A 115,343-nucleotide genomic window follows, 5' to 3' on the forward strand; every position below is an offset into this window, starting at 1 on the left:
AAAAAGTTCATATGATTCCACAAAAAGATTTGCAAAAAACTACGGGGTATATACATGGTGCGAACAATCCTGTAGGAATTTGGCAAACTAAAAAATTCCCTATCTATATCGATAGTCTCGCACTTGAAGCAGATAAGATTATTGTATCAGCCGGAGAACTGGGACGCTCTGTACGCCTCAATCCTAGAGATTTAGCAGCTTTTGTTCATGCAGAATTTGCTGACATCCGTGAATTTTAGGGAAAAAGAGAAAGCGCTCAATGATAGCTTTCTCTTTTTTCACTTTCTAAACCTTATAGTCTATAAAATAACACTTTACAAAAGCAGCTAAAACAGCTAAAATTAAGCTATGTTACCTAAGATTATTGCCACTTTGTACCCTCTTCTCACATGGCTTGTACTGGTTTTTGCTTTTAAATTTTTGCGTATCCGTCAGTTGACACGCCGCAAACTCCTTATTGCTGATGTGTATGTTCTGTTCTTGATTTATGGACTTCAACTTTTTTCAGAGCAGCTCACTGCTGTCAACATTTTGCCCTACTATCTTTTAATCTTATCAATCTTGGCTCTAATCTTGCTATTGCTTGATTTGTTCTACTATAAAGCTTTCAACTATAAACGCTTCTTTAAGCTTTTTTGGCGTCTCACCTTTATAATAACTCTAGCTCTCTATATTGCCATGATTGTGATGATATACTTGCATTAAGAAACAAAATATTTTGTCAATGCTTTTAAGTGTGGAAGATGAGGATAAAGTTTAAAAACAAAAAACGCTTAACTCCGTGCATAAGGATGCCGAAGTTGAGCGTTTTTCTTCTTACATCAAGCTCTTATCTCCTTTTTATTTCTAACAAAAGCAGTGTTATTGATGAACGATGAGGGCTGGACGAGTCCCTCTAGCTCCCCACATGTTATCTCTGGCGCCACCATCGCTTAGCCCTCCACTATCAGGGAATATATTCCAAGCATGTATGTTTGTTGAAGGTGTACGAAGCCACCATCCATTCTCTCCTGTGGCCAGTCTTTCTATATTACTAGGAAAAGCACGATCTGAACCTGATAAACGTGCCACATCAGCTAAAGAAAGGGAAAAAGCACGCGGTGTTCCGCCTGAATCAACTTGACTTTCATCCGCCATCACCTCTGGGAATGCGTACAGATTTGTAGGAAGAAAGCCAGCATCTATAATGACGCTCCCCAAACCCGTTTCTCCTGTGGTAAAACTATCCGACACAGGTCGCACCATGGCTTGGACATCTAAGCTAAGTTGACTATACCATTGATTATTGCGGTCATTTTGACTATTGAAGCTCGCACTAAGTATTTCATTCAGAATAATCAAATGATTCCCTCCACCTTGATTCTCCAAATAACGGTACTGCTCCCCAGCCATAGTAAAGATGGTTCCCGGTGCCATGATGCTAAAGTTGATTTGGTCAGGTTGGACATTGTCATCTGGTCCCGGGTTCCCCCAGTTGTTATCGATAGAACCGTTCTGTACGGCTGTCAGGAAGTCTGACAGGTCATCATGATGCGTATAGTCTGGATCTACAGCCAAGAAATCACTGATACGGTCAGGACTGATCAGTTGCCCGTCCACATGGATACCGTAATAATATTCGCCCGGGATGTTGTCCGCCGCTGCGGTCATCTGAGCGGCATCCAAGAGGTAAGAGGTGGTCTCTCCTGCTTGGAGTTGATTGGCCCAGTAGGCCCAGCCTGTTTGGTGGTCAATCACCCAGAAGTTCCCGACTTTCAGGTTATTGGGTAGGGCTGCCCACTGGCTGATTGTCATTGGGGCACGTTCTTGTTGCAGGTTTTGAGCGGCATCATGGCTGACTTCTTCGCCCGGCCAAACTGGTCCGCTGTTGTCAAAGCTGTCGCCAGAGGACCAGTAGGCATCTGTACCGTCTCCGGGATGTGTAGCTCCATCTGTGACACCGTCTGTGGCTGTACTTGTGAGCCAGTCACGGGCATGCCCTGCAGAGGCTGTCATCAGGTCTTGGTTGTCCCGGTTGAAGGTAGGCATGAACCACGGGGCATCTTGACCTGAGCGACTCCAACCAAAGGTCAGGTTGGCGTAGGTGTTGAAGGCAGCTGAGTCGCCTACACGGGTGTTGAGATTGGTCTCTGAGGGACGCATGACCGTCCAAGTGTTCACTTGGTCACGGATGGTGCCGGTCACTATAGGCGTAAAGTCTGTATCTCCTGCTGAGCGTTTCTCCATGAACTCGGAGAGGCGGATACGGGCCATGAGGGGCACATTGCCATAGTTCTCCACGAAGACGTCCTTGTTTTCGGTGTCTCGGTTGTAGTAGTCGTGGACACGGCCGCCGGGGATGTTTTCTCGGAGCCGGTCATTGATGGCCCGCTGGTTGAAGGCTTGGAAGGCGAAGGTGCCGCCTACCAAGAGCAATAAGAGGGACAGGAGCGCGAGGTTGCGCAGCCGCCGCTGGTTTTTCTTTTCTGGTGTCATAAACTCCTCCTTTGACGTAACTTGTACTTTTAGATTTTCATTACATATACATTTCTAATGTTACGTTTACTTTCTGAGTCTATAGTATAAAAAAAAAAAAAGGTCAAATGAAATGAGTGTTTGATGAGAAAAGGGGACTTTCTGAATCTGTAAAAAAAACCAGCTCATTAACGCGGGCCATACCACGCCAACTGAGCAGGTTTTATTCAATAAATCTAAGCACTCATTTCCCTTTTAAGCGAAGTTTTATATAGACTTTCACTAAAAAGAAGTTGACAAGGAGTACGAGTAAAATATAAAGTTTGGCATGCAAAAAAATTAAACCAAACACGAGCTCTGCAGCTGTGACAAAGAGCATTATACGCGACAAAACGCATTTAATGGCTGCAAACTTTGAAGAGCGACGTAGTGGATAGATGCGTGTCAAAAGTTGATAATCAAAAGATTCTTGCAAAGCAAACAATTGAAAAAGCAACAAATAGTTAAATACAGCCACCAAAATCACCGCAACAACAGCATTCTCAATAAAAACTAAGGATAAAACCGCGAGGAGCAGTAAACGCAAAGTCAGTGATAAATAATCCCCAGAACGTAAAAAAGCACGGCTAAAGAGGTATTCGTAGGTACGAAGTGTTTTTGGTAATAGAAAGTCCAGATATCGCCGGCGGCGGCTTTGTGTTTTTAAGCCCTTAACGTTGGTAAAGAGCGCAAAAAATCTCAAAGTATTGGTCTTACGGTTTTCTTCATAGGAAATCAATGCCTCCCAGGCAATAATCCCATTTGGGAGTATCTGGCGTAAACGGAAAGCTAAACCAGCTGCTTTCAAGAAGAGCAATATAAGAAACCACAACACAAGGGAAAGCAGAGACCAGTTTAAAAGAGGTGCAGCAAGTCCAATCAGGATAAAGCTGATAAAGGCTGGTAAGATCAGGGAACGCAACCAAGAAATATATAAATGTTTGCGAACTGCTCTCTCCTGTGGCAGCAGGAAAACCTTATCAGCAGACTCAACAAAGCTCGCTAGTCTTCCAAAGGCTTGACTAAGAGCTGATATTAAAACAATCAAGACCACTTTACCAGCCACATTTAAACTATGCGCCTGTAAAAATTGAGCATACTGTACAGCCAGTGCCCCCAACAAAATCATCAAGAAAAGCACAAAATGATCATTAAAAACATAGCGCAAGTATTTGAGGTTTTGCCGGTAGTATGCTTTACGGCGTTCTTCAAACAAGCTATTCATGAGCATTTACACCTTTCGTCAGTTCTAAATAAATTTCATCAAGGCTGGCATTTTCCTTGCCAAACTTTGCGCGTAATTCATCAATAGTACCAGCGACCAGCACTTGGCCTTCATGTAAGATAACAAACTTATCACAGAACTTTTCTGCTGTCGAAAGAATATGTGTACTCATCAAAATCGAAGCGCCAGCATCACGCATAGAAAGCATCAATGTAATCAAGTCTTGAATCGCTAATGGATCCAGTCCTAAAAATGGTTCATCAATAATATATAGGCTTGGATCTGTCAAAAAGGCACAAATAATCATCACTTTTTGCTTCATCCCTTTGGAAAAGTTAACGGGGAACCAGTCCAACTTATCTTCCAGACGAAACGTTTTCAAGAGCTCCTCTGCACGAGGCATAGCCTCCTCCACAGGTACTCCATAAGCCAAGGCTGTGACTTCAATGTGTTCGCGTAACGTCAACTCCTCATAGAGACTTGGAGTTTCCGGTATAAAACCGATTTTCCGACGATAGCCTTCCAGATCTTCCTGTAAGGTAATGCCATCTAACTCAATTTGACCAGAATAAGGCGTTAAAAGTCCAATTACTTCCTGAATCGTCGTTGATTTTCCGGCACCATTAAGACCGATAAGACCAACCAACTCTCCATCTGCTATATCAAAACTTACATCATTAAGGACTGGATGACCAAAATATCCTCCAGTCAGATTACTTATTTTAAGAGCCACATTAATATCTCCACTTCTTTTCAAAATTGTTATAAGTTAATTTTATCATATCCCCCCTTCTTTTGCTCCCCTCTACTGCACAAAGTCTTTAGCCTAGCTGTTATTATCCTCTTCGTCTTTTTGGAGAGTTTCCATCGCTGTTCATCAAACGAAAAAGTGCGCCTTTGGCCATCAAAGACTGGATAATATGCAGATGATTCCTCAAACTTATGTACTCCCACGATACGATGATGATGCTAGGCTGCTGCATCTTGGTCCCCTTTGGATATCAAGGGTTGCCTCACCTCTCAGAATCTTCTGAATTAATCTTATAACTTTAGGAGATTACAGTCTGAAGACAAGTGCCCAAGATGCTCCAATCAGAATACCTGTATAACAATTGACCTTTTTGAAGGATACTTTAACTTCTTGAAAAAGATTTGCTTTCTGAAAGGGACATTTTAAAAACTTTTCCTAACCAGTAACACTAAGCAAAATTAAAAGATTTTGTTATAATTTACTTATAACAATTAACAATGCAATAAGCCACTGCTGGCTGCAACTCAACAGGGAGATTTCTTATGGATAATTGTATTTTTTGTAAAATAATTGCGGGCGAAATCCCAAGTACTAAAATTTACGAAGATGAGCATTTAATCGCTTTTCTAGACATTACACAAACAACAAAAGGTCATACGCTTGTTGTGCCTAAAAAGCATACACGAAACCTGCTGGCCATGGTCCCTGAGGAAGCTTCACAACTTTTTGCTAAAATTCCAGAAATTGGCAACAAACTTGTGAACTCTTTTGGCGCGAAAGGCATGAACATCTTACAAAACAATGAAGAAACAGCTGGTCAGACTGTCTTCCATACTCATGTACATTTGATTCCACGTTATGCTGAAGATGATGGTTTCCACGCTGAATTTACAGCGCATACTTATGATTTACGTGCCATTGCGGAGGAAATTCAATGAAAGAGTTCATTCATGATATCTCAGAAATCTTTTCAAGGCTTGGTAAAGAAATAGATGACGTCAAAGCCAACTTGGAAAAGGTAAAACTTGAAGCAAAAAAAGCTGATCTCACAGGTCAAGAAATTCAAAGAAAGATAAATGAATTTCAAGCTGTCGCTCAGCCTAAAGTTGATAAAATCAACGAAATTTTAGAAAAACTTGCAGAAGAAAACAATGGAAAATAAGGTGCTCTTGCACAAAGTCCTATTTATCCCTATCTAGGCAAGTGCTATAACCAAAAACGTTCAGTTTTGGTACACTTTGTATCATAACTGAGCGTTTTTCTATTTTTAAAAATTATGTTCCGACTTTATTTTCACAATTTATTGACACTTTTCAGCAACTTAAAAATAGGGACTACTTTTTACGATTGTCCATATAAAACTGCCTGCCCCAGAATATACCTACACATTGGGAAATAACAAAAAATCCCGCAACTACTAAAATTTCAGTCAATGCACCGTTGTTGCGAAAGTATGTAAAAAAATAGCGTGACGTATAAAGGACGAAAAGCAAAATTAACAGCATAATATCTATTATGATGAGGTGTGTCCAAGCTTGTCGCCCATCTTTTTTTATAAGCCAAAAACTCGCAAAAAGTAACAAAACTGAAATCAATTGCAAACTCAATATTGGAAATCCAAGTATTGTTCCCATAATTATAATTGTCCAAATCATTACTGAAAAAGCTAACAGGAAGATAATTCGTTTCATATTATTATTGTATCATGAAAGTGTCATTTTCTCTAATATAAATTACCGAATATTACTATAACCTTTCTGAAAGAAGACTTTTATGATTTTCGAAAGATTTTAGTAACAGAAAAAAGAGACTGCAGTCAAAAGTCACAAACAAAAAAGCACCTAACCTCAGCATTGCTATGTACAGAGTTAAGCACTTTTTTCATGTTTGGGACTTTTGTTTCAGTCACCTGTAGTTGTGACTTAGAAGCTTGTTGTGTCAACTTTAACACCAGCACCCATAGTTGTAGTCACTGAAAGGTTTGTGATGTAAGTCCCTTTAGCTGTAGCTGGCTTAGCAGCCATGATAACAGCATTAAGAGCTTTAAAGTTTTCAACAAGTTTTTCGTTGTCGAAAGAAACCTTACCGATTGGTACGTGGATGTTACCAGCCTTATCCGCACGGTAGTTCACTTTACCAGCTTTTGATTCTTCAACAGCTTTAGTTACGTCCATTGTTACAGTACCAGTTTTAGGGTTTGGCATGAGGTTACGTGGACCAAGGACACGACCAAGACGGCCTACAACAGCCATCATGTCAGGTGTTGCGATAACAACGTCGAAGTCCAACCAACCACCGTTGATTTTAGTCACGAGCTCATCTGCACCAACAAAGTCTGCTCCAGCTGCTTCTGCTTCTTTAGCTTTTTCGCCACGAGCGAAAACAAGAACGCGAGCAGTTTTACCAGTACCGTTTGGCAATACCATTGCACCACGGATTTGTTGATCAGATTTTTTAGTGTCGATATTGAGGTTGTATGCAACTTCTACAGATGCATCAAATTTTGCGATTGAAGTTTCTTTAGCAAGTGCTACTGCTTCTTCAACGCTGTAAAGTTTAGTTGCGTCTACTTTTTCGAGAGCAGCGCGCATTGATTTGCTTTTTTTAGCCATTTCTATATTTCTCCTTGTGGTAATATCGGTTGTCTGTTATTGTAACAGCCTTCCACTTGTGTGGAATATGAGCGATGATTAATTAAGAATTAACCTTCTACTACAAATCCCATAGATTTTGCAGTACCTTCGATCATTGACATTGCTGCTTCAAGTGAACCAGCGTTAAGGTCAGCCATCTTAGTTTTTGCAATTTCTTCAACTTGTGCTTTTGTTACAGTTGCAACTTTAACTTTATTAGGTTCTCCTGAACCTTTTTCAACCTTAGCTGCTTTTTTCAAAAGAACTGCTGCTGGAGGAGTTTTTGTAATGAATGTAAATGATTTGTCTTCATATACTGAGATTACAACTGGGATGAGCATACCCGCTTGGTCAGCTGTACGCGCGTTGAATTCTTTAGTGAATCCCATGATGTTGATACCTGCTTGACCCAAAGCTGGACCAACTGGTGGAGCTGGTGTTGCTTTACCGGCAGGAATTTGCAATTTAACGAGTTTTTCTACTTGTTTAGCCACGATAAATTTCTCCTTATTATATTGTTTTCGTGATGTGGTATGATGATAGATCTTTCTATCTTCCACGCCTGTATGCTAAAGACATACTTAAGCATTCTATCAAATATGGTCACTTTTGTCAAGTTTCTATATTTCGACAACTTCGTCACAAGCCGCCACAACTGCTGGATCATGTGTGACGATGATGACTGTTTTCCCTTTGTCCACCTCTTGCCGAAGCAAGCTTAATATCAGGCCTCTATTTTCTCCATCTAAGGAGCCTGTCGGCTCATCAGCCAAGATAAGCTTACTGCGCTTCAACAAAGCCCGGGCAAGGGCCACGCGCTGTTTTTCGCCACCAGACAAGGCGTATACTTTTTCACTCAGCTTATGAGAAATACCGACTTGGTTTAAAACTCCTCTCATCCTATGGCGCTTTTCTTTCCCGCTGAGTTTTTCATAGACTAGAGAAATATTCAGATTTCGCTCAATGCTCTCGTCTTCAATCAAGGCAAAATTTTGAAAAAGAAAAGCTATGTGATTACGACGCATTAATAGGGCTTCCTTGCTGTTTATTTTGGGAGCCTTTTGTCCTGAAATGTATACCCGACCTGAATCCACTTCCTCGATCAATCCAATCAGATTAAGCAAGGTCGACTTTCCAGCGCCACTTCTTCCTAAGATAGCTGTCATTTTCTCAGCTGGGATACTTAGAGAATAGTTATCAAAAATCTGATGTTTCCCAAACTTTTTGCTGATTTCTTGCAGTTCTATCATGTGTTTTTATGCTCCTTTCAAGGTGGTGACGAGTTCTTTCTTTTCGAGACGGGTGAGGAGGTGGAAGACTAAAGCAAGCTCGATCAAAGCATAGAGTATATAAGCTTCAATAACCGCTAAGTCATGCCCATGTAATAGAGCCTGAGAGAAGAAAATCAAATTTTGAATAGCAATGAGGATAAACAGCATTTTATATGTTCTAAAATAGGAAATGCCTTGCACCCGTCTAAGTACTAACTTCTTCTTATTTACCTTAAAATAGATTACCGTTGTGGATAAAATCATCAGGATAAAAAGCACAAAAGCTAAAACATTCATAAATACCCATGTTATCGGTTCACCAATAAAACGTTTGACCTCAATTTCTGCAATTTTTGATGTAGGAACAAAGGAAACAAAACTTGCAGCTACTAGGTCTTTCTTCAAACTTGGCAGTATCTCTAAATACGTTTTTTCTATGTTCTCTTTTATTGGAATCAAAACGCCTAGGGTATTATTTCCGTAAAACATATTGCTATAAGTATTAACCCCAGCGTTATTTACCGTATGCACCTCAATTATATCTGCTACAAGTTCTTGTTTTTTACCATTGGAATAAACACCGCCTGCTTCCCCTTCAAATATAGGCATACTTTGTTTATCTTTCATCAAGAACACCTTGATTTCTGTTGCTCGAAACCAGGCGCCCTGCATCTCTAACAAGTCATTATAAGCTTTTTTTATCTCCTCTACTTTACTTTTATAGCGTTCGTTGACAAGTATAACAGCTTCTTTAGTGCTTTTATCTATGTGAATTGGGTTGTTTTCTCTATCTCTAACGGAATATTTATCGAGATAGGCAGAGTTAACCTCTATCCCTTGATAATCTTTGAGCTTCTCATGCCCTAAGATTTTTTGGGTTGCGTGCAAACCGCCGTTACTTTCTATATATTTAAATATCTCCGTGTGTCTCGAGTTATACTTAGCTTCAGAATAACCTGAATTCCATCCTGCAAAAACACCATAACCCTCCAAGGGTGTCTTATGCATCAAACCCAAACTGCTATTTAATAAAAGGATAATCCCCATACTTGTAGAGACACTGGCCGCAAAGATATAAACTTTAACCAGATAAACCAAAATGTGGACGCGCTTTAAGAAAGACTTATTATTAGTTTGAGCCACTAAAGATGCTCGATTCACGATACCAATAACAAGCATTACCAGAAGCAGACTTAGTCCCATCAACAGGCTGAGACTTATCAAATATTGAAAATCGAAAGCTTTCAGAAGAAAGATGCTGTTTAATAACCCTACAAAAAGCTGTACAAGCAGAAAACTCTTCATATAAATCCGCAGAAGAATTTCCCAGTTTCCCATTCCATTAAGAGCATATATAGCAATCTCCTTACTTCGTAAGCTCATCCAAACAAGAAGGAAAATAAAATAGAAAAAAAGAATCATCTTGATGAGAAAACGATACATATCGTTCCCACGAGTGATTAAAGGCTGGGGATTGTACCATTCAGGTTGAGCGCTTAAGCTGCTTGAACTGGTTGCCAGATTAAATCTTTGGTTTATTTTTTCACTCAAAGCTTCTAATATTTTTTCTTTCTCACTTGATTCAAAAAATACTGCGGCTCCTTGGTACTCTTCATCAGTTATTTTTTTTAGCGGTTCTTTGATCACCGTTACTTTTGAACCGTGATCCATAAACTCTTTTTGACTTTGCTTTTTATAGTCTGTCTGAAAATAGGTTATGTTAACCATTGGGTGGCTATAGTAGATATTTCCTTTACCATCATAGTCGGCACCAATAAAGCGGGAACGAACAGTAAAAGGAGCATTAAACTCCTTTGATACCTCATCTATGACTGCTATAAAATCTTTCCGCTCAAGTATTTTTACATCATCTGTCTCATAGCGCTCAGTATCTCCTATCTCAGGAGGATAGATTTGGGTATAACTTGGCTTACTCACATAACGCGTAAGCCTATCTGACTCAATATCATTGTAGCGCATATAGGCAAGCATCACACTAACGAAAGAGAATAAAAGCAATAATGTAAGCTTTAAGACTTTATTCATTATTACTTACCACTTATTACCCCTTGCTTCATATCGCCACTCCATTTTCCCATAATAATCACCTGTAGAGGAAGTCCAAACTTTCCAACCAGGACCATACCAGCCACTCTCCCCTCTCCTGCCTCCAGATACATAAGCACGACTTTGATGAGACACCGCCCAGTTATAATACTCCGCTGTCAAGGTCTTCTTCCCCCATGATGCATCTGGCCACGTTCTAGAGTATGCCACCTGCCGCCCATGACGTGTAAAGTTATTCTGCAAGATCCGAACAGCACGCTCTAGCTTTTCCACGCTATCGCCCAAAACACCATCGGCAGAGGCTTTTTCAGCAGTCGTCATCTGACTTGTCCCAAAAAGAGTTAGTCCTAAAGTTGATACAGCAACAAGTTTTTTGATTTTCATAGCAATTCTTCCTTTCAAAGATGAATCTTTTTCTAAAGCAACAGTACTTCTTTTTCCTCCTTTTATCTTAGTATATTCAGTCTAACATAAGAAGCCTCTTGTATTTTTTCACTCACATTGGGTTTTTATGAAAAAAACGAAATACTTTAAGCTTGAAAAATCTTCCTGCTATATTCAGGGGGAAATTAAAAAAAGACCGAAACAGTTCCGTCTTTTTACATTATATTTCACTCCGCAATCACTTCAACCTTATAACCATCTGGGTCAATAATGAAGTAATAACGTGTGTCTGAGTTAGGAAGCCCCTTAAGCTCTGTAACTTCAAAGCCTGCTTCTTTTTGCTGTGTGTGCAGTTCTTCCAAGTTATCTACAGAAATAGCGATGTGACCATAACCATTTCCCAAATCATAGGCTTCGTGATTATAGTTATAAGTTAGCTCTAACTCATAATCATCACCCGGCAAGGTCAGATAAACTAAAGTGAATTCATATTCTAAAAAGTCGCGGCGACGTTTTTCTTCAAAACCAAAAGCCTCTTGATAAAACTTGATTGAAGCTTCTAAGTCTTTTACGCGGTAACAAGTGTGTGCCATTTTCATTGTTTTTTCCTCCATTTTTAGGCTTCTAAATACATTGCCCAGATATCATCAAAAAGTCCCAAGTTAAAGTAAAAAGGGGCATAGGTTTCCAGATAAGTAGAAATTTCATCAAAGTCTTTCGATTGTTTGGGAAATTGCGTATCCGCAAAAGCCAGATTAGCCAAGCGGGTCACGTCATCCACCTCAACTGGCGCGCGATGGCGCATCAAGTAGGTATAAAAGGGCTGTCTCATTGCCAGTTTTCCTCCAAAAACTTATGACGTAAACGGCTAGACAAAGCATAACGCTCAGGATTTTTCTTATAAAAGCCTTGATGATAGTCTTCTGCTGGCCAGAACTTTTGTGCAGGTTCTATTGTTGTGACAATTGGACGGTCAAAACGTCCTGAGTTTTGAAGGGCTTCTTTTGACTTCTCCGCAACTTTTCTTTGGGTGTCATTGGTATAAAAAATAACAGGGCGGTAGTTATCCCCACGGTCCTCAAATTGCCCAAACATATCTGTCGGATCCGTTTGTTCCCAGTAAAGTTCTACCAAATCTTCATAAGAAATTTTTTCCTTATCAAAGATAATTTCCACTGCCTCAGTATGTCCTGTCTGATGGTTACAAACTTGCTCATAAGTTGGATTATCCACATGCCCTCCTGTATAGCCACTTGTCACAGCAAGAATCCCTGCTTGCTCCTCAAAAGGCTGGACCATACACCAAAAACAGCCGCCTGCAAATATCGCTCTCTCTTTGCTCATCCTCTTCCCCCCGTTCTTCTTCGTTGAAGATATTATAACAAAACTCCCTCTCTCATGCACTTATTTTTTTCTTTTATCAGAAACAGTGTTCCTCCTAAAACAAAAAAAGCTGGATCTTTCACCAACTTTTTAATGATGTTTTAGGAAAGAAGCTCTGTTCCCTCCGGACTCTGTTTGACTTTTTTATTCTTCATCAAACCACCAAGCGCTTTTTTAAATTGTCCTTTAGAGATACCAAAAGTCGCTTTGATATCCTCTGGCGCTGACTTGTCGTTAAAGGGCATTTTGCCTCCCATACTTTCAAGATAAGCGAGAATCATCTGTGCATCTGCATCCAACATTTCATGGGCACGTGGTTTTGCACTAAGGTTTAAGCTACGGTCTTGCTCACGGAAACCTATCACACGCACTTGAAGTTCTTGACCAATCCGAAGTGTACCAAAGGCTTCATTAGGGTGAATAAAACCAAGCATGTTATTGTCTGGGAGATAAACAAAGGACCCTGTTTCCTTATTACGATGCACAATCCCTCGTAAGTCTTGGTTTTGCATATTGTCATAGGCTGGTCCTGAGATTTCCCAGAAATCTTGGTGCCAAGCTAATTTTCCCCAAAGGCGATTTTTGGCATCGACGACGATTTTGACAAAGAGCTTATCCCCTTTTTTAGGCCATTGGTCTTTATCTTCAGGTAAGGGAAGGTCATCAAGTGAGACGACAATATCCTTCCCAGCCAAACCAATATCAACAAAGGCACCCAAGTCACGACGAACGTCTGTCACTGTACCCCAACCGAATTTTTCGCGCGTAGCAGTTGGTTCTTGCGTGGTTAGGCACATCTTGTCAGATTTATCCATATAAGCAAAACCTGTGACGATATCCCCTATCTGATGTTCTCCCTCTGATTTTGCGAGGCGGATAATGTTATCCTCTTTCTGCAAAAAGTAAAATTGATCGTTTTCTGCTGTAATAATCGCTGAAAATGTAGTTGCTAATAAATTATTCATTCTTTTCCCTTAAAAACGGCCCACAGAGCCGTTTATTTTTGATTGTTTTCTTGCTAAAGCAGTATTAAACATCCAAAAGTTCTTTTTCTTTCTCTGCAGCCATTTTGTCTGCTTCTTTAACAGCATTGTCTGTTACTGCCTGAATGTCTTTTTCAAGTACTTTCAAGTCATCTTCTGTAATTTCCTTTGCCTTTTCTTGCTTTTTCGCAGTATCGATAGCATCTCGACGGATGTTACGGATTGCAACTTTTGCACCTTCGATATATTTGCCCATCTCTTTAACCAACTCTTTACGACGTTCTTCTGTCAACATCGGAATAACCAAGCGGATAACAGAGCCATCATTAGCCGGTGTGATACCAATGTCACTTGCATTCAAGGCCTGCTCAATATCTTTCAAGATTGTTTTGTCAAAAGGCGTAATCATCAAAACACGTGCTTCTGGGATTGTGATTGAAGCCAGCTGATTCAGCGGTGTAGGTGCGCCATAATATTCTACAGAGATGCGGTCAAGCAAGCTGGCATTGGCACGCCCTGCACGGATGTGTCCCAGCTCACGTTGCAAGCTGTTCAATGAGTTATTCATACGTTCTTTTGCATTGTCAATAATTTCGTTTGCCATGATTTTTCCTTTTTATTTTATTATTATATTTATTCTACTGTAGTTCCGATGTCTTCGCCCTGAACAACACGTTTGATATTTCCAGACTCGTTCATATTGAAGACAACAAGCGGAATGTGGTTATCCATTGACATTGTAGAAGCAGTAGAGTCCATAACATGAAGACCTTTTGTGATAACGTCCATGTGTGTCAAATTATCAAATTTAACTGCTGTTTCATCAAGTTTTGGATCGGCATTGTAGACACCATCTACACCATTTTTAGCCATTAAAATAACGTCTGCATTAATCTCCGCTGCACGAAGTGCTGAGGTTGTATCTGTGGAGAAGTAAGGGGAGCCTGTTCCTCCTGCAAAGATAACAACGCGTCCTTTTTCAAGATGACGCTCTGCACGACGACGAATATAAGGTTCTGCCACAGCCTTCATCTCGATAGCCGTTTGAACACGTGTTGGCACGCCAAGTGCTTCAAGTGTATCTTGAAGAGCCAAACCATTCATAATCGTAGCCAGCATCCCCATATAGTCTGCTTGCGCGCGCTCCATACCGATTTTTTCCCCAGTTACACCACGCCAGATATTACCACCGCCACAAACAATGGCAATTTCTGCCCCCAGAGCATACACTTCCTTGAGCTCCTCAGCAACTTTTTTAACTGTTTCAGGATCAATTCCAAATCCCTTGTCACCTGCCAAAGCTTCTCCCGAAAGTTTCAACAGCACGCGTTTATATTTAATATCAGCCATAGTTACCTATCTCTTCTCTATTCTTTTTTATCCCTACTATTCTACCATAAATTCAATCTGAAAAAAAGACCATACGGTCTTTCCAAAAGATTATTTATTTTTTGCGGCTTCGACATCACGTGCAATAACCAATTCTTCGTCTGTCGGAATAACCAAAACTTTAACGCGTGACTCTGGAGTAGAAATGATACCATTCGCACCACGCACATTCTTTTCTGGGTCAATTTCCATGCCAAACCATGACAAGCCAGCGACGATATCACGACGTGCATCTGTATCATTTTCACCGATGCCAGCTGTAAAGATAAGGGCATCAGCACCATTGAGCACACCAAAATATTGGGCGATAAACTTCTTCAAACGGTCAATGAACATTTCGTAAGCCAACAAGGCTTTTTCATTGCCGGAGTTACGTGCTTCTTCTAAGTCACGCATGTCACTTGAAAACTCTGATACGCCGAGTAAGCCGGATTTTTTATTGAGAACATCAATGACATCTTGCGCTGAACGTAGACTAGGGTCACTTTCAAGCATATAAGAAATCACAGAAGGGTCCATTTCGCCAGAACGTGTCCCCATCATGACACCTGCTAGAGGTGTGAAGCCCATTGAAGTATCTACTGACTTCCCACCTTCGATAGCTGTAATCGAAGCACCATTACCGATATGCGCGGTGATAAGTTTTAAATCTTCGAGGGGTTTTCCTAAAACTTTTGCTGCTTCGCGTGATACATACATGTGTGATGTACCATGTGCTCCATATTTGCGAATAGCATAATCTGTATAATACTTTGTCGGAATAGGATAACGGTAAGCTTTTTCTGGTAAAGTCGTATGAAAAGCCGTGTCAAATACCGCTACAGCAAGAGCATCTGGCAGCAGGCGTTGGAAAGCTTCGATCCCGAGTACATTTGCAGGGTTATGCAAAGGCGCTAAGGTCGAAAGGTTTTTTATTTCTTCTAAAACCTCAGGTGTAATAACAGTAGATGCCTTGAAAAACTCGCCCCCTGCTACGACACGATGACCAATAGCTGTGATTTCACGGAAGCTACCGATAAGCTTAAAATATATCAACTCGTCCATCAAGAGTAAGACTGCTTGACGATGATCAACTATGTCTTGCTCTCTCTTATGCACTTGATCATCAAACTTGGTTGTTGAAATAGAATCCTTCAAACCAATACGTTCAAAGATACCTTTAGCAATAACCTTTTCTTCAGGCATCTCATAAAGTTGCCATTTTAGAGAGGACGATCCAGCGTTAACAGCGAGTGTTTTTTCCATATTTTAAAAATCCCTTTCAACATGTAAGTGTTTTCTTTTGCTCTTACTAGTATAACATAAGTTTAGGCAATATCTCTATTGATATCTTGTAAGAAGGGGTAAAAATCACTTGTATCAGCGTGCCGAATGCTGTCTTGAGCATACTTTCTGTTTTTATACACTTGTTCTTTAGTTGGAAGAGTTGATGATGAGGGCTGGGCGGATGCCATGATTTATAAAATGTTTACCATGTCCACCACGCAGTTGTCCCCAATCATTCGGACCATAAGAATCACCAGTAACCCTCCAAGCTGTGGTTGATGTCGATGGAGTACGTATCCACCAAGCTAGAGCATTTCCACTTGTACGCTGTACACGAGTGGGAAAAGCACGGCCTGAACCTGATAGGCGTGCCACATCAGCTAAAGAGAGGGCAAAGGCACGTGGACTCCCACTCGTGTCAACTTGAGTCACATCAGCCGCAACTTCTGGGAAATCATCAAGATTGCCAGGAATAAAGAGGGCACCGCCTGTCCAAGTAAGTTCTACCTGTTGGACTTCCCCTGTCACAAAGTTATCTGCCACTGGTCTTACCATAGCTTGAACTGCTGGCTCAAGGCCATCATACCATTCATCAAGTCGAACGTTTTGGTTATTCCAAGAAACATTTGCAATCGCATCATTCCGTATAATCATATGATTCCCAGAACCCATGTTCTCTAGATAACGGTACTGCTCCCCGGCCATGGTAAAGATACGGCCCGGACGCATGGTCGAAAAGTCAAAGTCATCCGGTTGACTGTCTTCATTAGGGAGTGGGTTCTGTCCATCATCAAACATCACCCCACTCTGGATACCTCTGAGGAAGTCTTCCAGCTCCGGATGGTGTTGCTCTCCGTCATTGAGGAACTCCTCATGCTGGTCAGGACTGACTAAGCCACTCTCGACATGAATCCCATAGTAGTAGAAACCGTTAAAAACCTTGTCCTCAATGGCAGCTGTCATCTCCGCTGCATCAAGCAGGTAAGAGCTCGCTTGCTCACTGTCCAGTCTGTTGGCCCAGTAAGCCCATCCTGTGTTGTGGTCAACCACCCAGAAGTTGCCTATCTTGTCTTCGTTAGGCAAGTTGCTCCACTGGTTCATGGTCATTGGCGCACGGTCCTGTTGTAAGTTCTGAGCGGTTTGGTTGGTCACTTCTTCTCCCGGCCAGATTGGACCACTGTTGTCAAAGCTGCCGCCTGCTGACCAGTAAGCATCAATTCCGTCTCCCGGATGCGTCGCACCGTCTGTGACCGCATCTGTAGCACCGTTCCCTTCGATCCAGTCCCGCGCATGTCCTGCCGCTGCTGTTCTCTGGTCAAGGTTGTCATGGTTGAAGGTGGGCATATACCATGGGGCATCTTGACCGGAACGTTCCCAACCAAAGATGAGGCTGGCATACTGGTCGAAGGCATTTGAGGCATTGCTATTTTCTCGGTCATTGATATTGCCTGCGCTTGGAATCCATGTGGTCCAGTTTTCTACATCGTCACGGCTGGTCCCTGCGACTAGGGGCGTGAAGTTTGCTTCGTTACGCTGGCGGGTTTCGAGGAACTCGGACAGGCGTATCCGGGCCATGATTGGCCGTTCGCCGTAGTTTTCCACGAAGACATCCTTGTTTTCGGTGTCTCGGTTGTAGTAGTCGTGGACACGGCCACCGACATTGATGTCCACTTCATTCAGCCGGTCATTGATGGCCCGCTGGTTGAAGGCTTGGAAGGCGAAGGTGCCGCCTACTGCGAGTAACAAGAGCGACAGGAGTGCGAGGTTGCGCAGCCGCCGCTGTTTTTTCTTTTCTGGTGTCATAAACTCCTCCTTTGGCGTAACATTTACTTTTAGTTTTTCATTACAAAAACATTTCTAATGTTACGTTTACTTTCTGAGTCTATAGTATAAAAAAAAGGTCAAATGAAATGAGTGTTTGATGAGAAAAGCGAGGAGGGCTTTCACTTGACCTTGTTTTCAGATTCCGGGCCCAGCGCCTGAAAAGTGGATAAAAAAGAAGCTTCTGACTAGGCAGGAGCTTCTTCACTTAATCTCACCACTTTTTACTTAGCTTTCGCCGCTTCAACATCACGCGCAATAACAAGTTCTTCATCAGTTGGAATAACAAAGACCTTAACACGTGATTCTGGCGTTGACAGTTCACCTTCAAAGCCAAAAACATTCTTAGAAAAATCAACATCAATGCCAAACCATGATAATCCTTTTAAGACAGCTTCACGTACAGGAGCGGAGTTCTCCCCAACACCAGCAGTGAAAACAATGGCATCTGCACCATTCAGAACAGCCAAGTACTGACCGATAAATTTTTGGATACGGTCCACATACATCTCAAAGGCCAGGTTTGCATCTGCATCACCAGCATCGCGCGCAGCAATGATTTCACGCATATCTGAGGACAGACCTGATACACCAAGCAAACCTGATTCTTTATTCATCATATTGACAACATCTTGTGCATCCTTGAGTGTTTCATCATTGGCAATAAGGTAAGGAAATACTGACGGGTCCATATCTCCTGTACGTGTTCCCATCATTATCCCTGCTAATGGTGTGAAGCCCATCGAGGTATCCACTGACTCGCCAGCCTTAACAGCAGTGATAGAACCACCGTTACCGATATGCGCAGTAATGATTTTCGTCTCTTTAATATCCTTGCCCAACATTTTTGCTGCTTCCTGCGCAACAAACATGTGTGAAGTCCCGTGTGCCCCATATTTACGCACAGCATTTTCAGTGTAATATTTCTTAGGCAAAGGGTAACGGAAAGCTTTTTCCGGCATCGTTGTATGGAAAGCCGTATCAAATACTGCAACAGCTGTAGCATCAGGCAGGAGTTCCAAGAAGGCTTTGATTCCTGCTGCATTTGCTGGGTTATGCAAGGGCGCAAGAGGGGAGAGGTCTTCAATCTCTTGCAAAACTTCTTGATTAATCAGAGTCGATTTTTTAAAGATTTCTCCACCAGCAACTACACGGTGTCCCACACCCGTGATTTCCGTAAATTCTTCAACAATATGGAGACGTTTCAAATCTTCAAGCAAAATGTGAACGGCTTGCGTATGGTCTACAATATCAAGTATCCGCTCTTCTTTTTTGTCTCCAAACTTTACAGTTGTAACTGAGTCTTTTAGCCCAATACGTTCAATCAAGCCTTTGGCAAGAACTTTTTCTTCAGGCATTTCATACATTTGCCATTTCATTGATGATGAACCAGCATTAACTGCAAGCGTTTTTGTCATTTTATTTGTTCCTTCTTCTTTTAAGTTTCTCTTAAATTATATCACAAAACCAAATTGAAGGCAGTGACTGGCTAAGAGTTTTTGGTCAAATCTTAACATTTTTCACAAACTCAGACATAAATTCTTGTAAAACAGAAGGGTCTGCTAAGTCGGTCAACGGATAGACAAAAGTAGGTGTGTTCCTCTGATTTTTGCTGAGTAAATAAATCGATTTCCCAGCACCTTTAAACAGTGACGAAGGCAGTGTGATAACCGCTGCAACATGGGCGTTTTCTTTTATCCAGCCTTTCAGGAGTTCTGACTGTGCACTTGTTAAAAGATTATCCGGTGCTAGGAAAAGAGCAAATCCTGTTTCTTTGAGATACTTAAAGGATTGTTCCATCATCAAATGATGGACATAAGTATGCTCTGATTTGTCGTGAACTTGAAAATGACTGGCTGTTTTATCATCAGGATAATACCCAACTGGAAGGTCACTGATTACAACATCTACAGGCTCTAGAGGCTGTGGCTTCACCGCATCTACTTGCATAAAGCTTGCATCTGTTCCCATCACTTCTGACATTGAAGCAGCCAAATCCAGTAATAAGTCATCTGCTTCAAAACCGACATAATCCAACTCTTTCTGCAAATAAACCAAGAGCGTTTCTGCTAAGTTTCCCGTACCTGAGCCAAACTCCAGCACACGAACTTTCCTGTCCTTATGCAGTTCTTCAATAATAAAATTAAAGATAAACCCGATAGAATCTGGTGTCAAGCTGTGATTGGCCTGCATAGGTGCTACACGTGACCCTTGGAGTAAAACAAACTGAAAAAGTTTCTGCCACTCACTTTTTGTAAGATGCATTGAGCGCACCTTGTCATTGTTGACTTTTGTAATGCCAGCAAACTCCAAAACGCCCAGATAAGCTGCATTTTGTTCCACAAAGGCATCATAAAAATCCGTCATCAGTTCAGCTTGGATCCCCATGATGTTCTCAAGTACAAGACCGAAGGCTTTTTCGATTTTTTCTATGTCCATATTACCTCCAAAAAATAGTCTGTCAAAGACAAACTATTTTTTCTATAATTTTTCAATTTCCACAAATGCCTTAAAAGCAAGCGCCAAGAGGGCAACTACCATCACAATATCATATAGAGCTGCTCGATGACTGACAGCTTGACCAATTATGACAGCAATAATAAGCACAACTACTGAAGCAAAGACAAAGATATCTGTACTTCTTCTCACGTCCTTAGGCATTAAAAAGACATAGCCTAAGGCAAATAAAACCAAAAGTATCAGATAAAACATGCTTTTCTCCTTATCTTAGTTTGCTTTTAAAACTGCTCCTCTTCTGAGCTCAGGAAGACATCTCAACTCTGTTATTCAGCAGTTTTTTTCTTTTTCGTTGCTTTTTCACGCATTGCTTTATCAAGAATTTGTTTACGCAAGCGAATAGATTCTGGTGTTACTTCCATATACTCATCATCTCCCAAGAATTCGAGTGACTCTTCGAGTGACAAGATTTTAGAAGCATTAAGCACTGAAGTAGAGTCTTTATTCGACGAACGGACATTTGTTTGCTGTTTCGCTTTTGTTACGTTAACAGTCAGATCGTTATCACGCGAGTGTTCACCGATGATCATACCGCCATAAACTTCTGTTCCCGGCTCGACAAAGAGGACACCACGTTCCTGTACATAGCCCATAGCATAAGCTGTTACAGTTCCCTGATCCATGGAAATCAAAGCTCCTCGGCTCCGTCCTCCGATTGTTCCTTTAACCATCGGCATATATTGGTCAAAGGTGTGGTTCATGATACCATAGCCACGTGTCATTGACATAAATTCTGTTGTGAAACCAATCAAACCACGTGCTGGAACTAGGAAGACCAGACGTGCTTGACCGTTACCTGTGATTTCCATGTCTAACATGTCACCTTTACGCTCTGAAAGAGCTTGAATGATAGAACCCTGATACTCTTCTGGTGTATCGATACGTACACGCTCAAACGGTTCGCACTCTACACCATCAATTTCTTTAACGATAACTTCTGGACGCGAAACTTGAAGTTCATAACCTTCACGACGCATGGTTTCGATAAGGATAGACAAGTGCAATTCTCCACGCCCTGAAACGATCCATTTGTCTGGTGAATCAGTATTTTCAACACGGAGTGAAACGTCTGTTTGAAGTTCTGCTTGCAAACGTTCTTCAACTTTACGTGCAGTTACCCATTTACCTTCGCGGCCAGCAAAGGGTGAGTTATTGACAAGGAAAGTCATTTGGAGCGTTGGTTCGTCAATGTGGAGTACTGGCAATGGTTCAATGGCATCTGTTGGTGTTACAGTTTCACCAACGAAGATATCATCCATACCAGAAACAGCAATCAAGTCCCCTGCTTTTGCTTCAGTGATTTCTTGACGTTCAAGACCAAAGAAACCAAAAAGTTTTGTGACACGGAAGTTCTTCGTTGAACCATCAAGTTTAGACAAGGTTACATTGTCTCCCACTTTGATCGTTCCACGGAAGACACGTCCGATACCGATACGACCAACGAAATCATTGTAGTCCAAGAGAGAAACTTGGAATTGCAAGGGCTCATCCGAGTTATCCACTGGAGCTGGGATGTGTTCAATGATTGTGTTGAAGATTGGGTCCATGGTTGCTTCTTGATCTGCGGGATCATCGCTCAATGAAGATGAACCGTTGATTGCTGAAGCATAAACCACCGGGAAGTCCAACTGATCGTCATCTGCACCAAGCTCGATGAAAAGTTCCAAAACTTCATCGACAACTTCTTGTGGTCGTGCAGAGGGTTTATCGATTTTATTCACAACAACGATCGGTGTCAAGTTTTGATCCAAAGCTTTTTTCAACACGAAACGTGTTTGAGGCATCGTACCTTCATAAGCATCCACGACAAGAACAACACCGTCAACCATTTTCATGATGCGTTCTACTTCACCACCGAAGTCCGCGTGCCCTGGTGTATCCAAAATATTGATACGTGTATCGCCATATTCTACGGCTGTATTTTTAGCAAGGATTGTAATTCCACGTTCTTGTTCAAGAGCGTTAGAGTCCATTGCGCGTTCAGCAAGGTTTGTACGGGCATCAAGCGTTTGTGATTGTTTAAGTAATTCATCAACCAAAGTTGTTTTACCGTGGTCGACATGGGCAATAATCGCAACGTTTCTGATGTTTTCGCGTAATTTAGTCAATTTATTTCTACCTATTCTTTCGAAAATTTCCTGCGGAAATCGTATCTCCACAGCTTGAACGCTAGCTTTCATGGGCGCCCAAACAATATATCAGACTTATTATAGCACACTTTTAGGCAAAGGCGAAAATGCACGCGTTTACAAGTTTTATGGCAAAAAGTTCTGCCCCTTCTCTTATAAATTGAACATCTGTCTTTGAAAAAATCAGAGCTAAATCCACGACGAATGCAGAGAGAAAAATTCCTCCCAACACTTGAAAACCGCTTACAGTTAGGGTAAAATAGAGAGATGAGAACACTTTACGATGTACAAGAAATGTTAAAAAAATATGGGTTTATTAATTTCATGACCAATCGCTTAGATGCGATTTATTTTATGCGACAAGAACTCTCCCAAATGGTTGAGCAAGGTATTTTCGAGAAAAGTGATAAGGACTACCTTACAGCTCAACTTATTTTACGTCGTGAGGAAAGAATTGAGGAGGACAAACAAAATGGCTAGCAAAATTATTGGTGTTGATCTCGGTGGAACGTCCATCAAGTTTGGGATTTTGACACTTGAAGGGGAAGTACAAGACAAGTGGGCTATTCCAACAAATATCTTGAACGACGGAAAACATATCGTCCCTGATATTATCGAATCCATCAACCATCGCTTGGAACTTTACAGCTTGGATAAATCAGACTTCATCGGTATTGGTATGGGAACGCCTGGTACAGTTGATATTGAGGCGGCCACCGTCCGTGGTGCATACAATCTAAACTGGGAGGATACCCAGGAGGTTGGAGTACCAATCAGCCAAGGTGTTGGCCTTCCCTTTATCCTTGATAATGATGCAAATGTTGCTGCTCTAGGTGAACGCTGGGTGGGTGCTGGCGAAAATCAGCCGGATGTTGTCTTCATCACTTTAGGAACTGGTGTTGGCGGCGGTATTGTTGCTGCCGGTAACCTTATACACGGCATTGTAGGTGCCGCTGGGGAAATCGGACATATCGTTGTAGAGCCTCATAACGGCTTTGCTTGTACTTGTGGAAATTATGGCTGTCTTGAGACGGTAACCTCTGCTACTGGTATTGTACGTCTTGCGAGAAAATTCGCGGAAGAATACGAAGGCGACAGCCAAATTAAAGCAAGCATTGACAACGGTGAAGAGGTAACCTCTAAAGATATCTTTATTGCAGCTGAGGCTGGCGATGCCTTTTCACTAAGTGTCGTTGATAAGTTTGCTTACTACCTTGGCTTTGCTTGCGCAAACCTTGGAAGCACACTTAATCCTGCTGCTATCGTTATCGGAGGTGGAGTCTCCGCTGCTGGTGAATTTCTTCGCTCCAAAGTAGAAGCAAACTTCAAAAAATATTCTTTCCCAACTGTACGTGAATCCACAAAAATCAAACTTGCTGAACTGGGGAATGATGCTGGTATTACCGGCGCAGCAAGTCTCGCTTTAAAATTCAAAAAATAATCTGAGGAGAAAATAAATGCTCTGGGTCATTAACTTTATACTTTTAGCTATCATTATCGTCTTTTTCATCTATCCACGTTGGACACTTAAACGTAATGCCAAAGTCGTGGAAGAACCTGAGTTTGACCGTTTGATGGCGACATCACAACTTATTGATATACGAGAAGCTTCAGAATTTCGTGTCAAACATATCCTCGGTGCTCGCAACTTACCAGCTTCACAAATGGAGCAGAGCCTGAATGCTGTCACTAAAAACAAACCCGTTTTGCTTTATGAAAATGGCAAACCCCTTGCTTCAGTTAAGGTTGCTAAGCAACTCAAAAAAGCTGGTGTACCTGAAATTTACATCCTCAAAGATGGCCTTAACAACTGGACAGGAAAAATAAAAAAAGGATAACAAAAAGACCTTGAAACAAAGGTCCTTTTTTTGTTATCCAAGCTCAGCTTCAAGCATCCAGATTGTTTTTTCAACGTCACCCAACGCAACTGTATAAAGGTCAACTGTAACTGCATCACCTTCAGATTCAGCTACGTCCATACCTTCTTGGAAAAGTTTCGCCAAGTATTTATAGGCATTTAAAACGTCTTGCAAACGTTCAGACATTGACTTGTCCCAAGTTGCTGGTTGAAGCTCAATTTTTGACTTTTCATCAAATTCTTTAAGTGTTGAAACAGGTGAACCACCGATAGTAATCAAACGTTCCGCAAACTCATCTAAATGATCGTTAAGTCCATCCATGAACTCGTCCATTTTAGGATGCAATGTTAAGAAACCAGAACCACGCATATACCAGTGAGTTTGGTGAATAAGCGCTGCTGCCTTAGATAAATCCGCAACTGTTTGATTCAAAACTTCTTGTGTTTTTTCCTTTGACATAGTAACCTCCAATTTTTTATTTCTATCATAATTATATAAAAATATGACCAACTAATCCAATAATAGAACCGCACTTATCATATAGATAGTGGTCCCAATAATATATAGGAAGATTTACAGCACTTTAAGTATAAGATAATCTCTTATTCCCCATAAATTAGAGCTTGTCTGCTTGTCCGTAATCTAATCGTTTAACTCCCCATTGCGGAGGAGATATGCCAAAAACGCAAACAAATAGGGGAGCCATGGAAGAAATTCATCAAATGGATACTTTTAGGCAATAATAAATAACCAAGAGAATATTAACACTTCCACTGCTGCTCCTGCTTTTCTGTGCATTCCTCTTTCACTGTCTCCAATAACATTTTAGTTGAGGAGACCTCTTCATGTTATTTTTTACCACATGGTGGGATGACAAGTGCTTTTTTCTCCCACATTCTGATACCGACACCTAAGCATGTTGCATTTTTGAGGCTTTTATCCCAGCTGCCTTACCTCATACAATTTTATTTCTTTGGTGAATTTTTACACTTTTTTACGTCTTCATAAGTATGCTTGTATTTTTCATTTTTACGGTTGGTTGTATTGTTGGCTCTTTTCTGGGAGTGGTTACCGACCGCTGGTACTCAAACGCTTCGATTATCTGGGGACGTTCTCGCTGTAACAGCTGTCAAAAGCTACTGACATGGAAGCAGTTAATCCCTTTGCTTTCTCAACTCATTTTTAAAAGTCGCTGTTTCTATTGCCAGGCCCGTTTTTCTTATAGCTATTTTTTTCTAGAGTTTTTGACAGGGATTTTATTTGTAGCCGCCTGGTTTGACTTAGATTTTTTACACTTTTGGACCTTGCTTCTTAGCTTGCTTCTAAGCAAGTTTGACATTGATTCTTTTTCTTACCCCTTGAGCCTCGGGCTATTTTTTTCCGGAATCTTTTTCTTATGCTTTCCCTCAAATGCTTGGTCTTATTTTTGGTTGAGCCTTGCCTACTTTTCTTATTTTTTCAACATCAAAATCGGCGCTGGAGATTTTCTCTGGATTTTTCTCGCATCATTTTCACTTTCATTAAATCAACTGCTTTCCTTGATTCAAATTGCGTGTATACTTGGACTCTGCTTCATATTTATCAAAAAAGAACGAAAATTACCTTTTATTCCTTTCCTTAGTCTGGCATATCTAATCGTAATTCTTCTGCCCCAAATCCAGTAAGTGTCACCCCCAGAAGTCGAACGCCTAGAGTATCATCATAATCAATTTCCTCAAGTAAATCTTGAGCAACAAGTGCCAAATCCTCCGCATCACTCAGTTTCTCCGAAAGTTTTTTCCTTTTTGTTAAAGTTCGAAAATCTGAATAACGGAGCTTTAAAACGACTGTATCTCCTCTAAGATGATGTTTTTTAAGACTGTCCGCAACACGTTCTGACAGATTGATGAGTTCTTGCCTTATATCTTCAATCTGATAAAGTAATTTGCTATAGGTTTTCTCTTTTCCTACAGACTTACGCTGACGGCTGGTAACTACTGCCGAATCATGGATACCATTTGCTTTCAGAAAGAGTTTCCATCCGTAAAGACCAAAGCGTTCTGCTAAAACTAAAGGATCTGCTGCCTGTATGTCTGCTCCTGTAAATATGCCCATCTCATGAAGCTTCATTTCTGTTGCCTTACCTACCCCATGAAATTTTTCAACTGGAAGATTTGCTAAAAATTTTTTAGCATCTTTAGGCATGATAACCGTCAGACCGTGTGGCTTTTCATAATCCGAAGCAATCTTTGCTAAAAACTTATTATAAGAAACACCTGCCGAACAGGTCAAGCCAAGCTCAACAAAGATATCATGTTGAATAAGCTTGGCGATTTTTATTGCACTTGTTGATCCTATCTTGTTCTCAGTTACTTCAAGATAAGCTTCATCAATGGAAGCAGCTTCAATTTCATCCGTATAGCGCCTAAAAATTTCACGCACCTGTCCAGAAACTGCGCGGTATTTTTCATAATTTCCACTAATAAAAATAGCCTGTGGACAGAGATCATAAGCTTCCTTGGCACTCATTGCTGAATGAATACCAAAAGCCCTTGCTTCATAAGAACAAGTTGAAACAACACCCCGTCCTCCTGTTTGTAGAGGGCTTCGGGCAATAACAACAGGTTTTCCTTTCAAACTTGGATTATCACGAATTTCCACCGATGCAAAAAAGGCATCCATATCAATATGGATGATTTTACGTGAAGTATCATTGATTAGTGGAAAAGTTAACATATTTTTATTATATCATAGACAGTCCTAGGGGAAGTCACTTCCAAATTGACATGGAGGTTCCAGAATGCCTGCCAACACTCCTTAAGAAGCAAATAGAAAGGCTAACGCAACGACAATCGAACCAACAGATTGATCAGATTCCACTACAGCATTCCGTGCTTTCACAATCCCTCCTCTCTCACATGGTAATTTTTCAAATAAAAACTTAGCTTATCTCACTGGAGAAAAAAGACCATCTGCTCCTTTTAGAAAAGCAGTTCTTCTTTATTCTCATGCTTCTTTCCTTTAAACCAAACATCAGAAAATCTAAAAGAGAGGCACTAAAAAAGACCAGACTCTCTCAAAGCTCTGGTCTTAGAACTGTATTAATTTAAGTGCAGCGCTCTATCCTTTTACACTTATTTAGCCTTTGTGTAAAGTTCGTTTACCTTGTCCCAGTTAATCAGACTAAAGAAAGCCTCAATATAATCTGGGCGAACATTGCGGTACTTCAAGTAATAAGCATGTTCCCAAACGTCAAGACCAAGCACCGGAATTTGACCGTCAGAAATTGGGTTATCTTGGTTTGCTGTGGAAACAACTTTAAGTTTACCGTAGTCAAGAACCAACCAAGCCCATCCTGAACCGAAACGGCCTGTGGCAGCAGCTTTAAATTCAGCTTTAAAGTTGTCAAACGATCCGAAAGCTTCATCAATTGCTGCAGCAATGTCACCTGTTGGTGCACCACCTGCATTTGGAGCTAACCAGTCCCAGAACATTGTGTGATTGAGATGTCCACCACCATTATTGCGTACTGCAGTACGAATATCTTCTGGCAAACGGTCCAAGTAAGCCACTAATTCTCCAACAGTTTTATCAAAAAATTCAGGGTGCTTCTCGATTGCTGCATTAAGATTATTTACATAGGTTTGGTGATGTTTATCATGATGCAAATGCATTGTTTCTTCATCAAAGAAAGGTTCCAAAGCATCGTATGCGTAAGGTAATTCTGGAAGTGTGTAAGCCATAATTTTCTCCTTAAATGTTAATATACTCTATATTATAAAGAAATAAGAACCGTTTACAAAATTATCTGCTTATCTTTTCTTTCTTCAAGGAAATGCCTTAAGGCCTGATCATAGATAAATTCGACTTGTGATAGATCACAGAACTGGCGTGCTCCAACTAGAGCATAGAGTTTCACCAGCTCATCTTTCCACTGACTAAACAGTTCATCCAAGGCTTGGGAGCCTTCAGCTTTAAGCACAGATAGGACGTAGCCGGCAGAGCTTACGAGAGAGGCCCCCAAAAGTTGTGCTGCAAGAATATCCATTGAAGAGGACACACCTCCCGTAGCAATTAAGGGTTTATTGTTTTTGGCCAGTTGAGCTTCTACCAGACTTTCTGGACCTGTGAAGCCGTAATGGTCTAGGTTTAGAGTAGTCTGCCCTCGCTCACGTTCTATCCAAGCAAAGTTCGTCCCTCTTTTACCGCCAATATTAATTCCTGCTACAGCTGTTTGGCTGAGCTGTTTGAACATCTTTTGGCTCATGCCAAAGCCGACTTCTTTGACCACAACAGGGACACCCAAGTTTTCGGCAATATCATTGATATTTTCAAGCCAGTAAAAAGAACGATCTCCTTCACTGTCTTTCATGACTAACTCTTGACCCGTATTAATATGGATTTCTAAAGCATCAGCAGAAAGCATTTCAACAGCTTTTTGAGCATTTTCCAACGAATGCCCTGCACCTATGTTCGCAAAAATAAACCCTTGAGGGTTATACTGGCGCACTTGACGAAAGCCTTCTTCCAGCTCAGGATATTTAAGGGCAATTGACTGTGAACCAACAGCCATAGCAATATTTTGACTGGCAGCGATTTCGGCAAGCTCTAAGTTGAGCTTGTTTCCTCTTTTTGAGCCGCCTGTCATAGCTTCTATGTAAAAAGGATATTCAAACTTATGTCCAAAAAGAGCAAGAGATAAATCAACTTCTTTTGTGGAAATTTCAGGTAAACCGTTCGGAACCAAACGCAGAGCAGATGAAAACTCAGAACGGCTCCGCCCTTCCTTCCAGTATTTTAAGGCAAGTGACAAATGCTCATCTTTACGATGACTATGTATTTCTTTACTCATTTACTTTTCCTATCCTTGCTTTTTCAAGCTTCATTCCCTCTGCTTCAAGGACCGCCCTTAATTCAGCTATGTTCTCCTCATGTTCTGCAAAGAGAATGATATTTTCACCAAAACCAGCACCTGAAATTTTCCCGGCCAATTCTGGACGACTATTAATAATATTCAAGGCTAAGGCAAGTTGCTCTGTCATGTAGCCTTTGGGCTGAGTATTTATAAGAAGAAGTTGATTTTCTAAAAGCTTCTCTTTAAAAAGAGCAAAGTCCTGCATATCAATAGCTGTACTAATCTCAATAACGAGTTCATCACTCTTTTCAAAGAACGCCTCAGGCAGCTCTTGTTTTAATTTTTCTCCTGTTTTAGAAGATTGATCGGTTTGTACAACATAAGGCTGCCAGGGAATATTTATGGGAAGAACACGCTGATGGTTTTCATAAAAGATACTTCCACCATACATAATAGCTGCCACATCCCCTCGTGAACCGCTCCCTTGTACATCGTAATGCGCTTGTCCAGCAAGACGAAAACGCTGTTCAAGTGACAAGTTTAAACGAAAAAATTCATTAAGCGCATTGACGACACCCACGACAACACAGGCGGATGAGCCATAGCCTTTTTTATTTTCTCCAAGACCCAGCTCGCTTTGGATTTCAAGCTCAAACTCTTTGTTCAATCTGACTTCCTTTCGGACATATTCAATCGCCGTCATGACAAAATTCCACGGCCCCGTTCGTTCAGGCTTAAAATTTTTCATTGAAAAAGCATAGTCTGGCATATCAACATTGGTTCGTAAGAGACTGAATTCTGTCGCTGCTGTAATGCTGACTTGAAAATCACTTTCTAGACTAGTGACCAGTGCCAAGCCACCTGAGCGAGTAACTGCATATTCTCCCGCAATAAAAAGCTTTCCAGGAACATCTATCTTACAAGTATTCAAGACCACCTCCAGCATGTGCAACGTCAAAAGTAATTTCTGGGAAATTCACGCGGAATTTTTCTAAAAGTATCTTCTCTGTAGCTTTATCCGTAATAATTTTCACATTAGGTCCGGCATCAATTGTCACGAAAGCTAAGAGCCCTGACTTATAGCATTCTTGCGTAAAGGCAATGATACGCCGTGTATCCTCTATAAAATAATCAAAAGGTTCTGCACATAAACGGTTTTGTTCATGCATGCCTAAAGCATTGTCTTCCGCAAGGCGGCCTATTTTTTCAATATCTGCTTGGCGAATGGCTACTTTCATTTCTTCCAGTTGACCTGCTGATTTTTCTACCCAAGAACGATAGGTTGGTGCGGTTTGCGCGAGCTGCATCCCTTGTGTTGAAGGCATTTTCTTTTGCGCGCTTGAAATCTCTGCTACAAGCATTGACAGGTGAATGTCTTCATCATAAAAACTCTCCGCATAAGAAGATGCATCATCCTCGCCCTTATTCCAGACCGCAAAATTTCCAAAAAGCGAGCGTGAAGCTGAACCAGAGCCACGACGAGCAATGCGAGACATTTCGGTCAAATCTTCCGGCAATTCTAAGAGCCTAAACATTGCACCTGTTAAAGCCGCAAAACTTGATGCCGATGAGGCTAATCCTGCTGCAGTAGACACATGATTTTTCGAAGTCACTAAGACACCAGGAAAATCACCATATTTTGCGCGGAGCATGTCTAAGAAATTATGCACCCGTGTTGCATCTGCAGTTTGTCCATTTAAGACCAGTTGATCCTGAGCAGAAAATGCGACTGAAGTCGTTGTGTAAAACCGATCCAAAGTCATTGATAATGAACTCGTTGTCGGAATGTTTAATGCCACGTTCGCTTTCCCCCAATATTTAATCAAGGCAATATTCGTATGCGCTCTTACAGTAATTTCATTCATTTTATTTTTCCTCTTGTAGGGATTAATCTCTCTCATTATAACAAAGGTACTGAAATTTAGCCATTTGTTATTTTTTCCCTTATCTCAACTTCCGCGGATTTTAAAGGAAATACGCAAGTTGCTGTGGTTCTTCCCTCTTTTTCTTCTCCTAGATAAAGAAAAAAGAACAGGAAAAAAGGATTACCACTGGCTGCGCACTGTGTGTATAATCAACTGTTCTGATTTGTTGTTTTAATTTTTGTTGAATGAGAAAAGATATAGCGCATGTGTCCTCTATTTTACCACTGTAACGTTACAAGGGGCATGGTTAACAACATAGGCTGTAGTTGAACCTAAGGTCATTCGCTCAAAATAATTTGCGCCCGTCGCTCCCATAACAATCAAATCACTTTTCTGCTCCGTCGCAAATTCTACAATTTGTTTTTTAGGAAGTCCAACAACTACAAAGATTTGACTTTTCACAGTATCTTTTACCACATCCAGAGCTTCTTGTACAATCATTTCTGAAGCTCTTGTATAGCGCTGTTTAGGGATAGGCAAAGCATGACCGTATAATTTCCCATCATCTTGTACTATCAAAATAGAAAGTTCATCCTCGTTCGCTTGAGCAATTTCCACTGCCTCACGAAGTGCCTTGTATGCATTTTCTGAACCATCTACTGGCACTAAAATGTTTTTATATTTCATCATGATATTCCTCCATCACTTTGCTTATATTATAATGCTTTCTAAAGACAAATGAAAGCGCCACGCTTTATAAATAGATGTACTTCAACAGTTAGGACAGTTCAGCGACTAAGGGCATTGTCTATGAATAACGTTCCATTAAAACCTTAAGGCATTTTGAAATAAAAAAACCTAACAGCATTTTGAAACACTGTTAAAAATGCAGCCGTCAAGTGCAAAAAGTGAGAACATGACCAGCACCAAGCACTTAGGACGCTTTTTATTTTGCCATTTTTACGTTATAATCTCCCTATGGCAAAGAGGATTAATTACCCTTAATGCCATCTAGGTTATCAAGGGTACAATACGACACACTCTCGCATCATACTCGACCACGGGGGAGGTGTTGCCTATGGTACATTTGATAAAGGATACAAGCTTTGATAATAGCTATTGCGGTTGCAGTTTCTATAATTCTTAGTGCAGTAGGAACTCTTGCTGTTCGTTTAGCAGTGGCTTACAGTATAAGAAAAAACGCTAACCGTAAAGGAAAGCGTTAATCATTGTAAGTACTCGACCTAGTGAGGGAGTAGTTGGCGCTACTCTCTCTTTTTATGTACTCATTCTACCATATTTTAGTAATTTTTTAAAAAAGTTATGCTTATCACTTTGCAAAGTTAGCTCTATTCTTACCGTTACTATGTTTAAAACTTCCTAAGGATTGGTTGAAAAATCAACATAAAAAGCGGAATTTCACCGCCTTACTGTTTAAAAAGAGTAAATCCACGTGTTTTTCGCTCCATTTTTCAAAAGTTTTTGGCTGATATGGATGGCATCTTTTTCATTAGAAGCCAGAGCGACCATTACTCCGCCTAAGCCAGAACCCGTGAGCTTAGCTCCCAGTGCGCCATTTCTTAGGGCTGTATCCACAAGAGTATCCAGACGTGGATGCGACACACCAAGGGCTGAGAGATTTTCATGGGCTTGATTCATCACTTGCCCAAACTCCTCCAATTTATTGGTCATCAAAAAATCTTTTGATGCTTTAGAAAGGCTCCCCAGATTCTCAATATATTCTTGAGCCTTTACCTTGTTGTCAGATAACTTTTCTCTTACTATACTGATAGCCTGACTTGTAAAACCATGTACTCCTGAGTCTCCGATAACCAAATGACCTGAAAGCTTCAAGTCAAAGGGTTCCGCTGTTTGTCCCTTGATAAACCAAAGAGGCGAATCAGAATTAACGGTTGCCACATCAATACCCGATGAGCGCCCGTGTGTGATGTTCTCTGAGAAATTAGCAAAAGATAAAAGAGTCTTATCCGTTAGCTCTGTATCAAAGAAATCATAAAAAGCACGTGTGATGGCTGTTGCCAAAGCAGCGGATGCCCCCAAACCACGACCCAGAGGAATATTGGAATCTACTTCCAAGGAAAAAGGAAGCTTTACAGACTGAAATTTCTCTAACAGACGTAAAATAAGTTGGCGTACCCCCTCAAATTCGTCTCCCAACACATCTAATCGACGACGAGATTCATTATTTTCAATATATTGTCCGTATTTGATAGAAGAAATCGTAACCGTTGTTTTCAAAATCTTGACAGGAAGCGCAATGGCAGGCTGCCCATGGACAACTGAATGCTCCCCAATCAAAATTAATTTAGCATGAGCTGTTCCTGTGCCCATTTTATTTGTAGTCATAACTATAAATTCTCCATTAAGGTACACAAAGGTACTTGACAATTTTATAAAATTTGAGAGTGAAAATCAAGTGGCAATTCCTTTTTAAGAAAATCTTTAGGGCAAATGGCGGCTTTGTCCTCTCTTTTCCTAAATTTTAGAAAAAAAGTTATAATGAAGCTATGGAAAATTTACGTTTGGCACTTGAAAACATGGAGATTGTTACTTTGGATGCAGCCATTAAATACAGTGGTTTAAGCAGAGAAGAGGTTCTTGATTTTATCCTTGACAATCCTCAGCTAAGGATTTTTGATGAGACAAATCAGCGCTGGATTAATGAAAATGTGGACGGACACTGTTAAGCATAGTCAGAACTGTTCAGATAAAAAATTTATCCAAAATCAGTAAAAATCGCTCTATTCTTCTCTGTTGAATGGAGCGATTTTTACTTTTTAAAATTTTTTTATAAGTCATGATATTGCGCATAAAGCTCTTGGCGCACCAAGTTCCGCTCTTTGGCAATTTGTTTAATGGCCACATTGGGCTTTATACCTTCTTCAACTAGACGAGCAACGGCCTCCAAAGGGGAAGTTTCTTCAACCCCCTCAATCTCTACCTCACCGCTAAAACCCGAAACGATAATCAAGCATTCTCCTTTTATCGGTTGTTCTTTCAATGAGGACAAAATTTCAGAAATTTTTCCGCGCCGGTATTCTTCATAGATTTTGGTCAATTCTCTGACCAGAGTCACTTGGCGATCGCCATAAACCTGAAGTATATTCTCTAAAGTTTCTGCCACACGATAGGGGGATTCATAAAAAATCTGTGTTTCTGGATAAGACCGCTTCATTTCCAAAAACTTTTTCTGTTCTCCCTTTTTGCGTGGTAAAAAGCCATAAAAAATATGAGGCTGAGGCACCAAACCTGAGGCGATAAGCGCTGTAATACCTGCGGAAGCGCCCGGGAGAGCAATGACATCAATATTCCGTCTAATAGCTTCAACAACCAAGTCATGACCAGGATCCGATATCGAAGGCATTCCTGCATCGGATACCTGAGCTACTGACTTTCCTGACAAAAGAAAATCCAGAATCTTGGGAATTTTCTCAAAGGAATTATGTTCATGAAAAGATTCTTGTGCAACTTTGATCTCAAAATGGTTTAAAAGTTTTTGAGTATTGCGCGTATCCTCACTTGCTACCACGTCCACACTGCGCAATGTTTCCAGAGCACGTAGGGTCATATCCTGCATATTTCCAATAGGCGTGGGCACCAAGTAGAGTTTTCCAGCTTTTTTTTCCCCTTTGAAACTTCTTTGTATATTGATCATCTGTATAAAAGCTCCAAACAATCCAAGCAATTCTCGCCATCTTGCAAACGTTCAGCATAATGTAAATGGCACACATGAAAGCCTTCATTAAAAATTTGAATAAGATTTGGATTAGGCTCATTTTTTGATTTTGAGCTAGCTTTTCCTTCTTTCTTCTCGACATGAGCCAAACGCTCACGTAGCTTTTCATTTTCCATGCGAATTGTCGCATTTTCTCTTAACGATTCATCAAGCGCATCACGTACTGCTGAGATCTGGCTCAATGTATAAGCTAAACTTTCTTCTAATAATCCAAGTTGCACATAAATCTCATTCTTATCAATCATTGTTTCCCCCATAAATCACCTAGATATTAAGATTTTTTACATCTCAATCTCTGAAATATCAAACTCTTTTATCGTATGCTCAAGCTGTAGCTTAATTTTATTGTTCAAAATATTCAATCCGATAACTTTTCCTTCACCTTGTGCAGTCGTAATATGCTCACCAAAATCAGGGAAATTTTTTCGTGCTTCCCGGTAAAACTCGTCTTCATAGGACAAACAACACATCAAACGCCCACAGAGCCCATTGAGCTTGCTTTGTTTCAAAGACAAGGACTGATTTTTAGCCATCTTAATTGAAACATTAGGAAATTCGTAGATAAATTCAGAACAACACAGCGGACGTCCACAAGGACCCACTCCTCCATAAATCTTTGCAGCATCACGCGCACCAATCTGTCTGAGTTCAATACGTGTACGGAAAGTTGCTGCCAATTCTTTCAGTAACTCTCGAAAATCCACTCTGTTTTCCGACGTAAAGGACACAAAAAGCTGACTCTGATTTAAATTATAAGCTGCGTTTGTAACCTTCATATCAATACCATGAGCAGCAACAATTTGACGAATTTTAGCACATGCTTTCTGCGAAAGTTCCTCCGTTGTTTCAATCAACTCCTTGTCTTCTTCTGTTACTGCACGCACAATTTCCCCCGAAGTGTCCACCTCACTTCCTTCCGGCAGTTGCTTTATCACACGCCCGTGACATTTTCCTTTTTCATTTTGGATAATGACTTGAGTTCTGGGCGTAAACGCTTCGCAGCCACTGACAAAGGTATTCTGTTCCCCATGCGTAAACTCTATTTCATAAATCATAGTATTTTCTTCCTATTTCAGTACTATATATTCTAGACAAGCTCCGAAGCGAACATTACTTTTCCACATCTGTTCTGCCTGAAAAGTGTTTTGAAGCTTTTCAGACAATTTCTCCTGATTAAAAAGTTCTAAGAGCAGTGAAAAAATAAGTTTCTGCTTCTCTTTTTCCTCAACATTCTCCACTACATTTGAAAGATAAAGAAAGGCTTCTCTCTGATCGGTTCTTATTAATTTTATCAGCTGTTGTAATTTATTGAGAGTCTCAGTAAACCAGGAGGCACCTGCTATCTCTTGGGCCTCTTCAACAGAAGTGCAAATTCGTCCAAGCAATTCTGCCTGTGTTTTTAAGATACCACTGTTTTCCAGAATTTCCTGCATATAAGCGCTGTTCTTCGGAAAGCTAAAGACTTGTGCCCGCGACTTTACCGTGGGTAAAATCAAATTTTCGTTTTCTGTCAACAAAAAAACATGGGTTGCATTATCTGGTTCTTCAATGGACTTAAGGAGAGCATTCGCTGCATTACTGTGCATTTTTTCTGCCTCGGTAATGATCACTACTTTTTGACTTCCCTCAAATCCAGACTGGCTAAAAACCTCTGATAAATCGCGAATCTGACTTGTCTTTATAGTTTGCCCTTCTGGACGAATGATGTGCAAGTCAGTAAACTCTTCCATCGCGACTAAACGACAATGTCGGCACGCTTCACAAGGTAGACCCCTCTTTGGATTTTCACAAAAAACCGCTTGGCTCAACCATAGCGCCATATCAAAACTGCCAAAACCACCACTAAACAGATAAGCATGACTCAACTTATGCTTTTGCAAAATATGTTGAAAGCGTTGATAAAGCATGGGTTGGATTTCTGCGATTTTCATAGAAACTCCTTAATTTTGAATTTTTATTACAAGAAAAATCTTTTTTTGATAGCTTTTAGCGTATCTGCAACAACTGTGTCAATATCTTGACTTGCATCTATTGTGACAAATCGTTCTGGTTCATTTTGCACAATTTCTAAGTAACCTTGTCTGACTTTACGATGCATTTCAGCACGCTCCAAGTCAAGGCGGTTCAGCTCATCCGTTCTGTTCTTCATGATTCGCTCCAGCGCAATATCTGTATCAATATCGAAATATAATGTTAAATCCGGTTTAAGACCGTCTGTTGCAAACGCATTAAGCCAATTTACAGGTTCAACGCCAAGCGCACGTCCATAACCTTGATAAGCAACTGAAGAATCAATAAAACGATCGACAAGCACAAGTTTTCCTGCTGCAAGAGCCGGTAACATTTTCGTTTGCATGTGCAGCCGCCTTGCCGCAGCAAATAACATCAGTTCCGTCTTGCTGTCAATTTCTGTATTCTCTGTGCTAAGAATTATATTGCGAATTTCTTCTGCCACACGTACTCCGCCTGGTTCCCGTGTTGCAAGCACTTCATATCGTGATTTTTCTAGTTCAGGAAGTATTTTTTGTAAAACAGTTGTTTTACCTGCTCCATCTGGACCTTCCAAACTAATAAGTATTCCGTTCATAACTTATATTATAGCAAAAAAGCAAGGAAGTTGCTTTTCTCCAAGTGCCCTGTTAGCTAAAATCCAGAAACGAATTTTTGTACTTTTTCAGCTGTAATTTGCTTGACTAACTTCCCCAAAATCTGAATCGTATATCAAGCCTCTTAATGTTACTTGGAAGATTATTGTGACAAACTCTATGCAAAAAATCTTATTTTGTAAACATTTTTTACCATATAAGTTTCTTATTTTACAAATGATTTCGCTTTTGTAAAATTTCTATATTATGGACATCTTTACCTTGCTATACTACTGTAATAATTGTATAATGAGAAAAGCAATTAATATTAAATACATCTAAGCGAAAGGATTATCATGAAAAAAATTCTTGTTGTTGACGACGAAAAGCCAATTTCAGATATTGTTAAATTTAATCTCGTCAAAGAAGGGTATGAAGTAGTCACTGCTTTTGATGGTGAAGAAGCTCTTGAACTCTTTGAATCAGAAAAACCAGACCTTATCTATCTTGATTTGATGTTGCCAAAAATTGATGGCCTTGAAGTCACACGTCAAATCCGTAAGACTTCTGAGGTTCCAATTTTGATGGTTTCTGCCAAAGATACAGAGTTTGATAAAGTTATCGGTCTTGAACTTGGCGCAGATGATTATATTACGAAGCCATTTTCAAACCGTGAATTGCTGGCCCGCATTAAGTCAAACTTGCGGCGAATTACAAACATGCCTGTAGAACAACCCAAAGATTCTAAAAAAGAACTGGTTATCGGTACTTTGCGTATCAATCCTACACACTATGCAGCCTACAAAAATGAGAAACAGTTAGATCTCACGCATCGTGAATTTGAGTTGCTTTACTATCTTGCACAGCATCTTGGTGAGGTAATCACACGTGAAACGTTGCTTGAAACTGTCTGGGGCTATGACTATTTTGGTGATGTCCGTACTGTTGACGTTACCGTTCGCCGCTTGCGTGAAAAAGTTGAAGATACACCAAGCCGCCCACAATACGTATCTACACGTCGCGGTGTTGGCTATTACATGAGCGAACCACATGAATAAATTCTTTAATTCGATAGTATTGAAAGGAGTAGTGATTCATCTACTTCTTTTTGGCATTTTTGAGATAATGAACAGTACATATTATCTTAGTGATACAAAAGCCCTCTTACTGTTTTTTATTTTTTACATTGTTACTCTGAGCTTGCTTATCTGGTACCTCAGCAACTTAGCACAGACTGCAAATAACATTTCCAATCAAGTTGATAATTTTCTAAATAATAACTATAAGAATCTCCAAAAATCAACGGAAAATGATGAACTCTCTACAGCTTATAATAAATTAATCATGCTCGGACATGAAATCGAAGATCGACAAGAACATCTCGAAAATCAAAGAAACCAACTGGAAAGCATTTTGACCTACCTTGTCGATGGTGTCATCACCACGGACAGACATGGACATATTAATTTGGCTAACCATGCAGCTCTAAATTTACTTGATCAGTCGAATGATGGTATCCTCGGAAAAGAACTGATAGAGATATTAAAAATATCCGACAAATACTCTTTTCACGACCTGCTTCAGGAAGAACCTGAACTGATCTTAAACACTGTAAACTGTGAAGGGGCAAGTGTTATTCTTCGTGTTAATTTCATGCTTTTTCGAAGCGAATCAGGCTTCATCTCTGGTATCATAGCCGTTTTGCATGACACAACTGAACAAGAAAAGACCGAACGAGATCGCCGCCTTTTTGTATCTAACGTTTCTCATGAATTACGAACACCTTTAACTTCTGTCAAGGCTTACTTGGAAGCACTAAACGATGGAGCACTGGCTGACCCTGACTTAGCGGCGAGTTTTGTTGACGTGTCTCTCAATGAAACAGACCGTATGATTCGGATGATTGGCGAGCTGCTAGAACTTTCACGCATGGATCAAGACAAAGTCAAACTTCATACTGAGATTATAAACTATGTTGACTTTATCAACTATATTCTTGACCGTTTTGATAAAATCATCGAAAAAAATTATAGCAACTTCAAAATTAAACGCCAGATACCTCGCCAAGAAATTTGGCTTGAGATTGACACTGATAAGCTCTCGCAAGTTATTGACAATATTATTAACAATGCCTTTAAATATTCGCCAAATGGTGGCACTATAACTGTAACGGTATGGTGTAATAACAATAAAGCATTTACCTCTATTGCTGACCAAGGTATAGGGATTCCTAAGCCTGCTTTGTCTAAAGTTTTTGATCGCTTTTATCGCGTAGATAATTCTTCTCGAAACAGTCAGATTGGTGGTACTGGTTTAGGACTGTCTATTGCCCATGACATTATGAAACTGCACAAGGGCGATATTCAGGTCACTTCTGACGGCAAAAATGGCTCAACTTTCACTCTGTCTTTCCCCTACAGTGATGAAATCAATCAAGAAAATAATGACTGGGAGGATTTTGCTGAATGAGCAAGGAAGCAGCATTTAAATATTCAATTTTAGCCTCTGGAAGTACTGGAAATTCTTTTTACTTAGAAACACCTCAAAAGAAAATCCTCGTCGATGCGGGACTATCTGGTAAAAAAATAGAAAGTCTTTTAAGAGAAATTGACCGTGATATCAAGGACATCGACTCCCTTCTCATCACACATGAACACGGTGACCATATCAAAGGGATTGGGGTTCTTGCGCGGAAATACGGTATCCAACTTTACGCCAATGAACTGACTTGGCAAGAGCTGGACAGTAAAAATTCATTGGGAAAAATCCCGCATGAACAAAAACATGTTTTTGAAATGGGAAAAACTAAAACTTTCGGTGACATTGACATTGAAAGCTTTGGTGTCAGCCATGATGCTATTGCCCCTCAGTTTTATCGTTTTATGAAAGACAATAAGTCCTTTGTTTTGTTGACCGATACAGGTTATGTTAGTGATCGGATACGAGGAACAATTGAGAATGCAGATGCTTATCTCATGGAAAGTAATCATGATATCGAAATCCTTCGTATGGGCGGCTATCCTTGGAAAACAAAACAACGTATCCTCAGTGATCAAGGGCATTTGTCCAACGAGGACGGTGCTGAAGCAGCCTTTAGGGTTCTAGGAAACAAGACAAAACGTATCTTCCTCGGTCATCTTAGCTTGAACAACAACATTCAAGAGTTAGCCCACATGACTATGGACGGGTTTCTTGCTCAACATGATGTGGATACTAAACGTGATGTACATATCATTGACACCAGTCATGAGCATGCAAGCAAACTCTATGATATTTAAGATAAATCCGGTATTCCCCTAAAGAGGAAACTCAAAAATCGTTCAGTCAAGCCTTTCTTTAGGCTAAGATTGAACGATTTTTTTGCTGTTGAGTAAGATTAAGGGGTTTTATTGGTTGATGATGAGAGCGGGACGAGCACCGCCATTTGGAGATAAATGGGTCATAGAAAGGTCACCATGCATCTCACCGTTGTGAGCTCGCCAACCTCCTTCCAGATTATCTGGAAATGCTCCTACAGTATTTCCTGGGGTTCGGAACCACCACCAAGTCCCGTTGGACACAGTCCGTTCTTGAGTATTAGGGAAAGCACGTCCTGGACCCGATAAGCGGGTTACATCTGCCAAGGAAAGGACAAAGGCACGAGGACTACCAGTTGGGGCAACTTGAGTCACGTCAGCTGCAACTTCCGGAAATGCTCCCAAGTTTGTTGGCACCCACCTAGTCCCACCTGCTGACCAGATAGCTTCTGCATTCTCAATCCTTCCTGTCACAAAGTTATCTGAAACTGGCTGAACCATCGCTTGAACTGTTGGATCAAGATCGCTATACCACTGATTACTGCGATTCTCCTTATTATGGAAAGTCGTAGATGTAATCACTTCATTTCGGATAATCATATGATTATTGGCTCCCATATTCTCCAAATAACGATACTGCTCCCCAGCCATAGTAAAGATAGTCCCCGGTGCCATGATGCTAAAGTTGATTTGGTTAGGTTGGACATCATCATCTGGTCCTGGGTTCCCCCAGTTGTTATCGATAGAACCGTTCTGTACGGCTGTCAGGAAGTCTGACAAGTCGGCATGATGCGTATAGTTTGGATCTACAGCCAAGAAATCATTGATACGGTCAGGACTGATCAGTTGTCCGTCCACATGGATACCGTAATAATATTCGCCCGGGATGTTGTCTGCCGCTGCGGTCATCTGAGCGGCATCCAAGAGGTAAGAGGTAGTCTCTCCTGCTTGGAGCTGGTTAGCCCAGTAAGCCCAGCCTGTTTGGTGGTCAATCACCCAGAAGTTGCCGACTTTCAGGTTATTAGGTAGGGCTGCCCACTGGCTGATTGTCATCGGGGCACGTTCTTGTTGCAGGTTTTGAGCGGCATCATGGGTGACTTCTTCGCCCGGCCAAACTGGTCCGCTGTTGTCAAAGCTGTCGCCAGCAGACCAGTAGGCATCTGTACCGTCTCCGGGGTGCGTGGCGCCATCTGTGACACCGTCTGTGGCTGTACTTGTGAGCCAGTCACGGGCATGCCCTGCAGAGGCGGTCATCAGGTCTGAGTTGTCCCGATTGAAGGTGGGCATGAACCATGGGGCATCTTGGCCTGAGCGGGTCCAACCAAAGGTCAGGTTGGCGTAGGTGTTGAAAGCAGCTGAGTCACCTACACGGGTGTTGAGATTGGTCTCTGAGGGACGCATGACCGTCCAAGTGTTCACTTGGTCACGGATGGTGCCGTTCACTATAGGGGTGAAGTCTGTATCTCCTGTGGCGCGTTTCTCCATGAACTCGGAGAGGCGGATACGGGCCATGAGGGGCACATTGCCATAGTTCTCCACGAAGACGTCCTTGTTTTCGGTGTCTCGGTTGTAGTAGTCGTGGACACGGCCGCCGGGGGTGTTTTCTCGGAGCCGGTCATTGATGGCCCGCTGGTTGAAGGCTTGGAAGGCGAAGGTGCCGCCTACCAAGAGCAATAAGAGGGACAGGAGCGCGAGGTTGCGCAGCCGCCGCTGGTTTTTCTTTTCTGGTGTCATAAACTCCTCCTTTGACGTAACCTGTACTTTTAGATTTTCATTACATATACATTTCTAATGTTACGTTTACTTTCTGAGTCTATAGTATAAAAAAGGTCAAATGAAATGAGTGTTTGATGAGAAAAGGGCTGTTTACTTTGGCTTGGAGCTTGCTTGTTTCTCTCTTCTGAACCAAGGAAAGCATGAGAAAAGAAGTCCCGACTGGAGCTTCTTGACTCTATGTTATTAACAGTTGACTGTCTTTTATTTGTTGCCAAGTTCTTTTAAAAGTACGGCAAACTCTTCATCCGTCAAAGTAACACCTTTACCCATCTTTTTATGATCAGGTGACCATTGACGGAGGTCATACTTTGCTTCCATACCATTCCAAGAAACGCGGTTAAGCTCTTTTGTCCAACCTTTAGCATTCTCAGACAGTGTAATAAGATGTTCCTCAATCTCAAATTTTAAATCAGCCATATTTACCTCCTGTAAATTAATACGTAAAAGTAACAAACTGTTCACGCTTAATCTTCGATTAGTTTAATATCCACGCCGAGAGCTGTCATCTTTTCAATGATACTGTCATAGCCTCGCAGGATAAATTCGATATTTTCGATTGTCGTTGTACCTTCTGCAATAATACCTGCCAAGACCAATCCAGCTCCCGCACGTAAGTCCGTTGCACGCACACGCGCACCCTTAAGTGTACTCGGCGCTTCGTAAACGATTCGATCATCGACAGTTGAAATAGCAGCACCCATACGTGCCATTTCTGGCACATGATTGACACGTTTTTCATAGATTGTATCCATAATCCATCCACGACCTTTCGCTTTGAGCAAAAGTGGCGTAATGGGTTGCTGTAAATCTGTCGCAAATCCTGGATAAGGTACTGTCTTTATATTAACAGCTTTCAAGTTTTCAGAGCGATGAACTTCGATAGAGTCTTCACGAATCGTCATCCGCACACCCATTTCTTCCAGTTTAGCAATGAAGGATTCTAAATGCTCATAAATCACGTTATCAACAATAACACCCTCACCGACAGCTGCAGCTAAGGCCAGATAAGTCCCTGCCTCGATACGATCAGGAATCACTGTATGACGTGCACCATGCATGTCTGCCTTCCCCGTGATACGAATAACATCTGTACCAGCCCCCCGAACTTTAGCACCCATATTATTCAGCAAAGTAGCCACATCAATAATTTCTGGTTCACGCGCAGCATTTTCAATAATCGTAACACCTTCTGCTGTACTTGCCGCAAGCATGGTATTGATTGTCGCTCCTACAGACACCATATCCATATAGACAGTTGTGCCATGTAATTTTTCTTCTTTGGCTTCAAGGTGCATTGCGTTTTCAAGATAAGACAGCTCTGCTCCTAAAGCTTCAAAAGCTTTAATGTGCAAATCCATCGGACGTGGTCCAAGATCACAGCCTCCCGGTAAACCAACGGTTGCTTTCCCAAAACGTCCAAGCAAGGCACCGTTAAAATAATAAGAAGCACGTAAGGAGTTTATCTTACCGTAGGGCAGAGGCTTAGAAACAACATGGCGTGTATCGATGGTCAAAATCCCAGCTTCAATGTCGCGCTGAATTTTCGCCCCCATAATCTCCATAATCTCTACCAGACTCGCAACATCAGAAATATCAGGAACACCTTCAAGAGTTACAACATCATTGGCCAAAATAGTTGCCGGAATAAGGGCGACAACACTATTTTTAGCTCCAGAAATTGTCACTCTCCCCGAAATACTTCGACCACCATTGATTACTATCTTTTTCATAAAATTATTTACTCTATCACTTATTGTTTTATTTGAGACATGAAATACATGTACCCTCTATTCTACCATTTTTCCTTTCTTTTGGATAGATAAAAAAGTGTTCTTTTTCCTTCGCATACATCCGCACAGGGTGTCTGCCTCTAAAATCATGTCATATTATTGTATATCATTAGAAAAAAATGATAATATAACTTTAAAGACTAAATCAAAGAAAGGGATAAATGATGAATTTTTCACTCAAAACTTCCTTCATCCCAAATAAAAAGAAATCCAACTTTTTTAAGGCAAATTATTTTTTTAATATTAACAAGGACATGCTCCACCATCTTGAAAGAGCAAAACTCTCTCCACTGCCTCTTCTCAATGAGGCAGACTACCAAAACTATCATAAGATTTTCAACTCCGAGGGCAAATGGATTGGCATGAGTTCGGAGCTCCTCCCAAAAAGTCAAAGTTATTCTCTCAAAAACAAAACGTTGAAGCTTCAAGGCTACACGTTTGAAGGTTGGGCGAAGGTCCGCAACCGTCACAATGTACTTGCCACTCCTCAATCACAAGAACAGGCTCAACTTTACGCTGGTTCAAGTTCTGTTATCCACCGTACGAGAGTCTATAACCCAAGCTTTCTATGGAAACCACAGGAGAATCCTAACTTTGAACCTCTGGGACAAATCTACGATTTTCACGCACAATGGACACCTATCAAATATCCTATTCGCTATAGTGCAAGAACAATCTGGAATGAATCTCTAGATTGGACGCATCCTGAAGGGATGAGGAGCATCGAACAAGGCTATATTTCCCAAGCCAAAGCCAAGTTGCCTTACTACCAGTTCATTGGTTGGCAAGTTGAGGATAATCCTGTCAGCAAGGACCAACCCATTATCCCGCCCGGCGTTGGTGCTGTTGATATTGTTGCTGTTTTTGAACAAATATCATAATCTAGGTCTTCGTCATTCTTACAATAAAGATTCTAAAAACATTAAAATATCCCCCTTACTTACTCTAGAAGCTTTTAATTTTATAATAAATTTTGTCCTTCTGGATAATCTAGCAGAAAGGAGGACCTGAAGTGTCAAATTTCGCTATTACACTTTTAGGCTCGGTTATATCAAGCTGTATCATTGCTATCTTTACTTGTTGGCTTAACCATAAAGATAAGCGCCAGATTTATTGGATGTGAGCCACGCATAACAAAAACGCTCGTACGGGAATACGAGCGTTTTTGCGTGTCAAATTTCGTTGGATTCATCATAACACATTTAGAGTATTTGTCCAAAAGTTAAATCTCAACTCGCCCACTAAGCAGTTTTTAGAGTCGAGTTATGTCGCTGTGGCCTTTATATATAAAGGCTATTCTTAATTTTATTCAAAGACAAACTGGTTATGATAAAGCTCAGAATAAAAGCCGCCGAGATTTACAAGTTCATTGTGGTTTCCTTCTTCGATGACCTCACCATCTTTAAGAACAACAATCTTATCTGCATTAAGAATTGTTTTCAAACGGTGTGCGATAACAAAAGAGGTACGCCCAGCGATGGCTGCTTCCATCGCCCACTGAATTTGCTCTTCCGTTACTGTATCAACATTAGAGGTCGCCTCATCCAGAATCAGCAATTCTGGATTTGTCAAAATAGTTCGCGCGATTGAAATTTGTTGCTTTTGCCCCACAGAGAAGACGTTGTCCTCATCGTCTACCATCGTGTCATAGCCATCTGGTAAGCTCTCAATAAACTCATGAATATGTGTTGTTTTAGCTACTGTGATGACCTCATCCATCGTAGCATCCTTCTTCCCAAACTTGATATTATCCGCAATTGTACCAGAGAAAAGTACAGACTCTTGTAGAACAATACCAACTTTAGAACGTAAGGAATCTAAGTCAAACTCACGAATATCTGTATCATCAAACTTGATTCCGCCCTTGTCCACATCATAGAAACGATTCATCAGGTTCATGACGGTTGTTTTTCCTGAACCTGTCGGGCCAACCAAGGCAACCATTTGACCTTTTTCAACATTGATATTTACATTTTTAAGGACTGGTTTTTCTGGAAGATAACTGAAGTCAATATTTTCAATGTGAACCCCTTCAGAAATACCTTCAAATATTTTTCCATTTTCAGGACGGACTTCTTCTTTTTCATCAAACATGACATTCAGACGTGTTGCACCAGTTACTGCAAGCTGCAACTGACCGAACGAGGATGAAATTTGCATGATGGGGTTGTAATACTGTTGCGCGTATTGGATGAAAGTTGCAAGTAAACCAAAGGCTGCTGCTGTTGATAATGAAGCATCATTAAGCAGGATATTCGCTCCTGCAAAGATAACCAAGGCCAAAGTCAAGAGTGAGAAGCCATTCATCAGTGGGAAAATCATACCGGACCAAGCTTGCGCCGCAAAGGTTGTTTTACGCACTTTATCATTACGGACTTCAAAACCTGCAATCGCATCTGCTTGAAGCCCTTCAACGATAATCGCTTTTTGCCCAGAAATTTTTTCATCCATATAAGCATTAAGTTCGCCGACTTCTTTTTGCTGCTTGTCTGTGTACTTTTTAGCTTGGATAATGATAATCACTGCACAGAGGATAGCGACAGGTGTCGTCGATATTGTAACCAAAGCCATCTTGACATTTTGATCAAAAATCATATACAAAATCCCGATGAAGAGGGCAAAGTTGGTCGTTACATTGACCGCCGCTTGATTCAATGTGTTTTGAATATTATCCAAGTCCGAAGTGAAGCGGGCGAGAATATCACCATCAGCATGGCGATCAAAGTAAGAAATTGTAAGGCGCTCCAACTTACCAAAGAGACCTTTACGCATACGGTTTGTGGAGTGTGCAACGATACGTGTAAAGAGCAAGCTATAGATGAGCTGAGCCACACCTGTCATCAAGTAAAAGGCCAAGAGCATCCACATCAAATTCATAAAGTCAGCCTTACTTGGCGCTTGTGAGGTAGCCACTTTCATCAAGTCAGCAATAGACTGCCCATTGAGCGTTGCACGGATAACTTCTGGTACATTGGCATCTGTCAATTGGTGCCAGTCTGTTGGAATTTTAGCCAGAGCTTGTAAACTGTCAATAGTCGTTCCAGCCGGCAGATTTGACGTTACCGCTGCAGGAACATTAGCAGATGTTAGGCTATGCCAATCAACCACATGACCTGCGGCCTGAGACATTTGACTAGCGATCTGCTGCAGCGCCTCTTGAGCCTGACTCGAGCTAGCCGCGATTTGTTGCAAACCTTTGACCGCTTCATCAGCATGTTGATGACTAAAATAATCCCCCACATAGGTAGAAAGGTGTGTGATAGAATCCCCAAGAAGTACGGGTGCTTTAACTTGCAGATAGGTAGCTGCAATGATAAATATCGCAATCACGAGGAACTGTAATTTATATTTTTTGAAGTAGAGATAGAAGAACTTCAATGCACGAGATGTATCATTCATAATCTTTTTTCATTTTCTTGTTTTCAATAAATGGTTTGAAGAACAATGAAAACTTAGTCCTCCTTTGCTTTCTGTGTATCGTAGATTTCACGGTAAACCGCAGAGTTCTCAACAAGCTCTGTGTGTGTCCCTTGCGCCACGAGTTTACCCTCGTCAAGAACGAGGATATTGTCTGCATGAACAACAGAAGAAATCTTTTGGGCGATAATAATTGTTGTTGTATCTTTCAAGTCTTTACTTAAAGCTTCTTGCACCAACTTTTCTGACTTGGCATCAAGCGCTGATGTTGAGTCATCCAAGATAAGAACTTTAGGATCCTTGATGATTCCCCGTGTAATAGACATTCTTTGCTTTTGACCACCAGAGAAGTTATTTCCACGTTCTTCAACCTGTGATTCATAGTGTTCAGGAAGTTTTTCGATAAATTCTGCTGCTTGAGCAATTTCTGCTGCACGGCTCATTTGCTCTGCTGTGGCATCTGCCTTGCCCTGTTTCAGATTTCCTGAAATTGTGCCCGAGAAGAGGATAGCTTTTTGCAAGACAATCGAAATCGTGTTTTTCAGGGTCGTCTTGGAAACATGCCGCAGGTCTTTGCCCCCGACACTTACTGTACCTTCTGTTGGATCAAAAAGACGAGGAATAAGCTGAGCCAAGGTTGATTTACCAGAACCTGTAGCTCCGACAATCCCCACCATTTGACCGGGTTTTATTTCAAAACTTATATCTTTCAGTGTTGGCTGTTCATCATTAGGATAAGAGAAGGAGACATGTTCAAACTTGACAGAGCCATCAAGCTCCTCATCCGGAACATCTTCGAAGACCATCGCAGGTTCGGTTTCGAGCACTTCTTTGATACGTCCAATCGAAACAAAACCACGCGATGCAAACATGGACATCATTCCTCCCATGATAATAGCCATCATGATTTGCATCATATACTGGATAAAGGACATGATACCACCAAGCGTGCTAGCAGCTGTATTTAAATCACGAGTAACATAGGTAGAGACCAAAAGAATCGCTCCAAAGACAGCCAATTGAGAGATGATTGTAAAGGCTGGAATCATGGCAGCAAAAGTATAGCCTACAGCCATATTGTGGTCCAGAAGTTCATCAGAGGTTTCATCAAATTTTTGGATTTGGTCTTTTTCCTGAACGAAGGACTTAACAACACGTGCGCCACGCAGGTTTTCTTTAGCAATCCCGTTAATGCGGTCCATCAGTTTTTGGAAAACCATGAAGTGAGGCCCCATTGACTTCATTGACAGCATGGTTACTATTACGATGAGTACAACCATGACAACGATAATCCACCAAAGTTCTGGCATGGTGATAATGGACAAGACAAAAGCTCCGACAAAGAGCAAGGGCACCCGGATCAAAACTTGGAAAGTCATCATCAAAAGTGTCTGCACTTGGTTGATGTCGTTTGTCATGCGTACAACCAGATTTCCAGCATTAAACTTCTCAATATTTTCATAAGAGAAAGTTTGAATCTTACGGAAAGTTTCTTCACGGATATCTGCGGATACTGACTGTGCAATCTTTGCTGCAGTAACTGTATTAAGGATAGAACCAATCAATCCTACTACAGCAATAAGTAAAAGAGACACGCCGTAATGATTAATTTTATCGACCTTATCTGATATTGAGATAGACTCTGCCATGACGCTTAGAATGTTCTTCATGTATTGCGGTTGCCAAAGAGCGGCACCAACTTGAAGAAGCATGGTAGCAAGGGCAGCGAAGACAAGAAATTTGTACTTGCCAATGGCTTTCATTACCATAAATAAAAAATTTCCTTTCATTTTCTTGTCAACAATGACAAAAATAAATACGTTAGCTGAAAAATTATAACATTTAAACATTTATTTTTCAATACAAATAACTAACACTGTTAATCTTTTGTTTAGTTTATGTCTTACATAAACTAACAATTATATTCTAGCGCTTTTCAAAAGAAGTGTCAATGATTTGTGATGCCTTAGTTAAAGGGCAGTATCCTTCTTTTAATCTTTTCGTTCTGGGAAAGGGAACACCGTAAGCCTTTGTTTCTTTCTGTTCAACTCTCTTAGAGAGGAAACGTCAAGCCTTTTTGAATTTTATCGTCACAAATGTATTGCTGAAAAGCAGGCAAGCCGCTTTTCTGATATAATTGTGTTATGAACAACGGTAAAATTTCACGCTCTCACAGCCTTAAACTTGCCGAACGTGGCGTGTGGGTCAGTATAGGCGCCTATATCTTTCTTTCCCTCTTACAACTTGGAGTCGCACAATTCACTCACTCTGCTTCACTTTTGGCCAATGGTTTCAATAATGTCACTGATATTCTAGGCAACATCGCCATCGTTATCGGTCTACGCATTGCGCGCATCCCTTCTGATAATGACCATGCCTATGGGCATTGGAAAGTTGAGTCTATTTCCAGTCTTATCTCCAGCTTCATCATGTTCCTTATCGGTTTTGAAGTCCTTCGGCAAACCATCGTCAATTTTATAGAAGGAAGTTCAGCAGAAATTAATCCAATTGGTGCTATAATCGCACTATTTTCTGCTCTCGTCATGATTTCCGTTTATTTCTACTCTAACCGTTTAGCTAAGAAAACACAATCAAAAGCACTTGAAGCCTCTAGCAAAGATAACCTGAGCGATGCGCTGACTTCTCTGGGTACAACTGTTGCTATCATTGCAGCTGCCATGCATTGGATTTGGTTAGACCGCATCATGGCTTTAATCATTTGCGGCTTCATTCTCAAAACTGCTTATGATATTTTCCGAGACAGTGTCTTTTCACTCTCTGATGGTTTTGACGATAATCTTTTAGAAGATTATAGGGAAGCTATTGAGCTGATTGACAAGGTCAAATCTGTTAAAATGATTCGTGGGCGCACCTACGGCAGCAATATCTTTCTGGATGTTGTCGTTGAGATGTCCCGTGACCTCTCTGTCTATGAGAGCCATGCTGCTACTGAAAAAATAGAACGTATGCTCATGGCTGGTTTTGATGTTTATGATGTTGATGTCCACGTCGAGCCCGCTGCTCTACCTGAAGAAGAACACTTTGCTTCACGTGCTTTGGAACTTCTCCCAAAGGAAGAAATGCTCCTCAATGGTCAAAATCTTAACCAGCTGCTAGCCCCACAGTTTAAAGCTATCACCAAAAACGGTGAAATTATCCAAGCAGAAAGCTTCATCGCTAACGCAACGCCAAAAGAAAGCTTAGCGATTAGAAACTATCAGGCAGAGCAAGTCAGCAAGAAAACTTTCATCCTCACCTACCATTATCTGGAAAACCAAAAGAGCTATACTGTATCAAGTGTCTGGCGAAGAAATGAATACTGGCGTTGTATTTACCGTCAGTTAACAGAAAAAGTTGAGGAAACTTCTGACGTTCTTCCCACTCATGAAGACACTAAAACAAGTTCTTAATAGTCTCGGTAACAGGCTGAAATATTGTATAAAAAGTACAATCTCTGTGAAGAAATTGTACTTTTTATATATAGGGTTGTTGATGTTCTGTTACTGATGGATGATGAGGGCAGGGCGAATACCTAACCACCCAGGTGAACCTTGGTGAACTGCAAGTCTCCCTGGAGTATCTACAACCCAATATCCCATTGGATAGCCAAAAACAAATGGCTCCCCGTGGGTACGAAGTCCCCATGGCCTCATGGCTATACTCCCCCGTTCACTAGCAGTAGGAAATCCGCGACCATATCCGGATAAACGTGTTATATCAGCTAATGATAAAGGAAAAGCCCTAGGTTCACCATTAGGATCAACTTTAGTTATATCCGCTGCAACCTCACCTGTTAAATTGTTTGGTATCCAGTGTAAATTTTGACCAGACTGTGGTCCTTCAAAAGTAACATCGTTAAATGTCACCATTCCTACCCTTGGTATGGACATGGGAGATACAATCTTACGAACATCTTCATGGAGATCGTTATTAAACCACCGTGACATTATACCTCTTTGTTCACCAAAAGTGAAACCTGGATTTCGAAGAGTATCATTGAGAATAATTAAATGATGTCCATTATCCATATTTTCAAGATAACGGTACTGTTCCCCTGCCATTGTAAAAATACGCCCAGGACTCATCAGACTAAAGTTAAAAGCACTTACAGGAGAATCTTCATTGTAGTAGGGATTTTCTGTAGGCAGCCCGCCCCCATTCTCACTTTCATCATCCACTGCATTATTACGAATACCACGAAGCAGACGTTCTACATCTCCACTTTCTGGCTCATCGTAAAACTCTTGCTCCGGCGTGATCAACTGGCTGTCCACATGGATAGCATAATAATAAGAACCACGAATATCATGTGCTGCCTCTGTCATCACCGCTGCATCAAGCAGGTAAGAACTGGTTTCTCCCTCCTGCAGTTGGCTGGCCCAGTAAGCCCAGCCTGTCTCATGGTCGATTACCCAGAAGTCACCGATTTTATGCTCATTTGGTAAGGCTGCCCATTGCTGGAGTGTCAGTGGGGCACGGTCTTGCGGCAAGTTTTGTGCTGTTGTATGTTCAACGCCCTCAAGGGCACCGGGCCAGACTGTACTTGTTGGACCCTGACCATTTGTATAGCTCTCTCCTTCTTGCCAGTAGGCATCCTCACCTGTCCCTGGATGAGTGGCCCCATCTGTACTGCCGTCTGTGGCGCCAGTTCCAGCGATATAGTCCCGGGCATGACCTGCTGCGGCTGTCATCAGGTCGTTCTCCACATGGTTGAAGGTTGGCAAGTACCAAGGCGCATGTTCTCCTTGACGGGTCCAACCAAATGTCAAGTTACTGTATTGGTTAAAGACAGCAGAGTCCCCCACACGAGTAGTGAGCGTGTTTCCTTCTGGAATGTAGGTGGTCCAAGTTTCAATTGCATCCCGCTCAGTATTAGGCACTACAGGGGTGAACTCTGTTTCTCCTCTTCCTCGAATTTCCATAAACTCAGACAGACGAATCCGAGCCATGATAGGTTCCTCCCCATAATTTTCGACAAAGACATCCTTGTTTTCCGTATCTCGGTTGTAGTAGTCGTGAACGCGACCGCCCACTTCGCCCAGATTATCTCTTAAACGGTCGTTAATGGCGCGCTGGTTAAAGGCAGTGAAAGCAAATGTTCCTGCAATCAATAGAAGGAGTGTGAATAGAACCAGAGCAATTCCCAGTTTTTTCTTGTTTTTTACGTGCATTTTATTTTTCCTCTTTTTTAGTTTTTTCGGTTAGAAGTGATGTTGAACAGGAGTACTTTCAGGCACAGGACCAGCAGTACACGGCAAAAAACGTCCCAGTCATCCGGAACGTTTTGGTGCATGCGAAAAAGAACGATAATCTACCGCGTGTTTATGTGCTGTGCTGTGCTGTGCTGTGCTGTGCTGTGCTGTGCTGTGCTGTGCTGTGCTGTCTGATTATAGAGCATGGCTTTTTCCTCGTCAAGTATATTGTGCACACTAAGTAACACAATATACATATTATATAATGTTATTGTAATCTTTTTCTTATCAATTTCAAAATGATATTTAAAAAAGTATCCGATGACAAAGAAAAAAATGATGCCAAGCCAAAGCAGGGGGGCTATTCTAATGTCAGACAAAATGAAAAAAAACAAAAAGTACTTACCTGCAACATTCTTATGCATTAGGTAAGCACTTTTCATCTTTTTATGTTTTTAGACGTCTCATAATCTGCGGTAAACGTTGAATATTATCAAATACCATCATGAAGATAACTGTTCTTATGGGTATCTGCACCAGTAAAGGAACACGTGTAGCCAGCAAAACCTTAAAAGGTGTCTGATACATGAGCGAAAGCCAGAAAGTATTGAGCAGCACTGTTTGGAGCAGCATTGTTACACTCACAACAGCTAAAATATAAAGCCAGTCTTTACTTCGCGTTATGCTGAACTCCTTGTTGTAAAAAGCCCAACCATAAATAACACCGACAATGACAGGTGTTATAGTCATACCCGGTGAAGAGATACTCCCTCGAAAAAGCACACCTAAGATATCGCCTAGTCCTAGGGCTACTCCCGCCCATAAAGGACCAACAAAGAAGCCAATCAAGCCATCAGCCACAAACCCCGGTGATAACTTCCAAAGACTACTCCCAAGAGTAAAAGAGCGTAAAATGATGGACAATGCCAACAAAATCGCCAAGAAAACAAGCTGTATAAGTGACAGCTTCACAGTAAACTTTTTCATATAGTACCTCCCAAGGATTTGGTGAGTAACTGATTATATGAGAATCAGCGGATGCAAGCCTCTACCGCACTTGAAAAATCAAGTTTCGTCTGTGAACGACATCCCATTTCACAGCACTTAACGCATCGGCCCTACTCTGTTTATTTTTTACTTCTCTAGCTTATCACAAGCTTTGTTCAGATACTTCTCAATTTCAAGGCTTTTCTTTTACATTGGATTTTAGATGTTTACAGAGGTTTCCCGCCGAGAATAAAAAAGTGCTCAAAAGTCAATTTTATCCGACTTTCAAGCAACTTTTTACTTTTTAAAGTTCTTTTTCTACAGCAGCAATTGCGGCCTCAACGGCAACTTTTTGATTGTTAATCAATGCGACACGCGCATCGATTTGTTTAATCGCCATCTCAATTGAACGTTTAAGTCCTGGATTACTTAATTTTGGCTCAAAGAACGCTTTATATTCTTCAAATTTTTCAGCTGTTTTGAAAACATTTCCTGGGTAGATAACAAATTTATCATAACTCATGTCTCCACCGAGCTTCTCAGCGAGCCACTCCCAGTTTTCACGCTCCCAAGTCCATGCAGCATCTTGAGCAAAATCTTTTGACAGGAGATAGAACCATGAGAAAGCAATATCTTGTGGTTTCACAACATCAGCGTTCTTGAAGTCCTTCAAGAGACTTTCAATAGCAGCCTCATCACGAATGTTAGCCACAGCTGCTGCCAACTCACGTTTTAACTCTTGCAAGCTGGTTTTTGTGTAAATATCCATGTAGGAAGCTACAAGTTCTGCAGAGTTCGTAACTTTGATTTCGTTAGTCAGAATGATTGGACGGATGTCCGCAGGAATAGTCGCTACATTATCCTTGTGTGCTGCATAAATTTCACTTGCTTTCGCTACTGCTTCAGGATTTTCAGCATAAAGTATACGAGAAAGTACTGTTCCGCGCAGTGTCTCATCGCCAGCAGATTCCCCTGCTTTTTTCTCCCAACCTAGACGGGCATAGTTTTTCGCAAATAACTTACCAACAAGGGATTTGTATGATTTTTCAGTCTCTGATTCATCGTCAACGAAGATATCCAATTCCGCAAAAATTTGATTGAGGGCTTGGTTAACGATATAGCTTTCTTCATTAGCGAAGGCAGGCAAAATTTTCACCACGTCAGCATAGCTGATTACCTCACCTTTAGCGAGATATTTGCGGTCTTGTAAAATTTGGAATTTCGTAATGTCTTCAAGATTTGCGAGGTCAGCCAAAAGATTGTCCAAAAGCTCGCCTTTGTAATCTATAATATAGTGTGCTGCATGCGCTTCATTGAAGAAAAGCGGTTGACCTGCATTTTCAGCTTTCAGTGCTGCATAACCCGGAATTTCAACCTTTTCCGTAGTCAATGTGTCTGGCAAACCTTTCCAATTTGTATTCAATGGGATTTGCCACAAGCGCCCTTTGTCCTCACCTTTACCAATGAAGAATTGCTTTTGACTTAAGACAAGAGTGTCATCAACAACTTCCGCAGTCAGTACTGGATACCCTGGCTGATTAACCCATGAGTTCATAAATGCACCGACATCCTTACCTGATGTACTTGAAAGCGCCGCCCAGAGGTCTTCACCTACTGTGTTCCCATATTGGTGTGTTTCAAAGTATTTGTGAAGTCCTGCTGAAAAGTCTTTATCTCCAAGCCATTTACGGAGCATCACCATCAGGCGAGAACCCTTGGCATAGACAATAGCAGCATCAAAAAGTGTACCGATTTCGTCAGGATGATTAACCTCAACGTGAACGGATTGAACGCCATCTGTAGCATCACGGTCTAAGGCAAGGCTAGCTTCTCTAACTGAGAAACTTTCCCAAACTTTCCAGTCAGGTTCAATGGCATCAATCGCCACGTATTCCATGTTGTTGGCAAAGGATTCGTTGAGCCACAAGTCATCCCACCAACGCATCGTCACCAAATCGCCAAACCATTGGTGAGCCAACTCGTGCGCAATGACTGTTGCTACATACTGTTTGCTGGCAACCGTTGCATTTTCTGGGTCAACCAACATGCAGACCTCACGATAAGTGATACAGCCCCAGTTTTCCATAGCCCCTGCTGAGAAGTCAGGGAGCGCTACGTGCCAGCTGTGTGGCAATGGATACGGTGTTTTGTAGTAGTCTTCGTAAAATTCAATCGAACGAATCGCGATATCTAAAGGAAAATCTAAAACGGCTTCTGAATGTGCTTTTGTTGAGAAAGTTCCTACTTCAATACCAGACTTGGTACGTCCTTTTTTATACTGCATCTCACCAAAGACAAAAGCAAGAAGGTAAGTACTCATACGAACTGTACGTTCAAAAACGTGAATACCCTCGATATTGAGAAGCTCTGGCATATTAGAAATGATAATATCACCCGGCTCTTCATCAAACTTAACAGAGAGATCGAATGTCGCTTTAGCCTCTGGCTCATCAATAGATGGGAAGGCTTGGCGCGCAAAGTGCGATTCAAATTGCGTACCGATGAGCATTTTCTTCTCGCCGTCTACCTCATAATATGAAGGATAAATCCCCATCATATTGTCTGTAATCTTGCCTTCATATTCAAAAGCTACAGTGACTTGTCCTTCATGACCGACTTTAACAGCGATTTCTTCATTGGCATTATCTACAGTAAAGTCTGCTTCGACACTAAAAGCAGAAACCTTAGTAATATTCAAATCTTTTTGATGAAAATAAACAGTGTCTGCTTTGGCTTCACCTTTGATAGCTACTTGACCTTTGAAAGTTTTAGACTTACGGTCAATATCAAGGAAAATTTTATAATTTTCTGGTACAAATGTTTCGATTAAACGTTTTACTGCCATAGTTTTTCGCTTCCTTCTTTAGTTAGTTTAACCAATTATAACAAATTGTTTAGAAAATTTCGAGAAAATAAACAAACTTTACTGCACATTTCAAAAAAGGAGGAAAAACCAATTTTTTCTGGTAAAATGAAACTATGAAAAAAACAAGATTTTCGGTAACCCTTGATGAAAAGGGGAAACTCCTCCTAGAGCTTGCATCTGGTGCAAGCATCCGCATTTTTGAAAGTCACAATAGTCGCTTTGCCCTACAGGAGGGCGAAATATTTTTGTTGACGAAAAAAGGGCAGATTATTATGATTGCTGCGGATAAAAAGTCAATGCCCAAACTAGAGTTTGACAAAGTCATTGTCCTTAATCCCAACGCTTATGATATAGACAGCAACTATCTAGAGGCCTTTCTGATCGAAAAGGCACAGGAAGCAGGGATGAAACTGGCAGCACAAGCTGAGTCGCTCAAGATTCCTAAAAACATCTACCAAGCCTGCAGTAAAGCCGCGGCGGAATTTTTACCTAGCTTGGAAGCTTTCGGGTTTAAATTTGCGAAGAAAAAAGCTTTCTCCGCTAAGGCACAGCACCGTTGGAAAAAGGCAATTTCTGATATTGAATTTCACATTAAACATGAAGGAACATCTGGGACTGTTATCTGGCAAAAGTCTACTGAAATGCGCCTTCTTGCAGGGGCAAAGATTTTGCCTGATGATGCCGCCTCCAAAAGAGCAGATGGAACCTTTGGTTTGGCAGCAAAATTTACATTCACACTTAGAGAAGAAAACAAGGATAAATTTGACCCTAAAACTTGGACAACGACAGAGGATATCATTTTGCGCTCTGTGAATGAAGTGGGACATTTTCTTTATTTTGCAGGGACCAACAGTTGGTTGGAAATGTTTGATGATGAAGGGCGCTCTATACATGAACTGACTGTTGTCAACTAAGGAGCACTTATGATTGACTATACTTTGGAACACAAACCCTCTTTTGTGTTATCTGCTTACGGTTTTCCAGTCCAAGCTTCACTGCAAGATTATCGCACCTTATTGCTTGAAAAGGAACTGTTTGAAAAAACTTTACGAACAGATGGGCGTTTTGACAAACTCAAAAAACTGGCCAAAAATGACCGAGAATGGTCCGTCAATGATGATTACCATGGAAAAGCTTGGAACTATTTTGCGGTGGAAACCAGAAAAACAGTCAAGGACGATAGCCGCTTGATTAAATTCCCTGAGAGTGATTATATTGTTATCGCTGCTACTGCGGATAAGGAAGACATCTTTGAACAGTTGTCTCATCAAGCTTTCCGAAACATCCTCCCAACAATGACTGATTATGCTTACCTTGGCGGTTCAAATGCTGCCTATCGGCAAGAGAGAGGGGATGGGAGCTATTATGGAGAATTTTGGCTTCCTGTTGTGAAAAAATAAAAAGCCTCAGAAAAGGAAGACAAAAAGTTTTTGGAAAGGGTGTAAATGTATTTTTATGACAACTCGGCATTTTAACGGCGTTTGTCCTGAGCTTCACACCTTTCAAACTGAAATAACACGTGAGAGCCTCCCTTGCTCTCGTGATTTTTCATGCGCTTGTCATATAAAAAAATAATTTTATCAGAGTATACCAAAAAACGCTCAACCACAGCATTTTTATGCATAAGGTTAAGCGTTTTTCATTTTTGATATTTTTGTCTCAAGCTCTTTTTACAACAACTGTAGGCATAAACCACTTCTCCCCACAACAAGAAGGTGTTTTAGAAAAACTGCGAACTTTTTACATGTCGCGAAAAACAAGACTTGGGCGTGCATTGAGCGATAAATCAGCAAGATTTCCTTTTTCCATTTCAACAGAAGCCGCAGCAGCAATCATTCCAGCATTATCGCCACAGAGGCGAAGAGGGGGCAAGATAACCTTAATATCTGTCATATCAGTAGCCAAACGTTCGCGTAAACCTTGATTTGCAGACACCCCTCCTCCAACAATCAACGTCTTCGCTGGATACTGTTCAAGTGCGCGTTTTGTTTTTTCAATGAGAACATCTACTACCGCCGCTTGGAAGCTTGCTGCGAGATTTTCTAGATCATCCGCAACTAAGTCCTTTCCTTGTTGCTTTGCGTTATGTACAAGATTGATAAAGGCAGATTTGAGCCCGCTGAAAGACATCTCGAGACCATCTGCCGCGGTCATCATCGCACGTGGAAAAGCATAGGTATCTTTTCCTTTATGAGCGAGCTCATCAATTTCTTTTCCTGATGGGTAGGTCAGTCCCATCACACGTCCAACCTTATCATAGGCTTCTCCTGCGGCATCATCTCGTGTTTCCCCTATTTTCTTATAGTTCCCCTCAGATTCAACATAGACAAGCTCCGTATGCCCACCACTGACTAAAAGCGCCATTGCTGGATATTCAATCGTATCCACCAATGCAGCTGCCATAAGATGACCAGCCATGTGATTGACCGGAATAAGCGGGAGTTTATGAGCCCAGGCAAAAGTTTTCGCCGCCATAATCCCAATGAGCAAGGCACCAACAAGTCCAGGTCCTTCTGTTACAGCTACTGCTGTAAGATCGGAGGCCACGATGCCAGCTTCATCCAAGGCTTCATCGATACATGCTGTAATTTGTTCAACATGATGACGGCTGGCAACTTCCGGAACTACTCCACCAAAACGTTTGTGGCTATTCACTTGACTCGCGATGATATTAGAGAGAAGCTCTGTTCCATTTTTTAAAACAGCAACAGATGTTTCATCGCAAGAAGTTTCAAAAGCGAGTATATATTTATCCTTCATTTTATTGTATTTTCCTCATTAAAATCGCATTTTCTGTCGGATGCGAATAATAGTTTTTTCGAGTATGAAACTTTTCAAAATTATATTTTTGATATAAGTTTTGAGCAGGTATATTCGATTCTCTAACTTCTAAAAAAATTGTCCCAGAAAAATCCTTTATTTGTTCCATCAGAGCACTGGCAATTTTTTTACTTTGAAATTCTGGTTTGACTGCAAGATTGGTGATTTCCATATCACCCATGATAAGCTGAACAGACAAAAAACCAACCAGCTCTCCCTCAGCTTCTGCTAGAAAATAGGTGTCCGTTTTCAAGTTCTTCCTGAGATATGCTTCAGACCAAGGCGAGCGGCCATAGCAGGCTTTCAAAATTTTTTCTAGCTTGTGCGCTAACTTTGCTCTATCGGCTTTTTGAACATCAAGTCGCTTAATTTTTAGATTCATTTTTCAACTGCCTTGACATCCATACCGCATCTCCACCATCTTCATAATACTGTGAAATCAGCTTACCTGTTGAAAAACCTAAGCGCCGATAAAGCCCTTGGGCTTTGGTATTGTCACGGCGCACTTCAAGCGTTACCTCATTTTTACCGAGTAAGGTCATCAGTCGAATCATCTGGTTCACAAGATGAGTTCCCACTCCTCTCCCTTGATAGGCTACTGAAACAGCGAGGTTAGTGATGTGAACAACCTTCCCACGCTCTGTGAGACGAATACCAATAAATCCAATAAGTTTTCCGTCAACTCCCGCAGACACGAAAAAGGCATTTTCATTCTGAACAATTTCATGCTCAAAATGCGAAAAGGTCCATGGAACTTCACCATTATAAACATCACGCTCAATAGCTAGCATCTCGACAATGTCTTCACGTTCCGCTAAACGATATTCAACACCATCAATATTAGACTTTAACTCAACTTCATCCATATTTAGATAGCGGCGTGGTTCAAATCCTTTGAACATATTCGCCAGCAGCGCTTTCAGCTTCTTCATGTGTCTCCAACCATTTCTCTTCTGCTTCAACTTTTTTCAAATAATTTGGAGCAAAGCCATGAACTTCTACCGGTTCAAGACTTTTTCCAAGACGTGCCATTTGATAAGCCGAGGGTAATTTTTCTAAACTGTCTTCAATAATCTCAAAATTCGTAAACTCTGCCGCTTTGATATCAGCTACAAAATTCTCCGTCTCTCCTGTAAATACGATTGGCAAATTTTTATCCAATTTCTCTAAGAATTCATGAAAAGCACAATGCTGACCGGAAATGATTTCCTCGTCTCCCTTATAGAGGGCTGCATAGGCATTGCCACGGCGAGCGTCCATCACAGGAACGATTGCTTTATCTGTTTTCAGCCTTTTCGCGATAGCTAAGAGACTTGAGACACCTACAAGTTCTTTATTTAAACTGTAAGCCAATGTTTTTCCTACAGTAGCTGCCAGGCGCAAACCTGTATAAGAGCCTGGACCTTGTGCGACAACAATCCGATCAAGCGCACTTGCTTCAATAGCAGCCTGCTGCATCAAGAAATCCACGGAAGACATCAAAGTCGTGCTGTGATTTTTCTTTAAGTTTAGAGTAATTTCTCCCAATAAGACACCATTGTCAACAAGTGCCACAGATAGTGCCTTACTGGAACTGTCGAAAGCTAAAATTTTCACGAGTTATCTCTCCATTCTTCCTATTTCTATTATACCCTAATGTTTGCTGCTTTGTCTGAATGCTTAGGCTCAGAAAACATCTGAAAATCCTTTTTATAATCTAGAAGCATACGATAGCTTCTATTATAACATTTTTTATATTTCTTGAAATTTTTTTCTTTGATAATTTGTAAAGATTCACACTTGTTCTTTTTTCACAAGAGGAAATAGGCAGATGCAGACATTTCGTTTACCCCAAATGCACATTCAAAGCACACACATTCTTTCACTGCTTGTCTTCGCAAGATTATCCAACAGCTTCATTTGAAATTTGAAAAAGTCTAAATAAAAAGAGCTTGTGCTGAACAAGCTCTGCAGAGACCGTTTAAGACGGTTGATTCATATGTGTGCGTGTGCTTACTCCTCTTCTAAAGGGTGACCGTAAGCCCTTCCTGAGCACAGCATTAAAATAGCGAAAGCACCGCTCATCGTATCAGCAGCTTGAAACTTAGAAACTGCTGAAATGTGACAAGCTCACTGTGCTTGCATATGCGCCTAAACGTCAAAACTGAATTCGAAATTTCTTTCTCATTTCAGACAAACAAATAAGTTTAGTTTATCCGTAACTATTCAGACTTAGTGCGTTTTGCACCGTACAGTGAATACAAGACTAAACCAATAAGTAACCAGATAAAGCAATAGAGTTTTGCCAATCCATCGAGGTTTTCAAAGACAATGACTGAACCAATAGCACCTAAGGCTGGCAACCATGGATAAAATGGCATTTTATAGCTTGCCTCAGGCAAGTCTTTTCCTTCACGCGGACGAAGTGCAAATATTCCGACGGATACGAAGATAAAGGCAACCAGCGTTCCTGCTGAGATTAATTGCGCGAGGAAAGTGAACGGGAAAAAGGCACCGATAACTACTGAGATAGCAGTTAAAACCCATAAAGCGTTAGATGGATTTTCGCGTTTGTCGATTTTTCCAATGCTTTGTGGTAGCATACCATCACGTCCAAACGCGTAGAGCAGACGTGAGCCTGCAAGAATCATTCCAAGTAGAGCAACGAACATTCCTGTGTCTGCAACTATTGACACAATTTGTGAAAGAAGTGGGAAACCAGCTTCTGTAAGAGCCCATGATACAGGAGCCGCATTACCGGCATATGCTGAATAGTGATGCATTCCTACAAGAACGAGTGTTACTGCTGAAAACAAAGCAACGGCAATGGCGAGTGATCCCAAAATTCCCAATGGCATTGTGCGTTTTGGATTTTTCGCCTCAGCTGAATTAGCCGCAATAGAGTCAAATCCGATGTAAGCAAGGAAAATCATCGATACTCCTGCAAGTATACCTGATACACCACCAAATCCTGTGTTTGGATCATGTTTAGGAATAAATGGCACATAGTTTTGTGGTTTTATAACTGTTAAACCAACAACAATAAAGGTAAGGATAGCCAATACTTTTAAGACGACCAAGACCTGCGCAACTCTCCCCGCATCGCTCGCACCACGCCAAACGAAAAACGCTGCAATCAAAATAACTGCTAATGATATAATATCAACGATTCCGCCATTTGTTCCAAATGGATGTGCTAAAGCTGCAGGCAAATGAATATTAGCCGTTGCAAGCAAATGTTGGAAAGTAGCTGAAAAGCCTGAACCTACAAAGGCAACCGCAATAAAATATTCTGCAAGTAAAGCCCAACCTGCAATCCAACCAAAACCTTCTCCAAATAAAATAGAAATCCATGAATACGCAGATCCCGCAAATGGCATAACTGTTGACATTTCAGCGTATGCAAATGCTACCAAACCTGCTACAACAGCGGCAAGCAAGAATGAAAATACAACCGCTGGACCTGCAAACTTCGCTGCAACAATACCTGGCAGTGTAAAAATTGATGTTGAAATTATTGTCCCAACACCGAGCGCCAAAAAGTCCTTGACACCAAGTTTTTGTTCCAGCCGCTTATCTTTTTGGCTGTATGTTTCAAATTTTGCTTTCGTAGAAAACCCCATAATTTTTTCCTTCCTAGTGATTTATTTTTGCAAATCATCAAAGATGAAGACGAGGCAGCTAATGTTATTCATCTTTGTGCTCTCCATTTGCCTACTGGACTGCACTCCTAGAGGCCTGGACAAGTATGAACAAATGACCAGCACCATTTAAATGATGGTATTAATCGAATAATTTCGCAATATAAATTTTTCTGACTCTATCATTTTGATAATTCACATCATTAATCTTAACATTATTTTGGGAATAGTTCAAACAATTGCATAATATTTCCTTTGTCATATCCGTTACCGCTTTGCTCGCCCTTAACTCTAACTTTTCCTCTGTAACCTTTGCTTTTCATTATCTATAATTTATGCTAAAATGAGAGTAACTGTAAAACTGAAACATTGAGAAACAAAAGAAAGGAAGGCGAGTATTTACTCGCTCAAATATAAGATGATTTTCAAAGTATTTTACCAAAAAGATAAAACCCGTTCACCACGCCGTGAAACAACAGAAGTTCTCTATCTCGACCTTGATGTTACCGATACACGTGAGGGGATTATCTTAGCCCGCGAACTTTTAGCTAAGAACACAGATTACCTCGTTGAATTTATCGATTCACTTTCAGATGAAGCTGTTGAATATGAAAAAGAAAACGGCGGTCTTGAGATTACAAGCTTTTAATTTGAAAAAATAGGTAAATGCAGCCTACCTTACCATAAGATTTACAGCAAAACACTTTAGAAGGAGACGTCAGTCAAAAATCTAAAGTGATTTTGTCATACAACTATATAAATGAATAGAAAGAAAAAAATGATTAAACCACTTAAAATAAATAGCGATGAAGTCGCAGTTTACGCTATAGGCGGACTGGGCGAAATCGGAAAAAATACTTACGGTGTCGAATATAAGGATGAAATTATCATCATTGACGCGGGTATAAAATTTCCTGAGGATGATCTCTTAGGTGTTGACTATGTTATCCCTGACTATAGCTATATTGTCGCAAATGTCAACCGTATCAAGGGACTCTTTATTACACATGGACACGAAGATCACATTGGAGGGATTCCTTTCCTCCTCAAACAGGCAAACATTCCTATCTATGCTGGACCTCTGTCACTTGCTCTGATTCGTGGAAAGTTGGAAGAACACGGACTTTTGCGTGATGCAAAACTTTTTGAGATTCATGCGGATAGCGAAATCAAGTTCAACAACTTGAGTGTCAACTTCTTCCGAACAACCCACTCTATTCCAGAACCTCTAGGAATTGTTGTCGAAACACCCCAGGGTAAGATTGTTGCCACAGGTGACTTCAAGTTTGACTTTACACCTGTCGGCGAGCCTGCCGACCTCCATCGCATGGCAGCTCTTGGTGAAGAGGGTGTTCTACTGCTCCTCTCTGACTCAACAAATGCGGAAATCCCCATCTTCTCGCACTCTGAGAAAGTTGTTGGTCAAAATATCATGAAGATTTTTGAACGTATTGAAGGACGTATCATTTTTGCCTCATTTGCCTCAAATATCTTCCGCTTGCAGCAAGCAGTTGACGGTGCTGTAAAGACTGGACGTAAAATTGTCGTCTTTGGTCGCTCCATGGAAAAAGCTATCGTTAACGGTCTTGAACTCGGCTATATCAAAGCACCTAAAGGCACTTTCATTGAGCCAAATGAAGTCAACCAATACAACTCCAGTGAGCTTCTCATCATGTGTACCGGTTCGCAAGGTGAACCGATGGCTGCCTTGAGTCGTATCGCAAACGGCATGCACCGTCATATCACACTTCAAATGGGGGATACCGTCGTCTTCTCGTCTAACGCCATTCCAGGGAATACGCACGGTGTTAACCAGCTGGCGAATACAATCACTGAGGCTGGAGCGACTGTCGTTTATGGCAAGATGAACAACATCCACACCTCAGGTCACGGAGGCCAGCAGGAGCAAAAACTCATGCTACGTCTCATCAAACCAAAATACTTTATGCCTGTCCACGGTGAATACCGTATGCTTAAAATCCATGCTGGCCTCGCCCAAGACACTGGTGTGCCAAAAGAAAATTGTTTCATTTTGGAAAATGGTGACGTTCTTGCCCTGACTGCAGATTCAGCCCGTTATGCTGACCATTTCCCTGCTGCTGATACTTATGTCGATGGTTCAGGGATTGGTGATGTAGGAAATGCTGTACTTCACGACCGTCATGAACTTGCTGAAGACGGTATTGTTCTCGCTGTTGCAACTGTCGACTTCAAAAACAAAACTGTTCTTGCAGGACCTGATATGCTGAGTCGCGGCTTTATCTATATGCGGGAATCTGGTGATTTGATCCGTAATGGCCAACGTGTCCTCTTCAACGCCATACGTGAGGCAATGTTAAATACCGAAAATGTCAATGAAGCCTCTGTTGCCCGCGCGATGCGTGAAGCTCTTGCTCCTTTCCTGTACAAACAAACAGAACGTCGTCCACTGATTGTGCCAATGATTATGACGCCTGACGATAAGTAATATAAAAAAGAGCCCTGTGCGCTACATATCCAGCACATGGCTTTTTTCTACGACTCTTAAGGGTTCGTTTAGCTTTTTTTGCTACAGTTAAGGAAGTAAAAATATTTTTAATCCATCAAGGAGCCCCATGAATAAACTTTCCAAAATTATCTTCGCTTATTATCTTTTCTTTCTGTTTTGGGGCATTCTCTTTAAGTTCAACATTCAGGACACGCTAAATATTGCACAAAACTTTCCCACACGGAGCCTCAACCTTTCACCTTTTTCTGCCTCTGGCGGACGTTTAGAAGTCCTCTTCAATGTGCTTATCTTTATTCCTTTTGGCTTCTTTAGTATATACCTCTCAAAAAATAGATCCTTCCTCGGAAAGCTCTGGATGATTTTTACTGTGAGCTTCTTGGTGGAAATTCTCCAATATTTTTTAGGTATCGGAGCCAGCGACGTAACTGACTTAATCACCAATACTTTTGGAGGGCTAATCGGAATCGTCATTTACCAGATAACGCAGAAAAGTAAAAATGCTCAGAGTCTTGTCCATCTTCTTTTTGCTTTTTTCCTCGCCTTCTTTACGTTTCTCATCCTCTCTCACTAAAAAAGCTGACCCATGTCAGCTTTTTTCTATCTTCGCATATTCTTCCGAAAATCTTTGATGAAGCAGCACTTTTTCGTCCTCACTAATAAAAGCTCCATCAATGGCATAGTGATTAACTCTTTCAAAGTCACTGATTTGGAAATCATACCAGTTCGCAATTTTCTCATATTCTTTTTGCAGGCTGGTATTGCTAACGGTACGGTTGTCTGTATTTATCGTGACATGAATCCCACGTTTGTAAAGAGCCATAAAAGGATACTCAGACAGATCGCTGATGGCTTTAGTCTGGAAATTACTGCTTGGAGCCATTTCTAAGACAATTCCCAACTTTGTCAATATTTCTTGATATTCTGGAATATCCTTGGTCATAATGCCGTGCCCGATACGGGTGGCGCCCATTTCTACAGAATCAATAATATTCTGTGCACATCCGGGACACTCTCCGGCATGCAGGGTAACTTGCACACCACGGCTGGTTACTTTTTCCAACAATTTTTTAAACTTAACTTGGGGATAATTGACTTCATCACCTGCTAAGTCAAAGCCCACCAAATGGTTGTCAGCTATTTCATCAAAAAGTGGCAACAGCTTCTCTAAACGCTCTAGGGGAACTTGACGTAAACCACAGAGCAAGATATTCACAACAATATCAAAGTCTTCCTCTGCACGTGCCGCCCCAGCAATAACAGCTTCTACAGCTTCTTCAAGGGTCAAGTTTTTTTCCAAATGTTGACCAGGTGCAAAACGTATCTCGATGTACTTTACATTATCTTCCGCGGCTTGGCGCGCCACATCATAAGCCGCCATTTCTAGGTTAACATAGCTTTGAAGTAAGGGAAGAACAAAGTCAAAGCGTTCCAGATACTCCAAAAGACTTTGTGTTGTTTCGGGTGCTTGGGCGTGTTTGAGGATTTCTTCATCGCTCATATTCAAATCTTTTCCTATGTTATTTGCAAGTTGCTTGATGCAAGCCAAGCTGAGAGAACCATCAAGATGACAGTGAAGTTCAACCTTTGGCAATAAAGCAATCGTTTCTGGTTTAAGCATGAGATTATGGCCCCCGTAAAAATATATTTTTTCTATTTTACGCTTTTTTCTTGAGACATGCAACTCTTTTTCTTTTACTGAGAGGCGCTTTTCTCTTTCATTACGAAAAGCATATTCACTGGTGCAAGCCAAGAAAATAGTAAATAATTCTCAACATCAAAAAATCATATCTTTCTGATCCGTAGGATGTCAGAAGATATGATTTTTGTTTTAGGAGTTTATGCTTTAGTTGGGTTGGTTGATGATGAGGGCAGGGCGGGCGCCGCCATTACCATAGCTAGTTATCATATTGCCAGAACCGTTTCCTAATTCACCATTTTCTTCCGCATCACGGAAAGCTCCTACGTGCCATGCCTGTGTTGAAGATCTAGGGGTGCGTAACCACCACCATGCCGGTCCAGGATGGCCACTATTCTGAAAAGCGGCAAGACGCCCTAAACGATTAGGGAAAGCACGTCCTGGGCCTGATAAACGTGTAACATCTGCTAAAGATAGTGCAAAAGCACGTGGAGTACCATCTGTATCCACTTGAGTTAAATCTTCCGCAACCGTTGGGAAATCACTTAAGTTTATTGGTAACCATTGACCGGGGCCCTCAAACACAATATCTTCAGAAGCTACAGTCCCCGTCACAAAATTATCTGCCACCGGTCTTACCATCGCTTGAACTGTTGGTTCAAGGCTATCATACCATTCATTCATACGGATATCCTGATCATTCCAAGGAACACTTGTAATAGCATCATTCCGGATAATCATATGATTCCCAGACCCCATATTTTCAAGGTAGCGGTACTGCTCCCCGGCCATGGTAAAGATACGCCCCGGACGCATGGTCGAAAAGTCAAAGGCTGCTGGTGCACTGTCTTCGTTAGGCAATGGGTTTGGGCCGTCATCAAACATCACCCCGTTCTGGATGCCTCTGAGGAAGTCTTCTAACTCCGGATGGTGTTGCTCCCCATCATTGAGGAACTCCTCATGCTGGTCAGGACTGACTAAGCCACTCTCAACATGGATCCCATAGTAGTAAAAGCCGTTAAAGACCTTGTCCTCAATGGCAGCTGTCATCTCCGCTGCATCAAGCAGGTAAGAGCTGGCTTGCTCACTGTCCAGTCTGTTGGCCCAGTAAGCCCATCCTGTGTTGTGGTCAACCACCCAGAAGTTGCCTATCTTGTCTTCGTTAGGCAAGTTGCTCCACTGGTTCATGGTCATTGGGGCACGGTCTTGTGGGAGGTTTTGGGCAGTTTGGTTGGTCACTTCTTCTCCCGGCCAGATTGGACCACTGTTGTCAAAGTTTTCGTTTGCTGACCAGTAAGCATCAATTCCGTCTCCCGGGTGTGTCGCGCCGTCTGTGACCGCATCTGTAGCACCGTTCCCTTCGATCCAGTCTCGCGCATGACCAGCCGCTGCTGTTCTTAAATCCAGGTTGTCATGGTTGAAGGTGGGCATATACCATGGAGCATCTTGACCTGAACGTTCCCAACCAAAGATGAGGCTGGCATACTGGTCAAAGGCGTTTGAGGCATTGCTATTTTCTCGGTCATTGATATTGCCTGCGCTTGGGATCCATGTGGTCCAGTTTTCTACATCGTCACGGCTGGTCCCTGCGACCAGGGGCGTGAAGTTGGCTTCGTTACGCTGGCGGGTTTCGAGGAACTCGGACAGGCGTATCCGGGCCATGATTGGCCGTTCCCCGTAGTTTTCCACGAAGACGTCCTTGTTTTCGGTGTCACGGTTGTAGTAGTCGTGGACACGGCCGCCGACATTGATGTCCACTTCATTCAACCGATCATTGATGGCCCGTTGGTTGAAGGCTTGGAAGGCGAAGGTGCCGCCTACTGCGAGTAACAAGAGCGACAGGAGTGCGAGGTTGCGCAGCCGCCGCTGTTTTTTCTTTTCTGGTGTCATAAACTCCTCCTTTGGCGTAACATTTACTTTTGGTTTTTCATTACAAGAAAATTTCTAATGTTACGTTTACTTTCTGAGTCTATAGTATAAAAAAAAAAGGTCAAATGAAATGAGTGTTTGATGAGAAAAGCGAGGGGGACTTTCACTTGATCTTGCTTTCAGCTTCCGTGGTCAGCGCCTGAAAAGTGGATAAAAAAGAAGCTTCTGACTAGGCAGGAGCTTCTTCATCCCTATCTTTTTTCTTACTTTCTCTTAGTTTACCACGACACTTGCCGCAGGCGTATTTCTTGATATCAATCTTACGCTGCCGCTGATAAACCTGCTGGCAGCTTTGACAGACATAAGTATATCTTACCTCCTTTATAGACGGAGCATAGCGCAGACCTCCAACTTGCGCAAGCAGCGTTTTGAAGTCCTTATCTTTATGCCTGTAACCTCTTTTTTGAGCAAAGAGATGATAGTGTACCAGCTCATGCAGGATAATACGGTCAAACTCTGGCAGTTCCGCCATCTTAGGGTTAAAATCCAAGTGCATATCCTTGGGGAAAAAGCGACCGCCCGTGCTGCGCAAACGGTTATTCCACTGAGCTCTATGTCTAAAAGGACGACCAAACTTTGCCAAGGAAAGTTGGCGTACATGGTTAGTCAACTCTTTATTGTTCACGTGGCTCTACCAAAGTCAGATTGATTTTTCCGCGTTCTTGATCAATGGACTTGACCCAAACTGTCACAATCTGTCCAACAGCAACGACTTCATGAGGATTTTTGACAAAGTTTTTGCTCAGATCGGAAACATGAATCAAGCCATCATTTTTAATACCAATATCCACAAAGGCTCCAAAATCAACAACGTTACGAACTGCTCCTTCAAGTTTTTGCCCCACGCGCAAATCTTCAGCAGAAAGGACATCCTGACGTAAAAGGGGCGCATCAAAACTATCGCGTAAGTCACGGCCCGGTTTTATTAAGTCAGAAATAATATCGGTCAAGGTTTCTTGTCCCACGCCCAGATGTTCTGACATTTCTTTGACATCAACCGTTTTCAACACTTCTGCCAAATGCGCATCACCCTCGGACAAGCCAAGATACTGAAGCAACTCCTTAACAACTTTATAGGACTCTGGATGAACTCCGGTATTGTCCAAAAAGTTCTTGGCATCAGGTATGCGAAGAAAACCGGCTGCTTGCTCAAAAGCTTTAGCTCCTAAGCGTGGCACTTGTTTCAGCTGGCTGCGACTTGTCAATGCACCATTTTCTTCACGGAATTTTACGACATTATTCGCTAGGGTTTTGTTAAATCCAGCCACATGAGAAAGAAGGGCTGGACTAGCTGTGTTTACATTTACCCCGACTTGGTTAACAACTGTTTCGACCACAAAATCTAGGTTTTCGGTCAGTTTCTTCTCCGACACATCATGCTGATATTGTCCTACACCAATAGCTTTCGGCTCGATTTTAACCAACTCGGCTAATGGATCTTGCAGACGGCGGGCAATGGAAACCGCTGAGCGTTTTTCAACAGTGAGGTCAGGAAACTCTTCCCGCGCCAGCTCTGAAGCAGAGTAAACTGAAGCGCCAGACTCGCTGACAATGACGTAAAAGACATCTGATAAGCTATTTTCCTTAAGCACTTCCGCCACAAAAGCTTCTGACTCCCGACTGGCCGTACCGTTACCAATAGCAATCATATCCACTTTGTAGGTTGATATAAGTTCCACCAAGTCTTTTTTAGCCTGAGCGATTTGGCTGGCATTTGCTGGTTTTACAGGGTAAATGACCTTTGTGGTGAGAAGCTTCCCTGTAGCATCCACGATGGCCAACTTTGCCCCTGTACGGTAGGCAGGATCAAAGCCCATAACTGTACGCTCCTTTAGTGGTGCAACCAGAAGCAAATTCTTTAAATTTTCACCAAAAACTTCGATAGCCGCATCTTCTGCTTTTTCTGTTAACTCAGCGCGAACTGCCCGTTCCATGGCAGGAAGCAATTTTTTCTTTACTGCTTCCTTAATTGCCAAACTCATATATTTGTTATTGCGAGCAGCAAAACGGTTCTCGAAGAAACGTAAGATTTTGTCCTCGTTATGTTCAAACTTCACAGAAAGAACACCTAGCTTTTCGCCACGGTTAAGGGCAAGCACGCGGTGGTTAGGGAGTTCTGCAATTTTTTCCGAAAATTCATAGTAAATTTGAAAGACCTTTTTCTCATCTAAGCTTTGATCTTTGAGGCTACTTTCAATCAGACTGTTTTGTTTGCCCTCACTTAAAAGCCAACTCCGCAGTTTAGCATCCTCAGATATTGCTTCCGCCAAGATATCCATAGCACCTTGTAGTGCTTTTGCGGCAGTTTCAAAATTCTCATTTGTAAAACTTTCAGCTTCTTCTTCAATATTTGCGGCGTTTTTTACGATAAGCTGTGCAAGTGGAAAAAGACCATTCTCTTTAGCAATTGTTGCTTTGGTACGACGCTTTTCTTTATAGGGAAGATAGAGGTCTTCTACTTCTGAAAGTTTCTGCGCAGCCTGTATCTGGGCTTTAAGCTGGTCCGTTAACTTCCCCTGCTCTTCAATTTTTGAGAGTACGGCTGTTTTGCGATCAGCCAACTTTGTCAGGCTGTCGTTTTCATTGATGATTTTTTTAATCTCAACTTCGTCTAAACTTCCAGTAACTTCTTTTCGGTAACGAGCAATAAAAGGTACAGTGTTCCCCTCTGCTGTAAGTTCAAGAACTTTTTGTACTTGGGAGCTTTGAATATTTAGCAGTTCAGCTATTTTTTGCGTATTTTCCATACCTCCATTTTATCATATTAGCAGCAATTTCATTTCATCCCGAAAAAAAAATGGATGGGAAGCAAAAAATACTTCCATCCATTTCATAAGAGGCTTAAAGCCAAAGGAATAACAAGCTTAGCTTTTCGGCATTTCACAGCTGTCAGACTGTCGAAGACTATTTTGAAAAGGCAAAATCAACGCAAGTGCAAAACAGGGTAAACTTTTCTGGGGAAGCACAGGAACTCTCTCCAAATGGAGAGAGTTCCTAATAGACTTCAAAATTTCTTGTGATCTTACACTTCTTTATGGTTTTTTCACGACAAACAAAGGATATCTTTCTTTGCTACAAGGTATCTTGGCTTTAGATTGTATTAAAAATCATAAGTGTTTGCTTTGTTGATAAAACAATAATTTCCAAAAACAATTACTGAGTAAAACCAAAGACTTCTTTTCTATCGTAGAGTTTCATTAGTTTTTCAAAGATAAATTGTGCGAGAAGTGCAGCTGCAATCGGAACGATGAACCATGTCAAGAAAGCAAGGAGCAGAGACAATCCTGCTTCCAAGGAAGCAAGGGGACCAACCAAACCAACTAAGCCAAAACCAGCCGAGCTAGGCACACCCGATATGCTCAGTAAAGCTACAGGAACAGCTGATATAATGGCTGTAAATAGGCAGGGAAGCATAATTATCGGATGTCTAAATAAGTTAGGCATCATCATCTTCATGGCACCTAAAGCTATGGCAACAGTAACACCCGACTTGTTCACGCGCCAAGAATTAACCACCAATACCAAGGTTGTCGCAGCCACGCCCATCGCTGCTGCACCAGCTGAAACGCCACTAAGCTGGATAGCCATCCCGATAGCTACTGTTGATAAAGGAGAGATGATAAGAAGTGCAAATGAGCAAGAAATCAATATACTCATCAGGATAGGTTGTAATGTTGTAAAAGAATTAATTCCCGCTCCAATAGCTGTTGTGATGCGTACCACATAAGGCAGGAGTAACAAACCAAGAAAACCACTGCCTGCACCGATAATAATTGGATTAAGCACAATTCCTACTGAACCAAAGCGATGGCTTAATAATTTGACCATGATGACTGCAAGCGCTGCAGTTAACATCGTATTTACAATATCGCCGGTCCCTGATCCAACATAAGCTTTCACCGCTGGATTAAATCGTATAACACCTGAACCAACAAAGGCTGCGCCTGCCACGACAGACATCTGCATCGGGTTAAAGCCAAACTGTAAGGCAATCAAGGCGCCGATAAGTAAAGGTGTTGCCATTTGAAAAATAAGGACAACTTGACCTAAAGTATCTAAAAGTGGTGCCTTGCCTAAAACTTTTAATAGAGCTGCCAATACTGCGTTAGGAATTAATCCGACAATAATACCAATGGCAGTTCCATTTAGAACTTTATTTACAAAATCAAGTATTGGTTTTTCTGTTTGTTTTTTGGTACTCATTGTTTTTTCCTTTCATTTATTTTACATTCAAAATTTCCTCTTTACAATGTATAAGCTGTGTTAGAAAAGCACAGTATGGCGTTGCAATTCCATATTTTTGGCCTTTCTTCACGATAGCGCCATTGATATAATCAATTTCTGTTAAACGATGGTTAATCATCAAGTCTTGATACATAGAGGGGTAGTGTAAACCAATTCCCTCAGGATCAAATGTAGCTTGGATTTGTGCGATAGCCACCTCTGCCTCCAACTCTACACCCTCCTGTGCCGCAACACTGATAAATTCGTTAACAATTGTTCGAATAATTGTATCCGCATGTGTTGTGTTACCAAATCCCGCAATGTTCACATCTAAAAGGGTGCAAAGACCATTCAAGGTTCCATTAACACAGGCTTTTTTATAAATTGAGTAAAGAACATTTTCAGAATACATGGCATTTAGCCCTGCTTCATTCAAGACTGCAACAACTTCTTCTGCACCCTTTTGACCGTCGGGATGAATGTTTTGCAAGTCTACACTTCCTTGACCAAATAATTTTATCCGACCTGGTCCCTCCATACCTGCAGTCCACATGGTATTTCCAAGTAAAATATTTTCTTTAGCAACATATTTTTCAACAATATCTTCATGACCAATGCCGTTTAATAGACAAAGAACTTTTGTATTTTCATGGATTACGGATTGAATGGCTTGTAGCATTGAGTCTAACTGCATTGCTTTTGTAAATAAAATAATGAGGTCGACTTCTAAATTTTTATCCACCAATTCAGAAGGTAAATACATGGGCAATTCTACAACGCGCTTTTCCCCATCCAAATTAATATGAAGCCCGTTTTCTTGAACAGCCTTGACATGCTCTTTCCATTGATCAATCAATATGACATCTTGACCAGACTGAGAGAGCATGTAGCCAAAACGGCTTCCCATAGCGCCAGCACCTGCAATTGCAATTTTCATTTTTCTTCCTACTTTCTTCCTAGAGACTTGTGTTTATGTATTCACAATTTATATTTTACATTATTTTTTTATATTTTTCAGTGGTTCTTCCCACCCTTGGTACTCCACCTAAGAAAATAGCTCGGGCACATTGTTAAGCCTCAAGTCTGCTTTTTCATGTGATGAACATTAAGTATCGTACTCAAATAAGGTGCTTCATTTTTCAAGCTCACTCCAGAAATCATCTGCTATTTTATGAATAGATGGTTTTTGCTTCACCTGAACGATATTCTTTTTATCTTTCAAGCTTTTTAAAATATTTTTTAGCTTTTGGCGAGAAATTCCTATACCTCTTGCCAAGTCTGCATCGGTCAGCACATACAAATTGTCATACATCCGCACCTGAGCAAGAGGATATATGACTGAACGTTCATCGCCAGTCGGCTCATATTTTTGAATATTTTCCCGTAAAGCACTAAGTTTACTGTTCCAATTTCCCAAGGAATTCAAGACCTTCTCCTGTGCCTTGAATAGAAGGACAAACATATCCAAGATAAAAATAACAGATAAGAAAACTCTCCTGAACTTTTCTTCAAAAGACAGGTATTAAAAAAATTTTAATACTGTATAAGAAATTAAATCTCGCCAGTATGTCTCTGTGATTGTATGAGGCACAATAACATTGAATAGCATCACTATTCAATCCTTAGAATTTGAATCTCAGTTTTTGAGAACATTTCTTTTATTTTAGATGAAACAAGTCAGATACAGCATATTCTACAGCAGCAACAATAACGGATATTTGAGAGTCAGAAAGTCCAATCACTTATATATTATCGTAGCCATATACATAAAAGCGTTGTGTCGGCATTGTATGTCTACAACTTCTTTACTTTGTTGCTCTAACTCTCGTAAAAATTCATACATCTTGTGATCGAATGATGAAGCACTGATGTAGCTAACAATAGTTTTAGTTTGCATAGCTCCCTCCTGTGATTTTATAAATTTGTTTGTTTTTGTTGCAATTATATATACATTTTACTATATTTAATAAAAATAGTCAGTGATTTACTGTGGAATATGAAAATATTTTTCTGATATAAACAAACCTAGCTACTATACAAAATAGAAAAACAGCAATAAATAAGGCTTCTAACGCACATTTATAACAGTAAATTAAAGCATAGAAACATTATTCCTCTCCCTTGAATTTATCTAAAAAGTAGTGATAAAGCTCTATTTTTTCTGAAACAAAAAGCCGTATATCCTCGATATACAGCTCCTTATTTAGTAAAAATTTATGCTATTTTTTCTGAACCTTTTAATCAAATACAGGCGTATATGTTCATAAAAGTAAAGCTTGCCTTAATATAGACACTCTGATACAAGCTAATGTACTCAGAAACAAGCTTACAACATTTTGTTGTAGAATTCGACGATAAGCGCTTCGTTAATTTCTGTATTGATTTCATCACGTTCTGGAAGGCGCACGAGTGTACCTTCAAGTTTTTCAGCGTCAAATGATACGAAGTTTGGACGTCCTTTAGTTGCTTCAACAGCTTCAAGGATTGCCGGAACTTTCATAGATTTTTCACGAACTGAGATAACTTGACCAGGTGCTACGCGGTATGATGGGATATCAACGCGTTTGCCGTCAACAAGGATGTGACCGTGGTTTACAAATTGACGTGCTTGACGACGAGTAGTCGCAAGACCAAGACGGTAAACAACGTTATCCAAACGTTGCTCAAGCAAAGTCATGAAGTTGAAACCAAGAGTTCCTTCTTTAACGCGTGTAGCAGCTACGAACAAGTTACGGAATTGGCGCTCAGAAACACCGTAAGTGAAACGGAGTTTTTGTTTTTCAGCCAATTGCAAACCGTATTCAGAAAGTTTTGAACGGTTGTTAGGGCCGTGTTGACCAGGTACGTAGTTACGACGTGCAAGTTCTCTACCAGAACCTGTAAGTGAGATGCCAAGACGGCGAGATTGTTTCCATGATGGACCAGTATAACGTGACATGTATATGTCTCCTTCAAATATTTTTTGAAGAATATTGACAGCCTCGAATTCGTGCATTTTACTTTCGCCTTACAGCTTCGGTTACTTCGTAACAAGTAAAATGTTGACGAGTTTTCTAGCTGACTGCTATATTCAACCTCACTATTCTAGCAAAAATCCTAGACTCTGTCAACTTATGATAGAATTTGCACGGCAATTTCATAGCTTATTAAAAAGTTATAATAATCTTCCAGTAAAACTGGATATAACAGCATTTGTAAGGAAAAATATGGCACTGTCGTTACGAAGAGTACAGAAATGGACATCTCCCTCGAACGCTTTCATTTACAAGTGTCCTTCTAGAAAATGCGCGATTTCTCACAAATTATAAAATTTCCGTGAGGACTTATCCTCTACTTATCTCTGGCTCATTTCCACTATTTAGATTTTATTTTTACTGGGACAGCTGTTTTTCTTTCTGCTTGTTTTATGTTTGTTTGATAATAAAATACCGGAATCCCTGCAAGTGTAATGACAATACCAATCATAGCAAGAACAGGTTGTTGTGTAATCATCGTCCACATAATAAATAGAGCACCCAGCATTCCTACAACAGGCAATACTGGATATAATACCACCTTATATGGTCGATGCAAATCAGGCTCCTTTTTTCTTAAAATAAAAACTGCCAAAATCAGAAGAAATGAAAAGAACCATATCACGAAGATGACTAAGTTAGTCAATATTTCAAAAGAACCTGCTGCCATAAAAACACATGCTAATCCAGCCACCAAAACAGCCGAGACGAAAGGAATAGAGTTCTTATTGAGTTTGCTCAAATATTTTGAAAATGGAAGAGATTTCTCTAAAGATAAAGCATAAGGAACACGGATAGCCGTCATTGTATATCCATTGAGTGTACCATAAACGGAAATCAAGATGCCAATAGTCACGAGTTTTCCACCATTTACACCAAAGAGTTGCTGAGCAGCATCTGATGCTGTGTTCACATTACCCGAGATTTGATCCAAAGGTAAAACTTTCAAGAAACTCAGGCTAATAGCAATATAAATAAAGGAAATAATGAGCAAACCAATGGTGATTACTTTTGACAAATGTTTCTTTGGATTTTTCATTTCACCAGCAATATTTCCTACATTCATCCAACCGTCAAATGCGAATAAACTCGCGACTAAAGCTCCACCTAAGCCCGTAAGGAGACCGACATTTTCTCCTGCTTGAACAGGAAATAATTGAATGTCTACTTGTGAGCGAGTGGTTAGACCAAACATAATAATTAAAAATATCGGAATCAGCTTCAAAATCGAAGTGATCTGTTGAAAACGAGAAGTAAAACGAGAGCCAAGTAAATTAACCGCCATAATTGATAGAACTGCGGCAATAGCAATAGGTAGCAATAAGTTTTGAGGAAGTCCTAATAAATTTAGAACCTGAGTAGCAAAGATAATGCCCAAGGCAGCTATATTTCCCGGGTTATAAATCAAAACCTGAACCCAACCAAATAAAAAACCAACCATCTTTCCATAACTTCGTTCCAAGTATTTTACGGCACCTCCCGTCTCAGGAATGGCTGCCGCGAGTTCAGCAACACTCAATCCTGCACAAATAGTTAGTCCTCCCCCTACAATCCAGGCCAGTAAGGTGAGCGAGGCTGACTGTGTGGCTGCAGCCATTGTGGCAATTCTGAAGAAAACTCCAGCACCAATAACCGTTCCTACAACAATAGACAAGGCACCAAAAAAACCGATATCACTTTTCAAGTCTTTTTCCATATCCATCTCTTCTTTCTTATGTATTCACTAAAATTTTTAGTGTTACGCACCATTATACTTTATGTTTTTGTATTCTCCAAACAATTCATGAATTTTCTGACATTTGTTATCTAAATTTAATGTTTCTGATTTATGGAATCTAAATGACAATGACAAACTCAGCCACGAAAAATCCTCAGCAAGCGCAACTAAAAAGTCGATCAAAGTCAACTTTTTACACACTGCTATCACTCATTTTTTAGCGATTACCACCGCAGAGTTGGCAGAATCTATTTTGTTGCTATGTTCCCCATCTTTTCTAAAGTCAGCCTTGCACAGAACCATGCACAATCCCTTTAAAAATTAATACCAGCCTGTAGGATTATACCAACAAGAAAAAGTATCAGAAGATTTTCCATAAGCAGTTGCAACTGCCCATTGTTTAAATCCAGCATTTGCTATTCTGATGACATTACCTACTCGAGCTTTAGCTCCATGTCTATTATATTTAAAGCTATAGTGACTTGAATATCCTTTTTTCTTTCTTCCCCAATCATAAAGGTCAGAAAAATACACCCATCGTCCTGACTCATGATTAATAGCAGGTCTTGTTTTCTTGCTGGTGTTAGTCCCTAAATTACTTTCTACAATATTACCTTCAGGATCAAAATGGATATACCCCTCAGAATCTGATGTGTGTGTGATATCCCCGTATGGCTCTTGTTTGTCCGCAAAAGCCACTGAACCACCTAGGAAACTTCCAAACAGTCCAAGAGAAAGCACTAAAGTTGCTAAATATACCGTTTTTTTCATATTTACCTCCAAAAAAATTGTTTTATATACAACGTTACTAAGTCTTCGATAATTTTAAAGCCTAGGATTGTTCATGGTCCTGTGTAAGGCTGATTTTAAAAAATGTCAGTATAAAGGATACCTCTAAAAACTCAGACTTTGCAGCTTTGGCTAAAAATTCCAAGGCTTCGTCAGTTTTCCTCGAAGAGAAAATTTTAGCTGAAATCTGTCATCAGCAGTTTTTAGAGGTGTCCTAAATTTAAAGTTCTATAGTTTTATTCCCTTTCTTTGCCAGTTCCTCATCATGGGTGACAATGATTACTGCTTTCCCATTTATCGATTGTTGAAATAAAATATCAGTGACGATATCTCTGTTTAGCGAATCTAAAGAACCTGTGGGTTCATCTGCTAAGATAAGTATGGATGGTTTTAAAATAATTCGCGCGAGTGCAACGCGTTGCTTTTCACCTCCAGATAAACTACTAATGGTTGTGGATAGTTTTTTATTTAAATTGACCGCATTCAGTGCCTCCTTTTTTTGTTTTACTTTCTCTTTCCTACTTAATTTGCTATATTTTAAGCCTATTTCTAAATTAAAATTAATTGTTTCTTCTTCAACTAGACCGAAATCTTGAAATAAAAATGATATTTTATTTCTTTTTATCTTCAGTTTTTCTTTTTCTTTCAGCTTTGCTGTTTCAACACCTTCAAATAAATATTCTCCTGAACTTACCGTATCGTTCATCCCTAGTATGTTTAGCAGCGTCGTCTTTCCAGAACCGCTAACGCCTTTAATCGTCACAAAATCACCCTTATTTACAGTAAACGCATTGATTGAAAAAATGGGTTTATCCTGTATTATTTTTTGGATATTAGATAGAGAGACTATTTCGTTTTTATTCATCACTTTCCCCTTTAAAGATTTAATTAGACTTTCTTTTTTCAACCCTAAATAAAGTCATACTGACTATAATGACATTGAGTAACATAGCCAGAAAGATATTAATAACAAATTCTTTGCTGATTTCAGACGAGAATACAGCTATAGATAAACCTATCATTAATTCAACTATCAACAATAAAAAGACGGATGCATAAGTTTCAAAAAAGGAATAACCGTTGAGCCTTAGCAAATAAAATTTTTTACTATGATACTGAAAAAAATAAGCAGTAGTAAGTAAGCAAACAATAGAAAAGGCAAATACAGTCAATAAGGATCTGGTTAATAAATAGCTGAACGAACCGGACAGGCTTTTTATTAGCGTGATATCTGATTTTTCATAGGGGACAAAAGAAGGTAAATTATCCGTCAGCCTGTTTTTCTCTAAAAGCGCGTTAAGTTTTTCACTTGCTTTCCCCGCTGTTTTTATTTTGATCGGTGGATACTGATCACCATTAAAAATATTCCTGTCCCAACTGTCACTGTTTTTGAGTGTTAAAATATCTAAAATAGGATAGTCATCAATCCATGGCTTATTGGGAACAAAACTGTAGATAGGTTGTTTATCTTTGATATAGATAATCTCCGTTAATTTTTCCTCATACTGGGGCAAGTCTTTAAAATAGTATTCTTCTATCTTCGTCAAGTCATCAGTTCCCTTGAATCTTTTGGGAATGAGTAATACTCTTTTTTCTTCACTTTCTTCTATAAGGACTCTCTGATTATTTTCATCTAAAATTTCGAATTTTTTTAAATAATTAGGGTTGAGTTGTATCACTCTCCCAAATACTTCGTTCTCTTTTGTATTATAATGTTGTATACTTACCAGCAAGCTTCCCTTTTGGTTTAAATAGCGATAAATTTCTTCCTCTTCTTCTGCTCTAGAATCCTTGTCATGAGTAAATTCAAGCTGATTTTTTCCAACAATAACAGGAAAAAAAACATGATAGTTATCCTCACTTATTTTTTTAGGCACTTCACTATTAAAGGTGATATTGGATGCTTTATACATAATCGTTGCTATATCTATATTCGTTACGACTAACATCATCAGAAAAATAAGTTTTATTGCTGTTGGCAATAAATGAATAAATAACTTTTCTCCTTTATTTTTACTCTCTTTTTTTCTGCGATTTAACTTCTCCACAACATAAACCATCAGCAGTAACCAAACATAACTCAAGGATAGGAGAAGTCCAATATTGATTATAAAATTGACACAATAGATGCGTGAAATGGTTCCTAATAAATAGGTAAGTAAAGCAATGGATGCAAAAATACAAGTTGCATACCCCTTGCTGATAAAGTTATTGATGCTTGCTACGATAGAATAGCCATTTTGTCGTAAAATATGAATTTTTTTATGAAGCGAAAAAATCCAAAAACTTAACATCACCGTAAAAAAGGTTATGCCAATCTTTAAATAGCTTGAAATATTGTAAATGTCCCTACCCGATGATAATTCATAACTTTCACTTTTTTCAAAATCTGCAAAATCTTGATAAGTATAGTTCTCACCCAAAGCTTTGTTATAAGCGTTTTTTATCTGTTCTACCGTATCTTTATATTTATTTTTATCCTCTGTTTTTATAAAAACTTGCCACTCAAATTCATTTTTATTTTTTAAATTATCTATACTGTCAATAGATAGGACTGACTTACTCAACGGAGGGCTGTACACGCTTTTTTGATGCGTCTGAGGTGCATACAAGGTTATCTCTGCTCTGGATAGGAACTTAAAATTAATCCCTTCTTCAATAAAGTACCCTTGGTCTACAACTTTGTACAGAGTAAATAATCCCTCCTGTTTTGAAATTTTTTCTATAATATCAATCACTCTGTTATTCTCTTTTTTACTGGTTATTTTTTTAGGTTTTTTTAAAGGGGAATAACTATCCGTATAACTAAAAAAATCTGTCACCTTATCTCTTGAATAGTGCTCTACCTGAAAAATAAACATGCCAAATAAAATGCTAAGCAGAAGGATAACAAGATTAAATTTTAAAATTCTTTTTTTCAAAAAAAGCCTCGTTTCATTTTAGTTCTTTTACTCTAAAGGTTTGTTTTCTACTATTTTTCGATAGGTTCTGCCATTTTTCCTTTCAGATTCTCCTCAAAAGTTTTAGCTTGACCAACTCCCAATCCTCCTAAGGCTAACAAAGCAATACTCATCAGTCCAATAGACTTTCTTAGTTTTTTCTTCTTCATACGTTCCCTCTTTTCCAATAATTTTTATTTATGCCTACACTATTATTCGTAAAAAAGTGCAAGATGTAACAAAGAATCAAAAAAATTACTTTTTTGCACGCTATCTTCTATTTGGTTGGTTTGACATATATAACACTTCCTAATATTAGAATGACAAGATTACTGATAGATTCAAAGCAAAAAAAATAGACTCCGAAGAGTCTATTACTTAACTTAGTGACATTGACCGCAATACAAGGTTAGTTTTCATTTCCAACGAAAAAACTCATCCACGAAAGATGAGTTAGGGTTAGTCGGTAATCGGGAAGACAGGATTCGAACCTGCGACACCTTGGTCCCAAACCAAGTACTCTACCAAGCTGAGCTACTTCCCGGTGGTATAAAGATTTCTGAATTGACGAGAACTAGCCTCCTCTTTAGGTAAAGAGTACTTGCAGGGTAAATTTGCCAAGCAAATTTCTATCCGCAACCTCAAAGCAGTGCTTTGAGCTCTACCAAACTGAGCTACTTCCCGGTGGTATAAAGATTTCTGAATTGACGAGAACTAGTCTCCTCTTTAGGTAAAGAGTACTTGCAGGGTAAATTTGCCAAGCAAATTTCTATCCGCAACCTCAAAGCAATGCTTTGAGCTCTACCAAACTGAGCTACTTCCCGTGGTATAAAGAATTTTACAATAATAAAACGGGCAAGCCCGACTTAATTATTATGCACCCGGCAGGATTCGAACCTGCAACCGCCTGATTCGTAGTCAGGTACTCTATCCAGTTGAGCCACGGGTGCGCTTTTTGACTACCTGACTATTATAGCAAATCACCTTTATTAATGCAAGGACAAACTCATAAATAAACAAAAAAACCGAAATTATTCAGTTCTTTGCGTAAAATATATGCATCAGTTTTATTTAAAAGCATTCCACATAAGGAGGAGGGCAGCCAATATGAAAATGCTCAGTAATAAAACAAAATCATTTTTCGACCATTTGAGCTGACGATATTTACTTCTTCCATCGCCTCCTTGATAGCCTCGCGACTCCATAGCGACCGCCAAATCTTCTGCACGGCGAAAGCTTGAAACAAAGAGAGGAATCAATATCGGGATAATGGAGCGTACTTTTTGTAGAAGATTTCCTTCACCAAAATCCATTCCTCTTGCCTTTTGAGCATTCATAATCATAGTTGTGTCGTCCATCAATGTTGGAATGAAGCGCAGAGAAATCGAAAGCATTAGCCCTAATTCATGGACAGGGACTTTAATTTTCTTCAAGGGCGCTAAACCAGTTTCGATACCGTCTGCCAATGTTAACGGCGGTGTTGTCAACGTCAACACTGTTGACATAAAGATAATTAACACAAACCGGAAGAAGATATAAAGTGCATTAATCAAGCTCTCTGTTGATATTTTCAATATCCAAAACTGAAAAACAATGTGTTCCCCAGGCGTAAACAGCATCTGAAAGATGACCGTAAATAAAATCAAACCAATCATCGGTCTTAAGCCTTTAAGAAAATAAGAAATAGAAATCCCTGATAAAAGTACGCCGGCGAAAGTATAAAGAATTAGGAGTAAATAGCCTAACCAGTCATGTGCGAAGAAAATCACGATAACAAAAATAAACATGACTAAAAGTTTACTGCGAGGATCCAAGCGATGAATCAGCGAATTTCCTGGGATATAGCGTCCCATAAGCATATTTTGCATTCTACTTTTGCGCCTCCTTCAGCATTTGAATCAACTCTTGGCGTTTAATAGGCAAATGGTCAAAGACAACACCTCGCTTCTCCAATTCTACAGCAAACTCTGTTGTTTTGGGGACGCCAAGCTCATGTTGCATTAAGAAATCGACATTTTGAAAAACGTCCTGAGGTGTGCCCGATGAAATCACACGACCTTTTTCTAAAAGGTACACCTTGTCCGCATATTCGGCCACGTCATCCATATTATGTGTGACCAAAACGACGGTCTGCCCTTTCTGGTGCAAATGACTAAAGAGCTCCATCATCTCGATACGTGCTTTAGGGTCCAATCCAGCTGTCGGTTCATCAAGAACTAACACTTTGGGCTCCATTGCCAAAATCCCCGCAATAGCAACACGGCGCATTTGTCCACCTGATAATTCGAAGGGCGATTTTTCAAAGTTTTTTTCTGCTAAACCTACAAGCTCCAGCTTTTCGCGCGCAATCTCTAGTGCTTCTTCTTGCGAGACACCAAAGTTTTGTGGACCAAAAGCGACATCTTTCAAAACCGTTTCTTCAAAAAGTTGACTTTCTGGAAACTGGAAAACAACCCCCACTTTTTTACGTGCCGGCTTGATTTCTTTTTGTTTACTGCTGGCTTGAATAACAATATTGTCAATAGTTACCTTACCTTCTGTGGGTTGTAAAAGACCATTCAGATGTTGTAATAGCGTTGATTTCCCTGAACCTGTATGGCCAATGAGAGCAGTATAACTCCCCTCCTCAACCTCTAAATTGATATCAAAGAGAGCACGACTCGCAAAGGGAGTATTTGGTTGGTAAGTGAAGTTTACCTTATCAAATTTAATCATTTTCTCAGTCTTTCTGCTAAGATGTCTGCCAGTTCTTCTTCATTTAAATATTTTTCTGGCAAGTTAAAGTTTGCCCGCAAGTCTTCTGCTAAACTTGAAGTAAAAGGCATATCTAAACCAATATTAACCATGTCTTCACCCGAACCAAAAAGTTCTTCTGGTTTGGCCGACTTGATAATTTTACCGGCACGCATTACTAAAACACGATCAGATAAAGTTGCCTCATCCAGATCATGAGTAATGGAGAGAACAGTCAAATTATATTCTGCCTTAATTTCACGAATGACACGCATGATTTCAGCGCGGCCTGTAGGGTCAAGCATTGAAGTTGCCTCATCAAGGATAATAATTTCTGGGCGCAACGCGATAATCCCCGCAATAGCAACACGCTGTTTTTGTCCACCGGACAGACGTGCCGGTTCTTTGCCTTTAAATTCTAACATGTTGACTTGTTTTAAGGCCTGATCTACACGTAAAATCATCTCTTCACGTGGAATGCCTTGATTTTCCATTCCAAATGCGACGTCGTCCTCGACAGTTGCACCAACAAATTGATTGTCCGGGTTTTGGAAAACCATTCCTATTTTTTGACGAAGCGCCCAAACATTTTCAGAACTTAAAATTTCTCCGTCAATTTTTATACTGCCTGATACATTTTCAAGTAAACCATCAATAGCGCGAGCTGTGGTTGATTTTCCTGAACCATTTTGACCAATAATAGAAACCCACTCTCCCGCATGAACAGCAAAAGATACCCCATCTAAAGTGGGCATTTCTTGTTCTTCTTCATATTTGAAAGTCAGATTTTCTACTTCGAGGATTTTATTCATAAAACTAATTATACCAAATGCCTTGCGTTTTCGCTATCTCTCATTTTTAGAAAAAGTCCTAACATCAGGACTTAAACATTTTTTCAAAATCAATATCCTCTTCAACAACTTTAAAGTCTTTCAAGGCTGATTTTAAAGCAAGATTTTTTGCTTTCTTGGGAAGCTGATAATACCTTTCTGACTCACGCACAGAACGTCCAGAAAGTTTTTGAAAACTTTTCTTCTTTGGAGCTTTTGGCTTCTTGGACTTTTCAGTTATCTTTATTTCTGGAAAGGCAAGGATGAGCTTTTCAATGATTTTTTCCACACCGAAATTACTTCCTATCCAGAAAGGGGTGCCGCTAGATTTCGCTGCCTCTTTTGCAAATCGTACCGAAGCATGGGCGACATTGAGATTACGGATCATCACAAAATCAGCTTGTGCTACCAAGTGATTGATTTCTGCACGTCGGGGCTTTTTCTTGTCAAATCCAAGAAAAGCCACTCCTATTGCTGCTAACCCTTCACGTAAATCATGCCAATAGCCTGATTCACAAATGACTAAAACAGTCCTCATATCAGTTTTTCCTTATGAATTTGTTCCACTGCTGCTTTTCCGTCATTGAGTTTTTCCCAAATGACTACTCGGTTTTCAGCCAAGGATTTTTTCACATCAATGATCCGTTGGTTTGAAGACCCTCTAAATTGGAGCAACAAGTTTTTCTTACTGAGTTCAAAGCGACCGTCTACAAGTATATCAATATTTCGTAAGAGTTCAAGTTTGGTTTCATCTTCTTGCAGAAGTTCTTCCCAAGTATAGCCCGTCCAAGACCAGATATCTTTTTCAGGAAGCTCTGCACGTATACGCTTGACAAGCGGTAATGCTACACCCGTATTAAGGAAAGGCTCTCCACCAAGTAAGGTCAAACCTTGAACATAAGACTGGCTCAGGTCTGCCATGATTCTTTCTTCCAGTTCTTTCGTATATGGACTGCCATAACGGAAGTTCCAAGTTGCTTGATTGTAGCACCCTTCACAGTGGAATTTACAGCCGGATAAGTAAAGCGAGCAGCGTACGCCTTCACCATCAACAAAATTGAAAGGCTTGTAATCTGAAACATAGCCTTGTTCCAAATCTGAAGCAAGCCACTCTTGTGGTTTTGGATTATTCATCGGTCTTTACTCCTATCTCTATTTTATCTGAAATTTATCTTCTTAATCACAATGAGGGTGATAACGCTCAGACATATTGCCTATCATGAGTGGCTTTAGCCACAATGATAGCAGCGCATAACAATAGGAATCAAAAACAATGCTTTTTTGATTCCTACCTAATGAGACGCTCAGGTAATTCTCATAGGAATTACCGTCCATCATTAATTCCTTTAGGAAAAATGATGGTAGCGTATCAAAAAAATGAGCACTTCTTCCGAAACTACTCATTATATTATACTACTTTTTAGACCAAATCATTTGATTTTCTTTGCTCACGACGTGCAATAAACGGAAGGAGCATCCCTAGAAGAATCAAAACAATAGGCGTCAAGATATTTGAAGTCAATTGGAACCACCAAGCAGATGGATTTGCAGCGAAATCAACTTTTGGTACCATCCCAAGGACACATGCTACCAAAGTAAACAGGAAACACCAGACACCCGCCAACATTGCCAAACGTTTTTGCTTAATAAATTTGTATTCAGAAGTAAAGTGTTTTATCGCACGATTAAGCATGATGAAGGCGAAGAATACCCACATATAGCGCATTGGCATCACGACGGAGTTTAAGTTTGTCAGCCATTTGACCAGTTCGTTCATGTTTCCAATTCCAAGCAGCGGCATCAAAATAACGATACTTACCAAAATCCCTGTCAATACAAAGCCATTGATTAACGTTCCCTTAGCAGTTGTTTTACGCAACCAAGCTGGAACAAATTGTGGGTCTGCATCCGCAAGCAAGATACGCAACGGCGCATCAATTGAAAAAGCAAGTGCGGCAATTTGACCAATGCCTTGAGTAAAGGCATAAATGTACATTAAGCTATTGCCAATACCGTAGTGTTCGCCTAGCATTTGGAAAGCCGCATAGGCACCATTTGCCATCAAGTCTTCTGGAAGATTTCCACTTGTAAAGAGCATCCCCATTGCTATTGAACCAAGAACAGCACAGACTCCTACCATGGCAGCTAATACAATCATCGCTTTTGGAAACTCACGCGCTGGACTCTTCATCTGGTTAACATAGGGTGAGATTTTTTCTGCACCACCAACTGCAAAGACCAGCATTGAGATTGTCGTAAAGTAGCTGAAGTCAAACTTAGGAATATAGGTACTGATATTTCCCATATCTGGTGTCGCCATAGCAAAATTTTTGGAGATAAATGGGACACTAACTGCCATAACAATAAAGAGTAAACTCATGACAAACATTGCTGTTCCAGCGAGACCCCCAATGACTTTAAGTGTGTTTAAACCTTTTGTTGCGAGCCAGAGAAAAAGCAAGAAAATAAGCAGGGAAAGGATAGCCACAAGCGGAACTGACATTAAACTCACCAATTGACCATCTCCTCGCCCAATCCAGCCAAAGGCAATTAAAATCGCTTGAGGTTTTTGGGCTAAGTACGGGATATGCACAACCCAATACGTCCATGCTGCATAATAAGCCAGCCGTTTTGTAGTGGTTCGTTCAACCCATGAACTCACTCCCCCTTTACTGTCTTTAAAAGTTGACCCTAACTGACCAACAATAAGTGCGTAGGGGACAAAATAAAGTGCCAGAATCAAAAGCCATGAGGTAACAACAGTAATCCCTTGCTGGGCAAAGTTATTCACCACATTTCCCATCCCCCAAACCATGTTGAAGGCAATAAATGCGACGGTAAACCATCTAATCTTTTTAGTGTCCATATGACTCCTTAAAATTTTTTATCACTCTGCGGACAAGTATCTTTCAGACATTCAATAAAAAAGCGGTTACACTAAGATTATAAAACAAAACTTAAGTACTGTCAATTTCATCTCTAAAATTTCCTAACACCCTAATAATCCCTCGCTTCCCTCTATTCTAATGTGAAGGCGTCTGGGAAAATGTAGAAAATTGACGGCCTCTAACCCAAAATGCCGAAATAAAAAACATTCAACTGCAGTACACTTCGAACCCAGTTGAACGTTTTTTATGTTTTAAAATCTCGTCTATTTTCTGTCCTTTATTTCACAAATTTACTTTTAACATGATCCACATCTTCACTGTCAATACTTTCTCCATCTCGAAGGACACCTACCGAACCATTCATGTGCTTCACTCGCGATGATATTTCTTTATGACGTCCATGAACCATTGGTCTTGCTTGAGGATTTCCAAGGTAGCCACAGGTACGTTTCACAACATCACAAGTTTGTGGATTTGTATTTCCACATTGTGGACATTTAAAACCGCGCTCTGTCGCTGTGAAATCCCCTTCGAAACCACATTCATAACAGTGATCAATCGGTGCATTTGTTCCCAAATATCCGATACGGTCATAAGCAAAATCCCAAACAGCTTCAAGCGCACGAGGATTTTGTTGAATCATTGGATATTCGGCATAATGGATAAATCCACCATTTGCGTAAACAGGATAATCTTTTTCAAATTCCAATTTTTCAAATGGAGTTGGGTTTTTGCGCACATCATAATGAAAACTGTTGGTATAGTAATCTTTATCGGTAATGTCAGCTACTGACCCAAATTTTTCTTTGTCCATACGGCAGAAACGGTCTGTCAGGCTTTCACTTGGTGTAGAATACACTGAGAAATGGTAACCCGTTTCTTTACTCCAGTCTTTACACTCTTGATTCATGCGTTTCACTATTTCAAGGGTAAAGTCTTTTGCTTCCTTATTGTTTTCCCAAGTTGGGCCGTAAAAACTTGTCGCAACTTCATAAAGCCCGATATAACCAAGAGAAACAGTTGCCCGATCATTTTTATAAAGTTCATCTACCGAGTCTTCCGCATTCAAACGCCCCAAAGCTCCATTCATAAAGAGGATCGGCGCATTTTTGGGTTGAGCTTCCTTTGTACGGTTCACACGGAAAACCAAAGCATCTTTAGCGATAGCAATGCGTTCATCAAAGATTTCCCAGAACTTTTCTTTATCCCCTGCTGCTTCTAAAGCAATACGTGGGAGATTAACTGTAACAACACCGAGGTTGCTACGGCCAGCTGTAACATCCCTGCCATTTTCATCTTTCCATCCATGAAGGAAACTGCGGCAGCCCATACTGGCCTTAAATGAACCTGTCACCTCAACAATCTTATCATAAGATAGGATATCTGGATACATCCGTTTTGTTGCGCATTCTAGTGCTAAGTTCTTAATATCATAGTTTGGTGTCCCTACCTCAAGATTAAGCCCACGTTTGAGTGTGAAGATTAACTTAGGAAAGATTGCTGTACGATGTTCCTTACCTAGACCACCGATACGTACTTTCAAAATTGCTTTTTGAATTTCACGTGCATACCAATCTTCTCCCAAACCAAAACCAACTGTGACAAATGGCGTTTGTCCATTTGAAGTGAAAAGCGTATTGATTTCATACTCCAAGGACTGCATGGCATCATAGATGTCTTTTTTGGTCTTTGCTTTGGCGTATGCTTCACGTTTTTCAGGCTGTTCGATCCACTCTTCTGCATCTTTTAAATGCTTCACATAGTTCAATTTTGCGTAAGGTGCCAAAATTTCATCAGCACGGTCAAACGAACAACCGCCGTATTGCGAACTCGCTACATTCGCAATAATTTGTGAAGCCTGAGCTGTCGCAGTTTGAATAGATTTGGGTGAATCCACCTGTGCATTTCCTAGCTTAAATCCATGTTCAAACATATTTTTAAAGTCAATCAAACAGCAATTTGACATGGTTGTAAATGGCGAGTAATCCAAATCATGATAGTGAATTTCTCCCTTTTGATGAGCGTTAGCCACATGAGGCGGAAGCATCTTCAAGCCAATTGCTTTAGAAACTGCTCCTGCCGTCAGGTCACGTTGTGTATTAAAAACATCGCTGTCCTTGTTGGCGTTCTCGTTAACAACTGTGTGATCTTTGTTGATAAGCTTTTCAATAGTAAAGTTAATATCAGTTGCTTTACTTCTTTCAAGATCACGCTGCGTACGATATGTGGTATAGACCTCTGCCCATTTTGTTTCTCCGAGCTCCATCAAGACATGCTCAACGATACTTTGAATTTCATAAATCTTTACATTGTCCGTGAAACGCGTAAAAATTTCGTGAACTACACGCTCACAGATTTCAGCGATACGTGTTTCCGAAACTGGTGGTACTACTTCATCACCAGCCTTTTTTAAAGCATCAAAAATTTTGCTGCTGTCGAACTTTACAGAACGTCCATCACGTTTTATAACGCTAATTTCTTGAACCTCTACTGGGCTTTCTTCAACCACCTTCATTGATTTGCTCTCCTATTTTTTTTAATTCCTTGCCTTCTATTCTATCAAATAACTTTTGCTTTTTCCACTATATATAGTATCTATTTTTATGAAAACAAAAGAAAGCACACTATATATAGTGTTACAAAGAAAATAAAAAAAGAGTCAAAAAACACCCTTCTTTATTCATTGATAATTTGAATTTGACAAGATTTCATGGTTTCTAAAGCTGCACAGTGACTTTCAGGCGTTACCCCAGCACAACAAGAGGCATCCACAATAATTTTCACTTCAGGTGCAAAAGATTTAATCAGCATTGCATTTGAAATCACACAGATATCCGTACAAATACCAATAAGTTCAACCTGCTCAACTCTCTCATCTCTGATATATTCTGCGAGCTGTATTGAACCGAAAATATTTTTTTCAAAGATACGTTTAAACCCTACCTGAGCTTCTTTTCGAATCTCCCAACCCTTTGTTCCTTTTTGACAGTGAAGCACGGGCAAATTCTTTCCTTCTTGCGTTGTTAAGTAGTCTTCAAAGTGCGTATCTTGTGTAGCTAAACGCTCACTCTCTTTATAAGTATCCAGCTTCTTAATAACCCTTGGAACAATAGTTTGTGCTTCGACTGTTCCTAAAGAGCCATCTATAAAGTCATTTTGAAAGTCAATCAATACCAGTAGTTTTTTCATATGCAAAGTGTAACATACCACCTCAATAAGGTCAAATACTTCATAGATAATCAAAAATGAATGAGGAAGTCACCAATTCCCAATTGCTACAAGGAAACTAACCGGTTTCATCAAAGCTGTTAAAGCTTTATCTATCCACTTCAAATGACAATTCTCTCCTGCTTTATCTTGTATAACTTCTCTATTCAAAAATGAAGTTTTCATATTCATTTATCTATATAAATATTATATAATTATTAATATAAGGGTCTGTAGACGTACAATCCCCGATAGGATAAAAGCGCTTGTATAGAAATGAGGGGAACACCTTAGAGATAAAGAATAACCTATAATCCTCTTTTTCATGGATAAGTTTTGATTAAAAGCACGTAAGACTCACCATAAGCAGTTAGGGCCCCCGCTCCTTGAATCAATCAACTGTGGTATCTCGCTTTTAGAAAAAATCTATATACCATGCTTGTTAAAAGGGGGAGGTGTACTAAAGATAAAAAACAAGTAGGAGGTTCGTTATGAAATGCAAAACAATAATGGAAAATATCGTTTCTGAAAACAGCACATCTGTATTCGATAAAAAAGTAAATGCTTTTCTAAAAGAACTGGCAGATGATGGTTATTACGTTTTAGAACAGCACTTTCAGCATACTCGCTCAAGCTTAGCAGTATCAATTATTTACAGTACGGAACCACGAAAAAAGGAGCTCTAATCTAATAGGAGTGGAAGCTTGAGGAGAAATATGGTTCTGGAATACTCAAAAAATATTATGTAGGAGGACTTTGACTTGCTCAAAGTTTCGTCAAGTCCTCAGATTCTACTCAGTCATCGTGCTTCCTCCTTTCCCACACAAAAAAACGCTCAACCACAACACTTCTGTGCAAACTTTGAGCGTTTTTTTATTTTATTAATGGTATTTCTTATCTAAATGGCTGTAAATAGGAAGACCAATTAATGTAAAGATTACACCAACCAAGGCTGGAATCTGATTACTCATGTAGTCTGAGCTAATCAAAGTCATGAACAAGATGAAGACACCACCGCCAATTGCAATAATTGGGATAATCGGATAAAGTGGCACCTTGTATGGGCGTGCCAGTTCTGGCTCTTTCTTACGCAAGATAAATACTGTAATGAAGACCATTGTATAGAAAATCCAAATTACAAATATCAACATATTTGTAAGGAAATCAAAGGCATCGCTTGAGAACATAGTTACAACCAGCATGATTGCAGCAATAGCAACTTGAAGTATACCTGAATTTACTGGAACACCACTTGCTGAAAGTTTTTGGAAAGTTTTCCAAAATGGGAAAGACTTTTCTGTTGCCAAGGCATAAGAAGCACGCATACCTGTCATAGAATAACCGTTGATTGTTCCATAAACAGATATCAAGATACCAATGGTAACAAGTTTACCTCCCATACCGCCAAATATCTTATCGGCTACCATAGCAGGAAGATTGGGATCATTTTCCATCAATGTTGGGATACCTAAAGTACGGATATAGGCAGCATTGACAAAGATATAAACAAACATGATAGCAACAATACCCAGGATAATTGCACGCGGCAAATGTTTAGCTGGATTTTTCATTTCTCCAGCGATATTTCCTGCATAAATCCAGCCATCATAGGCAAACATTGTAGCCAACAAACCTGAACCAATGGCTGAAGCCAACGACAAGTTTTGTCCTGCTTCGATTGGCAAAAGCTGAAACTCAACACCACCAGGACGAAGTAAGCCAACGATAACAATCAGGGCGATTGGGATAAGTTTAATTACAGTTGTTACTGATTGTAAAGCACCACCAGCTTTTGAGCTGATAAAGTTAATCAAGGTGACTGAAACAGCTGCAATAACACCGACAATAGCTGTATTGGCCGCGCTCACATTCATTCCAAACAAATTCAAAAATTGTGTTCCAAATACGACAGCAAGGGCTGCAATATTTGCTGGGAAGTATATGATTGATTGTGCCCAGCCTAAGAGGAAGGACCAGCGTTTACCAAAACCACGTTGGATATAACGTATCATCCCACCTGTTTCAGGAATAGCTGCTGCAAGCTCTGCAGCAGTTAACCCACCACAAATCGAAATAATACCACCAAGTACCCAAACCAATATGTGTAATCCAGCCTGTCCCGTCAGTTCCGCAACTCGACCTGCTTTAAAGAATACACCTGCACCAATAACCGTGCCCATTACCGTCGTAAGGGCAGGAAAGAAACCAAGCGTACGCTTCATTTCATTTTTTTGTTCCATAAGAGCTCCTCTTTAAAAGATAAATTTTGACAAGATTAATATTGTCTTAATGTTGATTACTACAATTAGCATTAGAGAGTAATCTCGAAACCGATTACTCTCTAATTTTATCATATTTTTTAAACTTGTGATAGAGTGAACTTAGTTTTCTCAACCTTTTAATTTTTCAGTAAGTTTTTCAAGCATATCCTTAGTCATCGCATCCAAGTCGTATTTAGGATTGAAGCCCCATTCTTCTTTAGCGCATGTCGCATCGATAGAGTTTGGCCAGCTGTCTGCAATAGCTTGTCGTACAGGATCTACATCGTAATCCATTGTAAAGTCAGGCATGAACTTTTTAATCGAAGCAGCAATCTCTTCTGGTGCAAAACTCATAGCTGTGATATTGAAGGCATTACGGTTGACTAACTTGTCTGCTGGCGCGTTCATCAAATCAACAATCGCATCAATCGCATCAGGCATGTACATCATGTCCATCTTAGTTCCTTCAGCGATAAAGCTTGAGTAGTGACCGTTTTTGATTGCTTCATAGTAGATATCAACAGCATAGTCTGTTGTACCTCCACCAGGCAAGGTCTTGTATGAAATCAACCCTGGGAAACGTACACCACGTGTATCTACACCAAACTTCGTATAGTAATAGTCACAAAGCAATTCCATAGAAACTTTTGTTACACCATACATTGTATTTGGACGTTGAATTGTCACTTGTGGTGTGTTGTCCATTGGAGTACTTGGACCAAATGCAGCAATAGATGATGGTGAGAAGTACTGTAGACCAAGCTCACGCGCTGTCTCCAAAGCATTAACCAATCCACCCATATTAAGCTTCCAAGCAAATTGTGGCTTCGCTTCTGCTACTGCAGAAAGGAGGGAAGCCAAATGGATAATTGTGTCTACACCATTATCTTTGGCAATCTTCAGCATCTTGTCATGATCCATGACATCCAAGATTTCAAAATGTCCATCTGTCACAACTGGATTTCCTTCAACTTCGCGGATATCCGTTGCGATAACATTATCAACTCCAAGATCATTGCGAAGACGTTCCGTCAATTCTGAACCAATTTGTCCAAGTGCGCCTGTGATGAGTACTTTTTTCATTTTATTTTCTCCAATATATTTGATATATGTTTAGTTACGATAGAAATAATTTTTCTGGACCAGAGGTTAGATTAAACCAATCTCTTTCCCTACTTTGGCAAAGACAGCAACTGCTTGGTCTAACATTTCTTTAGTATGTGCTGCTGTTGGCATCGCACGGACACGACCTGTTCCGAGTGGTACAGTTGGGAAAACGATAGGTTTCACATAAACGCCATTTTCAATCAGTTTCTTAGAAAACTCTTGTGTTTTTGCTTCATCTCCTAAGATTACAGGTGTGATTGGTGTTTCTGATACACCTGTATCAAAACCAGCTTTTTGCAGTTCTTCTTTGAAGTATTTTGCATTGTCCCAAAGTGTTTCCACATATTCCGGATGATCATGCATCAACACGAAAGCTTCTTTTGCAGCTGCAGCTGCACCAGGTGTCAATGAAGTTGAGAAGAGGAAAGGACGTCCTTGTGACTTCAACCAGTCAACTAAAAGTTTTGACCCTGCAACATATCCCCCAACTACGCCGATTGCTTTTGAGAGGGTACCAATTTGGAAGTCAATTTTATCCTGCAATCCAAAATGTTTTACAGTACCAGCACCGCCACCCATGACGCCTGAGCCATGCGCATCATCAACATAAGTGATTAAATTATATTTTTCAGCAATTTCTACAATTTCTGGAAGTTTAGCAATATCACCATCCATTGAGAATACACCGTCTGTGATGTACATTACCTTATTATATTCGCCTGACTCTGTTGCCTCTCTTGCTTTCGCTTCAAGATCAGCCATGTCTTGGTGTTTGACACGAATAATCTTAGCTCCTGAAAGACGACATCCATCAATAATTGAAGCATGGTTAAGTTCATCTGAGAGGATGGCATCTCCTTTTTTCATGACTGCACTGATGGCCCCCATGTTACAATTGAACCCAGACTGAAAAGCTATCGCAGCTTCAGTGCCTTTGAACTCCGCAATGGTCTTCTCAAGCTCAATATGAATATCAAGCGTTCCATTAATTGTACGTACAGCTCCTGCACCAGCACCATACTTGTCTGTTGCCTCTTTTGTTGCCTGAATGAGTTCAGGCCGTGTAGCAAACCCCAAATAATTGTTTGAGGCAAGGTTAATCATTTTCTTGCCTGCAACTGTAATCTCTGGGCCATTGGCGCTATCTAGAACGTCAATTGTGTTGAGCAAACCTTTTTCTTTCAGGTTTCCAAGCCCATTTTCGAGGAACTCCGTTAAAACTTTTGAAGTCATTTTACAACCTTCTTTCACTTTTCGGCTACATTTTCTGTAACCGTTTACAATTAGTTTAACACTTTTCAAAAACTCTTGCAAGATTTTTTGGACTGTTTGCTTATATTTTAATTTAAATTACACATTTTTGTTAATTTTGTGATTTCAAGTAATTTATCGCACAATTAAAAAAGACTGAAATATGCGTAAAAAGCCCTGGGTTACAGAGCTTTTTTACCTATGAATAATTAAAATATTAAGATTTACTGCTCCTCATCATTCGCAATCAGAAAGTGATCAACAATATCTTCGATACGTGCCAAGTCAACGTTACCTCCAGACACAATGGAAACAACCTTCTTGCCTTTCACATATTCATCCACTTTCCCTGCAAGAATCGCTGCAGTTGTAAGAGCACCAGCACCTTCTACAACGATTTTTGTACGTTGAATAAGGTCTTTAATCGCCAACTCAATTTCTGCTTCCGAAACCAGAACCATATTGTCAACAATTTGATTGACAACCTCAAATGTCAATTCGCCTGGATAAGCAACGTGACAGCCGTCTGCAATCGTTGGTGCTTCATCATGATAAACTTTTTTACGTGCCCTAAACGATGCTGTCATTCCATGACAGTTTTCAGCTTGTACACCAATAACTTGAATATTAGGATTGAAAGATTTTAAGGCAACAGCAACCCCTGATATTAAGCCGCCACCACCTACAGGAACTAAAACTGTATCGACGTTCCAAAGGTGATCTAAAATTTCCAGACCTATTGTTCCTTGACCAGCCATTACTTCTGTATCGTCATAAGGTGGAATGTAAGTAATGTTGTTTTCCTTAGCATAGGCTTCACAAAAATCCTTAGAATCATCAAACTGCTCGCCTTCAAGCATTACCTCTGCCCCATATCCACGTGTGGCATCTACTTTTGCCTGTGGTGCGCCCTTTGGCATGACAATGATGCTCTTAATGCCTAAAAGTTTTGATGTCAAAGCAACACCCTGTGCATGATTACCAGCTGAACACGCAATAACACCGCGCTCTTTTTCTTCCTGAGACAACTGCGCAATTTTATTAAAAGCGCCACGGAATTTGAAGGAACCTGTTAACTGCATGTTTTCAAGCTTCAAATAAACTTCTCCACCTGTTTTAGCAGTTAAGAACATTGACTGAATCAATGGTGTTTCACGCGCATACTGTTTTACAATATTTTGAGCTTTTTTTATATCTTTAATCGTAACGGGCAGGCTTGCTAAATTTGTCATCGTTTTTCCTCAAATCCTTTCTAAAATTCTGTATAGGTGACATCAATTGAATCAGCAAGAGGCTTGGAAACCACTTTTCCCTTATAGACACTCAGTCCTGACAGAAGTTCTTTTGATTTCAACGCTTCGTCCAGACCTTTAACAGAGATTTCTTTGAGGAAAGAAAGGTTACCTTGAGCTAAGGCAATGGTTGCTGTACGTGGTGTTGCACCCGGCATATTTGGTACTGCATAGTGAATAATGCCATGTTTAATGAAAACAGGATCTGCATGATTCGTTGCATGATCTATTGTTTCCACTGTCCCCCCTTGGTCTATAGCAATATCAACAATGACTGAACCTGGTTTCATTGATTTAACCATGTATTCTTTCACTAATTTTGGCGGTTTAGCACCTGGAATTAGAATTGTTGAGATAAAGACATCTGCAAGTTTGATATTTTCTTCTAAAGCTTCTGTTGTTGACTTGACAATCTCAACATTTTTTCCTTCATAACGCTCTTTAAGCTGCGCGATACGCGCATCTCCAAGTTCAATGATGATAACTTTGCAGCCTAAAGCTACTGCTATATCAGCAGCATTTTCTGCAGCATTCCCACCACCAAAAATAACAACAGTACCAGCTTCAATGCCTGCGATACCTGGCAAGAGGATTCCTTCACCACCGTGCTGTTTTTCAAGGTAATATTGTCCAATGTTTACTGCACGTCGTCCTGCAATAGCTGACATTGGCTTGAGCAACTCAAGAACACCATTGATGGAGATATTTTCACCAGAAATAGCTGTTACACCCACCTCCATCATTTTTTCAACACAAGCTTTATTCGCTGCTAGATGAAGGAAGCCCCAGATAATCTGACCTGGTTTGAAGTATTTGTATTCAGATTCCATCGGTTCCTTAACTTTAACGATGAGCTCCGCTTCCCAAGCAGTTTCTGTATCTACGATTTGAGCTCCAGCTGCCTCATAAAGATCGTCTGTAAAGCCACAACCCGCACCTGCATTTCTATCAACAAGCACCTCGTTCCCCGCTTCAACGAGAATTTTCGCGTTTTCTGGGGTCATCCCTACGCGTGCTTCACCTTGTTTTGGGTCTTTAATTACACCAATTTTCATACCTAATTGTTTCTCCTTTTGTGAAAATTTTATCAAGTATATTATAGCGCTTTCATTCTCTTTTGACAATATTTTTTTTAAAATAAAACATTCTTTTAATATTTCCTTATTCTTATTGTACATATTCTGCAAATTATAAAAAAAGACACTCAAATCTTTCAATTTGGTGTACTTTTTAAGGACATACTTCTTAGTGATTGACTTCATCTGGGTTTCGAGCAAGGCCTGCTTTGCCATGAAGACTGTCGATAAAGGCTATATCTTCATCTGACAAATCAAAATCAAAAATGTCTGCATTTTCTTTGATACGACTTGCTGTTACAGACTTTGGTAAAGGAAGGTAACCTTTGTGTAGGCTCCAACGTAAAACAACTTGTGCCACTGTTTTCCCATATCTGTCTGCAATATCAGCAAGTTCAGTGATGGCAAAAATCTTACCTGTGCCGAGTGGACTGTAAGCTTCTGTCAAGATATTGTGTGCTTTATTAAAAGCAACGACCTCTTCTTGCTGGTCTGAAGGGTTGACCATGATTTGGTTGACAACAGGCTTTATCTCAGCAACTTCAAGTAATGGTTTCAAATGACGGGGATGGAAGTTTGATACACCAATCGCACGCACTTTGTTATTTTTCACGCCCTCTTCCATCGCTTTCCAGACAGCTGCGTTTCGTTCAGCAAAATTGGGGCGGAAGGCTTTAGGATTCGGCCAGTGAATCAAATAGAGGTCAACATAATCTAAACCGAGTTTTTCTAGACTTTCATCAAGTGCTGCTCTTGCATCTTCAGTCGTTCCAAGATCCCAAAGCTTTGTGGTAATAAACAATTCATCGCGTGCAATCCCGCTGTCTTTAATTGCACGTCCCACGGATTCTTCATTGCCATAAATGGCAGCTGTATCAATATGACGATAACCAACTTCTAGAGCCGTTTTAACTGCTTGATAGGCTTCTTCACCATCCTTTGATTGCCATGTTCCAAAACCAACTTTGGGAATTTCCATGCCATTTGAAAGAGTATAAGTTTCTATAAGTGACATAATTTCTCCTTATATTTATATTAGTGCAGTTAGCTACTGCCAAAGCTCAAGTGTTAAACTTGAATAAGCACGCTGTGGATTAGTTAATTTCTCCAATCGCTAGACAATTTCGAAAAGGCTCTAACTACAGCTTTTCTTTGTTTTCTTACTTTATTCTATCACTTTATGAAAGGAGACAAAAAAATTTGGTTCGGAAGTGTAGAAGGAGAACGCGGATATTGGAAGAATGAAGAACAGGTGTTTCCAGTCTCTCACTCGTTTCCCGCTGAAATGATGAAGTTTAGGGAGAGTGTTGAATGCTTTCTTTAAGCTTCTGCTTGGTAAATAAAATGGCCTGAGCGCCCATAAGCCCATAAATACGAAGAAAGGGCTACATACTCATGCGAGCAAAGCTGCTCAGCGGTTGCAACTTCCCCACGTCAGCCGTTACCTCAATCCCTAAAAGCACCATAACTGTCCCTCCTCCTGCCACACGCTCCGAATAATTAGAACATGTACTGCTAAGTTAAGAAAGCTACCGTGCTGTGCTGTCTGATTACAGAATATGGTATGTCTCCCGTATTTTTTATATTCATCGCTTTTAAGTTAAAACGACTTCGTAATTATACAACAGGATATTTTATCTCCTGTTGTCCAGAGTTTTTCGGAAAACTCAGGCAAAGACTCTTTAACATTACCGTCATTGTTTTACGTGAAACCCCACACCTGTCTCATCCAATAATCAAAACTGTAAAGAGACAAGATGAAAAGTACTTGAGCCGGAATGTGTTATAATAAAGGTGTTTGTTTAGGCGGTGCCTAAAAGATTAGCGCACTGCAGTAGGAACAAATTATCAAATGAAAAGTTAAAGTATTCAACGTCCATAAAGTAAGGAAAAAGGAGAAAAACAATGGCCGAAGTCGAATCATTCCAACTGGATCACACAAAAGTTTTAGCACCCTATGTACGTTTAATCGGGACAGAAACCGGTCCTAAAGGAGATAGCATCACAAACTTTGATGTTCGTTTTGTCCAGCCTAACCACGGAGAAATACCAACGAGTGGCTTGCATACCATTGAACACGCAATGGCGAGTTTAATCCGAGATCGTATTGATGGCATGATTGACTTTTCACCATTTGGCTGTCGCACGGGTTTCCACATGATTATGTGGGGCCAACCCAGTTCTGAGCAAATTGCCAAGGTTATCACTTCTTCCTTGGAAGAGCTTGCGGGAGATAGCTTTACTTGGGGCGATGTTCCTGGTGTTTCAGAAAAAGAATGCGGAAACTATCGCGATCATTCACTATTTTCAGCGAAAGAGTGGGCGAAAAAAATCCTGAACAAAGGCATCTCGTCTGATGCTTTTGAGCGCCAACCGGTAAAATAAAAGTTAAGGAAAGGAAGTCATGGGAAAGTATCAGCTAGACTATAAGGGACAGGCTGCTGTCCAAAAATTCCACGAAAAAAATTCAAAAACTAAAACTGACAAATTAGCCAAAATCGAGGCATTAAAAAAACAATATTTGTCTCAAAAGAAAAAAGAGAAAAAATCATGAAAAAATTAAACATCGCATATGTCGGCTTTGGCAAATCAACCAACCGTTATCATATTCCCTACATTAAGATTCGCGACCATTTTAACATCTCGCGCATCGTTAATCGTACCTTAGGCAAACGCCCTGAGCAGGCTGTTCTTGAGGCAAATGGTACAGTCTTCTCAACAGATATTAACGATATTATCCAAGACGACAGCATTGATCTGGTTATTGTTGTCACCCCCGGTTCTGCCCACTATGAAACCAGTAAGAAACTGCTGCTTGGAGGAAAGAATGTTATCTGCGATAAGCCTCTAGTAGAGACTTTAGAGCAAGCTAAAGAACTGGTTGGGCTTGCCAAAGAAAGAAAGCTCTTCTTTATGCCTTTCCAAAACCGCCGCTTTGATAGCGATTTCCTGACGGTTAAAAAGGTTTTGGAAACAGGATATTTAGGGGATCTGATTGATTTGACTGTAACAATGGATCACTATCGCCCAGCAGATGCAAGTAGGGGCGAGAATTTCGATGGTGCTTGGTATGGTCATGGCGTCCATCTGGTAGATCAAATGGTTTCACTCTTTGGTAAACCTGAAACCGTTCAATACGACATACGTTCTACACGTGATGCGGATGCTGTAGATGACTATTTCTCTGTCAACTTGATTTATAAAAAATTCCGAGCAACTGTGCAAGCCACAGAACTAGCTGCTGTCAGTCGTCCAAAATGGGTGGTTTATGGCTCTAAAGGAACATTAGTTAAAGAACATGTTGATCAACAGGAAAATGATCTCAAGGCAGGGATAGCTCCAGGAGACGAAGGATTTGGTGCCGATACATCCCAGGACTTCGCACAACTAACTTACTATAACCAAAATGGAGATCGTATCGAAAAGTCAATCCCAACAGTTTTGGGTGATTACGGTCGTGTTTATGATTCAGCCTATAACTCTTTAGTTCACGGTAAAGAAAAGTTGGTTTCAGATGAGCAAATTCTGGCGGTTATTGAAACACTGGAAAATGCTTTTAAATAAATCCTCACGGAGGATTTTTCTTTTTTCACTCTTTTATTTTTCAGTCAAAGAGTGAGTCGTTTGAGCAAAAAAGCGAAAGAGAAAATGTTAAAATTGAACCATGACTATTACATTCAAAAACGTCACCAAAAGCTACGGAGAAAAGGCTGTACTTTCAGACATTAACTTCTCTATTGAAAGCCATGAATTTTTTGTACTTGCAGGTTCTTCTGGCGGCGGGAAAACAACATTGCTCAAGATGATCAATCGGTTGATTGACCCAAATCAAGGGCAGATTTTTATTGACAAACAAGATATCCAAACCATAAATTTACGAGAGCTTCGTCTACAAATAGGCTACGTTCTTCAGCAGATAGCACTTTTTCCTAACATGACTGTTTTAGAAAATATCGGGATTATTCCGGCATTGAAAGGCTGGAGCAAAAGCGAAATCCGTCGGCGTGTTCTCGAGCTCCTGCCACTGGTTGGGCTTGAAGCAGATAAGTACCTCAATCGTTATCCCCATGAGCTTTCTGGGGGTGAAGCGCAGCGAATTGGCATTTTACGCGCTATCGCCTGCAAGCCCAAAATTATTTTAATGGACGAGCCTTTTTCTGCCCTAGACCCTATATCACGTAAACAGTTACAAGAACTTGTTAAAGATTTGCAAAAAACTTTGCAAATCACGACGGTTTTCGTCACGCATGATATGTCCGAGGGAATGGCAATGGCTGACCGTATCGCTATACTCAAAGAAGGCAGGCTCCAGCAAATTGGTAAACCACAAGAGATTTTAAATGCACCTGCTAATACATTTGTCGCTGAATTTTTTACTGACTATCAGCAAGACCTTTCCCGATATAAGTTAAAAAACTTTGAAAAAGCTCTTGCAGACAATCATTTTTCAGATGACACTCCCTTGACAGATGTCTTGAAAAGTATGGAGGTGAATACACATGAACAATCTGATTAATACCTTTCAACAACAGGAGGCTCAGTTTTGGCTCGCCTTGTTGCAGCACATCCAGATTTCTTTAATTTCGCTTTTTATCGCCATACTGATTGCACTTCCTCTGGCATTGCTCTTAAGACGTTATTCGAGATTAGCTGAACCCCTGCTGCAAATCACAGGAATTTTTCAAACTATCCCTAGCCTGGCCTTATTAGGACTTTTGATTCCCTTCGTTGGGATTGGCTCATTACCTGCTATTATTGCTCTGGTAGTCTACGCTCTCTTTCCAATCATCCAAAATACCTATACAGGGCTTCAACAGATTGACTGTTCCTTGATTGAGGCTGCAAGAGCCTTTGGTATGAATCGTCGTGAACGTTTAATGAAGTTTGAGCTTGCGCTTGCCCTGCCCTTTATCATGGCAGGTATAAGAACCAGTGGCATTATGGTTATCGGAACAGCAACATTGGCCGCTCTTATCGGGGCAGGAGGGCTTGGAAACTTTATCCTCTTAGGTATCAACTCTAACGATGTCAATCTTATCTTAATTGGGGCTATCTCCTCTGCACTGCTGGCTGTTATATTTTCAACCTTGCTTCACTTCTTGGAAAAAGCCAAGCTCCAAACCATACTGATAAGCTTCTTTGCGGGACTTTTACTCTTATTAGCCTCTTATTACAATCCTCAGGCAAACAATCACCCCAAAATTACCATTGCTGGTAAGCTTGGTGCTGAACCTACTTTGCTGATTAATATGTACAAGGAAGTGATTGAGAAAAGCAGTGATATTGAGGTAACTCTCAAGCCAAACTTTGGAGATACTACCTTCCTCTACAATGCCCTAAAATCTGATAAAATCGATATCTATCCAGAATTTTCAGGAACTATCTTGACAACTTTCTTAAAACATCCGACCACATCAACTGACCCTCAAACCGTTTATGAAGAAGCACGCGCAGGTATTGACAAACTAGATAATCTTGCCTACCTTTTACCGATGAATTTTCAAGATACTTATGCCTTAGCTGTTAAAACCCACTATGCAGAAAAATATGATCTTAAAACTATTTCAGACCTTCATAAACTTCCTACTGTCAAAGCTGGTTTTGACTTGGAATTTTCCAATCGTCAAGATGGATACAAAGGACTTCAAAGTCTTTATGGTTTAAACTTTGATGTCAAAACAATGCAGACAAGCCTTATCTATAATGCATTAAACAGCAAAAATGTCGATATAGCTCAAGTTTACTCTACCGACAGTCAAATCAAACAATACCAGCTTACCGTGCTCAAAGATGACAAAAAACTTTTTCCGCCCTATCAGGCAGCTCCATTGATGAGCAAAAATTTGCTCAAAAAATATCCCCAACTGGAACAAAGTCTGAATAAACTTGCAGGAGCAATCACTGATGAGGAAATGATTAACATGAACTATGCGGTCAATGTTGAACAAAAAGATCCTGCCGCTGTTGCACATGAGTTTCTAGTTACACATGATTTACTATAAATCTTACGTCGGTAATAGTCTGAACACCCAAACTCATTTTAGGTTAAGGAATTACTCTTAAGTCTCGCCTCTCCTTCACGCTCCTCTCTTTACTCTATCAGGTTTTACTGAATGAATGTGATACAACTGGAATGGTATAATTAAACTATGAAAAAATATGATGTAATCGTTGCTGGTGCTGGTCCCTCGGGCATGATGGCAGCTATAGCCGCATCTGAAAATGGCGCACATACAGCTTTAATAGACAAAAATCCAAAAGTAGGGAAAAAGTTACTGATGACTGGTGGTGGCCGTTGCAATGTCACAAACAGACATTCAGTTGAAGAAATCATCACCCATATCCCCGGCAATGGTCGCTTTCTGCACAGTGCTTTTGCCCAATTTTCCAATCTTGATATTATTAATTTTTTTGAGAAAAATGGCATAGCTCTTAAAGAAGAAGACCATGGAAGAATGTTTCCCATAACTAATAAATCCAAAACAATCGTTGATGCTCTTTTTGATAAGTTACAAGAACTTGGTGTTGACTATTTTCCGAGTTCTGCTGTCACTCAGCTCAATATTAAAGATGGAACAATCAAAGGTTTGGAAACAGAAACTGACAGTTTCAAAGCCTCATGCGTTATTCTGTCTACAGGAGGACGGGCATACCCCTCAACAGGTTCAACTGGTGATGGGTATAAGTTGGCGAGAAAGGCAGGGCATACTATCACGCCCCTTTACCCCACAGAAGCTCCTCTTGTTTCCTCAGAGAAATTTATCAGTGAGCGAACTTTGCAAGGCATTTCCCTTCGTGATATTCGGTTGAGTGTGTTAAACAGCAAGGGAAAAACTCTCGTTGAACACCGGATGGATATGCTCTTTACCCACTTTGGCATCAGTGGCCCAGCTGCTCTACGTTGTTCAAGTTTTATTAATCCAGAGCTTGCCAAAGGAGCTGAAACTGTAACCGTCCTTCTCGACAGTTTTCCCGACATATCTACTGCACAGCTCCTCAATGAATTAAAGCAAACGGCACACGGCAATAATAAAGCTGTAAAAAATGCCTTTGCCTCACTGACCCAAGAACGCTTTTTACTTTTCTTACTGCACCAAGCCCAGATTGATGCAGATATACCTGCTAAACAATTAACGGAAAAGCAGCTCGAAAAGTTCTGCTCCCTTCTCAAAGCTCTATCCATTCAAATCAGCAAAACATTCCCTATCGAAAAATCTTTTGTCACAGGCGGTGGTGTGCAGCTCAAAGAGATTAACCCTAAAACGATGGAAAGTAAGTTAATCCCTGGATTATATATAGCAGGAGAGCTTCTAGATATAAATGGCTATACTGGAGGATATAATATCACCTGTGCCTTTGTTACAGGACATGTTGCAGGAATCCATGCTGCCGAAATGTCTTCTTATATAAAATACTAAACACTTACACGAAAGAATTTCTATAGATAAGTTAATTCTTGCATTCCTTTTATTGAAATGGTATCATGTTAAGGTACCGTTTCGCGGAAGTGGCGGAATTGGCAGACGCGCAGGATTAAGGATCCTGTGGCCTATCTTGGCTGTGCGGGTTCAAGTCCCGCCTTCCGCATCTCTATAAGGATTTAAGCACTGGTTTTCGAGGCTGGGTGCTTTTCTTTTTTTCCAGAGTGTACCATGAGTGTACCATTCCTGCGCGCGGCTTCAACCGTTTCAAAAACAGACTTTTGAGCCTGCGCATTCACATGTCCATAAGTATGCTCTGTCACATTAGATACCGGAGAGTGTCCCACAATCCCCTTTAAGGAGAATTGATTCACACCCGCATTAAGAGAATCAGAGATAAAGGTGTGTCTGAAACCATGAGGGGTCATATGAGGTAAGTTGTAAACCTGCTCCACCTTCCTCAATTTTCGATTGAGCCAGTCTCTCTCCAAAGGTTGGTTGACACCATGCTTCGGACTGGTAAAGCTAAAGAGAAACTGATTTTCTGTTTGCTCAATATTCATTTTTACCAGAAGAACCTTCTGCTCCTACTTCCACTGACGCAACTCCTCTAAGAGGCTCTCGTTCAGCTGAAGATAACGAAAACGGTACTTATTTTTCATGCCTCTGACACGCATTATTTCCCAGATTGAGAACCTTTCTCAAGGCGATAGCTCAAATCCACAATCCCTGTCTTGAAATCAATATCCTTCCAAACCGGATTATCCACACCTTTATATATATATTCATAATTAAAGCACAACATCCTCAACTTATACCCTTGCATTATTGAGATAACTATTGATTTCCCAAAACTCCGCAATTTATCCTTTCCAAAAAAACAATCAAACTTGCACAAGCTCGCTCATATCCCTTATTATTCAAATGTAAGCCATCATAAGTGAATTGACCCACATTTGCCTCATTAACACCTGATTTTTCATATCCATTCCACACAGGTAAGTCATAATAATTACCAATTTCTAGAATTGCTCTAACATAGTCTCTCAAGTAATTGCCAATCAGGTTAGGGTTTTGACAGTTATAGCCATCTTTGTCACGCTGAAGCGGTGCCATTAGGACAATTACTTGGTTAGGATTAGTTTTTTTAATATGTTCTATTGCTGTTTGAAAGGCACCAATAAAAGTGTCCTCATCAAAGCTTTCCTTTCTTATTTTACCGATTTTTCGATCTAAACGATAATCGTTAGTTCCACCTGCAATCACGACTAAGTCACTCGGGATATACTCCTCTAAAACAGTCGAAACTGTCCCTGAACCATTTGCAGAACCATTCGCTACAGGTCGCCCAGATATCGCCAAATTCTCCAAATGACTGAATCCCAGTGCACGTTTTACTAAAGTTTGATAACCAATAGCAATTTCACCTGTATCAGAATAAGGTTTACCATCCTGTTCACTAATTGAATCCCCAAACCACTGCCCTCTTTTTCCAGACCAATCCATTTTATTTCCAACCCTTTCATGTATTTCCCTTCCCATTTCATAAATAGTCTAAATTTGATATAATGAATTACACAATAGGGAGAAGGACCTTACTATGCAATCTGCAGTCTTATTAAAAATTAAATCACTAGAATCTACATTTACAACTAGTGAGTACGAAATCAGCCAATTTGTAACTGAACATCCCGATTTTGTTATTGCCAATACAATTACTACACTAGCAAAAAAAATCAATACTTCCGAGGCTAGCATCAATCGTTTTTGCAAAAAAATCGGGTTCAAAGGTTTCAATAAGTTCAAAATTGCGCTTGCACAATCTACAACTCAGTTTGAAAAGCTTAATCAAGAAGACATTGATGACTCCAATTTACTTGAGTATATCACTGCTGATTACCAAAAAATGGCTGTCAACACCTGTGCCCTGCTTGACGAAAAAACCATTGAAGAGGCTGCTGCTACAATTATTCTGTCTAGAAAAATCTTCTTGATATCAATTTATCCCACTTCCTTTATCTGTGATGAGTTTGCTTTCAAACTAAGGCAAATTGGTTTAGAAGTCACTCACTTGAAAGAACCATTAGAGGCCCAACTTTCCATTAGCAATATGACTAGCGATTCTTTGCTCATAGCAGTAGTTCCATCTATTGTGACCAAAGATATCATTCCCTTCTTGGCAAACGTTAAAAAGAATAATATCAAAACAATGCTACTGTCTTCAAATGATAATCCAAAAATTGATAATTTGATTGATATTAAGATGATTACGCCTGATCATGTCATGGCAAATAACAGCCTAACTCTTTCAAACACACCTATGATTTCACTCATTTTTGATATCATATATGCGACAATACTTCGTGATAATCGTGCACTGCGCCAAAGAAAACTGAGTAGTGATACAATCATCAACTCCTTCCAAGCCGCGGATTCATCGCGATACGAGTGGTAAGACATGTAATAGAGCTGGGGTTTACAACTCCAGTTTTTTTATTTTTTCAGTGCCTCTAAGGCCAAAGCAAAGTTTCCAAAGGTTGCTGAACCGTTATCTGCTACACCACTAATTTGAATCAAGTCATCCAAATCAGGTGTTTGAACATATCCATTATTAAATTCATTAAAATATTTACGAACCTTAGTCATATCTATCGATTGTAAAACTGAGCCACCAAAAATAATCCGCTCAGGCGCCAAATTAACATAAGTATTGTAAGCAATTTGCCCAGCATAATAAGCGATTAAGTCAAAGACTTCATGGTCTACCGGCAAGTCTTCTCCACTCCTGCCAGTTCGTGCTTTAATCGATGGACCACTCGCCAAGCCCTCAAGGCAGCGATTACCGTGAAACGGACAAACTCCTAAAAAATCACGATCTTTTTCATGCCGTTCGACAATTGCGTGTCCCATCTCAGCATGAGAAATGCCCCCAATAAACTGATTACCTTGAACAGAGCCTCCCCCTATACCTGTACCGATGGTAAAGTAGACTATAGAATATGTGCCCTGACCATTGCCAAACATCTTTTCGCCATAAGCAGAGCTATTCACATCTGTTGTCCAAACAACCGGTACTTTCAATGCTGATTTGAGAGGTCCAACTATATCCGTATTTTTCCACCCTAATTTCGGGGTACTGGTAATAAATCCGTAGCGTTCAGAATCTTCTTGAATATCAATTGGTCCAAAAGAACCTACTGCTAAGGCTGTCAGTTCATATATCTCAAAAAATTTTATCACTGCTGTCAAAGTTTCTTCTGGGCTCGTCGTTGGTAATTGTATGCTTTTAATAATTTCAAAGTCAAAATTTGCTACAGAGCAAACAAACTTTGTCCCACCAGCTTCAATGCTTCCTAATAATTTCATATATGTCTCCTTACTCTAGTTTTAAAAAATCGTGTATCTGACACACGATTTTTTAATCATTTATTTTGAAAACCTTTTCAAAATTCTGATACTCTTCTTCAAGTTCATTTTCTTTCATCTGATTTGTCTTTAAAATGTATTGGTAATCATAGTAATTTGGCAAATAATTTAGCTTCAAAAATGTTTTAGCAAAAGCATTAGCTGCTATTTCACTAGCACGCGATATTTTTGCCTTTCTAGACAAGCCTAAAAACTTAAAGGACTCAATGCTTTCAAGGTTTTCAGAAACACTTTCATCAAGTGTTTCTTCCAAAAAATGAAAAAGTTCATGGGCTAGCACAATTTTTTTCATTCCCTCGAAAGTCACATCGTTTTTATCCGCCAGATCTTGTATGGAACGATTGTAAATCACAATCTCCTTGTTTCCCTTTGTATCAACCTCAAACTGAGCGCGAAACTTCACTTTATAAAATGAACCCTCGCTTTTTGCTGGAGTTACCAAGATATCTAGCTTTTTAAATAAATCCTCCAGAGTGCTCCCCTGATACTTCTGAGCTAGTGCCTTGCCTTTCTCCAAGGACGAAGAAATATAATATGAAATTTTTTTGTCAGGTATTTTATGAAAAAGCATATCTTGTTTCAATTCCAAGTAGGCTAAAAATTCATCTGAAAATCTGTAATTCATCTTATACGCTTCTCCTAAAAATTAGTTATTTGTAAGCAACCGCGATTAATTCTTCTGTATCGTTCAAATTTTCTGTTTCAACATCCAAGATTGATGTCAACTGCTCAATGGTCTGCATTCCTGTCAAGTCTAACATTTTTTCCTTATAAAATATATAAACTTTCGGAATGGTCGCATTGGCATCAGAATAAATCGTATGTTCATCAACAAACTGTAAGAAATCTGAATCCGCTTGATTTTTCTTGAAAACAAAAGAGTAGGCATTACTCTGCTTAAAGCGTACTACACCTTCGCTATCAATGACACAGATATTGTTTTGCTTGCTCTTAAAGAAAAGTTTTTTCTTTATAACTAAGGAATTCATCAAGTTCCAGCGACCAATCTGAGCTTTTCTTTCAACAGTAGATGCATCAACAGAAAGCGCTTCAGCAGTTAACTTCTTTAATTCTTCTTCTGTTACTTCTTCGGCTCCAAGATTTTTTTGGCGCAATTCGGTTGCTCCTGTAGCAACGGCACGAACAATATTTCTTTGTGTATCAATTTCGATGTTGACATCTACAGTTTCTTCATTCGCTCCTGACTGAACAATTTTTTCAATAACTTCAGCGCGTATTTTCTTGATATCTTTTTCTGTAGGATTAACAATTGAGCGTTCAATCTGCTCGCGTACCATAGCTAAGGCAACCCCGATAGTTGAGATATATGGTGCATTTTGCGCTAATTTCCACTTCATAGCATAGCGCTCAGCAAGGGCAGGAACAACAATCGCTCCAGAGCCTCCTCCTCCAACAAGGGTGATAAAATTCTTATCCAACTCATACTCAGCAATCAGGTCATCAATAACTGGCTCTAACTTATCAATGGCCAAACGAATAACTTCGCGTGCGGCATCTTCTGCAGTCATTTTCAGATAATTACCTAGAGCTTCCCATGCGTATTTGTTCGCTTCTGTATTACCTTGAGCATAGTCACCATCTGGAACATAGCCAAGTAAGTTAGCTGCACCTGCAAGAGTGTATGAATATTGTTTTCCGCTCTCACCTTTAATAATCACGTACTCGCTAGGATCACCTTCACGTGGTGAAACAAACGCGATTTCAGGATTAAGTAGATTTTCTTTCTCTGTAAAGTTTTCATAATCAAGCCCCGCGATGTGAGCAGAGCGTGGTCCGACATCAATAATTTTGCCATCTTTAGCACGAATCATTGAGCCACCTGCAACTGCTAATGTCCGAACATCTAGTGAACGAAGGTAAGTCTTGTGTCCCCCGACTTGCGCATATTTAATCATTACTTTTCCGTTTTTGATTACAGAAATGTCAACAGAGGTTCCGCCTACTTCAAAGAAAATGCCATCTGATACCTTTTCATACATCAGTGCTCCCGCAACCCCTGCAGCAAGACCGGACAACATTGTCAAAATTGGTCGTTGGCGCACTTCATTAATTGACATAACGCCACCATCACAGCGCATAATCATCAAGTTAGATTGGATATTGGTTTTCAATACTGCATCTTCAGTCATATTCGCCGTTTGCATCATCTTAGGAATGAGCGAAGCGTTGACAACCGCCGTACGTGTACGCATTTTTAAACCATAAAGCTGTGAAATTTCATGTCCACCTGTCGCATACAAACCTTTTTCCTGCGCTTGTTTGATAACCAGCTCTTCATTTTCAGGATCATCTACGGAGTAAGCTTCAGAAGCAACGATAACTTGCGCATCTTTACCCATAAACTCTTTAATTGATGTCTCAATAGCCAAATCATCTAATTTCGAAGAATCAATAAATGTATGCTCTGAGCTTAGAAACTTGTTCGGTGCCAGTTCAATATCACCAACTGCGGTTTCTTTCCTGGCAGAGCGCGCATCCATACCCGTTCCCATGCCTATAATCCCGACCTTCGCAACATCGCCTTCCAAAAGTGCATTTGTTGCTTGAGTTGTCCCATGAGCGATGAAGGTTACATCGGACGGCGCAATATTATTTTCTGTCAAGATTTTATCGATAATATTCACAATTCCTTTTGCCACACCTTCTGAGTGAGTGGTTGGAATTTTAACTTTGGCAATGACCTCATAACTGTCGTTATCAATCGCTACTGCATCAGTAAAGGTTCCTCCAACGTCAATACCAATTCTTACCTTTTTTCCCATTTTCTTTATTTTTCTCTTTTCTAAAATCTAGTAACATTCTGACAAATTTGCCAGCAAATAAAATACTTGAGATGAGCGTTTACTCCCACCTCGCATTTAAGTATTAAAACAAGTAGAAAGTTGAAGCAATCAAACCAATAACTGTTGAAATCCAAATCCAAGGAATTGTTTTCTTCAACACATCATTAACATCTGTTTTTGTGAAATCTGACACCCAGACATTATGTGAGTTTGTAGGATCACATACTGCTTGTACATTAGAATTCAAACGCAAAGCAACCATTGCCATAACTGGGTTCATACCACCAGCAACAAGTAAGGAAACAATTCCTGAACCAAGACCCCAAACGTTTAATGGACCACGATAAATTGCAAGCGGAGCAAGCAAACCGAAGACTACAACAAACATGATTGGACCGTTAGGAATGATAGCCTCAATTGCACCATCCAAGATGGTTGAAACCTCTACTGACATGACGGCATTCAGCAACATACCAATACCTATCATCAAGCCTGCTGCTCCAGCAATATCCTGAATCCCTTCGACAAATGCTGAGGATACAACATGAATTGGATTCTTCGGAGTACTTAATAATAAAGCAGCAAGAATACCTGTAATAATAGCCGCTACAAGTGGCACATTGAAAGCAAAAACTAAAACAACTGGTACGATTGGAGCAATTAGAGCAATTGAGCGCACGTTATTGTTGCGCCCTTTATTCGCGGGCATCGCCCAAGCTTTTCTACGTTTTCCGTTAAATTTTACAAAGTAAACCACCATGATAATAGACATGATAATCAAGGGAAGTCCCACCATCCAAGAATAAGATGTCACCGTTTCAAGGGGGAGACCAAGCACATCAATATATACCGCAAGAGTAGAAACTGAGAAAGTTACCCCAATACCATTGGCCAAAAGAAGAATGATGCTAGAAATCATGGGAGAAAGACCCGCAGATATCATGATTGGGATAATGATTGTCCCAACCAAAATGACCATTCCAAGCCCGTTAGAGGCTGTAAAAATAACTGACGCTACGGCTAAGAAAGAGAGAGCAAGCGGTAATGCTTTATCACCAGCCATCTCTGCAGCTTTTTTGATAATCAGCTCGGTAACACCAATTTTTGTCAATATTTTTCCGAAAAGTGATCCAAAAATCAAGCCTGAAATAGCTGTGGCCATACGCATTGAACCATCTTCAAGAACACCCTTAACCAAGGTAAATTTCTCTGGGTCCTCTGACATAAAAGGTACACCTGCAATAACAGAGATTAAGATTGCCATGATTGGAAGTGCCAAGATTGTTGGCAACTTGCGTGTCATCATCAGGGCTACTGCGCCGAGGAAAACAACTATAATTCCGATTAACTGTAAAGTTTCCATTTTTTATTCCTTTTTATTTTTCAATATAAGCTTTTTGTGCAATAAGTATATCTTGTAATGCCGAGACATCGACTTCTTTAACAGACTGATTTTCTTTCAAAGCCAGGACAGAAGCAAGACCAGCTGCTTGTCCGAGTGCAGTCATTGTTGGTGTCGTACGAATCGCTGCCTGCGCTTCAAAGGAAGCAGAAACACAGCGTCCTGTTACTATGAGATTTTCTAACTCGTTAGTAATCATGATTTCATATGGGATTTTGTAATAGCTATCAAAAGTACTTGCATCAAACTTCTCATGCTCTATTTCTTCACTCTGTGCACTATGAACTGAAACTGTTCCTTCACCTTTAGGGTTATGAATATCAATGGGGTAACCCGAATGAGCAATGTGTGTTTTAAAATCCGTTCTTTCCAGAACGTCTTTATTAGTCAGCGTATAAACACCTTTAATTTGACGTGTTCCACGGATACCAATACTTGGTCCTGTGTATACTATCTTCGCATTTCTGAATCCAGGAATATCTTCAACTAAAAACTTAAATAACTCTGCACATTGCTTTCTGCCGAGCATCTCTGCGCGTGTCAAACTTTCTGCGGAGACACCACTTCCGTTGATAATACGTGTTGTATTAATAATGAATTCACCAGGGACATTTGTTTCAAAAAATAAAATATCTTCACGGGGGATACTGAGACGTCCTTCTTTTTTGGCTTTTTTAAATTCCTCATCAAAACCAATAAATGAAAGAATTTCCGTATTTTTCATTACATTAAGATTTCGGTTGAGCCGTGGGAATTTCTCTGGATCTTTCAGAACCGTGTTCTTAAGCTCTTGTGTGTCCACACCATAAACTTTAAGATTCATCGTCATCGGCTGCATCGCTTGGTCAGATTCACGCCCCAGTTGGAATGGAACTCCCGCCTCAGTTGCTAAATCCGCATCCACAGTTGCATCAATGAAGTATTTTGCTGTCAAGTTTGTCAGTCCATCTTTGTTTAATACGGTAATAGACGAAATTTTACTGTTCGTTTTTTCAACAGACACAAGATTCGTGTGAAACAGAATATCACATCCTGCTTCCTGCACCATTTCATCCAAAACAATTTTCAAACCTTCTGCTGAAAATGGTGTTAAATACGAAATATAATTGGTAGAATCAAGCACATGACCTGGCGAGTAACCCTTTTCAACCATGCGCTGGACCATCTCTTCACCCAAACCTTTTATAACCTGCTTTTCTCCTGCAAAAAAAGTCATCATAGGGCCGACACCATTTGCTGTTAAAGAACCGCCGAAATAGCCATACTGCTCAATAATCAGCGTTTTAGCTCCATTTCGTGCACTTGCAATCGCAGCGAAGACACCAGACATGCCACCACCTGTAACGATCACATCATAATTTGTTTTCATTATCATTTACTCCTTGCTTTTTCGTTAGCGCTTACATTTTATATAATAGCATTTCTTTCAAAATGTGTCAATTTTTATGAAAATAAAATCCAATAATATGTTATGATTATAAAAAAGGAGTAAAAATATGATTAATTATTCTGTAGAGAAAACAAAAGAAAGCATTGATTTTATCACGTTTAATATCCATGATAAACTTGAAATAACTTTTGCAAATATCGGAGCCTCTATCTTTGAAATAAAATTTTCAGATTGTGCAGGTAATTTGGAAAATATAGTGCTAACCCCTAATTCACGACAGTACTGGATAGAAAATAGAACTTTTTCAGGTAGTATCATTGGTCCTTTAGCTGGTCGCTATGAAATTAATGATACCTCTCTTGAAGTGAACAGACCACCTTATCATTTCCACGGTGGAAATACCGGATACGATAAAAAAATTTGGGACTTTGAAATTAATGAATTACCATATGAAACCCAGCTTATCTTTACTTTAAATGATCTTGAAAACCATTTGAAAGTAAAGGTCATTTATTCTATCAATCAGCATTTGCAGCTAAAAAT

At 40.3% G+C, this 115,343-nt stretch carries 111 protein-coding genes, 3 tRNA genes and 1 riboswitch (2 of these 115 cut by a window edge); of the genes, 30 read left to right on the forward strand and 84 right to left on the reverse strand.

The window, feature by feature from the left end:
- Nucleotides 1–239, forward strand: the 3' portion of a protein-coding gene (locus tag NFR51_RS02255; RefSeq protein WP_202231193.1) for an aminoacyl-tRNA deacylase. 241 nt of this gene lie to the left of the window's left edge; only the last 239 of its 480 coding nucleotides appear in the window; its start codon lies off the left edge, out of view; its stop codon occupies nt 237–239.
- Nucleotides 240–348: 109 nt separating this feature from the next.
- The gene (locus NFR51_RS02260) at nt 349–705 is read left to right on the forward strand and encodes a DUF3397 domain-containing protein (RefSeq protein ID WP_251712140.1); all 357 of its coding nucleotides are present in this window, start codon (nt 349–351) and stop codon (nt 703–705) included.
- 156 nt (nt 706–861) lie between these two features.
- On the opposite strand, the gene NFR51_RS02265 is transcribed toward NFR51_RS02260, so the two are convergent.
- The 3 genes from NFR51_RS02265 to NFR51_RS02275 all read right to left on the reverse strand — a co-directional run bounded on the left by NFR51_RS02265 (nt 862) and on the right by NFR51_RS02275 (nt 4,451).
- The gene (locus NFR51_RS02265; protein ID WP_251712141.1) at nt 862–2,475 is read right to left on the reverse strand and encodes a hypothetical protein; all 1,614 of its coding nucleotides are present in this window, start codon (nt 2,473–2,475) and stop codon (nt 862–864) included.
- A 223-nt stretch (nt 2,476–2,698) separates the two neighbouring features.
- Nucleotides 2,699–3,718, reverse strand: coding sequence for an ABC transporter permease (locus NFR51_RS02270; protein ID WP_251712142.1), 1,020 nt, complete (start codon nt 3,716–3,718; stop codon nt 2,699–2,701).
- Entirely contained in the window at nt 3,711–4,451 is a 741-nt protein-coding gene (locus tag NFR51_RS02275) for an ABC transporter ATP-binding protein (RefSeq protein ID WP_277613145.1), read from the reverse strand. Before NFR51_RS02275 ends, NFR51_RS02270 begins: the two co-directional genes overlap by 8 nt.
- Before the next feature lie 560 nt (nt 4,452–5,011).
- On the opposite strand from NFR51_RS02275, the gene NFR51_RS02280 reads away from it, so the two are divergent.
- Both NFR51_RS02280 and NFR51_RS02285 read left to right on the forward strand, forming a co-directional pair.
- Nucleotides 5,012–5,407: an HIT family protein gene (locus NFR51_RS02280; RefSeq protein ID WP_251712143.1), complete on the forward strand. Its 396-nt coding sequence runs from the start codon at nt 5,012–5,014 to the stop codon at nt 5,405–5,407.
- Complete coding sequence (locus NFR51_RS02285; protein WP_251712144.1) at nt 5,404–5,631, forward strand: hypothetical protein; 228 nt, start codon at nt 5,404–5,406, stop codon at nt 5,629–5,631. The genes NFR51_RS02280 and NFR51_RS02285 overlap by 4 nt, the downstream gene beginning before the upstream one ends.
- A gap of 172 nt (nt 5,632–5,803) precedes the next feature.
- Here NFR51_RS02285 and NFR51_RS02290 read toward each other — a convergent pair whose 3' ends face one another.
- The 18 genes from NFR51_RS02290 to typA all read right to left on the reverse strand — a co-directional run bounded on the left by NFR51_RS02290 (nt 5,804) and on the right by typA (nt 22,291).
- Nucleotides 5,804–6,160: a hypothetical protein gene (locus NFR51_RS02290; RefSeq protein ID WP_251712145.1), complete on the reverse strand. Its 357-nt coding sequence runs from the start codon at nt 6,158–6,160 to the stop codon at nt 5,804–5,806.
- 231 nt (nt 6,161–6,391) lie between these two features.
- Complete coding sequence (gene rplA / locus NFR51_RS02295; RefSeq protein ID WP_202231634.1) at nt 6,392–7,081, reverse strand: 50S ribosomal protein L1; 690 nt, start codon at nt 7,079–7,081, stop codon at nt 6,392–6,394.
- Nucleotides 7,082–7,170: 89 nt separating this feature from the next.
- Complete coding sequence (gene rplK, locus NFR51_RS02300; protein WP_202231635.1) at nt 7,171–7,596, reverse strand: 50S ribosomal protein L11; 426 nt, start codon at nt 7,594–7,596, stop codon at nt 7,171–7,173.
- Between the two features lie 126 nt (nt 7,597–7,722).
- Nucleotides 7,723–8,352 carry an ABC transporter ATP-binding protein gene (locus NFR51_RS02305; protein ID WP_251712146.1) on the reverse strand — a complete coding sequence of 210 codons (630 nt, stop codon included), beginning with the start codon at nt 8,350–8,352 and terminating at the stop codon, nt 7,723–7,725.
- A gap of 6 nt (nt 8,353–8,358) precedes the next feature.
- Nucleotides 8,359–10,419, reverse strand: coding sequence for a DUF1430 domain-containing protein (locus tag NFR51_RS02310; protein WP_251712147.1), 2,061 nt, complete (start codon nt 10,417–10,419; stop codon nt 8,359–8,361).
- A gap of 6 nt (nt 10,420–10,425) precedes the next feature.
- Nucleotides 10,426–10,824, reverse strand: coding sequence for a hypothetical protein (locus NFR51_RS02315; RefSeq protein WP_251712148.1), 399 nt, complete (start codon nt 10,822–10,824; stop codon nt 10,426–10,428).
- Nucleotides 10,825–11,051: 227 nt separating this feature from the next.
- The gene (gene gloA / locus NFR51_RS02320; RefSeq protein ID WP_251712149.1) at nt 11,052–11,423 is read right to left on the reverse strand and encodes a lactoylglutathione lyase; all 372 of its coding nucleotides are present in this window, start codon (nt 11,421–11,423) and stop codon (nt 11,052–11,054) included.
- A gap of 17 nt (nt 11,424–11,440) precedes the next feature.
- Entirely contained in the window at nt 11,441–11,656 is a 216-nt protein-coding gene (locus tag NFR51_RS02325; RefSeq protein ID WP_202231651.1) for a YozE family protein, read from the reverse strand.
- Nucleotides 11,653–12,168: a peptide-methionine (S)-S-oxide reductase MsrA gene (gene msrA / locus NFR51_RS02330; RefSeq protein WP_251712150.1), complete on the reverse strand. Its 516-nt coding sequence runs from the start codon at nt 12,166–12,168 to the stop codon at nt 11,653–11,655. Before msrA ends, NFR51_RS02325 begins: the two co-directional genes overlap by 4 nt.
- 140 nt (nt 12,169–12,308) lie before the next feature.
- The gene (locus NFR51_RS02335) at nt 12,309–13,172 is read right to left on the reverse strand and encodes a CvfB family protein (RefSeq protein ID WP_251712151.1); all 864 of its coding nucleotides are present in this window, start codon (nt 13,170–13,172) and stop codon (nt 12,309–12,311) included.
- Nucleotides 13,173–13,236: 64 nt separating this feature from the next.
- Complete coding sequence (gene frr, locus NFR51_RS02340) at nt 13,237–13,794, reverse strand: ribosome recycling factor (protein ID WP_251422010.1); 558 nt, start codon at nt 13,792–13,794, stop codon at nt 13,237–13,239.
- 29 nt (nt 13,795–13,823) lie between these two features.
- Entirely contained in the window at nt 13,824–14,540 is a 717-nt protein-coding gene (gene pyrH, locus NFR51_RS02345) for a UMP kinase (RefSeq protein WP_251422007.1), read from the reverse strand.
- Nucleotides 14,541–14,630: 90 nt separating this feature from the next.
- Complete coding sequence (locus tag NFR51_RS02350; RefSeq protein ID WP_202231646.1) at nt 14,631–15,824, reverse strand: acetate kinase; 1,194 nt, start codon at nt 15,822–15,824, stop codon at nt 14,631–14,633.
- 168 nt (nt 15,825–15,992) lie between these two features.
- Complete coding sequence (locus tag NFR51_RS02355) at nt 15,993–17,648, reverse strand: hypothetical protein (protein WP_251712152.1); 1,656 nt, start codon at nt 17,646–17,648, stop codon at nt 15,993–15,995.
- Nucleotides 17,649–17,890: 242 nt separating this feature from the next.
- Entirely contained in the window at nt 17,891–19,084 is a 1,194-nt protein-coding gene (locus NFR51_RS02360; RefSeq protein ID WP_251712153.1) for an acetate kinase, read from the reverse strand.
- Nucleotides 19,085–19,169: 85 nt separating this feature from the next.
- Nucleotides 19,170–20,105: a class I SAM-dependent methyltransferase gene (locus NFR51_RS02365; RefSeq protein ID WP_251712154.1), complete on the reverse strand. Its 936-nt coding sequence runs from the start codon at nt 20,103–20,105 to the stop codon at nt 19,170–19,172.
- Between the two features lie 42 nt (nt 20,106–20,147).
- Entirely contained in the window at nt 20,148–20,378 is a 231-nt protein-coding gene (locus tag NFR51_RS02370) for a DUF3165 family protein (RefSeq protein ID WP_251712155.1), read from the reverse strand.
- 71 nt (nt 20,379–20,449) lie between these two features.
- Nucleotides 20,450–22,291: a translational GTPase TypA gene (typA, locus tag NFR51_RS02375; protein WP_251712156.1), complete on the reverse strand. Its 1,842-nt coding sequence runs from the start codon at nt 22,289–22,291 to the stop codon at nt 20,450–20,452.
- Nucleotides 22,292–22,579: 288 nt separating this feature from the next.
- On the opposite strand from typA, the gene NFR51_RS02380 reads away from it, so the two are divergent.
- The 3 genes from NFR51_RS02380 to NFR51_RS02390 are packed head-to-tail and all read left to right on the forward strand — an operon-like array spanning nt 22,580 to nt 24,150.
- The gene (locus NFR51_RS02380) at nt 22,580–22,792 is read left to right on the forward strand and encodes a YqgQ family protein (protein ID WP_251712157.1); all 213 of its coding nucleotides are present in this window, start codon (nt 22,580–22,582) and stop codon (nt 22,790–22,792) included.
- Nucleotides 22,785–23,753, forward strand: coding sequence for an ROK family glucokinase (locus NFR51_RS02385; protein ID WP_251712158.1), 969 nt, complete (start codon nt 22,785–22,787; stop codon nt 23,751–23,753). The genes NFR51_RS02380 and NFR51_RS02385 overlap by 8 nt, the downstream gene beginning before the upstream one ends.
- Before the next feature lie 16 nt (nt 23,754–23,769).
- A complete protein-coding gene (locus NFR51_RS02390) occupies nt 23,770–24,150 on the forward strand; it encodes a rhodanese-like domain-containing protein (protein WP_251712159.1) in 381 nt (126 codons plus the stop codon).
- Between the two features lie 33 nt (nt 24,151–24,183).
- On the opposite strand, the gene NFR51_RS02395 is transcribed toward NFR51_RS02390, so the two are convergent.
- Complete coding sequence (locus NFR51_RS02395) at nt 24,184–24,630, reverse strand: Dps family protein (protein ID WP_251712160.1); 447 nt, start codon at nt 24,628–24,630, stop codon at nt 24,184–24,186.
- A 551-nt stretch (nt 24,631–25,181) separates the two neighbouring features.
- On the opposite strand from NFR51_RS02395, the gene NFR51_RS02400 reads away from it, so the two are divergent.
- Nucleotides 25,182–25,835 (forward strand): prepilin peptidase, encoded by a 654-nt coding sequence (locus NFR51_RS02400; protein ID WP_251712161.1) that lies wholly within the window; start codon nt 25,182–25,184, stop codon nt 25,833–25,835.
- Here NFR51_RS02400 and dinB read toward each other — a convergent pair.
- The 7 genes from dinB to mvk all read right to left on the reverse strand — a co-directional run bounded on the left by dinB (nt 25,789) and on the right by mvk (nt 33,237).
- Nucleotides 25,789–26,886, reverse strand: coding sequence for a DNA polymerase IV (gene dinB / locus NFR51_RS02405; RefSeq protein ID WP_251712162.1), 1,098 nt, complete (start codon nt 26,884–26,886; stop codon nt 25,789–25,791). The two genes, NFR51_RS02400 and dinB, sit on opposite strands and share 47 nt — an antisense overlap.
- Nucleotides 26,887–27,284: 398 nt before the next feature.
- Entirely contained in the window at nt 27,285–27,893 is a 609-nt protein-coding gene (locus tag NFR51_RS02410; RefSeq protein WP_251712163.1) for a superoxide dismutase, read from the reverse strand.
- A gap of 53 nt (nt 27,894–27,946) precedes the next feature.
- Nucleotides 27,947–29,002 (reverse strand): type 2 isopentenyl-diphosphate Delta-isomerase, encoded by a 1,056-nt coding sequence (fni, locus tag NFR51_RS02415; protein ID WP_251712164.1) that lies wholly within the window; start codon nt 29,000–29,002, stop codon nt 27,947–27,949.
- Nucleotides 28,995–29,936: a mevalonate kinase family protein gene (locus tag NFR51_RS02420; protein WP_251712165.1), complete on the reverse strand. Its 942-nt coding sequence runs from the start codon at nt 29,934–29,936 to the stop codon at nt 28,995–28,997. The genes fni and NFR51_RS02420 overlap by 8 nt, the downstream gene beginning before the upstream one ends.
- Nucleotides 29,923–30,870, reverse strand: coding sequence for a diphosphomevalonate decarboxylase (mvaD, locus tag NFR51_RS02425; RefSeq protein ID WP_251712166.1), 948 nt, complete (start codon nt 30,868–30,870; stop codon nt 29,923–29,925). Before mvaD ends, NFR51_RS02420 begins: the two co-directional genes overlap by 14 nt.
- 273 nt (nt 30,871–31,143) lie before the next feature.
- A complete protein-coding gene (locus NFR51_RS02430; protein WP_338147365.1) occupies nt 31,144–31,557 on the reverse strand; it encodes a universal stress protein in 414 nt (137 codons plus the stop codon).
- 747 nt (nt 31,558–32,304) lie between these two features.
- Nucleotides 32,305–33,237, reverse strand: coding sequence for a mevalonate kinase (mvk, locus tag NFR51_RS02435; protein WP_251712168.1), 933 nt, complete (start codon nt 33,235–33,237; stop codon nt 32,305–32,307).
- 161 nt (nt 33,238–33,398) lie between these two features.
- On the opposite strand from mvk, the gene NFR51_RS02440 reads away from it, so the two are divergent.
- Nucleotides 33,399–33,578, forward strand: coding sequence for a hypothetical protein (locus NFR51_RS02440; RefSeq protein WP_251712169.1), 180 nt, complete (start codon nt 33,399–33,401; stop codon nt 33,576–33,578).
- Nucleotides 33,579–33,679: 101 nt separating this feature from the next.
- On the opposite strand, the gene rsmI is transcribed toward NFR51_RS02440, so the two are convergent.
- The 5 genes from rsmI to tmk are packed head-to-tail and all read right to left on the reverse strand — an operon-like array spanning nt 33,680 to nt 37,214.
- Nucleotides 33,680–34,546 carry a 16S rRNA (cytidine(1402)-2'-O)-methyltransferase gene (rsmI, locus tag NFR51_RS02445; protein ID WP_251712170.1) on the reverse strand — a complete coding sequence of 289 codons (867 nt, stop codon included), beginning with the start codon at nt 34,544–34,546 and terminating at the stop codon, nt 33,680–33,682.
- On the reverse strand, nt 34,543–34,884 hold the full coding sequence (locus NFR51_RS02450; protein ID WP_338147364.1) for a DNA replication initiation control protein YabA: 342 nt from the start codon (nt 34,882–34,884) through the stop codon (nt 34,543–34,545). Before NFR51_RS02450 ends, rsmI begins: the two co-directional genes overlap by 4 nt.
- Nucleotides 34,885–34,908: 24 nt before the next feature.
- Nucleotides 34,909–35,682, reverse strand: a complete 774-nt coding sequence (ricT, locus tag NFR51_RS02455; RefSeq protein ID WP_251712171.1) for a regulatory iron-sulfur-containing complex subunit RicT — start codon at nt 35,680–35,682, stop codon at nt 34,909–34,911.
- A gap of 12 nt (nt 35,683–35,694) precedes the next feature.
- A complete protein-coding gene (locus tag NFR51_RS02460; RefSeq protein ID WP_251712172.1) occupies nt 35,695–36,558 on the reverse strand; it encodes a DNA polymerase III subunit delta' in 864 nt (287 codons plus the stop codon).
- A gap of 26 nt (nt 36,559–36,584) precedes the next feature.
- Nucleotides 36,585–37,214: a dTMP kinase gene (gene tmk / locus NFR51_RS02465; protein WP_251712173.1), complete on the reverse strand. Its 630-nt coding sequence runs from the start codon at nt 37,212–37,214 to the stop codon at nt 36,585–36,587.
- A gap of 354 nt (nt 37,215–37,568) precedes the next feature.
- Between tmk and yycF the strand changes: the two genes are divergently transcribed.
- From yycF to walJ, 3 genes are read left to right on the forward strand one after another with little or no spacing between them, the layout of a single operon-like run.
- On the forward strand, nt 37,569–38,270 hold the full coding sequence (gene yycF, locus NFR51_RS02470) for a response regulator YycF (RefSeq protein ID WP_202231237.1): 702 nt from the start codon (nt 37,569–37,571) through the stop codon (nt 38,268–38,270).
- Nucleotides 38,263–39,681: an ATP-binding protein gene (locus NFR51_RS02475; RefSeq protein WP_251712174.1), complete on the forward strand. Its 1,419-nt coding sequence runs from the start codon at nt 38,263–38,265 to the stop codon at nt 39,679–39,681. Before yycF ends, NFR51_RS02475 begins: the two co-directional genes overlap by 8 nt.
- Nucleotides 39,678–40,490, forward strand: a complete 813-nt coding sequence (gene walJ, locus NFR51_RS02480; protein WP_251712175.1) for an exodeoxyribonuclease WalJ — start codon at nt 39,678–39,680, stop codon at nt 40,488–40,490. The genes NFR51_RS02475 and walJ overlap by 4 nt, the downstream gene beginning before the upstream one ends.
- Before the next feature lie 108 nt (nt 40,491–40,598).
- On the opposite strand, the gene NFR51_RS02485 is transcribed toward walJ, so the two are convergent.
- The 3 genes from NFR51_RS02485 to murA all read right to left on the reverse strand — a co-directional run bounded on the left by NFR51_RS02485 (nt 40,599) and on the right by murA (nt 44,014).
- The gene (locus NFR51_RS02485; RefSeq protein WP_251712176.1) at nt 40,599–42,242 is read right to left on the reverse strand and encodes a hypothetical protein; all 1,644 of its coding nucleotides are present in this window, start codon (nt 42,240–42,242) and stop codon (nt 40,599–40,601) included.
- Nucleotides 42,243–42,485: 243 nt separating this feature from the next.
- Nucleotides 42,486–42,701: a YdbC family protein gene (locus NFR51_RS02490; RefSeq protein WP_251712177.1), complete on the reverse strand. Its 216-nt coding sequence runs from the start codon at nt 42,699–42,701 to the stop codon at nt 42,486–42,488.
- A 47-nt stretch (nt 42,702–42,748) separates the two neighbouring features.
- Nucleotides 42,749–44,014 carry a UDP-N-acetylglucosamine 1-carboxyvinyltransferase gene (murA, locus tag NFR51_RS02495; RefSeq protein ID WP_251712178.1) on the reverse strand — a complete coding sequence of 422 codons (1,266 nt, stop codon included), beginning with the start codon at nt 44,012–44,014 and terminating at the stop codon, nt 42,749–42,751.
- A 221-nt stretch (nt 44,015–44,235) separates the two neighbouring features.
- On the opposite strand from murA, the gene NFR51_RS02500 reads away from it, so the two are divergent.
- A complete protein-coding gene (locus NFR51_RS02500) occupies nt 44,236–44,955 on the forward strand; it encodes a hypothetical protein (RefSeq protein WP_251712179.1) in 720 nt (239 codons plus the stop codon).
- A gap of 131 nt (nt 44,956–45,086) precedes the next feature.
- Nucleotides 45,087–45,197 (forward strand): type I toxin-antitoxin system Fst family toxin, encoded by a 111-nt coding sequence (locus NFR51_RS10825; protein ID WP_369127876.1) that lies wholly within the window; start codon nt 45,087–45,089, stop codon nt 45,195–45,197.
- A 182-nt stretch (nt 45,198–45,379) separates the two neighbouring features.
- Here the strand turns inward: NFR51_RS10825 and NFR51_RS02510 are convergent, their stop codons facing one another.
- Together NFR51_RS02510 and NFR51_RS02515 are read right to left on the reverse strand one after the other, a co-directional pair.
- Nucleotides 45,380–47,089, reverse strand: coding sequence for an ABC transporter ATP-binding protein (locus NFR51_RS02510; protein ID WP_439108852.1), 1,710 nt, complete (start codon nt 47,087–47,089; stop codon nt 45,380–45,382).
- A 437-nt stretch (nt 47,090–47,526) separates the two neighbouring features.
- Nucleotides 47,527–49,260: an ABC transporter ATP-binding protein gene (locus tag NFR51_RS02515; RefSeq protein ID WP_251712182.1), complete on the reverse strand. Its 1,734-nt coding sequence runs from the start codon at nt 49,258–49,260 to the stop codon at nt 47,527–47,529.
- A 375-nt stretch (nt 49,261–49,635) separates the two neighbouring features.
- Here NFR51_RS02515 and NFR51_RS02520 point away from each other — a divergent pair, with 375 nt between their 5' ends.
- A complete protein-coding gene (locus tag NFR51_RS02520) occupies nt 49,636–50,901 on the forward strand; it encodes a cation diffusion facilitator family transporter (RefSeq protein ID WP_251712183.1) in 1,266 nt (421 codons plus the stop codon).
- Between the two features lie 90 nt (nt 50,902–50,991).
- Here the strand turns inward: NFR51_RS02520 and NFR51_RS02525 are convergent, their stop codons facing one another.
- From NFR51_RS02525 to NFR51_RS02535, 3 genes are all read right to left on the reverse strand, one after another.
- Complete coding sequence (locus NFR51_RS02525; protein WP_251712184.1) at nt 50,992–52,662, reverse strand: hypothetical protein; 1,671 nt, start codon at nt 52,660–52,662, stop codon at nt 50,992–50,994.
- A gap of 468 nt (nt 52,663–53,130) precedes the next feature.
- A complete protein-coding gene (locus NFR51_RS02530) occupies nt 53,131–53,670 on the reverse strand; it encodes a folate family ECF transporter S component (RefSeq protein ID WP_251712185.1) in 540 nt (179 codons plus the stop codon).
- A gap of 43 nt (nt 53,671–53,713) precedes the next feature.
- Nucleotides 53,714–53,811: riboswitch (THF riboswitch) on the reverse strand.
- Between the two features lie 163 nt (nt 53,812–53,974).
- Entirely contained in the window at nt 53,975–56,515 is a 2,541-nt protein-coding gene (locus NFR51_RS02535) for a M1 family metallopeptidase (protein WP_251712186.1), read from the reverse strand.
- A 134-nt stretch (nt 56,516–56,649) separates the two neighbouring features.
- On the opposite strand from NFR51_RS02535, the gene NFR51_RS02540 reads away from it, so the two are divergent.
- Nucleotides 56,650–57,450 carry a hypothetical protein gene (locus NFR51_RS02540; RefSeq protein ID WP_251712187.1) on the forward strand — a complete coding sequence of 267 codons (801 nt, stop codon included), beginning with the start codon at nt 56,650–56,652 and terminating at the stop codon, nt 57,448–57,450.
- A 9-nt stretch (nt 57,451–57,459) separates the two neighbouring features.
- Entirely contained in the window at nt 57,460–57,936 is a 477-nt protein-coding gene (locus tag NFR51_RS02545; RefSeq protein ID WP_251712188.1) for an effector binding domain-containing protein, read from the forward strand.
- 340 nt (nt 57,937–58,276) lie between these two features.
- Here the strand turns inward: NFR51_RS02545 and tsaD are convergent, their stop codons facing one another.
- The 5 genes from tsaD to bcaP form a co-directional block, all read right to left on the reverse strand.
- Nucleotides 58,277–59,296, reverse strand: coding sequence for a tRNA (adenosine(37)-N6)-threonylcarbamoyltransferase complex transferase subunit TsaD (gene tsaD / locus NFR51_RS02550; RefSeq protein WP_251712189.1), 1,020 nt, complete (start codon nt 59,294–59,296; stop codon nt 58,277–58,279).
- 1 nt (nt 59,297) lies between these two features.
- Complete coding sequence (gene rimI / locus NFR51_RS02555; protein WP_251712190.1) at nt 59,298–59,738, reverse strand: ribosomal protein S18-alanine N-acetyltransferase; 441 nt, start codon at nt 59,736–59,738, stop codon at nt 59,298–59,300.
- Nucleotides 59,722–60,258, reverse strand: a complete 537-nt coding sequence (gene rimI, locus NFR51_RS02560) for a ribosomal protein S18-alanine N-acetyltransferase (RefSeq protein WP_251712242.1) — start codon at nt 60,256–60,258, stop codon at nt 59,722–59,724. Before rimI (NFR51_RS02560) ends, rimI (NFR51_RS02555) begins: the two co-directional genes overlap by 17 nt.
- Nucleotides 60,242–60,952 carry a tRNA (adenosine(37)-N6)-threonylcarbamoyltransferase complex dimerization subunit type 1 TsaB gene (gene tsaB / locus NFR51_RS02565; RefSeq protein ID WP_251712191.1) on the reverse strand — a complete coding sequence of 237 codons (711 nt, stop codon included), beginning with the start codon at nt 60,950–60,952 and terminating at the stop codon, nt 60,242–60,244. Before tsaB ends, rimI (NFR51_RS02560) begins: the two co-directional genes overlap by 17 nt.
- Before the next feature lie 605 nt (nt 60,953–61,557).
- On the reverse strand, nt 61,558–62,958 hold the full coding sequence (gene bcaP, locus NFR51_RS02570; protein ID WP_202231383.1) for a branched-chain amino acid permease BcaP: 1,401 nt from the start codon (nt 62,956–62,958) through the stop codon (nt 61,558–61,560).
- Between the two features lie 436 nt (nt 62,959–63,394).
- Here bcaP and NFR51_RS02575 point away from each other — a divergent pair, with 436 nt between their 5' ends.
- From NFR51_RS02575 to NFR51_RS02585, 3 genes are all read left to right on the forward strand, one after another.
- On the forward strand, nt 63,395–63,625 hold the full coding sequence (locus tag NFR51_RS02575; protein WP_251712192.1) for a DNA-directed RNA polymerase subunit epsilon: 231 nt from the start codon (nt 63,395–63,397) through the stop codon (nt 63,623–63,625).
- Between the two features lie 129 nt (nt 63,626–63,754).
- Nucleotides 63,755–65,443, forward strand: a complete 1,689-nt coding sequence (gene rnjA / locus NFR51_RS02580; RefSeq protein ID WP_251712243.1) for a ribonuclease J1 — start codon at nt 63,755–63,757, stop codon at nt 65,441–65,443.
- A gap of 127 nt (nt 65,444–65,570) precedes the next feature.
- Nucleotides 65,571–66,035 carry a VanZ family protein gene (locus tag NFR51_RS02585; protein WP_251712193.1) on the forward strand — a complete coding sequence of 155 codons (465 nt, stop codon included), beginning with the start codon at nt 65,571–65,573 and terminating at the stop codon, nt 66,033–66,035.
- Nucleotides 66,036–66,050: 15 nt separating this feature from the next.
- On the opposite strand, the gene add is transcribed toward NFR51_RS02585, so the two are convergent.
- The 24 genes from add to NFR51_RS10745 form a co-directional block, all read right to left on the reverse strand.
- Nucleotides 66,051–67,082 (reverse strand): adenosine deaminase, encoded by a 1,032-nt coding sequence (gene add / locus NFR51_RS02590; RefSeq protein WP_251712194.1) that lies wholly within the window; start codon nt 67,080–67,082, stop codon nt 66,051–66,053.
- 225 nt (nt 67,083–67,307) lie between these two features.
- Nucleotides 67,308–68,990, reverse strand: coding sequence for a hypothetical protein (locus NFR51_RS02595; RefSeq protein WP_251712195.1), 1,683 nt, complete (start codon nt 68,988–68,990; stop codon nt 67,308–67,310).
- Nucleotides 68,991–69,198: 208 nt separating this feature from the next.
- Nucleotides 69,199–69,654: a SprT family protein gene (locus NFR51_RS02600; RefSeq protein ID WP_251712196.1), complete on the reverse strand. Its 456-nt coding sequence runs from the start codon at nt 69,652–69,654 to the stop codon at nt 69,199–69,201.
- The gene (locus NFR51_RS02605) at nt 69,644–71,776 is read right to left on the reverse strand and encodes a Tex family protein (protein ID WP_251712197.1); all 2,133 of its coding nucleotides are present in this window, start codon (nt 71,774–71,776) and stop codon (nt 69,644–69,646) included. The genes NFR51_RS02600 and NFR51_RS02605 overlap by 11 nt, the downstream gene beginning before the upstream one ends.
- A gap of 406 nt (nt 71,777–72,182) precedes the next feature.
- Nucleotides 72,183–73,232 (reverse strand): PTS sugar transporter subunit IIC, encoded by a 1,050-nt coding sequence (locus tag NFR51_RS02610; protein ID WP_251712198.1) that lies wholly within the window; start codon nt 73,230–73,232, stop codon nt 72,183–72,185.
- 16 nt (nt 73,233–73,248) lie between these two features.
- Nucleotides 73,249–74,190 carry a 2-dehydropantoate 2-reductase gene (locus NFR51_RS02615; protein ID WP_251712199.1) on the reverse strand — a complete coding sequence of 314 codons (942 nt, stop codon included), beginning with the start codon at nt 74,188–74,190 and terminating at the stop codon, nt 73,249–73,251.
- Between the two features lie 195 nt (nt 74,191–74,385).
- Nucleotides 74,386–74,679, reverse strand: coding sequence for a hypothetical protein (locus tag NFR51_RS02620; RefSeq protein WP_251712200.1), 294 nt, complete (start codon nt 74,677–74,679; stop codon nt 74,386–74,388).
- A 900-nt stretch (nt 74,680–75,579) separates the two neighbouring features.
- Complete coding sequence (gene rpsD / locus NFR51_RS02625) at nt 75,580–76,191, reverse strand: 30S ribosomal protein S4 (protein WP_251712201.1); 612 nt, start codon at nt 76,189–76,191, stop codon at nt 75,580–75,582.
- Between the two features lie 416 nt (nt 76,192–76,607).
- Nucleotides 76,608–77,963: an APC family permease gene (locus NFR51_RS02630; RefSeq protein ID WP_251712202.1), complete on the reverse strand. Its 1,356-nt coding sequence runs from the start codon at nt 77,961–77,963 to the stop codon at nt 76,608–76,610.
- A gap of 342 nt (nt 77,964–78,305) precedes the next feature.
- Nucleotides 78,306–78,755, reverse strand: coding sequence for a hypothetical protein (locus NFR51_RS02635; RefSeq protein WP_251712203.1), 450 nt, complete (start codon nt 78,753–78,755; stop codon nt 78,306–78,308).
- Nucleotides 78,756–78,993: 238 nt separating this feature from the next.
- The gene (locus NFR51_RS02640; protein ID WP_251712204.1) at nt 78,994–79,638 is read right to left on the reverse strand and encodes a putative bacteriocin export ABC transporter; all 645 of its coding nucleotides are present in this window, start codon (nt 79,636–79,638) and stop codon (nt 78,994–78,996) included.
- A gap of 19 nt (nt 79,639–79,657) precedes the next feature.
- Nucleotides 79,658–81,694: a bacteriocin-associated integral membrane family protein gene (locus tag NFR51_RS02645; RefSeq protein WP_251712205.1), complete on the reverse strand. Its 2,037-nt coding sequence runs from the start codon at nt 81,692–81,694 to the stop codon at nt 79,658–79,660.
- Between the two features lie 50 nt (nt 81,695–81,744).
- Nucleotides 81,745–81,882 (reverse strand): hypothetical protein, encoded by a 138-nt coding sequence (locus NFR51_RS02650; protein ID WP_251712206.1) that lies wholly within the window; start codon nt 81,880–81,882, stop codon nt 81,745–81,747.
- A gap of 300 nt (nt 81,883–82,182) precedes the next feature.
- Nucleotides 82,183–82,256, reverse strand: a tRNA-Pro gene (locus NFR51_RS02655).
- A 332-nt stretch (nt 82,257–82,588) separates the two neighbouring features.
- Nucleotides 82,589–82,662, reverse strand: a tRNA-Arg gene (locus tag NFR51_RS02660).
- Between the two features lie 117 nt (nt 82,663–82,779).
- Nucleotides 82,780–83,580, reverse strand: a complete 801-nt coding sequence (locus tag NFR51_RS02665) for an energy-coupling factor transporter transmembrane component T family protein (RefSeq protein WP_251712207.1) — start codon at nt 83,578–83,580, stop codon at nt 82,780–82,782.
- Nucleotide 83,581: 1 nt separating this feature from the next.
- Nucleotides 83,582–84,427, reverse strand: coding sequence for an energy-coupling factor ABC transporter ATP-binding protein (locus NFR51_RS02670; RefSeq protein WP_251712208.1), 846 nt, complete (start codon nt 84,425–84,427; stop codon nt 83,582–83,584).
- On the reverse strand, nt 84,424–85,257 hold the full coding sequence (locus NFR51_RS02675) for an energy-coupling factor ABC transporter ATP-binding protein (RefSeq protein WP_251712209.1): 834 nt from the start codon (nt 85,255–85,257) through the stop codon (nt 84,424–84,426). The genes NFR51_RS02670 and NFR51_RS02675 overlap by 4 nt, the downstream gene beginning before the upstream one ends.
- A gap of 64 nt (nt 85,258–85,321) precedes the next feature.
- Nucleotides 85,322–85,813 carry a DUF2325 domain-containing protein gene (locus tag NFR51_RS02680; RefSeq protein ID WP_251712210.1) on the reverse strand — a complete coding sequence of 164 codons (492 nt, stop codon included), beginning with the start codon at nt 85,811–85,813 and terminating at the stop codon, nt 85,322–85,324.
- Nucleotides 85,810–86,409, reverse strand: a complete 600-nt coding sequence (nrdG, locus tag NFR51_RS02685) for an anaerobic ribonucleoside-triphosphate reductase activating protein (RefSeq protein ID WP_251712211.1) — start codon at nt 86,407–86,409, stop codon at nt 85,810–85,812. The genes NFR51_RS02680 and nrdG overlap by 4 nt, the downstream gene beginning before the upstream one ends.
- Before the next feature lie 286 nt (nt 86,410–86,695).
- The gene (locus NFR51_RS02690) at nt 86,696–88,141 is read right to left on the reverse strand and encodes an APC family permease (protein WP_251712212.1); all 1,446 of its coding nucleotides are present in this window, start codon (nt 88,139–88,141) and stop codon (nt 86,696–86,698) included.
- A gap of 299 nt (nt 88,142–88,440) precedes the next feature.
- Nucleotides 88,441–90,678 (reverse strand): anaerobic ribonucleoside-triphosphate reductase, encoded by a 2,238-nt coding sequence (gene nrdD, locus NFR51_RS02695; protein WP_251712213.1) that lies wholly within the window; start codon nt 90,676–90,678, stop codon nt 88,441–88,443.
- A gap of 161 nt (nt 90,679–90,839) precedes the next feature.
- The gene (locus NFR51_RS02700; RefSeq protein ID WP_251712214.1) at nt 90,840–91,352 is read right to left on the reverse strand and encodes a cysteine hydrolase family protein; all 513 of its coding nucleotides are present in this window, start codon (nt 91,350–91,352) and stop codon (nt 90,840–90,842) included.
- A 69-nt stretch (nt 91,353–91,421) separates the two neighbouring features.
- Nucleotides 91,422–91,556 carry a hypothetical protein gene (locus NFR51_RS10745; RefSeq protein ID WP_277613146.1) on the reverse strand — a complete coding sequence of 45 codons (135 nt, stop codon included), beginning with the start codon at nt 91,554–91,556 and terminating at the stop codon, nt 91,422–91,424.
- A 305-nt stretch (nt 91,557–91,861) separates the two neighbouring features.
- Between NFR51_RS10745 and NFR51_RS02705 the strand changes: the two genes are divergently transcribed.
- Nucleotides 91,862–92,056 carry a hypothetical protein gene (locus NFR51_RS02705; RefSeq protein WP_251712215.1) on the forward strand — a complete coding sequence of 65 codons (195 nt, stop codon included), beginning with the start codon at nt 91,862–91,864 and terminating at the stop codon, nt 92,054–92,056.
- A 195-nt stretch (nt 92,057–92,251) separates the two neighbouring features.
- On the opposite strand, the gene NFR51_RS02710 is transcribed toward NFR51_RS02705, so the two are convergent.
- The 6 genes from NFR51_RS02710 to NFR51_RS02735 form a co-directional block, all read right to left on the reverse strand.
- Nucleotides 92,252–93,610: an APC family permease gene (locus NFR51_RS02710; RefSeq protein WP_251712216.1), complete on the reverse strand. Its 1,359-nt coding sequence runs from the start codon at nt 93,608–93,610 to the stop codon at nt 92,252–92,254.
- A 150-nt stretch (nt 93,611–93,760) separates the two neighbouring features.
- Nucleotides 93,761–94,714, reverse strand: a complete 954-nt coding sequence (locus tag NFR51_RS02715) for an L-threonine 3-dehydrogenase (RefSeq protein ID WP_251712217.1) — start codon at nt 94,712–94,714, stop codon at nt 93,761–93,763.
- Nucleotides 94,715–94,780: 66 nt separating this feature from the next.
- Nucleotides 94,781–95,971 (reverse strand): glycine C-acetyltransferase, encoded by a 1,191-nt coding sequence (locus tag NFR51_RS02720; RefSeq protein WP_251712218.1) that lies wholly within the window; start codon nt 95,969–95,971, stop codon nt 94,781–94,783.
- Nucleotides 95,972–96,213: 242 nt separating this feature from the next.
- A complete protein-coding gene (gene tdcB, locus NFR51_RS02725) occupies nt 96,214–97,221 on the reverse strand; it encodes a bifunctional threonine ammonia-lyase/L-serine ammonia-lyase TdcB (RefSeq protein WP_251712219.1) in 1,008 nt (335 codons plus the stop codon).
- Between the two features lie 20 nt (nt 97,222–97,241).
- Complete coding sequence (locus tag NFR51_RS02730; protein ID WP_251712220.1) at nt 97,242–98,336, reverse strand: alanine dehydrogenase; 1,095 nt, start codon at nt 98,334–98,336, stop codon at nt 97,242–97,244.
- 190 nt (nt 98,337–98,526) lie between these two features.
- Nucleotides 98,527–99,372 carry an aldo/keto reductase gene (locus NFR51_RS02735; RefSeq protein ID WP_251712221.1) on the reverse strand — a complete coding sequence of 282 codons (846 nt, stop codon included), beginning with the start codon at nt 99,370–99,372 and terminating at the stop codon, nt 98,527–98,529.
- An 890-nt stretch (nt 99,373–100,262) separates the two neighbouring features.
- Here NFR51_RS02735 and NFR51_RS02740 point away from each other — a divergent pair.
- From NFR51_RS02740 to NFR51_RS02770, 7 genes are all read left to right on the forward strand, one after another.
- Nucleotides 100,263–100,742, forward strand: coding sequence for an S-ribosylhomocysteine lyase (locus tag NFR51_RS02740; RefSeq protein ID WP_251712222.1), 480 nt, complete (start codon nt 100,263–100,265; stop codon nt 100,740–100,742).
- Between the two features lie 19 nt (nt 100,743–100,761).
- Nucleotides 100,762–100,911 carry a hypothetical protein gene (locus NFR51_RS02745; RefSeq protein ID WP_251712223.1) on the forward strand — a complete coding sequence of 50 codons (150 nt, stop codon included), beginning with the start codon at nt 100,762–100,764 and terminating at the stop codon, nt 100,909–100,911.
- A complete protein-coding gene (locus tag NFR51_RS02750) occupies nt 100,908–101,921 on the forward strand; it encodes a Gfo/Idh/MocA family oxidoreductase (protein ID WP_251712224.1) in 1,014 nt (337 codons plus the stop codon). Before NFR51_RS02745 ends, NFR51_RS02750 begins: the two co-directional genes overlap by 4 nt.
- A gap of 100 nt (nt 101,922–102,021) precedes the next feature.
- Nucleotides 102,022–102,873 (forward strand): ABC transporter ATP-binding protein, encoded by an 852-nt coding sequence (locus tag NFR51_RS02755; RefSeq protein ID WP_251712225.1) that lies wholly within the window; start codon nt 102,022–102,024, stop codon nt 102,871–102,873.
- On the forward strand, nt 102,857–104,359 hold the full coding sequence (locus NFR51_RS02760; protein ID WP_251712226.1) for an ABC transporter permease/substrate-binding protein: 1,503 nt from the start codon (nt 102,857–102,859) through the stop codon (nt 104,357–104,359). Before NFR51_RS02755 ends, NFR51_RS02760 begins: the two co-directional genes overlap by 17 nt.
- A 147-nt stretch (nt 104,360–104,506) precedes the next feature.
- Nucleotides 104,507–105,775, forward strand: coding sequence for a BaiN/RdsA family NAD(P)/FAD-dependent oxidoreductase (locus NFR51_RS02765; protein WP_251712227.1), 1,269 nt, complete (start codon nt 104,507–104,509; stop codon nt 105,773–105,775).
- An 83-nt stretch (nt 105,776–105,858) separates the two neighbouring features.
- A tRNA-Leu gene (locus NFR51_RS02770) sits at nt 105,859–105,944 on the forward strand.
- A 13-nt stretch (nt 105,945–105,957) separates the two neighbouring features.
- Here NFR51_RS02770 and NFR51_RS02775 read toward each other — a convergent pair.
- Entirely contained in the window at nt 105,958–106,341 is a 384-nt protein-coding gene (locus NFR51_RS02775) for a tyrosine-type recombinase/integrase (RefSeq protein ID WP_251712228.1), read from the reverse strand.
- Between the two features lie 274 nt (nt 106,342–106,615).
- Nucleotides 106,616–107,284 carry an SGNH/GDSL hydrolase family protein gene (locus NFR51_RS02780; RefSeq protein ID WP_251712229.1) on the reverse strand — a complete coding sequence of 223 codons (669 nt, stop codon included), beginning with the start codon at nt 107,282–107,284 and terminating at the stop codon, nt 106,616–106,618.
- A gap of 94 nt (nt 107,285–107,378) precedes the next feature.
- On the opposite strand from NFR51_RS02780, the gene NFR51_RS02785 reads away from it, so the two are divergent.
- Nucleotides 107,379–108,233, forward strand: a complete 855-nt coding sequence (locus tag NFR51_RS02785; protein WP_251712230.1) for a MurR/RpiR family transcriptional regulator — start codon at nt 107,379–107,381, stop codon at nt 108,231–108,233.
- A gap of 38 nt (nt 108,234–108,271) precedes the next feature.
- Here NFR51_RS02785 and NFR51_RS02790 read toward each other — a convergent pair whose 3' ends face one another.
- The 5 genes from NFR51_RS02790 to NFR51_RS02810 form a co-directional block, all read right to left on the reverse strand.
- Nucleotides 108,272–109,144: an ROK family protein gene (locus NFR51_RS02790; protein WP_251712231.1), complete on the reverse strand. Its 873-nt coding sequence runs from the start codon at nt 109,142–109,144 to the stop codon at nt 108,272–108,274.
- Between the two features lie 52 nt (nt 109,145–109,196).
- On the reverse strand, nt 109,197–109,829 hold the full coding sequence (locus NFR51_RS02795) for a hypothetical protein (protein ID WP_251712232.1): 633 nt from the start codon (nt 109,827–109,829) through the stop codon (nt 109,197–109,199).
- 25 nt (nt 109,830–109,854) lie between these two features.
- A complete protein-coding gene (locus NFR51_RS02800) occupies nt 109,855–111,987 on the reverse strand; it encodes a hydantoinase/oxoprolinase family protein (protein ID WP_251712233.1) in 2,133 nt (710 codons plus the stop codon).
- A gap of 103 nt (nt 111,988–112,090) precedes the next feature.
- Nucleotides 112,091–113,371 carry an MFS transporter gene (locus NFR51_RS02805; RefSeq protein WP_202230006.1) on the reverse strand — a complete coding sequence of 427 codons (1,281 nt, stop codon included), beginning with the start codon at nt 113,369–113,371 and terminating at the stop codon, nt 112,091–112,093.
- Nucleotides 113,372–113,384: 13 nt separating this feature from the next.
- On the reverse strand, nt 113,385–114,779 hold the full coding sequence (locus NFR51_RS02810; RefSeq protein ID WP_251712234.1) for an FAD-dependent oxidoreductase: 1,395 nt from the start codon (nt 114,777–114,779) through the stop codon (nt 113,385–113,387).
- A 127-nt stretch (nt 114,780–114,906) separates the two neighbouring features.
- Between NFR51_RS02810 and NFR51_RS02815 the strand changes: the two genes are divergently transcribed.
- On the forward strand, nt 114,907–115,343 hold the start of the coding sequence (locus NFR51_RS02815) for an aldose epimerase family protein (RefSeq protein WP_251712235.1). Its footprint extends 547 nt past the window's final position; only the first 437 of its 984 coding nucleotides appear in the window; it begins with the start codon at nt 114,907–114,909; its stop codon lies off the right edge, out of view.

It is taken from the genome of Lactococcus ileimucosae, assembly GCF_943193185.1.
GTDB lineage: Bacteria > Bacillota > Bacilli > Lactobacillales > Streptococcaceae > Lactococcus > Lactococcus ileimucosae.

Bases quoted from the DNA above. Each gene is read 5' to 3' on its own strand.
- NFR51_RS02350 (WP_202231646.1), bottom strand. From the start codon at position 15,824: ATGGAAAAAACACTCGCTGTTAACGCTGGATCGTCCTCTCTAAAATGG.
- NFR51_RS02705 (WP_251712215.1), top strand. From the start codon at position 91,862: ATGAAATGCAAAACAATAATGGAAAATATCGTTTCTGAAAACAGCACA.
- NFR51_RS02395 (WP_251712160.1), bottom strand. From the start codon at position 24,630: ATGTCAAAGGAAAAAACACAAGAAGTTTTGAATCAAACAGTTGCGGAT.
- NFR51_RS02450 (WP_338147364.1), bottom strand. From the start codon at position 34,884: ATGGGGGAAACAATGATTGATAAGAATGAGATTTATGTGCAACTTGGA.
- NFR51_RS02485 (WP_251712176.1), bottom strand. From the start codon at position 42,242: ATGACACCAGAAAAGAAAAACCAGCGGCGGCTGCGCAACCTCGCGCTC.
- rimI (WP_251712190.1), bottom strand. From the start codon at position 59,738: ATGAATCTAAAAATTAAGCGACTTGATGTTCAAAAAGCCGATAGAGCA.
- tsaD (WP_251712189.1), bottom strand. From the start codon at position 59,296: ATGAAGGATAAATATATACTCGCTTTTGAAACTTCTTGCGATGAAACA.
- NFR51_RS02490 (WP_251712177.1), bottom strand. From the start codon at position 42,701: ATGGCTGATTTAAAATTTGAGATTGAGGAACATCTTATTACACTGTCT.
- NFR51_RS02310 (WP_251712147.1), bottom strand. From the start codon at position 10,419: ATGAATAAAGTCTTAAAGCTTACATTATTGCTTTTATTCTCTTTCGTT.
- NFR51_RS02460 (WP_251712172.1), bottom strand. From the start codon at position 36,558: ATGAAAATCGCAGAAATCCAACCCATGCTTTATCAACGCTTTCAACAT.
- NFR51_RS02805 (WP_202230006.1), bottom strand. From the start codon at position 113,371: ATGGAAACTTTACAGTTAATCGGAATTATAGTTGTTTTCCTCGGCGCA.
- NFR51_RS02260 (WP_251712140.1), top strand. From the start codon at position 349: ATGTTACCTAAGATTATTGCCACTTTGTACCCTCTTCTCACATGGCTT.
- NFR51_RS02585 (WP_251712193.1), top strand. From the start codon at position 65,571: ATGAATAAACTTTCCAAAATTATCTTCGCTTATTATCTTTTCTTTCTG.
- ricT (WP_251712171.1), bottom strand. From the start codon at position 35,682: ATGATTTATGAAATAGAGTTTACGCATGGGGAACAGAATACCTTTGTC.
- bcaP (WP_202231383.1), bottom strand. From the start codon at position 62,958: ATGGGGTTTTCTACGAAAGCAAAATTTGAAACATACAGCCAAAAAGAT.
- mvaD (WP_251712166.1), bottom strand. From the start codon at position 30,870: ATGAATGAAATTACTGTAAGAGCGCATACGAATATTGCCTTGATTAAA.
- yycF (WP_202231237.1), top strand. From the start codon at position 37,569: ATGAAAAAAATTCTTGTTGTTGACGACGAAAAGCCAATTTCAGATATT.
- NFR51_RS02785 (WP_251712230.1), top strand. From the start codon at position 107,379: ATGCAATCTGCAGTCTTATTAAAAATTAAATCACTAGAATCTACATTT.
- NFR51_RS02750 (WP_251712224.1), top strand. From the start codon at position 100,908: ATGAAAAAATTAAACATCGCATATGTCGGCTTTGGCAAATCAACCAAC.
- NFR51_RS02430 (WP_338147365.1), bottom strand. From the start codon at position 31,557: ATGAAATATAAAAACATTTTAGTGCCAGTAGATGGTTCAGAAAATGCA.
- NFR51_RS02355 (WP_251712152.1), bottom strand. From the start codon at position 17,648: ATGACACCAGAAAAGAAAAAACAGCGGCGGCTGCGCAACCTCGCACTC.
- NFR51_RS02370 (WP_251712155.1), bottom strand. From the start codon at position 20,378: ATGTTTTATCTGATACTTTTGGTTTTATTTGCCTTAGGCTATGTCTTT.
- NFR51_RS02605 (WP_251712197.1), bottom strand. From the start codon at position 71,776: ATGGAAAATACGCAAAAAATAGCTGAACTGCTAAATATTCAAAGCTCC.
- NFR51_RS02305 (WP_251712146.1), bottom strand. From the start codon at position 8,352: ATGATAGAACTGCAAGAAATCAGCAAAAAGTTTGGGAAACATCAGATT.
- NFR51_RS02610 (WP_251712198.1), bottom strand. From the start codon at position 73,232: ATGAGTACCAAAAAACAAACAGAAAAACCAATACTTGATTTTGTAAAT.
- tdcB (WP_251712219.1), bottom strand. From the start codon at position 97,221: ATGACAAATTTAGCAAGCCTGCCCGTTACGATTAAAGATATAAAAAAA.
- NFR51_RS02595 (WP_251712195.1), bottom strand. From the start codon at position 68,990: ATGACACCAGAAAAGAAAAAACAGCGGCGGCTGCGCAACCTCGCACTC.
- NFR51_RS02710 (WP_251712216.1), bottom strand. From the start codon at position 93,610: ATGGAACAAAAAAATGAAATGAAGCGTACGCTTGGTTTCTTTCCTGCC.
- NFR51_RS02540 (WP_251712187.1), top strand. From the start codon at position 56,650: ATGAAAAAAACAAGATTTTCGGTAACCCTTGATGAAAAGGGGAAACTC.
- NFR51_RS02440 (WP_251712169.1), top strand. From the start codon at position 33,399: ATGGAAAATTTACGTTTGGCACTTGAAAACATGGAGATTGTTACTTTG.
- walJ (WP_251712175.1), top strand. From the start codon at position 39,678: ATGAGCAAGGAAGCAGCATTTAAATATTCAATTTTAGCCTCTGGAAGT.
- NFR51_RS02640 (WP_251712204.1), bottom strand. From the start codon at position 79,638: ATGAATAAAAACGAAATAGTCTCTCTATCTAATATCCAAAAAATAATA.
- add (WP_251712194.1), bottom strand. From the start codon at position 67,082: ATGCTTAAACCAGAAACGATTGCTTTATTGCCAAAGGTTGAACTTCAC.
- gloA (WP_251712149.1), bottom strand. From the start codon at position 11,423: ATGAAAATGGCACACACTTGTTACCGCGTAAAAGACTTAGAAGCTTCA.
- NFR51_RS02755 (WP_251712225.1), top strand. From the start codon at position 102,022: ATGACTATTACATTCAAAAACGTCACCAAAAGCTACGGAGAAAAGGCT.
- rsmI (WP_251712170.1), bottom strand. From the start codon at position 34,546: ATGATCAATATACAAAGAAGTTTCAAAGGGGAAAAAAAAGCTGGAAAA.
- NFR51_RS02635 (WP_251712203.1), bottom strand. From the start codon at position 78,755: ATGAAAAAAACGGTATATTTAGCAACTTTAGTGCTTTCTCTTGGACTG.
- NFR51_RS02520 (WP_251712183.1), top strand. From the start codon at position 49,636: ATGAACAACGGTAAAATTTCACGCTCTCACAGCCTTAAACTTGCCGAA.
- msrA (WP_251712150.1), bottom strand. From the start codon at position 12,168: ATGAGCAAAGAGAGAGCGATATTTGCAGGCGGCTGTTTTTGGTGTATG.
- NFR51_RS02410 (WP_251712163.1), bottom strand. From the start codon at position 27,893: ATGGCTTACACACTTCCAGAATTACCTTACGCATACGATGCTTTGGAA.
- NFR51_RS02720 (WP_251712218.1), bottom strand. From the start codon at position 95,971: ATGACTTCAAAAGTTTTAACGGAGTTCCTCGAAAATGGGCTTGGAAAC.
- NFR51_RS02670 (WP_251712208.1), bottom strand. From the start codon at position 84,427: ATGATTAAATTTGATAAGGTAAACTTCACTTACCAACCAAATACTCCC.
- rpsD (WP_251712201.1), bottom strand. From the start codon at position 76,191: ATGTCACGTTATACTGGTCCATCATGGAAACAATCTCGCCGTCTTGGC.
- NFR51_RS02500 (WP_251712179.1), top strand. From the start codon at position 44,236: ATGATGAATTTTTCACTCAAAACTTCCTTCATCCCAAATAAAAAGAAA.
- rplA (WP_202231634.1), bottom strand. From the start codon at position 7,081: ATGGCTAAAAAAAGCAAATCAATGCGCGCTGCTCTCGAAAAAGTAGAC.
- NFR51_RS02530 (WP_251712185.1), bottom strand. From the start codon at position 53,670: ATGAAAAAGTTTACTGTGAAGCTGTCACTTATACAGCTTGTTTTCTTG.
- NFR51_RS02795 (WP_251712232.1), bottom strand. From the start codon at position 109,829: ATGAATTACAGATTTTCAGATGAATTTTTAGCCTACTTGGAATTGAAA.
- NFR51_RS10745 (WP_277613146.1), bottom strand. From the start codon at position 91,556: ATGAAAACTTCATTTTTGAATAGAGAAGTTATACAAGATAAAGCAGGA.
- NFR51_RS02730 (WP_251712220.1), bottom strand. From the start codon at position 98,336: ATGAAAATTGGTGTAATTAAAGACCCAAAACAAGGTGAAGCACGCGTA.
- NFR51_RS02545 (WP_251712188.1), top strand. From the start codon at position 57,460: ATGATTGACTATACTTTGGAACACAAACCCTCTTTTGTGTTATCTGCT.
- NFR51_RS02790 (WP_251712231.1), bottom strand. From the start codon at position 109,144: ATGAAATTATTAGGAAGCATTGAAGCTGGTGGGACAAAGTTTGTTTGC.
- NFR51_RS02365 (WP_251712154.1), bottom strand. From the start codon at position 20,105: ATGGACATAGAAAAAATCGAAAAAGCCTTCGGTCTTGTACTTGAGAAC.
- NFR51_RS02665 (WP_251712207.1), bottom strand. From the start codon at position 83,580: ATGCAAAATATGCTTATGGGACGCTATATCCCAGGAAATTCGCTGATT.
- frr (WP_251422010.1), bottom strand. From the start codon at position 13,794: ATGGCAAACGAAATTATTGACAATGCAAAAGAACGTATGAATAACTCA.
- NFR51_RS02675 (WP_251712209.1), bottom strand. From the start codon at position 85,257: ATGAATAAAATCCTCGAAGTAGAAAATCTGACTTTCAAATATGAAGAA.
- pyrH (WP_251422007.1), bottom strand. From the start codon at position 14,540: ATGGCTGATATTAAATATAAACGCGTGCTGTTGAAACTTTCGGGAGAA.
- NFR51_RS02325 (WP_202231651.1), bottom strand. From the start codon at position 11,656: ATGAGACAGCCCTTTTATACCTACTTGATGCGCCATCGCGCGCCAGTT.
- NFR51_RS02290 (WP_251712145.1), bottom strand. From the start codon at position 6,160: ATGAAACGAATTATCTTCCTGTTAGCTTTTTCAGTAATGATTTGGACA.
- NFR51_RS02765 (WP_251712227.1), top strand. From the start codon at position 104,507: ATGAAAAAATATGATGTAATCGTTGCTGGTGCTGGTCCCTCGGGCATG.
- NFR51_RS02775 (WP_251712228.1), bottom strand. From the start codon at position 106,341: ATGAATATTGAGCAAACAGAAAATCAGTTTCTCTTTAGCTTTACCAGT.
- NFR51_RS02575 (WP_251712192.1), top strand. From the start codon at position 63,395: ATGATTTTCAAAGTATTTTACCAAAAAGATAAAACCCGTTCACCACGC.
- NFR51_RS02800 (WP_251712233.1), bottom strand. From the start codon at position 111,987: ATGGGAAAAAAGGTAAGAATTGGTATTGACGTTGGAGGAACCTTTACT.
- dinB (WP_251712162.1), bottom strand. From the start codon at position 26,886: ATGTTAACTTTTCCACTAATCAATGATACTTCACGTAAAATCATCCAT.
- NFR51_RS02385 (WP_251712158.1), top strand. From the start codon at position 22,785: ATGGCTAGCAAAATTATTGGTGTTGATCTCGGTGGAACGTCCATCAAG.
- NFR51_RS02515 (WP_251712182.1), bottom strand. From the start codon at position 49,260: ATGGTAATGAAAGCCATTGGCAAGTACAAATTTCTTGTCTTCGCTGCC.
- tmk (WP_251712173.1), bottom strand. From the start codon at position 37,214: ATGAACGGAATACTTATTAGTTTGGAAGGTCCAGATGGAGCAGGTAAA.
- NFR51_RS02475 (WP_251712174.1), top strand. From the start codon at position 38,263: ATGAATAAATTCTTTAATTCGATAGTATTGAAAGGAGTAGTGATTCAT.
- NFR51_RS02390 (WP_251712159.1), top strand. From the start codon at position 23,770: ATGCTCTGGGTCATTAACTTTATACTTTTAGCTATCATTATCGTCTTT.
- NFR51_RS02810 (WP_251712234.1), bottom strand. From the start codon at position 114,779: ATGAAAACAAATTATGATGTGATCGTTACAGGTGGTGGCATGTCTGGT.
- nrdD (WP_251712213.1), bottom strand. From the start codon at position 90,678: ATGAAGGTGGTTGAAGAAAGCCCAGTAGAGGTTCAAGAAATTAGCGTT.
- NFR51_RS02380 (WP_251712157.1), top strand. From the start codon at position 22,580: ATGAGAACACTTTACGATGTACAAGAAATGTTAAAAAAATATGGGTTT.
- NFR51_RS02535 (WP_251712186.1), bottom strand. From the start codon at position 56,515: ATGGCAGTAAAACGTTTAATCGAAACATTTGTACCAGAAAATTATAAA.
- NFR51_RS02285 (WP_251712144.1), top strand. From the start codon at position 5,404: ATGAAAGAGTTCATTCATGATATCTCAGAAATCTTTTCAAGGCTTGGT.
- NFR51_RS02690 (WP_251712212.1), bottom strand. From the start codon at position 88,141: ATGGACACTAAAAAGATTAGATGGTTTACCGTCGCATTTATTGCCTTC.
- NFR51_RS02265 (WP_251712141.1), bottom strand. From the start codon at position 2,475: ATGACACCAGAAAAGAAAAACCAGCGGCGGCTGCGCAACCTCGCGCTC.
- NFR51_RS02760 (WP_251712226.1), top strand. From the start codon at position 102,857: ATGAACAATCTGATTAATACCTTTCAACAACAGGAGGCTCAGTTTTGG.
- rnjA (WP_251712243.1), top strand. From the start codon at position 63,755: ATGATTAAACCACTTAAAATAAATAGCGATGAAGTCGCAGTTTACGCT.
- NFR51_RS02740 (WP_251712222.1), top strand. From the start codon at position 100,263: ATGGCCGAAGTCGAATCATTCCAACTGGATCACACAAAAGTTTTAGCA.
- NFR51_RS02270 (WP_251712142.1), bottom strand. From the start codon at position 3,718: ATGAATAGCTTGTTTGAAGAACGCCGTAAAGCATACTACCGGCAAAAC.
- NFR51_RS02650 (WP_251712206.1), bottom strand. From the start codon at position 81,882: ATGAAGAAGAAAAAACTAAGAAAGTCTATTGGACTGATGAGTATTGCT.
- NFR51_RS02680 (WP_251712210.1), bottom strand. From the start codon at position 85,813: ATGAGGACTGTTTTAGTCATTTGTGAATCAGGCTATTGGCATGATTTA.
- mvk (WP_251712168.1), bottom strand. From the start codon at position 33,237: ATGACTACAAATAAAATGGGCACAGGAACAGCTCATGCTAAATTAATT.
- NFR51_RS02335 (WP_251712151.1), bottom strand. From the start codon at position 13,172: ATGAATAATTTATTAGCAACTACATTTTCAGCGATTATTACAGCAGAA.
- NFR51_RS02525 (WP_251712184.1), bottom strand. From the start codon at position 52,662: ATGCACGTAAAAAACAAGAAAAAACTGGGAATTGCTCTGGTTCTATTC.
- NFR51_RS02400 (WP_251712161.1), top strand. From the start codon at position 25,182: ATGCTTGTATTTTTCATTTTTACGGTTGGTTGTATTGTTGGCTCTTTT.
- NFR51_RS02360 (WP_251712153.1), bottom strand. From the start codon at position 19,084: ATGACAAAAACGCTTGCAGTTAATGCTGGTTCATCATCAATGAAATGG.
- fni (WP_251712164.1), bottom strand. From the start codon at position 29,002: ATGAGTAAAGAAATACATAGTCATCGTAAAGATGAGCATTTGTCACTT.
- NFR51_RS02315 (WP_251712148.1), bottom strand. From the start codon at position 10,824: ATGAAAATCAAAAAACTTGTTGCTGTATCAACTTTAGGACTAACTCTT.
- rimI (WP_251712242.1), bottom strand. From the start codon at position 60,258: ATGTTCAAAGGATTTGAACCACGCCGCTATCTAAATATGGATGAAGTT.
- NFR51_RS02745 (WP_251712223.1), top strand. From the start codon at position 100,762: ATGGGAAAGTATCAGCTAGACTATAAGGGACAGGCTGCTGTCCAAAAA.
- NFR51_RS02630 (WP_251712202.1), bottom strand. From the start codon at position 77,963: ATGGAAAAAGACTTGAAAAGTGATATCGGTTTTTTTGGTGCCTTGTCT.
- NFR51_RS02280 (WP_251712143.1), top strand. From the start codon at position 5,012: ATGGATAATTGTATTTTTTGTAAAATAATTGCGGGCGAAATCCCAAGT.
- NFR51_RS02715 (WP_251712217.1), bottom strand. From the start codon at position 94,714: ATGAAAAAAGTACTCATCACAGGCGCACTTGGACAAATTGGTTCAGAA.
- NFR51_RS02700 (WP_251712214.1), bottom strand. From the start codon at position 91,352: ATGAAAAAACTACTGGTATTGATTGACTTTCAAAATGACTTTATAGAT.
- murA (WP_251712178.1), bottom strand. From the start codon at position 44,014: ATGAAAAAGATAGTAATCAATGGTGGTCGAAGTATTTCGGGGAGAGTG.
- nrdG (WP_251712211.1), bottom strand. From the start codon at position 86,409: ATGAATAATCCAAAACCACAAGAGTGGCTTGCTTCAGATTTGGAACAA.
- NFR51_RS02615 (WP_251712199.1), bottom strand. From the start codon at position 74,190: ATGAAAATTGCAATTGCAGGTGCTGGCGCTATGGGAAGCCGTTTTGGC.
- NFR51_RS02735 (WP_251712221.1), bottom strand. From the start codon at position 99,372: ATGTCACTTATAGAAACTTATACTCTTTCAAATGGCATGGAAATTCCC.
- NFR51_RS02780 (WP_251712229.1), bottom strand. From the start codon at position 107,284: ATGGATTGGTCTGGAAAAAGAGGGCAGTGGTTTGGGGATTCAATTAGT.